General features: G+C 50.6%; 101 protein-coding genes, 1 other RNA gene, 17 pseudogenes, 1 riboswitch and 3 other annotated features. Of the genes and pseudogenes, 41 read left to right on the top strand and 78 right to left on the bottom strand.

The annotated features are described in order from the left end of the window. The 3 genes and pseudogenes from P378_RS03720 to P378_RS03710 form a co-directional block, all read left to right on the top strand. The coding region (locus P378_RS03720; RefSeq protein ID WP_180260969.1) for a recombinase family protein at positions 1–327 on the top strand (327 nt) is incomplete at its 5' end. Between the two features lie 112 nt (positions 328–439). Then, positions 440–892, top strand: a pseudogene (locus tag P378_RS03715) (IS200/IS605 family accessory protein TnpB-related protein); the annotation flags it as partial. A gap of 277 nt (positions 893–1,169) precedes the next feature. Further along, the gene (locus P378_RS03710) at positions 1,170–1,370 is read left to right on the top strand and encodes a peptidase (RefSeq protein WP_099082318.1); all 201 of its coding nucleotides are present in this window, start codon (positions 1,170–1,172) and stop codon (positions 1,368–1,370) included. Positions 1,371–1,373: 3 nt separating this feature from the next. Here P378_RS03710 and P378_RS03705 read toward each other — a convergent pair whose 3' ends face one another. The 5 genes from P378_RS03705 to P378_RS23375 all read right to left on the bottom strand — a co-directional run bounded on the left by P378_RS03705 (position 1,374) and on the right by P378_RS23375 (position 4,471). Next, a complete protein-coding gene (locus P378_RS03705; protein WP_238472834.1) occupies positions 1,374–1,970 on the bottom strand; it encodes a CoA-transferase in 597 nt (198 codons plus the stop codon). Next, positions 1,967–2,515, bottom strand: a complete 549-nt coding sequence (gene yfcE, locus P378_RS03700) for a phosphodiesterase (RefSeq protein WP_099082317.1) — start codon at positions 2,513–2,515, stop codon at positions 1,967–1,969. Before yfcE ends, P378_RS03705 begins: the two co-directional genes overlap by 4 nt. A 368-nt stretch (positions 2,516–2,883) precedes the next feature. Next, positions 2,884–3,030 (bottom strand): hypothetical protein, encoded by a 147-nt coding sequence (locus tag P378_RS19355; RefSeq protein ID WP_180260968.1) that lies wholly within the window; start codon positions 3,028–3,030, stop codon positions 2,884–2,886. Positions 3,031–3,215: 185 nt separating this feature from the next. Next, the gene (locus tag P378_RS23380) at positions 3,216–3,902 is read right to left on the bottom strand and encodes a glycosyl hydrolase family 18 protein (protein WP_338013821.1); all 687 of its coding nucleotides are present in this window, start codon (positions 3,900–3,902) and stop codon (positions 3,216–3,218) included. Then, positions 3,803–4,471 (bottom strand): copper amine oxidase N-terminal domain-containing protein, encoded by a 669-nt coding sequence (locus P378_RS23375; RefSeq protein WP_338013820.1) that lies wholly within the window; start codon positions 4,469–4,471, stop codon positions 3,803–3,805. The genes P378_RS23380 and P378_RS23375 overlap by 100 nt, the downstream gene beginning before the upstream one ends. 126 nt (positions 4,472–4,597) lie before the next feature. Here P378_RS23375 and P378_RS03690 point away from each other — a divergent pair, with 126 nt between their 5' ends. Further along, positions 4,598–5,335: a substrate-binding domain-containing protein gene (locus P378_RS03690; protein WP_238472833.1), complete on the top strand. Its 738-nt coding sequence runs from the start codon at positions 4,598–4,600 to the stop codon at positions 5,333–5,335. A 136-nt stretch (positions 5,336–5,471) separates the two neighbouring features. Next, a pseudogene (locus P378_RS03685) lies at positions 5,472–5,675 on the top strand (IS1380 family transposase); the annotation flags it as partial. On the opposite strand, the gene P378_RS03680 reads toward P378_RS03685, so the two are convergent. Then, a complete protein-coding gene (locus tag P378_RS03680) occupies positions 5,673–6,389 on the bottom strand; it encodes an HAD family hydrolase (protein ID WP_099082316.1) in 717 nt (238 codons plus the stop codon). The pseudogene P378_RS03685 and the gene P378_RS03680 sit on opposite strands and share 3 nt — an antisense overlap. Positions 6,390–6,414: 25 nt before the next feature. Further along, complete coding sequence (locus P378_RS03675) at positions 6,415–6,759, bottom strand: DUF896 domain-containing protein (protein ID WP_099082315.1); 345 nt, start codon at positions 6,757–6,759, stop codon at positions 6,415–6,417. A 111-nt stretch (positions 6,760–6,870) separates the two neighbouring features. After that, positions 6,871–7,099, top strand: a binding site (T-box leader). Positions 7,100–7,228: 129 nt separating this feature from the next. Here P378_RS03675 and hisS point away from each other — a divergent pair. Next, a complete protein-coding gene (gene hisS, locus P378_RS03670; protein ID WP_099082314.1) occupies positions 7,229–8,488 on the top strand; it encodes a histidine--tRNA ligase in 1,260 nt (419 codons plus the stop codon). A 101-nt stretch (positions 8,489–8,589) separates the two neighbouring features. Next, positions 8,590–10,394, top strand: a pseudogene (gene aspS / locus P378_RS03665) (aspartate--tRNA ligase). A 69-nt stretch (positions 10,395–10,463) separates the two neighbouring features. Here the strand turns inward: aspS and P378_RS03660 are convergent. The 5 genes and pseudogenes from P378_RS03660 to P378_RS23365 all read right to left on the bottom strand — a co-directional run bounded on the left by P378_RS03660 (position 10,464) and on the right by P378_RS23365 (position 14,584). Then, positions 10,464–12,745: pseudogene (locus P378_RS03660) on the bottom strand (xanthine dehydrogenase family protein molybdopterin-binding subunit). 1 nt (position 12,746) lies between these two features. Next, complete coding sequence (locus tag P378_RS03655; protein ID WP_099082313.1) at positions 12,747–13,196, bottom strand: (2Fe-2S)-binding protein; 450 nt, start codon at positions 13,194–13,196, stop codon at positions 12,747–12,749. Beyond that, positions 13,187–13,321, bottom strand: coding sequence for a hypothetical protein (locus tag P378_RS23370; protein WP_338013823.1), 135 nt, complete (start codon positions 13,319–13,321; stop codon positions 13,187–13,189). The genes P378_RS03655 and P378_RS23370 overlap by 10 nt, the downstream gene beginning before the upstream one ends. Next, positions 13,294–13,983, bottom strand: coding sequence for an FAD binding domain-containing protein (locus tag P378_RS03650; RefSeq protein WP_338013819.1), 690 nt, complete (start codon positions 13,981–13,983; stop codon positions 13,294–13,296). The genes P378_RS23370 and P378_RS03650 overlap by 28 nt, the downstream gene beginning before the upstream one ends. Before the next feature lie 271 nt (positions 13,984–14,254). Next, on the bottom strand, positions 14,255–14,584 hold the full coding sequence (locus P378_RS23365) for a hypothetical protein (RefSeq protein ID WP_338013818.1): 330 nt from the start codon (positions 14,582–14,584) through the stop codon (positions 14,255–14,257). 9 nt (positions 14,585–14,593) lie between these two features. Between P378_RS23365 and P378_RS03645 the strand changes: the two genes are divergently transcribed. The 17 genes and pseudogenes from P378_RS03645 (at position 14,594) to mnmA (ending at position 26,736) form a co-directional block, all read left to right on the top strand. Beyond that, positions 14,594–15,328, top strand: a complete 735-nt coding sequence (locus P378_RS03645) for a molybdopterin-binding protein (RefSeq protein ID WP_338013817.1) — start codon at positions 14,594–14,596, stop codon at positions 15,326–15,328. 10 nt (positions 15,329–15,338) lie between these two features. Beyond that, positions 15,339–16,280, top strand: coding sequence for an XdhC family protein (locus P378_RS03640; RefSeq protein WP_099082311.1), 942 nt, complete (start codon positions 15,339–15,341; stop codon positions 16,278–16,280). Next, positions 16,199–16,399: an XdhC family protein gene (locus P378_RS03635; protein ID WP_180260967.1), complete on the top strand. Its 201-nt coding sequence runs from the start codon at positions 16,199–16,201 to the stop codon at positions 16,397–16,399. Before P378_RS03640 ends, P378_RS03635 begins: the two co-directional genes overlap by 82 nt. Positions 16,400–16,467: 68 nt before the next feature. Further along, the gene (gene yqeB / locus P378_RS03630) at positions 16,468–17,232 is read left to right on the top strand and encodes a selenium-dependent molybdenum cofactor biosynthesis protein YqeB (RefSeq protein ID WP_338013816.1); all 765 of its coding nucleotides are present in this window, start codon (positions 16,468–16,470) and stop codon (positions 17,230–17,232) included. Beyond that, a complete protein-coding gene (locus P378_RS22725) occupies positions 17,229–17,450 on the top strand; it encodes a hypothetical protein (RefSeq protein ID WP_180260966.1) in 222 nt (73 codons plus the stop codon). Before yqeB ends, P378_RS22725 begins: the two co-directional genes overlap by 4 nt. Continuing rightward, positions 17,396–17,998 (top strand): selenium cofactor biosynthesis protein YqeC, encoded by a 603-nt coding sequence (gene yqeC / locus P378_RS03625; protein ID WP_180260965.1) that lies wholly within the window; start codon positions 17,396–17,398, stop codon positions 17,996–17,998. The genes P378_RS22725 and yqeC overlap by 55 nt, the downstream gene beginning before the upstream one ends. Beyond that, positions 17,983–18,564, top strand: coding sequence for a nucleotidyltransferase family protein (locus P378_RS03620; RefSeq protein ID WP_099082308.1), 582 nt, complete (start codon positions 17,983–17,985; stop codon positions 18,562–18,564). The genes yqeC and P378_RS03620 overlap by 16 nt, the downstream gene beginning before the upstream one ends. Before the next feature lie 238 nt (positions 18,565–18,802). Then, positions 18,803–18,991, top strand: a non-coding RNA gene (gene ssrS / locus P378_RS03615) — 6S RNA. 126 nt (positions 18,992–19,117) lie between these two features. Continuing rightward, on the top strand, positions 19,118–19,486 hold the full coding sequence (locus P378_RS20825; RefSeq protein ID WP_238472831.1) for a hypothetical protein: 369 nt from the start codon (positions 19,118–19,120) through the stop codon (positions 19,484–19,486). Then, a complete protein-coding gene (locus tag P378_RS03610; protein WP_238472830.1) occupies positions 19,444–20,235 on the top strand; it encodes a S1C family serine protease in 792 nt (263 codons plus the stop codon). Before P378_RS20825 ends, P378_RS03610 begins: the two co-directional genes overlap by 43 nt. Before the next feature lie 48 nt (positions 20,236–20,283). Then, the gene (locus P378_RS03605) at positions 20,284–20,955 is read left to right on the top strand and encodes a response regulator transcription factor (RefSeq protein ID WP_099082307.1); all 672 of its coding nucleotides are present in this window, start codon (positions 20,284–20,286) and stop codon (positions 20,953–20,955) included. Then, entirely contained in the window at positions 20,952–22,409 is a 1,458-nt protein-coding gene (locus P378_RS03600) for a sensor histidine kinase (RefSeq protein ID WP_238472829.1), read from the top strand. Before P378_RS03605 ends, P378_RS03600 begins: the two co-directional genes overlap by 4 nt. Before the next feature lie 54 nt (positions 22,410–22,463). Next, positions 22,464–23,180, top strand: coding sequence for a tRNA threonylcarbamoyladenosine dehydratase (locus P378_RS03595; protein ID WP_099082322.1), 717 nt, complete (start codon positions 22,464–22,466; stop codon positions 23,178–23,180). Positions 23,181–23,521: 341 nt separating this feature from the next. Then, positions 23,522–23,961 (top strand): annotated as a pseudogene (locus tag P378_RS03590) (RrF2 family transcriptional regulator). A gap of 28 nt (positions 23,962–23,989) precedes the next feature. After that, positions 23,990–25,231 carry a cysteine desulfurase NifS gene (gene nifS, locus P378_RS03585; protein WP_099082305.1) on the top strand — a complete coding sequence of 414 codons (1,242 nt, stop codon included), beginning with the start codon at positions 23,990–23,992 and terminating at the stop codon, positions 25,229–25,231. A gap of 27 nt (positions 25,232–25,258) precedes the next feature. Next, positions 25,259–25,563, top strand: a pseudogene (locus P378_RS03580) (iron-sulfur cluster assembly scaffold protein); the annotation flags it as partial. A gap of 106 nt (positions 25,564–25,669) precedes the next feature. Further along, positions 25,670–26,736: pseudogene (gene mnmA / locus P378_RS03575) on the top strand (tRNA 2-thiouridine(34) synthase MnmA). Positions 26,737–26,769: 33 nt separating this feature from the next. Here mnmA and P378_RS03570 read toward each other — a convergent pair. Together P378_RS03570 and P378_RS03565 are read right to left on the bottom strand one after the other, a co-directional pair. Beyond that, positions 26,770–27,417 (bottom strand): glycosyltransferase, encoded by a 648-nt coding sequence (locus P378_RS03570; protein WP_180260964.1) that lies wholly within the window; start codon positions 27,415–27,417, stop codon positions 26,770–26,772. Positions 27,418–27,442: 25 nt separating this feature from the next. Continuing rightward, positions 27,443–28,132 (bottom strand): zinc dependent phospholipase C family protein, encoded by a 690-nt coding sequence (locus P378_RS03565; RefSeq protein WP_099082303.1) that lies wholly within the window; start codon positions 28,130–28,132, stop codon positions 27,443–27,445. Between the two features lie 674 nt (positions 28,133–28,806). On the opposite strand from P378_RS03565, the gene P378_RS23360 reads away from it, so the two are divergent. Then, positions 28,807–29,223, top strand: coding sequence for an RNA-directed DNA polymerase (locus P378_RS23360; protein WP_338013815.1), 417 nt, complete (start codon positions 28,807–28,809; stop codon positions 29,221–29,223). Between the two features lie 5 nt (positions 29,224–29,228). Here P378_RS23360 and P378_RS23355 read toward each other — a convergent pair whose 3' ends face one another. Next, a complete protein-coding gene (locus tag P378_RS23355) occupies positions 29,229–29,456 on the bottom strand; it encodes a hypothetical protein (RefSeq protein ID WP_338013814.1) in 228 nt (75 codons plus the stop codon). Here P378_RS23355 and P378_RS23350 point away from each other — a divergent pair. Both P378_RS23350 and P378_RS23345 read left to right on the top strand, forming a co-directional pair. Next, positions 29,416–29,883 carry a reverse transcriptase domain-containing protein gene (locus P378_RS23350; RefSeq protein ID WP_338013822.1) on the top strand — a complete coding sequence of 156 codons (468 nt, stop codon included), beginning with the start codon at positions 29,416–29,418 and terminating at the stop codon, positions 29,881–29,883. The genes P378_RS23355 and P378_RS23350 overlap by 41 nt on opposite strands. Beyond that, a complete protein-coding gene (locus P378_RS23345; protein ID WP_338013813.1) occupies positions 29,847–30,137 on the top strand; it encodes a group II intron maturase-specific domain-containing protein in 291 nt (96 codons plus the stop codon). Before P378_RS23350 ends, P378_RS23345 begins: the two co-directional genes overlap by 37 nt. Before the next feature lie 177 nt (positions 30,138–30,314). On the opposite strand, the gene P378_RS03555 is transcribed toward P378_RS23345, so the two are convergent. The 10 genes and pseudogenes from P378_RS03555 to P378_RS03515 all read right to left on the bottom strand — a co-directional run bounded on the left by P378_RS03555 (position 30,315) and on the right by P378_RS03515 (position 36,780). Then, positions 30,315–31,901, bottom strand: a complete 1,587-nt coding sequence (locus P378_RS03555) for an MBL fold metallo-hydrolase (RefSeq protein ID WP_099082302.1) — start codon at positions 31,899–31,901, stop codon at positions 30,315–30,317. Further along, positions 31,858–32,784, bottom strand: coding sequence for a hypothetical protein (locus P378_RS19345; protein ID WP_180260963.1), 927 nt, complete (start codon positions 32,782–32,784; stop codon positions 31,858–31,860). Before P378_RS19345 ends, P378_RS03555 begins: the two co-directional genes overlap by 44 nt. A 26-nt stretch (positions 32,785–32,810) precedes the next feature. Then, positions 32,811–33,188 (bottom strand): hypothetical protein, encoded by a 378-nt coding sequence (locus P378_RS19340; protein ID WP_180260962.1) that lies wholly within the window; start codon positions 33,186–33,188, stop codon positions 32,811–32,813. 211 nt (positions 33,189–33,399) lie between these two features. After that, on the bottom strand, positions 33,400–33,669 hold the full coding sequence (locus tag P378_RS03545; RefSeq protein ID WP_099082301.1) for a hypothetical protein: 270 nt from the start codon (positions 33,667–33,669) through the stop codon (positions 33,400–33,402). Then, positions 33,641–33,871 carry a hypothetical protein gene (locus P378_RS03540; RefSeq protein ID WP_099082300.1) on the bottom strand — a complete coding sequence of 77 codons (231 nt, stop codon included), beginning with the start codon at positions 33,869–33,871 and terminating at the stop codon, positions 33,641–33,643. The genes P378_RS03545 and P378_RS03540 overlap by 29 nt, the downstream gene beginning before the upstream one ends. A gap of 400 nt (positions 33,872–34,271) precedes the next feature. Further along, entirely contained in the window at positions 34,272–34,583 is a 312-nt protein-coding gene (locus tag P378_RS03530) for a hypothetical protein (protein WP_238472828.1), read from the bottom strand. 18 nt (positions 34,584–34,601) lie between these two features. Further along, a pseudogene (locus tag P378_RS23975) lies at positions 34,602–34,664 on the bottom strand (hypothetical protein); the annotation flags it as partial. Between the two features lie 8 nt (positions 34,665–34,672). Next, positions 34,673–35,887, bottom strand: coding sequence for an ATP-dependent helicase (locus P378_RS03525; protein ID WP_180260960.1), 1,215 nt, complete (start codon positions 35,885–35,887; stop codon positions 34,673–34,675). 144 nt (positions 35,888–36,031) lie between these two features. Beyond that, entirely contained in the window at positions 36,032–36,412 is a 381-nt protein-coding gene (locus tag P378_RS03520) for a UvrD-helicase domain-containing protein (protein WP_274378633.1), read from the bottom strand. A 107-nt stretch (positions 36,413–36,519) separates the two neighbouring features. After that, positions 36,520–36,780 (bottom strand): hypothetical protein, encoded by a 261-nt coding sequence (locus tag P378_RS03515; RefSeq protein ID WP_099082295.1) that lies wholly within the window; start codon positions 36,778–36,780, stop codon positions 36,520–36,522. Positions 36,781–37,012: 232 nt separating this feature from the next. On the opposite strand from P378_RS03515, the gene P378_RS20020 reads away from it, so the two are divergent. From P378_RS20020 to P378_RS03495, 6 genes are all read left to right on the top strand, one after another. Continuing rightward, positions 37,013–37,195: a hypothetical protein gene (locus P378_RS20020; RefSeq protein ID WP_207653989.1), complete on the top strand. Its 183-nt coding sequence runs from the start codon at positions 37,013–37,015 to the stop codon at positions 37,193–37,195. A 38-nt stretch (positions 37,196–37,233) separates the two neighbouring features. Next, the gene (locus P378_RS20015; protein WP_207653988.1) at positions 37,234–38,028 is read left to right on the top strand and encodes an AAA family ATPase; all 795 of its coding nucleotides are present in this window, start codon (positions 37,234–37,236) and stop codon (positions 38,026–38,028) included. 134 nt (positions 38,029–38,162) lie between these two features. Continuing rightward, positions 38,163–38,477: a hypothetical protein gene (locus P378_RS20010; protein ID WP_207653987.1), complete on the top strand. Its 315-nt coding sequence runs from the start codon at positions 38,163–38,165 to the stop codon at positions 38,475–38,477. 13 nt (positions 38,478–38,490) lie between these two features. Beyond that, positions 38,491–39,666, top strand: a complete 1,176-nt coding sequence (locus P378_RS03505; protein WP_099082294.1) for a hypothetical protein — start codon at positions 38,491–38,493, stop codon at positions 39,664–39,666. Between the two features lie 20 nt (positions 39,667–39,686). Next, positions 39,687–39,953, top strand: coding sequence for a hypothetical protein (locus tag P378_RS03500; RefSeq protein ID WP_099082293.1), 267 nt, complete (start codon positions 39,687–39,689; stop codon positions 39,951–39,953). Positions 39,954–40,229: 276 nt separating this feature from the next. Further along, entirely contained in the window at positions 40,230–40,736 is a 507-nt protein-coding gene (locus tag P378_RS03495) for a DUF6642 family protein (protein WP_099082292.1), read from the top strand. Positions 40,737–41,016: 280 nt separating this feature from the next. On the opposite strand, the gene P378_RS23970 is transcribed toward P378_RS03495, so the two are convergent. The 24 genes and pseudogenes from P378_RS23970 to ltrA all read right to left on the bottom strand — a co-directional run bounded on the left by P378_RS23970 (position 41,017) and on the right by ltrA (position 68,598). After that, complete coding sequence (locus P378_RS23970) at positions 41,017–41,613, bottom strand: SIS domain-containing protein (RefSeq protein ID WP_420795969.1); 597 nt, start codon at positions 41,611–41,613, stop codon at positions 41,017–41,019. A 42-nt stretch (positions 41,614–41,655) separates the two neighbouring features. Next, a pseudogene (glmS, locus tag P378_RS03490) lies at positions 41,656–42,844 on the bottom strand (glutamine--fructose-6-phosphate transaminase (isomerizing)); the annotation flags it as partial. Between the two features lie 389 nt (positions 42,845–43,233). After that, positions 43,234–44,568 carry a phosphoglucosamine mutase gene (glmM, locus tag P378_RS03485; protein WP_099082291.1) on the bottom strand — a complete coding sequence of 445 codons (1,335 nt, stop codon included), beginning with the start codon at positions 44,566–44,568 and terminating at the stop codon, positions 43,234–43,236. Positions 44,569–44,754: 186 nt separating this feature from the next. Beyond that, positions 44,755–45,732: a CdaR family protein gene (locus tag P378_RS03480; protein WP_099082290.1), complete on the bottom strand. Its 978-nt coding sequence runs from the start codon at positions 45,730–45,732 to the stop codon at positions 44,755–44,757. Further along, positions 45,729–46,553 carry a diadenylate cyclase CdaA gene (gene cdaA, locus P378_RS03475; RefSeq protein ID WP_099082289.1) on the bottom strand — a complete coding sequence of 275 codons (825 nt, stop codon included), beginning with the start codon at positions 46,551–46,553 and terminating at the stop codon, positions 45,729–45,731. The genes P378_RS03480 and cdaA overlap by 4 nt, the downstream gene beginning before the upstream one ends. A gap of 178 nt (positions 46,554–46,731) precedes the next feature. Then, complete coding sequence (locus tag P378_RS03470; RefSeq protein WP_180260958.1) at positions 46,732–47,775, bottom strand: CapA family protein; 1,044 nt, start codon at positions 47,773–47,775, stop codon at positions 46,732–46,734. Between the two features lie 245 nt (positions 47,776–48,020). Continuing rightward, positions 48,021–49,607: a citramalate synthase gene (gene cimA / locus P378_RS03465; protein ID WP_099082287.1), complete on the bottom strand. Its 1,587-nt coding sequence runs from the start codon at positions 49,605–49,607 to the stop codon at positions 48,021–48,023. Positions 49,608–49,750: 143 nt separating this feature from the next. Beyond that, complete coding sequence (gene leuB / locus P378_RS03460) at positions 49,751–50,821, bottom strand: 3-isopropylmalate dehydrogenase (RefSeq protein WP_099082286.1); 1,071 nt, start codon at positions 50,819–50,821, stop codon at positions 49,751–49,753. Further along, complete coding sequence (leuD, locus tag P378_RS03455) at positions 50,814–51,314, bottom strand: 3-isopropylmalate dehydratase small subunit (protein ID WP_099082285.1); 501 nt, start codon at positions 51,312–51,314, stop codon at positions 50,814–50,816. Before leuD ends, leuB begins: the two co-directional genes overlap by 8 nt. Then, complete coding sequence (leuC, locus tag P378_RS03450; RefSeq protein WP_099082284.1) at positions 51,315–52,577, bottom strand: 3-isopropylmalate dehydratase large subunit; 1,263 nt, start codon at positions 52,575–52,577, stop codon at positions 51,315–51,317. 31 nt (positions 52,578–52,608) lie between these two features. Beyond that, the gene (locus P378_RS03445; RefSeq protein WP_099082283.1) at positions 52,609–54,126 is read right to left on the bottom strand and encodes a 2-isopropylmalate synthase; all 1,518 of its coding nucleotides are present in this window, start codon (positions 54,124–54,126) and stop codon (positions 52,609–52,611) included. A 20-nt stretch (positions 54,127–54,146) separates the two neighbouring features. Next, the gene (gene ilvB, locus P378_RS03440; protein WP_099082282.1) at positions 54,147–55,817 is read right to left on the bottom strand and encodes a biosynthetic-type acetolactate synthase large subunit; all 1,671 of its coding nucleotides are present in this window, start codon (positions 55,815–55,817) and stop codon (positions 54,147–54,149) included. 139 nt (positions 55,818–55,956) lie between these two features. Continuing rightward, positions 55,957–56,949 (bottom strand): ketol-acid reductoisomerase, encoded by a 993-nt coding sequence (ilvC, locus tag P378_RS03435; protein WP_099082281.1) that lies wholly within the window; start codon positions 56,947–56,949, stop codon positions 55,957–55,959. A gap of 1 nt (position 56,950) precedes the next feature. Beyond that, positions 56,951–57,463, bottom strand: coding sequence for an acetolactate synthase small subunit (gene ilvN / locus P378_RS03430; RefSeq protein ID WP_099082280.1), 513 nt, complete (start codon positions 57,461–57,463; stop codon positions 56,951–56,953). A gap of 14 nt (positions 57,464–57,477) precedes the next feature. Next, positions 57,478–59,135: pseudogene (ilvB, locus tag P378_RS03425) on the bottom strand (biosynthetic-type acetolactate synthase large subunit). Between the two features lie 159 nt (positions 59,136–59,294). After that, positions 59,295–60,951 (bottom strand): annotated as a pseudogene (gene ilvD, locus P378_RS03420) (dihydroxy-acid dehydratase). A 55-nt stretch (positions 60,952–61,006) separates the two neighbouring features. Then, positions 61,007–61,258 (bottom strand) — a binding site (T-box leader). Positions 61,259–61,385: 127 nt separating this feature from the next. Next, positions 61,386–61,642 (bottom strand) — a binding site (T-box leader). A 201-nt stretch (positions 61,643–61,843) separates the two neighbouring features. Continuing rightward, on the bottom strand, positions 61,844–62,257 hold the full coding sequence (locus tag P378_RS03415) for a type II toxin-antitoxin system VapC family toxin (protein WP_099082279.1): 414 nt from the start codon (positions 62,255–62,257) through the stop codon (positions 61,844–61,846). A gap of 2 nt (positions 62,258–62,259) precedes the next feature. Continuing rightward, the gene (locus P378_RS03410; protein WP_099082278.1) at positions 62,260–62,529 is read right to left on the bottom strand and encodes an AbrB/MazE/SpoVT family DNA-binding domain-containing protein; all 270 of its coding nucleotides are present in this window, start codon (positions 62,527–62,529) and stop codon (positions 62,260–62,262) included. A gap of 337 nt (positions 62,530–62,866) precedes the next feature. Beyond that, positions 62,867–64,333, bottom strand: a complete 1,467-nt coding sequence (locus P378_RS03405; RefSeq protein ID WP_099082277.1) for an RNA-guided endonuclease TnpB family protein — start codon at positions 64,331–64,333, stop codon at positions 62,867–62,869. Then, the gene (locus P378_RS03400) at positions 64,290–64,907 is read right to left on the bottom strand and encodes an IS607 family transposase (protein ID WP_099082276.1); all 618 of its coding nucleotides are present in this window, start codon (positions 64,905–64,907) and stop codon (positions 64,290–64,292) included. The genes P378_RS03405 and P378_RS03400 overlap by 44 nt, the downstream gene beginning before the upstream one ends. A 198-nt stretch (positions 64,908–65,105) precedes the next feature. Beyond that, a complete protein-coding gene (locus P378_RS24445; protein ID WP_476588311.1) occupies positions 65,106–65,261 on the bottom strand; it encodes a hypothetical protein in 156 nt (51 codons plus the stop codon). Between the two features lie 120 nt (positions 65,262–65,381). Beyond that, positions 65,382–65,941, bottom strand: a pseudogene (locus P378_RS23335) (ParB/RepB/Spo0J family partition protein); the annotation flags it as partial. A 34-nt stretch (positions 65,942–65,975) separates the two neighbouring features. Further along, a pseudogene (locus P378_RS03390) lies at positions 65,976–66,726 on the bottom strand (ParA family protein). 156 nt (positions 66,727–66,882) lie between these two features. After that, entirely contained in the window at positions 66,883–68,598 is a 1,716-nt protein-coding gene (gene ltrA / locus P378_RS03385; RefSeq protein ID WP_238472827.1) for a group II intron reverse transcriptase/maturase, read from the bottom strand. A 737-nt stretch (positions 68,599–69,335) separates the two neighbouring features. On the opposite strand from ltrA, the gene P378_RS03380 reads away from it, so the two are divergent. Together P378_RS03380 and P378_RS03375 are read left to right on the top strand one after the other, a co-directional pair. Then, positions 69,336–70,001, top strand: a complete 666-nt coding sequence (locus tag P378_RS03380; protein ID WP_099082275.1) for an Lrp/AsnC family transcriptional regulator — start codon at positions 69,336–69,338, stop codon at positions 69,999–70,001. After that, the gene (locus tag P378_RS03375) at positions 69,998–70,567 is read left to right on the top strand and encodes an RNA-guided endonuclease TnpB family protein (protein WP_099082274.1); all 570 of its coding nucleotides are present in this window, start codon (positions 69,998–70,000) and stop codon (positions 70,565–70,567) included. Before P378_RS03380 ends, P378_RS03375 begins: the two co-directional genes overlap by 4 nt. A 64-nt stretch (positions 70,568–70,631) precedes the next feature. Here the strand turns inward: P378_RS03375 and P378_RS03370 are convergent, their stop codons facing one another. Continuing rightward, positions 70,632–72,359 (bottom strand): [Fe-Fe] hydrogenase large subunit C-terminal domain-containing protein, encoded by a 1,728-nt coding sequence (locus P378_RS03370; protein ID WP_238472826.1) that lies wholly within the window; start codon positions 72,357–72,359, stop codon positions 70,632–70,634. Between the two features lie 363 nt (positions 72,360–72,722). Here P378_RS03370 and P378_RS03365 point away from each other — a divergent pair, with 363 nt between their 5' ends. Both P378_RS03365 and corA read left to right on the top strand, forming a co-directional pair. After that, on the top strand, positions 72,723–72,923 hold the full coding sequence (locus tag P378_RS03365; protein ID WP_099082273.1) for an SH3 domain-containing protein: 201 nt from the start codon (positions 72,723–72,725) through the stop codon (positions 72,921–72,923). Positions 72,924–73,112: 189 nt separating this feature from the next. Further along, positions 73,113–73,281, top strand: a riboswitch (M-box (ykoK) riboswitch). A gap of 182 nt (positions 73,282–73,463) precedes the next feature. Beyond that, positions 73,464–74,431: pseudogene (gene corA / locus P378_RS03360) on the top strand (magnesium/cobalt transporter CorA). A gap of 56 nt (positions 74,432–74,487) precedes the next feature. Here corA and P378_RS03355 read toward each other — a convergent pair. The 11 genes and pseudogenes from P378_RS03355 to P378_RS23965 form a co-directional block, all read right to left on the bottom strand. Beyond that, positions 74,488–75,042 carry a hypothetical protein gene (locus tag P378_RS03355; RefSeq protein WP_099082272.1) on the bottom strand — a complete coding sequence of 185 codons (555 nt, stop codon included), beginning with the start codon at positions 75,040–75,042 and terminating at the stop codon, positions 74,488–74,490. 11 nt (positions 75,043–75,053) lie between these two features. After that, positions 75,054–75,722 (bottom strand): anti-sigma factor domain-containing protein, encoded by a 669-nt coding sequence (locus P378_RS03350; protein WP_099082271.1) that lies wholly within the window; start codon positions 75,720–75,722, stop codon positions 75,054–75,056. Between the two features lie 39 nt (positions 75,723–75,761). Further along, entirely contained in the window at positions 75,762–76,460 is a 699-nt protein-coding gene (gene sigI, locus P378_RS03345) for an RNA polymerase sigma-I factor (RefSeq protein WP_238472825.1), read from the bottom strand. Between the two features lie 192 nt (positions 76,461–76,652). Beyond that, complete coding sequence (gene trpA / locus P378_RS03340) at positions 76,653–77,480, bottom strand: tryptophan synthase subunit alpha (RefSeq protein WP_099082270.1); 828 nt, start codon at positions 77,478–77,480, stop codon at positions 76,653–76,655. Then, positions 77,477–78,666: pseudogene (gene trpB / locus P378_RS03335) on the bottom strand (tryptophan synthase subunit beta). Before trpB ends, trpA begins: the two are co-directional and overlap by 4 nt. After that, positions 78,653–79,288 (bottom strand): phosphoribosylanthranilate isomerase, encoded by a 636-nt coding sequence (locus P378_RS03330; protein WP_099082269.1) that lies wholly within the window; start codon positions 79,286–79,288, stop codon positions 78,653–78,655. Before P378_RS03330 ends, trpB begins: the two are co-directional and overlap by 14 nt. Beyond that, positions 79,278–80,075 carry an indole-3-glycerol phosphate synthase TrpC gene (trpC, locus tag P378_RS03325; RefSeq protein WP_099082268.1) on the bottom strand — a complete coding sequence of 266 codons (798 nt, stop codon included), beginning with the start codon at positions 80,073–80,075 and terminating at the stop codon, positions 79,278–79,280. The genes P378_RS03330 and trpC overlap by 11 nt, the downstream gene beginning before the upstream one ends. Continuing rightward, a pseudogene (trpD, locus tag P378_RS03320) lies at positions 80,072–81,108 on the bottom strand (anthranilate phosphoribosyltransferase). Before trpD ends, trpC begins: the two are co-directional and overlap by 4 nt. Positions 81,109–81,138: 30 nt before the next feature. Then, on the bottom strand, positions 81,139–81,708 hold the full coding sequence (locus P378_RS03315) for an anthranilate synthase component II (RefSeq protein ID WP_099082267.1): 570 nt from the start codon (positions 81,706–81,708) through the stop codon (positions 81,139–81,141). Beyond that, the gene (locus P378_RS20005; protein WP_420795968.1) at positions 81,689–82,699 is read right to left on the bottom strand and encodes an anthranilate synthase component I family protein; all 1,011 of its coding nucleotides are present in this window, start codon (positions 82,697–82,699) and stop codon (positions 81,689–81,691) included. The genes P378_RS03315 and P378_RS20005 overlap by 20 nt, the downstream gene beginning before the upstream one ends. Then, positions 82,660–83,214 carry a hypothetical protein gene (locus P378_RS23965; RefSeq protein WP_180260957.1) on the bottom strand — a complete coding sequence of 185 codons (555 nt, stop codon included), beginning with the start codon at positions 83,212–83,214 and terminating at the stop codon, positions 82,660–82,662. Before P378_RS23965 ends, P378_RS20005 begins: the two co-directional genes overlap by 40 nt. A gap of 342 nt (positions 83,215–83,556) precedes the next feature. Here P378_RS23965 and P378_RS03300 point away from each other — a divergent pair, with 342 nt between their 5' ends. Beyond that, entirely contained in the window at positions 83,557–83,790 is a 234-nt protein-coding gene (locus P378_RS03300) for a hypothetical protein (RefSeq protein WP_099082265.1), read from the top strand. A 65-nt stretch (positions 83,791–83,855) separates the two neighbouring features. On the opposite strand, the gene P378_RS03295 is transcribed toward P378_RS03300, so the two are convergent. Then, the gene (locus P378_RS03295; protein ID WP_099082264.1) at positions 83,856–84,806 is read right to left on the bottom strand and encodes a GDSL-type esterase/lipase family protein; all 951 of its coding nucleotides are present in this window, start codon (positions 84,804–84,806) and stop codon (positions 83,856–83,858) included. A gap of 131 nt (positions 84,807–84,937) precedes the next feature. Here P378_RS03295 and P378_RS20820 point away from each other — a divergent pair. Both P378_RS20820 and P378_RS18870 read left to right on the top strand, forming a co-directional pair. Further along, positions 84,938–85,102 (top strand): annotated as a pseudogene (locus tag P378_RS20820) (IS256 family transposase); the annotation flags it as partial. Next, positions 85,083–85,448, top strand: a complete 366-nt coding sequence (locus P378_RS18870; RefSeq protein WP_143338399.1) for a hypothetical protein — start codon at positions 85,083–85,085, stop codon at positions 85,446–85,448. The pseudogene P378_RS20820 and the gene P378_RS18870, both read left to right, overlap by 20 nt. On the opposite strand, the gene P378_RS03285 is transcribed toward P378_RS18870, so the two are convergent. The 16 genes from P378_RS03285 to P378_RS03215 form a co-directional block, all read right to left on the bottom strand. Next, positions 85,441–86,394 carry a permease gene (locus P378_RS03285; RefSeq protein WP_099082263.1) on the bottom strand — a complete coding sequence of 318 codons (954 nt, stop codon included), beginning with the start codon at positions 86,392–86,394 and terminating at the stop codon, positions 85,441–85,443. The genes P378_RS18870 and P378_RS03285 overlap by 8 nt on opposite strands. 195 nt (positions 86,395–86,589) lie before the next feature. Further along, positions 86,590–86,829: a thioredoxin family protein gene (locus tag P378_RS03280; protein ID WP_099082262.1), complete on the bottom strand. Its 240-nt coding sequence runs from the start codon at positions 86,827–86,829 to the stop codon at positions 86,590–86,592. A 168-nt stretch (positions 86,830–86,997) separates the two neighbouring features. After that, a complete protein-coding gene (locus P378_RS03275; RefSeq protein ID WP_238456952.1) occupies positions 86,998–87,549 on the bottom strand; it encodes a permease in 552 nt (183 codons plus the stop codon). Next, positions 87,546–88,022 carry a permease gene (locus P378_RS03270; RefSeq protein ID WP_099082261.1) on the bottom strand — a complete coding sequence of 159 codons (477 nt, stop codon included), beginning with the start codon at positions 88,020–88,022 and terminating at the stop codon, positions 87,546–87,548. Before P378_RS03270 ends, P378_RS03275 begins: the two co-directional genes overlap by 4 nt. Positions 88,023–88,103: 81 nt before the next feature. Beyond that, positions 88,104–88,565 carry an ArsR/SmtB family transcription factor gene (locus P378_RS03265; RefSeq protein ID WP_238472824.1) on the bottom strand — a complete coding sequence of 154 codons (462 nt, stop codon included), beginning with the start codon at positions 88,563–88,565 and terminating at the stop codon, positions 88,104–88,106. Between the two features lie 103 nt (positions 88,566–88,668). Continuing rightward, positions 88,669–89,859 (bottom strand): ABC transporter permease, encoded by a 1,191-nt coding sequence (locus P378_RS03260; protein WP_099082260.1) that lies wholly within the window; start codon positions 89,857–89,859, stop codon positions 88,669–88,671. Continuing rightward, complete coding sequence (locus P378_RS03255) at positions 89,856–91,067, bottom strand: efflux RND transporter periplasmic adaptor subunit (protein ID WP_099082259.1); 1,212 nt, start codon at positions 91,065–91,067, stop codon at positions 89,856–89,858. Before P378_RS03255 ends, P378_RS03260 begins: the two co-directional genes overlap by 4 nt. 10 nt (positions 91,068–91,077) lie before the next feature. Beyond that, on the bottom strand, positions 91,078–91,755 hold the full coding sequence (locus tag P378_RS03250) for an ABC transporter ATP-binding protein (RefSeq protein WP_099082258.1): 678 nt from the start codon (positions 91,753–91,755) through the stop codon (positions 91,078–91,080). Between the two features lie 15 nt (positions 91,756–91,770). After that, positions 91,771–92,298, bottom strand: a complete 528-nt coding sequence (locus P378_RS03245) for a hypothetical protein (protein ID WP_099082257.1) — start codon at positions 92,296–92,298, stop codon at positions 91,771–91,773. A gap of 22 nt (positions 92,299–92,320) precedes the next feature. Further along, positions 92,321–92,566, bottom strand: coding sequence for a hypothetical protein (locus tag P378_RS03240; RefSeq protein WP_099082256.1), 246 nt, complete (start codon positions 92,564–92,566; stop codon positions 92,321–92,323). 451 nt (positions 92,567–93,017) lie between these two features. Next, positions 93,018–93,188 carry a hypothetical protein gene (locus P378_RS03235; RefSeq protein ID WP_238472823.1) on the bottom strand — a complete coding sequence of 57 codons (171 nt, stop codon included), beginning with the start codon at positions 93,186–93,188 and terminating at the stop codon, positions 93,018–93,020. Between the two features lie 81 nt (positions 93,189–93,269). Beyond that, the gene (locus tag P378_RS03230; protein WP_099082255.1) at positions 93,270–94,241 is read right to left on the bottom strand and encodes a sulfite exporter TauE/SafE family protein; all 972 of its coding nucleotides are present in this window, start codon (positions 94,239–94,241) and stop codon (positions 93,270–93,272) included. Between the two features lie 286 nt (positions 94,242–94,527). Then, positions 94,528–94,686, bottom strand: a complete 159-nt coding sequence (locus tag P378_RS20815; RefSeq protein WP_238472822.1) for a transposase — start codon at positions 94,684–94,686, stop codon at positions 94,528–94,530. Continuing rightward, the gene (locus P378_RS03225; RefSeq protein ID WP_238472821.1) at positions 94,686–95,603 is read right to left on the bottom strand and encodes an RNA-guided endonuclease InsQ/TnpB family protein; all 918 of its coding nucleotides are present in this window, start codon (positions 95,601–95,603) and stop codon (positions 94,686–94,688) included. Before P378_RS03225 ends, P378_RS20815 begins: the two co-directional genes overlap by 1 nt. A 9-nt stretch (positions 95,604–95,612) precedes the next feature. Next, a complete protein-coding gene (gene tnpA / locus P378_RS03220) occupies positions 95,613–96,014 on the bottom strand; it encodes an IS200/IS605 family transposase (RefSeq protein WP_099082254.1) in 402 nt (133 codons plus the stop codon). Positions 96,015–96,126: 112 nt separating this feature from the next. Then, the gene (locus tag P378_RS03215) at positions 96,127–96,669 is read right to left on the bottom strand and encodes a Chromate resistance protein ChrB (protein ID WP_099082253.1); all 543 of its coding nucleotides are present in this window, start codon (positions 96,667–96,669) and stop codon (positions 96,127–96,129) included. Positions 96,670–97,376: 707 nt separating this feature from the next. Between P378_RS03215 and P378_RS03210 the strand changes: the two genes are divergently transcribed. Further along, the gene (locus P378_RS03210) at positions 97,377–97,961 is read left to right on the top strand and encodes an IS110 family transposase (RefSeq protein ID WP_099082252.1); all 585 of its coding nucleotides are present in this window, start codon (positions 97,377–97,379) and stop codon (positions 97,959–97,961) included. Positions 97,962–98,139 lie beyond the last annotated feature (178 nt).

Raw genomic sequence — 98,139 nt, 5'->3', positions numbered from 1 at the left:
CGTAAAGAACTCAGCAAACTATTAAAAATTATCGCCGGTGGTCAAGTAGATATTGTTCTCATAGAATACCGTGACCGTATAGCCCGTTTTGGTTACAAGTATCTCAAAGAATTTTGCCGACAATTTAACGTGGTTATCGAAGAAGTAGATGACCGGCCCAATAAAGAACCGCAAGAAGAACTGGTAGAAGACATGATAGCCATAGTAACCAGTTTTTCAGCCAGACTTTACGGAAAACGCGGCGGTAGAGTGGCAAAAAAGCTGGTGCAGGTCATTGAAAGCGAGGTGGCTGCCGGTGAAAACGACGGCAATGGGAGTAATCCTTGAACTTACCGAAACCCAACAAACCTACCTCGATAACCTCATGGCCCGTTACTGTGCAGCAGTCAGGTGGAGCTTTAAAAGATTACTGGAAGGCAAAGGAATCCAGGACATCCGCAAAAGCGTACAGGTCAAGTTTAACCTCAACTCCCGCCAGGCCAACGATGCAGTATACGATGCCCAAAACACCATCAAAAGCCAACATGAATTGGTAAAGTTTTTGGCATATGCAGAACGGAGAGCTTTAAGGGAAGGGGTGCCGGTGTTCAAAGTAAAGCCGGCATTTACCTCGGTAATAGGTATTCTGAAGTACCAGCACCAGTATGGGTTATCGTCTCATCAGGCAGCAGCCTTGGTGATAGCCCGGAGGGGTCTGGGTCATGTTTCTGAAAGAGTTCCCAAATTACTGGTAGACAGGTTTATCAAAGCAAAAGAAGGCTTTAGTAAGATAAACAACTGGCAGCAGTGGTCAAGTATCAAGAAATCTGTTCTAAAGAATCTGAAAAAGAAGGGGGTGAACAGCCTGGTTTCCTGGCAGGTTCACCGGAAAGAACTGTTAGGTATAGGGTAAATCCTATTCTCAAAAGACTTTATGGTATGGCAGCAGTACACGCTGTGAAAGGCTGCTGTCATAAGTTAACTGCCGAGGCAAGGGTAACACCCTTTCCGGGCAGGACGGACAGCATAAGCTGACGGTGAACCGAAAGGTGAACCACCCGGAACATAGATGAGAGTCTATGGCCTGGCAGTTGAATCCTGTGACACTGCCGCCCATTTGTCGAATGGGTGAAAAACTTACGCTATATTTTGAGTAAGTATGCGTAAGTTTTAGAAACCAGGCTAAGTAGATGCTGAGCAGGGCCAAAACAAGTGGTGATGTAGAAATGATTATCGATTTATACGAAAGAGACAAGGCTGCTTTAACAGCCATGTTGGTTAACATAAGGGAGATCATTTTAATGAACCAACCCGACGACAGGGCCATCGTGGAGAAAATAAAGGAATACCTAAAGGGGCAGGGGGTAGAGATAGAACACCCGGCGAAGTAGAACTTAATCCTGTACCGAAGTATAAGGGGAAGCCCGGCAGTTCATCCTGTTTTGCGGGCTTCCCTTTCTCCCGATAAAATAGCCCTGGGGGTCGATTTCTTCCCGGATCAAACACAATTCCTCCGGCGTAGGGGGGTCATAGGGGTACGCGTGATCATCCACCAGCAGCTCAAAGCCGGTATTTTCCTGCACGCTTTTCACCGTTTCTCCCGGCATGGTAGCCAGCAGCTTCATGCGATGGGTGGCTTCGTCAAATCCCAGAATGGCCCGGGTGGTGATCACCCTGTAGGGACCCTGGCCCAACAGGCCGGCCCTTTGGCGGGCGTCCGGACTGCCATCCAGGTAGCCCGGACTGGTTAGATAGCTCAGCCTTTCCTTAAACCTTCTTTTTTCATGGGACATAATGATGATGGTACGCTCGCAGGAGGCTGCCCTATCACTGGCGCCGCCGCTGCCGGGCAGCCGGAGTTGGGGCTTCCGGTAATCTTCCGGGAAGGACCCGATCATGGTGGAGTTGAGATTGCCATACTCAAACAAGAAAAGAGAGGGCTGAACTGCCTCTCTTTTATCATTGATAAGTACGAGATTTCCAAGGTTCAATTGTCGAAAGGAAGCTCCTGAATCACCTGACCGTTATGCATATTGATAAGCCGGATGAATTGATCTTCGATCACCGCCACAGAGTGAATATCATCCTTGGGAAGAGCGGTGCTGCCGGGGTTTAAGACAATTAAATCTTCATCCTTATAGAGTTCCTTGACATGGGTATGACCATAAATAAAAATATCCACCTCAAAATCCTTGGCCATTTGTATGTACGCCTGCTTTTCCCGGGTATATCCGTGGGTAACGAGAATTTTCAATTTGCCAAACTGCAGGAGAACATAAGGACTTTGCAGGGGGTGCTTGATCACCATTTGATCCACGTCGGCATCGCAGTTACCCCTGGCAAAAACGAGGTTGTTCATGGAATTTATTTTTTCCGCCAACTCCTTGGGGGAATAACCCTCCGGAAGGGGATTCCGGGGTCCGTGATACAAGACATCACCCCCGTGCAGGATATAATCACAGCTGCCAATTACCTCAAGGGCCTTCTCAAAATGCATTAAACTTCCATGGGTATCGCTGATAACGCCAATTCTCAAGTCTGCAGCCACTCCTCTTTTAGTTGGATGATCCTTGATTAATAATTCAACTCTATTATATCTTCCATAGAAGATCATTTCATTAAAATCATTGTTTTTGCTTTGTTGTTGTAACAATCTGAAACTTTTTGCTTCTACGAGTATAAAAATTACTAAGTAAATCTACATATATCTTTACATTTCTAAACATTCTCTGAGTAGATATCATTGCGGGTCGAATGTATGTTTGTTATAATATTCCTACAATAAATTCAAACAAACCCCAGGAAAAGAACTCCTGGGGTTTTCCAAATCCTATGAAAGTGGCTTTTGCTTACTTGTGGTGACAGGGTGCGTAATGTGCTAAGGAAAACCATATTTTTTTAAATTTAATGGGTTTCGTCAAAAGACAGCGTGGTAACCCTGGTAAATTCACCCCTTTTGATTTCTTCGGGGGATGCATCCTGCTCAATAAAATCGTACATGCCAGGGGCAACGTCAGGCTTTGCTTTTGCTTTTTTTAATTTTCGAGGCATTTTTATTTCATTCCTTCCTCAAAAGATTTAAAGATCGTTCCTCATGAATGATTAAAGATAGGTTGTCCCGACCCTGCACAGTTTATGATTGGATAACCATAAACGCAGAAGGGAAGACGCCGAAATATCATACAGCCCACCGGTTATGTCCCGGTGGGCTGTAACATTCAAGAGCATATTGTTTTCTATTTGTGTGCAACGACGCAGGTCCTCAAAGAAGCCCACATGTCGTCAGAAACCAGTCCCAGTCGCCACAGGGCAATCCCTTTTAGGTTATAACGCTTGGCGATGCCCACTTTGGTTATCAGGCTTTCCGGAGTTTCGCTGGGGACCGAAATGCCCAGGGTCAGTTTTTCCGGCGGCACCAATGCGCTGGCTGACTTAACGGCCTGGAGTACCAGGTCTGCCGGTTCGGGCTTCTGCCCGTAATCATAGGCCATGATAATGATTTCATCGGCCACTTGACCCAATTTTTGATAATCGTAACCCTGGTAAGCGCTGTTGGGTGCGTGCAGGGTCAGGGTTAATGGAAGGTTTGCCGCCTTAAGCTGATGGGATAACAGGGTAACAAAGTTGGTGAAGCTGTCTCTAACCCGGGCTAACCCTTCACCCTTGTTCTGCAGGCCCAAACCCTCAAAGTCCAGGTTCACCCCCTGGTAGGTCCTGGCCTCTTCCACGATCGCTGTAACCGCTTTGGTCATGGCTGGCTTGTTAGTCAGCAGGTTGGTAAGAGAGCCCTCTCCGTCGGTTATGTGAACCACCATTTGGGTTTTCAAACCATACTCTGCCGCCCGCTCCAAAACCTTTTCATAATCATCCGGTCTTTGCCAGCCGGTGGTGCTCTTGGTAAGAAGATTTCCTTCCTGGTCCAAACTGTACCAGCCAGGGCCACTGCACTGACTACATCGGTATTGCCCACACCAGCCTCAGGAAACGGTTTGCCGAAAAGATTGGTCCAACTGCTGGTCTGCCGGTCCCCCAGGGCATAAAACCCCGTAACCGCCATGTCCCGGGCCGGGGAGGTGATCTTGATCCGGTTTTCCGCCGGGCTCCATGCCACTTGACAGGCAAAGGCTTCACTGAAGAACCGCAGGGGAATCAAGGTTCTGCCGTTCAGCACCTTGGGCGGCACATCCAGTGGAATGGGGGCACCGTTCCGAAAGGCCGTTTTACTGCCTATTTTTAGAGAAACAGTGTTTTTACCGTCTGCTCCCACGATGGTCTGGGTCTTCTGATTCCAGGCAACCCGCACATTTAAGGCTTCTGCCAGGGCACGAAAAGGAACCAGGGTACGGTTCTTGTCCATGACCGGTTTTACATCAAAGGCCACCGGCAGGCCGTCTATGGAAACCGTAATTTCACCGGCAGGCTGGGCCAAGGCCGGCAGCACGCCGGTAAACAGCAGCAGGAAAACAACGGACAACCACAACAAACGCTTCATTTCTCAACCTCCATTAACTTTGTGAAACCTCTTAAAAAGGATATAAATATCAATTTCGACAAAATAGATGACTTGTTATAATACCGGACATCACCAACCCCTTCTTTCCCGATGTTGGCCAGGGGTGTGGAAGATGCCGCGTCCCAGGCAGGCTACAATGTCTTTCTTTGCAATACCAACTGGGTGCCGGACAAGGAAGAGACGTACCTGGAAGTCCTGGAAGAGAAAAGGGTGGACGGGTTGATACTGGCTTCGGTCACCGACAACGGCGAGGCCGTGCGGAGGTTCATCCAAGGGGTGACCCCTCTGGTACTGGTCAACAGGGTCCTCAAAGATATTGATACCCATTATGTGGTGATGGATAATGTCAAGGGCGGCTACCAGGTGGTGGAGTACTTGCTGGGTCTGGGACACCGTACCATTGGTTTTATCGGCGGTCTGGCCCACGTGGAGGCTACCCACGAGCGTCTGCAGGGGTACAAAATGGCCCTTGTCTCCGAAGGCATCCCTGTTGATGAGAGCTTAATCCGTTTAGGCACATTCAAGAGGGAAAGCGGCTATCAAAATGCCATGGCCCTGATCAGGGAGACAGAAAAAAGGCCCACAGCCATTTTTGCAGCCAGCGACATTTTGGCCCTGGGGGTCATTAAAGCGGTACAGGAATGCGGCCTGAAAGTCCCGGAGGATATGGCCGTAGTAGGCTTTGACGACATTCCTTTTGCCGCGGATGCAGAAGTGAGCCTAACCACCGTTGCTCAGCCTAAATATACCATGGGTGAAATGGCGGCCAAAATACTGCTGGAAGAAATCAAGGAAGGGCCGCCAAAGAAAAGAAACACGTGGTGCTCCAACCCAAGCTGGTGATTCGCAAAAGTAGCGAAACCGGTAAATAATCTCCGGGGTGATCAATCTTTCTTTTTTGACAAAAATACAAACGTTTACAATAACTAAAATCTTTAAGAGTAGAACCATGAATAAGGGAGGAGAGGGAAGATGAGTTGAAGATCCCCGTGAAATATGGCTTGACTTTGACGATTCAGTAATTACAGTGTTTGGTACCCAGCAGGGCTCAGAGGTTGGCTATAACCCCCGTTATCATGGACGTCGCTCTTACAAAATTAAAGTCGCCTTCGTTTCCGGCAGTTGTGAACTGTTAAACGCCGGACTTTACAGCGGTAACACCGCAAGTAATGGGCAGCTTTTATTTCACTTTAGGCAGCTTCCTAACGAATTCCATAAAATCCTCCAGGCGGCCTTCAAAATCCGCATCGTGGGAGGAATTACCGTGGTTGATCAGGTTGTCGGTTACCAGGTAGGTTTTGATGCCCAGTTTCCCGGCTACTAAATCTTCTTTGGTATCGTTGCCCACCATGAGGGTTTCCTCCGGGTTGGCCCCGACCTTTTCCAGGATTTCTTTGTAGTAGTTGGGGTTGGGTTTGCAGTAGTGGCAGTGCTCGTAGGTGGTGACCAGGGCCCAGGGGATATCGTTAATGCCGGCCCAGCGCATCCGGTGGGCGGTGGCTGCGTCCGGAAAGATGGGGTTGGTGGCCAGCACCAGTTGATACCCTTTGCCAACCAGTTCCAGACAAATTTGCCTGGATAACGGGGTCGGAAAGGTGCAGCAGATCAGTTCGCCAAACTCACCGTTATAGAAGTTATCAAATAAAGGCATTAGTTCCTCAGCGGGCAGGTTGAAGCGGGGCACAAAATCCTCCAGAAAAACCTGTTGATTGGTTTTGTCAGGACGGTTATCCCGGATCATTGCTTCGGTTGAAGCCCATATATGTTTATGCAGAGCCTCGGGGTCGAGAACATGTGCACAGGACTTGGTCAGGCGGCCAAAGTAATTAGTTAGGAAATGATGCAAGTCCATGGGCAGCAACGTGCCGTCCAGGTCGAACAGGATGGTTTTCAGCATATTTTCCCTCCGCTTTGGTTTTCTTTTAGTGCAGGGGACCTTTTTTGCCGTGGTGGTGCCCACAGCAGCCGCAGCCGTCTGAATGATGCTTGTGCTCGTGTCCGCCGCACCCGCAGGAACCCTCGTCCTCCACAAACTTGATTTTGTCCAGGGTGTCGATCACTTGCCCGCGGATACCCTTAAGATACTGCTGGCGCAGTTGGTGCTGTTCCTCTTTTTCCTCCGGGGTCAGCCCATCGCACCTCTGCTTACGGGCCAAAGCGTTAATTCTATCAACCAATTCCTTTGTAATAATGGGAATCACCTCATTTGTAGTATAGCATGTGGCACACAGGGGAACAAGTTCGTTCCATAAGCATCCCGGCATCATTACTATTATAGCATTTCCCACCATTTTTTAACAATTAGGAAACTGTTCGCACAGCCCTGTAACATTGACAAATTCCGTTCTTTTGCATACAATAATTCTCAGGTTATATAGGATAAATCCATGATCGGGAGAGTAAGCTTGAGAAATCTTGCTCAGGGAGGAGAAGCCCCGGACTGAAAGCTTCTCTGCAAGGGCTTTGGCTGAAGAACACCCGGGAGTTACCCCCGAAAGGAGATCCATCCCGGTAGGCCGGTACGGAACGACGCCGTTATCGTCGACTTGAGAGGAACATTTTTTGTTCAATCAGGGTGGCACCACGGGAAGATCTCCCGTCCCTGGCTATGCTCTGGCATACCCGGGACGGGAGTTTATTTTTTATTTCCGCAGGAATCGCTAAGCTTCTGTGCGCCAGGATTTTTTGGTGAGCAGGGTTGCTTTTAAAACGATTTGTCGCAAGGAGGTTTATGTTGTGTTAACGACCAGACCCAGAGGTACCAACGATGTATTGCCGGGAGAAGTGGAGAAATGGCAATACCTGGAGGAACTTGCCCGAAAGATTTGCAGGGAATACGGCTACGAAGAAATACGAACACCGATTTTTGAGCATACGGAATTGTTCCACCGGGGCGTTGGAGAAACCACAGACATTGTGGAAAAAGAAATGTATACCTTTACCGACCGGGGGGACCGCAGTATTACCCTGAGACCCGAAGCAACCGCTGCCATCGTACGGGCCTATGTGGAAAACAAGCTTTATGCACTGCCACAACCGGTTAAGTTATTTTTAATCGGACCGATGTTTCGTTACGATCGGCCCCAGGCCGGGCGTTTTCGCCAGTTTCACCAGTTTGACGTGGAAGTCTTCGGTTCCGACAGCCCGGCCATAGATGCAGAAGTTATTGCCATGGCCATGGATATTTATGAAAGAATCGGTTTAAAAGACCTGGAGCTTCATATTAACAGTGTGGGCTGTCCCGAATGCCGCCCGGTCTTAAGAAAAAAACTGCAAGAGCATTTTCAGCCCCATTTGGAAAACCTGTGTCCCAACTGCAAGGGGCGGTTTGAGAGAAACCCGCTGCGTATCCTGGATTGTAAAAACGAGCAGTGCCAGGAAATGGGCCGGCATGCGCCGACCACACTGGACGCCCTTTGTCCCGAGTGTGATTCTCACTTTGAACGGGTGAAGGGTTACCTGGATGCGGTGGGTGTTCGGTACATCGTGGACAACCGGCTGGTCAGGGGGTTGGATTATTACACCCGTACCGCCTTTGAAATCATGGCCCGGGACATCGGCGCCCAGAGTTCCATCGGCGGCGGCGGGCGCTACAACGGGTTAATTGAGGAATGCGGCGGGCCCGCCACCCCGGGTATCGGTTTCGCCCTTGGGTTGGAGCGCATTTTGCTGACAGCCGAACGCCAGGGTCTCACATTCCCGGTCACCCGGGGACCGGCAGTCTTTATTGCCACCGTGGGTACCGGGGCAGAAAGGCAGGCCTTCCAACTGTTGCAGCAATTACGCCGGCAGGGGGTTGCCGCCGAAAAGGATTACCTGGGCCGCAGCCTGAAGGCTCAGATGAAGTACGCCGGAAAATTGGAGGCCCGGCTGGTCATTATCCTGGGTGAGGAGGAAGTGGCCCGGGGAGTGGCAGTGGTCCGGGACATGCAGGCCGGTGAGCAGCAGGAAGTCTCCCTGAGTGAACTGATAAATTATATTAACGCCAAAGGGTAATTTTTTAATCATCATTTTTAAAACAACAATGCCCAGTTTTATACAACGAAGGTTAATTTTTCTAAAAATATTTGACAGGTAAGTAATGGAGGGTATTACAGATGTCTGAGTCTATGCATGATTTGCGCCGGACCATTTATTGCGGTGATCTGGGGAAACAACAGGAAGGTCAGGAGGTTGTGCTGACGGGCTGGGTGCAGAGACGCCGGGACCACGGCGGTTTGATCTTTGTAGACCTGAGGGACCGTTCCGGGTTGGTGCAGGTGGTTTTCAGCCCCGAAGTGGATGAGGAAGCTTTCAAAAAAGCCGAAGGCGTCAGAAACGAGTATGTCCTGGCCGTGGTGGGCAGGGTCAATGCCCGTCCCGAAGGCACCGTTAACCCCAATATGGCCACCGGGGAAGTGGAGGTTTGTGCCCATGCCCTGCGGGTGCTGAACCGGGCCAAAACCCCACCTTTCTATATTGAAGACAATATTGATGTGGACGAGAATTTACGCCTGCGCTACCGCTACCTGGATTTGCGCCGTCCGGAAATGCAGCGAGCCATGATGATGCGTCACCGGGCTGCCAAAAGTGTGCGGGATTTCCTGGATCAGCACGGCTTTTTGGAAATTGAAACACCCATGCTGACCAAAAGCACCCCGGAAGGGGCCAGGGACTACCTGGTGCCCAGCAGGGTCAACCCCGGCAAATTCTATGCCCTGCCCCAGTCTCCCCAGCTGTTTAAGCAAATTTTGATGCTGGCCGGCATGGAACGTTATTTCCAAATTGTCCGCTGTTTCCGGGACGAGGACCTGCGGGCGGACCGCCAGCCGGAGTTTACCCAGATCGACCTGGAGATGTCCTTTGTGGACACCGGGGACGTCATGGCTTAATGGAGCAAATGATTGCCCGGGTATGCCGGGATACCATGGGCCTGGAAATACATACACCTTTTCCGCGCCTTTCCTACCAGGAAGCCATGGACCGTTTTGGCTCCGACAAACCGGACACCCGTTTTGGGCTGGAACTGACGGACATCACACCCATTGCAGCCAGGTGCGGCTTTAAGGTCTTTAACAGCACCGCTGCCGGCGGCGGGCAGGTAAAAGGCATCAACGCCAAAGGCTGTGCCACCTTCTCCCGCAAGGAAATTGATGACCTAACCGCCTTTGTGGCGGTCTACAAAGCCAAAGGCCTGGCCTACTTCATTATTAATGAAGACGGCTCAGTAAAATCACCCATTGCCAAGTTCTTTACGCCCGAAGAGCTGGCGGCCATTCAGGATAAGCTGGAAGCGCAGCCCGGCGACCTGCTGCTGTTTGTGGCAGACAAACCGGCTGTGGTGGCAGCCTCCCTGGGGGCCCTGCGGGTCCACCTGGCCGAACGTCTCAACATGATTCCCCAGGGCCTGTGGAATTTCCTCTGGGTGACCGATTTCCCGCTGCTGGAGTTCGACCCCGAAGAAGGCCGGTATTTTGCCATGCACCATCCCTTCACCTCGCCGGTGGAGGAGGACCTGCCGCTGCTGGAGAGAGACCCCGGCAAAGTCCGCGCCAGGGCCTATGATATGGTGTTAAACGGTGTGGAAGTCGGCGGCGGCAGCATCCGCATCCACCGCCGGGATGTGCAGGAATTAATGTTTAAGGCCCTGGGCCTCAGCCCCGAGGAGGCCAAAGAGAAGTTCGGCTTTATGCTGGAGGCCTTTGAATACGGGGCTCCTCCCCACGGCGGCATTGCCTTTGGGTTTGACCGTTTGGTCATGCTGCTGGCCGGCAAAGACAGCATCCGTGACGTCATCGCCTTCCCCAAAACCGCCAGCGCCACCTGCCTGATGACCCAGGCGCCGGACGTGGTGGACCCCGCCCAATTGGCGGAACTGCATATCCGCAGCACACCGGCCAAGAACAACGGAAAACAGGCATAAATAAGTAACAGCTCCAACCTTCGTTGGAGCTGTTTTTTGATGATACCCAAGATGCTCGATAGCGATAAGTTACTTTGCCATCTCCATACCCATAAACACTTTCTCAGGCGTGATGGGGAGATTGGTAATCCTGACGCCCACGGCGTTATACACGGCATGGGCAATGGCCGGCGCCGGGGTATTGATCACAACTTCTCCTACGGATTTTGCTCCGAAGGGACCGGTAGGTTCATAACTCTCCTCAAAGGTTACCCGGACCGTCCCAATGTCTTTTCTGCAGGGGATCTTGTACTGCATGAAGGAGTTGGTCAGCAGATTACCCTTTTGGTCATACCGTACATCCTCATACATGGCCAGGCCGATGCCTGAACGATGCCACCTTCCACCTGAATCCTGGCCAGATTTGCATTGATAACCGTGCCGCAGTCCACAACGGCCACATAATCGAGCAAGTCGATTTCCCCGGTTTCTTTATCCACTTCCACCTCTGCAAAACCTGCAATAAACGGCGGGGGCGACACTGGACTTCCATAGGTAGCGTTACCAAACAGCTGAAGTTTTCCTGTACCCAATACCAAAAGTTCCGCAAGTTTCTCCAGGCTGATCCCTTTAGCTCCGTCCAGGGTTCTAACGGTTTTCCCGTCAAATTCTGCTTCTTCGGGTGAAACTTTTAAAAACTTGGCGCCGTTTTCAATAATTTGTTTCTTCAAATCCCCGGCTGCTTTTACCACAGCCATCCCCGTGACATAGGTTGTGCTGGAAGCGTAAGACCCCGGATCATAGGGGGAAACGTCCGTATCGGCTGTATTTACGATGATGTTTTCCAGCGGTGTTTCTAAAACCTCGGCGGCCATTTGCGCCAGGATGGTATCACTGCCTGTGCCCATGTCCGTGGAACCGATCAGAAGTGTAAAGTTACCGTCATCATTTAACCTTATTTCAGCGGAGGCTGTATCGATACCGGCGATTCCCGAACCCTGCATGGTTACCGCCATACCAACCGCTCTTACTTTGTTGTCGCCGACTTCTCTGCTTGGGTATTTTTCCTGCCAGCCGATCAGTTCTTTGCCCTTTTCGATACACCTGTGCAGGGTCGAACTTCCCAAAAGTTTACCATTGTAAGGCAGGCATGTTTCCCCTTCTTTGATTAAATTCTTTAGCCGAATTTCTGCCGGATCCATACCCAGTGCTTCTGCCAGTTTGTTCACCGTTGATTCCAGGGCAAAGGTCCCCTGGGTGGCGCCGTATCCTCGTAAAGCGCCTGCGGGCATTTTATTTGTATAGACCACATGGCCCATGAATCTGACCGCTTTTGTTTTGTTATACAAAGGAAGGGTTTTTTGTCCTACCACCGCAAATACCGTGGGGGCGTGTTCTCCGTAGGCTCCGGTATCCGATAAACCTTGTATGTCTACAGCCCGGATGGTTCCCTCTTTATCCGCTCCCAGCCGAACCTTTAATCGCATGGCATGCCGGCTGTTTGTGCAGGTAAAGGTTTCTTTTCTTTCATACACAATTTTAGCCGGTTTTCCTGTTTTTAAAGTCACAATGGCGGGAAAGACTTCTAGAACAGCGGTCTGCTTACCACCAAAACCTCCACCGATTCTCGGCTTAATGACTCTGATCCTGCTGGCAGGGATTTGCAATGCCCGGGCCAACTTTCTTCTGACATGGAATGGAATCTGGGTGGAACTGACCACCACCAGCCTTCCTGTATGATCCAGATAACTGAAAGCACGGTACGTTTCCATCATGGCATGGGCCTGGGCCTGGGTATAATAAGTTTCTTCTACAACCACATCACATTTTTTCAATTCTTCCTCAACGTCTCCGTATTCCACCTTCTGGGAAGAAACAATATTCTTTTTTTTATCCATGCCGATGTCAAAATTACAGTGAAGGTCATCCGCGGGATGAACGATGGAAGGATGGCCCGCCGCTTTTTCAAAATCCAAAACAGGTTCAAATACCTCGTACTCAACCTGGATCAAACTCATAGCCTTTAAAGCTGTTTTTTCGTCGACAGCGGCGATGATGGCCACTTCATCGCCGACGTACCGGACGATTTCATCCAGTATTAATCGGTCGTAGGGAGAGGGTTCGGGATAGGACTGTCCGGCCAATGTAAATCTTGTATTGGGGACATCTTTATAGGTAAGAATGCACTCAACGCCCGGAAGTTTTTCTGCCTGTGACGTATCGATGGATTTAATTTTTGCAAAGGCATGGGGGCTGCGAAGTATTTTGATCACCAGTGCATTTGCCAGGGCCAGGTCGTCTGTATAGACAGGCTTGCCGGTGGTGATGCTTATGCCATCGATCTTTGGAATGCCTTTACCAATGAAATTCATGTTATTCTACCCCCAGATACTTTTTAACGGCTCTTAACTGTCCCATATAGCCGGTACACCTGCACAAATTCCCGGTTAAATAGTGGATGATTTCCTCTTCTGTAGGGTTTTTGAGTTCATTTTTCATAGCCAGCACCGTCATGATGAAACCGGGACTGCAGAAGCCACACTGGTCTGCACCCTCCGCCACCAGAAATTGTGCAAAGTCCTCCGCTTCCTTTTGAACGCCCTCGATGGTGGTAATATTTTTACCGTTCACCCGAAAAGAGAGAGTGGTGCAGGACAGGGTTGGCTTCCCGTCGATCCATACCGTACACAGCCCGCAGCAGGATGTGTCACAGCCCTGTCTGATGCTTAACATTTCGTTGGCCCTTAAAGTATCCGCCAAAAATTCGTCGTTTTCTATTTCCAAAGTAACCTTTTTATCATTGAGGGTGACTTCTATTTGCATTGTAGCACCTCCGTGATGGCTCTTTTGACCAGTACTTTACACATCGCCTTTCTATATTCTGCGGTGCCTCTGATGTTGCTGCCAAAGGATAACTCCTCTACGGCCATAGCGGCTGTATTGGCGATGCTATCAGAGTTGGCATTTCCTTTCGACAGTTTTGCCGAGGCTTTTTTGCAATTTGAGCCCGTAGCGGTCTGGCTCCAACCACAATGCGCCACTGGTCATCTAGCCGTGAAACAGCCGCATTCAGGACAGGAAAGTCGCTTTTTGAGTTTCTCAGACTTTGATACGCGGCTTTCCTTTCATTCTTTTTAATAAACACTCTTGTGAGAATATCTTTTTCAGGAGATCTGTCCAGAAAGTCTGCCAGCGGCATTCTGCCGCCTTTATACAATTCTACTTCAGAGTCTAAAGCCAAAAGAGCTGTGAGCAAGTCGGAAAATCCAAACTTCGAGTACACACTGGCACCCACCGTAACAATGTTCCTGAATTGAACGCCTATGATATGGCTAACTGATTGAGGTAAAATGCGATTAAAATGCGTGTTCAGTACAGAGTTGGTTTCAATCTCTCGGAATGTTGTCATGGCCCCGATTTCAATAAAATCATCTTTCTCTTTGACATGGTTCAAATTAAGTTTTGACAAATCAATGGCTGTACCTATTTTCTTGGAGCCCAACCGTAAAAAAGCACAACCGCCGAGGATCGTATTGCTTACATCATTGGTCAAGACGTGGTATGCTTCTTCCAGGGTATCCGGTTGTATTAAATGCTGTATTGTAAACATGCTCAGCCCCCAAATCAATTAAAGAAGTTTTTAGCAAAATAGATAAAACGCTTAATGTCTTATTTTACCAAAAATCAGACAGTCCTTCTATACTTTGATCATCCTGCCGCTGCCAATCATTGAATTTGACACCCCAATTGACTGTTTCGGCAAAATAAAAGTATAATTGTTTCATAATTTGATCGTGGTAAATACCTGGGTTCAATAAACAAAGTCAAGACAAAGGGGTCTCTATTCAAAGATTGAATACGACCCTGTTTCTTTTTATCCTTTATTTATTCATTATAGTACGAGGTGAGTAGCCATTCGCACGCAAATTATAAAAATAGAAGATGCCGTCGGCAAGATTCTTTACCACGATATCACAAAGATCGTTAAGGATGGATTTAAAGGAGCCGCCTTCAAAAAAGGGCACATCATTCAACCTCAGGATATTCAACAATTTCTTAATCTGGGCAAAGAACATGTCTATGTTCTTGAACTTGAACCGGGTGAAATCCATGAGGACGAGGCCGGCAGCAGGCTGGCCAAGGCAGCTGCCGGGGATGGCGTTACCTTTAGTCAGCCCAGGGAAAGCAAGGTAAATCTGTTTGCGGGGCAAGCAGGTTTGTTGAAAATTAATCTTGAGGCCCTGGAAGCAGTCAATGACCTTCCCGATGTCATATTATCCACACTGCCCAATAACACCGTCGTAAAAGAGGGAGAAATGCTGGCAGGAACCAAAGTGATTCCCCTGGTGGTTCAAGAAGAGGTGCTTTTAGAGGCGGAGAAAATTGCCGCTGAAGCAGGGAGCATCATAAAAGTTCTTCCCTTTTTGGAGAAAAAAATAAGTATTATCATTACAGGAAACGAGGTATACAAAGGGAGAATAAAGGATGCCTTTGGCCCGGTGCTGTCTGAAAAAATCCTTCCCTACGGGTCAAAGGTTTTAGAGGTGGACTATGCACCGGATGATGCTGATGTAATTGCAGAAAAAATTATCCTGTCCGTGGAAAAAGGTGCAGACATCATCCTGGTATCCGGCGGCATGTCGGTGGACCCTGATGATGTAACGCCACTGGGGATCCGGCTTTCAGGGGCGGAGATTGTTAAATACGGTTCCCCGGTATTGCCGGGAGCCATGTTTTTGATGGCCTACCGGGGCAATGTGGCTGTGCTGGGTATGCCGGCCTGCGGCATGTATTTCCGAACCACCGTGCTGGACCTGCTGCTGCCCCTCCTGCTGGTGGGGGAGAGAATCAGCCGCAGGGATATTGTTAAACTGGCCCACGGCGGGCTGTGTCGTTCCTGCCCCCGGTGCCGCTATCCCAACTGCACCTTTGGTATCGGTGTCTCCCAGAAATGAGGTGAGCCGTATGTATCGTGAATTACAGGAGTTCGTGAGTAAAAAGAAACCCATCGCCCTGGCCACAGTGGTTGAGGCAGGGGAAAAAAACAGGGAACTGCCGGGCCAAAAACTGCTGCTGACGGAATCAGAGGTCTTTGGGCCCCTGCAGGACCATCCCATCGGAGCGGAAGTACACCGGCTGGCCGCAGAAGCTCTCAAACAAAGGGGGGTTCATTTCCGACAAATAACCGCTGAAAAAGTCACCGCCGGTATTTTTGTAGAGTGCTATCACCCGGTGGCCCGCCTTCTCATCCTCGGGGGAGGCCATGTGGCCCGGCCCCTGGCGCAGATAGCATCCCTCCTGCAGTATCAAATTACCGTGGTGGACGACCGCCCGACCTTTGCCAACAACCAAAGGTTTCCGGGGGCTGCGGTGGTGTGCGATGAATTTATTCCCGCTTTGCAAAGACAAACCATTGATCCCGCCACAAGTGTTGTCATTGTAACAAGGGGCCACCGGCATGATCTGGCATGCCTGGAGTATGTTTTGCAATTCCAACCGGGTTACGTGGGAATGATCGGCAGCCGCAGGCGGGTAAAACTGGTGAAGGAACACCTGGCCCGCTGCGGCTACCCGGAAGAAAAGGTTAACCGTGTGCACATGCCCATTGGCCTGGCCATTGGGGCGGCAACACCGGAGGAAATTGCCGTCAGCATTGCCGCACAACTGGTAGAAGTGCGCAGGGGACCCGGCGGTGTGCCGACCTCGACAGCGGAAGAATGGGAACTGCTGACCAGGACAATGGAGTATGTAAACCTGGGCCAGCCCGTGGTGGCTGCGACCATCCTACGTACCAGGGGATCAACCCCCGCAAGGCCGGTGCAAAAATGCTGGTACTGCCTGACGGCACCTGCATTGGAACCATTGGGGGAGGCTGCGGGGAAGCGGCGGTGCGCAGGGATGCCTTGATGCTGTTTGATGAAGGCGGGGTTAAGATCAGCAGCGTGTTGCTGGATGCGGGGACGGCGGCGGAAGAGGGCATGGTCTGCGGCGGCGCGATGGACGTATTTCTGGAGAGGTTGGTATAAATGGACATGCTGGTTGTTGTAAAGGGAGCGGGTGACCTGGCTACCGGGGTTGCTCACAGGCTGTACCGGTGCGGCATGCGGGTGGTGATGACGGAGATCCCGCAGCTACCGTGGTGCGGCGCTCTGTGTCCTTTGCCGAAGCGGTCTACGAGACTGCTCACGTGGTTGAAGGGGTTACAGCCCGGTTAGCCCGCAATATCGATCAGGCCGCAGAGGTGCTGCAGAGAGGGGAAATTCCAGTGCTGGTGGATCCGCAAACCAGGGAGGCCCTCCGGTTACGGCCCTCCGTTCTGGTGGATGCGGTAATGGCGAAGAAAAACACCGGCACGCAAATAACCGATGCCCCGCTGGTCATCGGACTGGGACCGGGTTTTACAGCCGGCCTGGATGTCCACGCCGTGATTGAAACCAACCGGGGTCATCATCTGGGGCGGGTCATTGAAAACGGTTGTGCCCAGCCCAATACAGGCATTCCCGGTCCGGTGCAGGGGTACACCCTTGAGCGCCTGGTCCGGGCACCGGTAGACGGCGTATTTCAAGCCTGTGTGGAGATCAACCGTTTCGTGCAGGCCGGGGAACTCCTGGGGTATGTAGGGGATCAACCGGTGCGGGCAGGTATCGCCGGCTTGTTAAGGGGACTCATCCGGGAGGGAACACAGGTGCGCCGGGGACTCAAAATAGGGGATATTGACCCGAGGGGTGAGCCGGAACACGGGTATACCATTTCCGATAAAGCCAGGGCCGTTGCCGGCGGGGTACTGGAAGCCGTTTTTTATTACCGGAAGCAGTGCTGCTCAACCGTTGATGCATACAGTAAGGCGAATGAGTCATGAAATTGATCAATGCCCTTACATTAAAGAATAAAGAAATGATCTGTTTTGTGGGCGCCGGGGGGAAGTCCGGTTTACTGAGCCTGCTGGCCAGGGAATGCGCAGTGACAGGAGCCCGGGTGCTGGTTACCACCAGTACCAAAATGTATTACCGGCAGTTAAAAGATTGCAGCCTCAGGTTGTATTGGAGAAAGAGGAAAACCTGCTGGATAAATTGGTGAAACTTTGTTCTAAGACAAATCTTTTGGCTGCGGGTAAGGGAATCTCCGGCGAACAAAAAGTAGACGGATTAAGCAAAGAATGCCTGGACCAAATCTACCGTTCCGGCCTGTTTGATTATGTTCTGGTGGAAGCAGACGGCTCCCGGGGTAAATCAATGAAAGCTCCGGCAGAACACGAACCGGTACTGCCGTCTTTAGCGACCACGGTTTTGCCTGTGGTAGGGATGGATATACTGGGCTGCCCCTTGACGGAAGAATTTGTACACCGCCCCCACCTGGTTGCCCGGGTAGCAGGTCAAAATACAGGTGAACCCGTTACTGAGACTACCGTAGTAAAGGTCTTCCGGCATTATGAGTTGATAGCAAAACAAGCATCTCCGGGTATTTGCTGGGTGCCGGTCCTGAATAAAATGGATTGTCTGGAGGAGAGGAAGAAAGCCAGGGAACTGGCAATGCAATTATTAAATCCCACCACCCCCAGGGTGCTGCTGACCTCCGCCCTCTCGCACAATCCAGTTCTGGAGGTAATGGAATGGTTTCCGCAGTGATCCTGGCGGCCGGACTTGCCACCCGTATGGGCAGACCCAAGCAGCTTTTGCAGTTGGGTACAAAAACCCTGCTGGAGCATGTGGTGGAAAATGCACTACAATCCAAGGTTGTAGAAACCATTGTTGTGACAGGGGCTTACCGGGAAGAGATAAAACAAAGATTAGCGAGCTATGATGTGAAATTTGCCGATAATCCAAGGTATAAAGAAGGCCAGGGTACATCGGTGGCCACCGGAGCAGCCGCCGTATGTCCGGCAGCCAGGGGCATCTTGTTTTTGCTGGCAGATCAACCTTTCATTTGCCCGCAGATCATCAACCGCATCATTGATACATTTACCGGCACCGGCGCTCTCATTGTAAGAGCCGGCGAGACAGGTCACCCGGTACTCTTTGACAGCACCCTGAAGGAACAACTGGCACAGCTTTCCGGGGACGCCGGCGGGCAGCAGATCATTAAAAAGTACCGGGACCGGTTGGAAACCATTCCTGTCTGCCCCTATTATTTATCAATGGATATCGACACGGAGGAAGATTATAAGTTAGCTCAGGCTATATGGGACGAGTAAAAAGAAAAATGAAAGCCGAAATCTCCGGGCTGAACATTATGTTTAAAACACGCGTATAATTCATCTGCTACGGTCAGTACTGGACCGATGTTTATAATGCTTCATCGTTTCACTTTACATGTCCTTTTTTGTAGTCTTTTGGAAAAATAAGGGTGATAACAGTGGCGGCCGAAGACTTGCGAATTTAATAAGGCTGTGTTAACATAATGATTGAAAATAGTTATTTTTTGAACAATCTATCGCCCTGCTTTGCTCGTGGTATACCTGAAGTTTTGAGCCAACATTGTAGAAAAAGGGAGCCCGGTTTCTCGCAAGGGAATGTAGACCTTACATAGGATAAGGAAACAGGAAGCTGCGGAAGGGCACCCACCTGTTGGAGAACAGGTTCAAAAAACTTTGGGTAAAGACACGGCACGGTGGGGTTTCCTTATGGTTTACATAATATTTTCATGCAAACATCTCTTGACGAGGTGTTTTTTCTTTTCTTTTTAAGGTAATTTTAAGGATCAGCCGTTATGATGATCTTGAAATTACATGCAAGGGAGAGATGTTTATGAAAGTAAGGGCGCAAAAGTTGCAAAAACCTCTTTGTGTTTTATTGGCCAAGACCCTGCTGACGATTCTGCTGGTGGTTGCCGGACTCCACTGGTCAAGCAGCCAGCAGCATTTGATTTCCATCGGGGACAAGCCGGCTGCGGCGGAACAGGGTTTTGTCCGGCCGGCCAATCTGTCGGCAGTGGTCAAACAGACCGCCCCGGCTGTGGTGAAGATTGAGACGGTGGTTCAGTCTAGGGTTGAAACGGACCCCTTTCTCAATGACCCGTTTTTCAGGCAGTTTTTCGGTGCCCAGGGCCTGCCAAGGACCAAGTGCAGACAGGCATGGGTTCCGGTTTTATTGTTTCGGAGGATGGATACATTGTAACCAATCATCACGTCATTGACGGAGCGAGCCAGATCCAGGTGACGCTGGCAACCGACAAAAGTTACCCGGCCAGGGTGGTTGGGGCCGACCGGGAACTGGACTTGGCGGTGTTAAAAATTAATCCCGCAGGAAAACTTCCTACCTTACAATTCGGCAGTTCCGAAAAAATTGAAGTGGGAGATTGGGTGATTGCCATCGGCAATCCCTATGGCCTGGACCATACGGTAACGGTGGGGGTCATCAGCGCCAAGGGCAGGCCGGTAAATATTGAAGACAGGAGGTTCCGCAACCTCCTGCAGACCGACGCTTCCATCAACCCCGGTAACTCCGGCGGGCCGCTGATCAACTTGAACGGTGAAGTGGTGGGGGTCAACACGGCAGTGAACGCAAAGGCCCAGGGGATCGGGTTTGCCATTCCTTCCTCAACGGTGGTTTCGGTTTATAATCAACTAATAACCAAAGGAACCGTTGCCCACCCTTACATCGGAGTCAGCATCCAACCTTCCCGGGACCAAAGGGGTGTGGCGGTGTCCGGAGTGGTGCCGGACAGTCCGGCCATGGCTGTTGGTCTGAAGCCCGGGGACATCATTTTGAAATTTGACGGCAAAGATTTGACCACGCCCCAGGAACTGACGGATGCGGTGAACCGGACCCAACCGGGACAAAAAGTACCGCTGGTGGTTGTCAGGGCTGGACAAAGTAAAGAGGTACAGGTCATAATTGGAGATAAGAGTGCCAGAAGAATTTAACCGGGCCCCGGGCCCGGTTTTCTTAGGATGTAAAGCGAGGGGAATAGAATGGGCGCCAGAATCTTGGTGATCGACGATGACCCCAAAATCACCGCCATGCTGCAAAGGGCCTTGACCTATGAAGGGTACCGGGTGGAGACAGCCAACGACGGGTGTACCGGCCTGAACATGGCCAGAAACAACCCGCCGGAATTGCTGATCTTGGACATCATGCTGCCGGGACTGGATGGTTGGGAAATCTGCCAGCGGTTCCGCAAGGAAAACTTGATCCCTATACTGATCCTCAGCGCCCGGGACGAGGTGGAGAGCAAAGTAAAGGGACTGAATTTGGGAGCAGACGACTATTTGGGCAAGCCCTTTGCCCTGGAAGAACTGCTGGCCCGTATCCAGGCCCTGCTGCGCCGCAAGACCAATGCCGGCAAGGTGATCCAGTTTTCCGACCTCAAAATGGACCTGGAAACCAGAGAAGTACGCCGGGCCGGTAAATCAATCTCTCTCACCTCCAGGGAATTTGACTTGCTGAACCTTCTTTTAAACCATCCCAATCAGGTGTTAACCAGGGACCAGATCATCGACCGGGTCTGGGGCTTGGAATACACCGGGGGCTCCAATGTGGTGGAGGTTTACATAAATATGCTGCGCCAGAAGACCGAGGAACAGGGTCCAAGGCTGATCCACACCGTCCGGGGAGTGGGATATGTTCTGAAGGAGCAGGAATGATGACCATCAGGCTGAAACTTACATTATGGTATAGCGCTGTCGTAAGCTTAACCTTAATTGCCTTCTCCTTTATTCTCTATACGTTTCTTTCCTACAGCATGGTCCAAGAAATTGACAGGGAGTTGACGGGGCGGGCCGTTGGGGTGGCCCGGTCCATCAAAGTGGTGGGAGCCAACTGGTTTCGTCAGCAGCAAATTGTGCTGCCGGATGTAGATGTTTTTGGTTACCCCAATACCTACCTGCAGGTGGTGGATCCCTACGGGCGCTTGGTGGCAAAGTCCAGCAACCTGTCCCACCAGAGTTTGCCCCTCAGCGAAGACACCCTCAAGCGGGGCGCCACCGGGCAGAGTTTTTACGAATGGCTGCAGGTGGGCGACCAGAAAATACGGACTTACAATTACCCTTTAGTGGCGGAGCACCGTGTGGTGGGTCTGCTGCAGGTGGGCCAACCCTTTTCGGGAATCCAGGCGGCCTTGAACAGGCTGAAATGGTTGCTGTGGCTTTTAAGCGGCCTGATGATTTTGGTGGCTGCAACCATCGGCTGGTGGTTGGCCAGAGCCGCCTTGAGACCGGTTGAAGAAATCACAAAAACGGCGGCCCTCATTCGCCAGGACCTCAATCTTCACCAGAGGATTCCCCACCGGGGACCAAACGATGAACTGGGACGACTGTCGGGGACATTAAACGGCATGCTGGACAGTCTGGAAACGGCTTACCGGGAGCTTGAAGAGTCCCATGCCGCCCAAAGGAGATTTGTGGCTGACGTGTCCCACGAATTAAAAACGCCCTTAACAACCATCCGTGGCAATATTGATTTGATACGGAAAATGGGGGATGAACACCCTGCCATACGGCAGGAAGCTCTGGCGGATATTGCCTCCGAGGCCCAGCGCATGAGCCGGCTGGTTTCCGATATGCTGGTGCTGGCCAGGGCGGATGCCGGCCTGACCCTGATCCTGCAGCCCCTGCCCGTTGCCCAAATCATTGAGCAGGTGGGGCGGCAGGCCAAAATCCTGGCCGGGGATGTCCATTTTATAATGAATATTGACGAATGCTGTGACAGGGCCTTTATCATGGCCGACCCTGATTATGTTAAGCAGCTTGTACTTATACTATTGGATAATGCCTTTAAATTTACCCCGCCGGCCGGCACGGTGGAACTGGCGGTTACATGCAGCATGGACGGTGTCCAGGTCCTGGTCAAAGACACCGGCATGGGTATTGAGGGGAGTGAATCAGCTAAGATTTTTGAACGATTCTACCGGTCGGACAAATCCAGGCCGGTGGGAGGAACCGGCCTGGGCTTATCTATTGCCAAATGGATTGCCCAACAACACGGAGCGTCTATAACTGTTGAAAGCGAGCTGCAAAAGGGGAGTGTTTTTAAGGTGACATTTTCTGCTGTCTCAGAAAAGCATGGACAGGAGAACGAGCGTGCCTGCTCAACAATTTAGCCTATTAAAAATAAGGAGGATTCCGTGAATCAGCACAGGTTTTCCAGAACAGCCATGTTAATTGGCCAAGAAGGATTGGCCAAACTGGCAGTCGCCAGGGTTATTGTCTTTGGCGTGGGGGGCGTGGGTTCCTACGTGGTGGAGGCTCTGGCCAGGGCCGGTGTCGGTGAGCTTACGCTGGTGGATTTTGATACGGTGGACATCAGCAACATCAACCGGCAATTGCATGCCCTGGAGAATACCGTTGGCCGGAACAAGGTTGATTTAATGGCGGAAAGGGTCAAGCTCATTAACCACCGGGCCAGGGTCATCCCGTTAAAACAGTTTTATACGCCGGAAAATGGGGAAGAGTTGCTAAAACCGGCATATTCTTATGTGGTGGATGCCATTGATAATGTAACAGGAAAAATTGACATTATTAAAAGATGTTACTTCCGCAACATGCCTGTCATTTCCAGCATGGGAGCCGGCAACAAGCTAGATCCCGCCGCTTTCCGGGTGGCGGATATTTCCGAGACTTCGGTGGACCCGCTGGCCAGGGTGATCCGGCGGGAGTTGAGAAAATTTGCCATCCAAAAGGGGGTCAAGGTGGTTTTCTCCCTGGAACAACCCATCACACCAAAAGTCCAGGTCACCAAGGTGAAGGCGGATCCGTCGGACCCCGGCAGCAGGAGCAATTCCTTTGCTCCCGGCAGCATTTCCTTTGTGCCTGCCGCCGCCGGACTGGTACTGGCCGGAGCGGTGGTGCGGGATATTCTCAATCAAAGGTAACCCGTGGTTTTAATTGACAAAGTCAGCAATGGAAAATTATAATAAAATCGTTCTTTCCGCCCGGCTTTTTATGTGGCGTGACATTGGGGAGAAGCATTTCTAATCATGGAAATTTATCATTGTACATACCTTTTAGGACAATGACTTAAGGTTCAAGAAAATATTGTAGCAAACTTTGCATATTACCACCCCAGTGGTGGTATTTTTTTATAATAGGTTATCTCTGTTTTAAACTTGAGTATTTTAGTCGGATTTAACATTGACATTGGCTCAGGGGCCGTGTTATCATACTCCCAGAAAACCGAGCAGTTTACTTGGAATTGGCAAAGGGGGGATGTTTCTTGCGGCTGTCCACCAAGGGACACTATGGACTTAAGGCGATGTTTGATTTGGCGATGCATTACGGGTCCGAGCCAATCCCCCTGAAGATCGTGGCCGAGCGGCAAGGTATATCCGAGCACTATCTGGAACAGCTTATCGCGGTGTTACGTAAGATCGGTTTGGTGAAAAGTGTCCGGGGAGCCCAGGGGGGGTACATACTGGCCAAGCCTCCTTCGGAAATAAAAGTAGGGGATGTCATCCGAGCCATGGAGGGCCTATTGCCCCGCTGGATTGCGTCAGTGAATATGAACCGGCAGCCTGTGAAAAGGTTGATTACTGTATTTCAAGGGATGTCTGGGCCAGGGTCCGGGACAGCATTGCGGAGGTGCTGGACTCCATTACCCTAGAGGATATGTGCCGGGATGCGCAGAAAGGTCAAATGCACAAATCAGATCTGTAGACAGATAAACGTACAAGGAGGACAATCCATGAGAAAAGTATACTTCGACCACTCGGCAACAACTCCGGTGGACCCGGCTGTCGTGGAAGAAATGATGAAATATTTAACCGAACATTTCGGCAACCCCTCCAGTATTCATGCCTTCGGACGAGAAGCCCGCAAGGCTGTTGAGAAGGCCAGACAGCAGGTGGCCACCGCCATTGGTGCTTCCAGTGTGGGCGAAATTGCCTTTACCGGTACCGGCACCGAAGCCGACAACATGGCCATCCGTGGTGTAGCCTATGCCAACCGGCAAAAGGGAAACCATATTATTACCACTGCAGGTGAACACAGTGCAGTGCTCAATTGCTGTAAGCAATTGGAGCGGGAAGGGTTTTCCGTAACGGTTTTACCGCTGGACCAGTACGGCAGGGTGACCGCCCAGCAGGTGGCGGATGCCATTACCGACAAGACTATCTTAATTAGCATCCTGCATGCCAATAACGAAATTGGCACCATTATGCCCATTAAAGAAATCAGTGAAGTGGCTAGGTCCAAAAAGATTATTTTTCATACCGATGCTGTGCAGAGTGTTGGCAAAATACCGGTCAATGTGGACGATCTGGGAGTGGATTTGCTGACCCTGTCCGGCCATAAAATTTACGGGCCCAAAGGAATCGGGGCCATGTATATTCGTAGAGGAACCTTCTGGCAGCCCATCCTGTTTGGCGGCGGTCAGGAACGCCGCCGGCGGCCCGGCACGGAAAATGTGGCAGGGATCGTTGGATTGGGCAAGGCCGTTGAACTGGCAACCGAAAGAATGCAGGCCGATGCCGAGCGTTTGACCAGGTACCGTGACCGCATTATCTCGGAGGTGCTACAGAAGATTCCCAATACCATCCTGACCGGCCATCCCGAAGAGCGCCTGCCCAACCACGTCAGCTTCTGCTTCCGCTTTATCGAGGGTGAGTCCATGCTCTTAATGCTAGACATGAAGGGAATCGCCATTTCCAGTGGCTCGGCCTGTACTTCCGGCTCCCTGGAACCGTCCCACGTGCTCACCGCCATCGGCCTGTCCAAGGAAGTTGCCCACGGCTCCCTGCGCCTGACCATGGGCAAGGACAATACGGAAGAAGATGTAGAGTACTTCCTGGAGGCGCTGCCTCCCATCATTGAACGTCTGAGAGCCATGTCTCCCTTAAGTGAAGGGTGCAACCCCTGTGCCTGCAGCACTTGTACCGTTCACGACGAAGACCACCATGACCACGGTGAATCTGAAGAGGAATTTTAAAGAATAATAAGGGAATGAGGTATCTTTATGTACAGTGAAAAGGTAATGGATCATTTCACCAACCCCCGCAATGTGGGAGAGATTGAAAACCCGGACGGTGCAGGCCAGGTGGGCAATCCCAGCTGCGGCGACATCATGAAAATTACCCTTAAGGTTGAAGATAACATTATTAAGGACATCAAATTTAAAACCTTCGGCTGCGGCGCAGCGGTGGCCACCAGCAGTATGGTAACAGAAATGGCCCTGGGCAAAACCCTTGACGAAGCGTTGAAAATCACCAATAAGAGCGTGGCCGAAGCCTGGAGGGACTGCCCCCGGCCAAAATGCACTGTTCCAACCTGGCGGCCGATGCTTTAAAAGCGGCCATTGAGGACTATTTGAAAAAACAAAATGCGTAGGTGAAGCCTTTTGGCAACCAAAAAGAAAGTCATTGCAGCCATGAGCGGCGGGGTGGACAGTTCTGTCACCGCCGCCCTTTTACAGCAGCAGGGGTACGAGGTTGTCGGAGTAACCATGCAAATCTGGGACCCGGATGTCACCGTGGTGGACGATGACTATGTGGGATGCTGCTCCCTCACTGCGGTGGATGATGCCCGGCGGGTGGCAGACGTCCTGGGCATCCCCTATTATGTATTAAACTTTAGAGATTTGTTTACCGAAAAAGTCATTCAATATTTTGTAGATGAGTATTTCCGGGGGCGGACCCCCAACCCTGTATCGCTTGCAACCGGTATATCAAATTCGAGGCGCTGCTGCAAAAGGCCCGCCAGATGGGGTTCGACTACATCGCCACCGGGCACTATGCCAGACTGGGCTACAGTGAGGAATACGGCCGCTATACCGTACGCAAGGCGCGGGATGAGAGAAAGGACCAGACCTACGTACTGTACGGTTTTACCCAGGATCAAATTGCCCACACCCTGATGCCCCTGGCTGAGTATACCAAGGAGCAGGTGCGGGACATGGCTCAAAGGTGGGGATTGCCCACCTACTCCAAGCCCGAGAGCCAGGAAATCTGCTTTGTGCACGACAACAACTACCGCAATTTCCTGGATGAGCGTTCCCAGGGCGGCATTGAACCGGGTGCTTTCCTGGACCTGCAGGGAAATGTCATCGGCCAGCATAAGGGGATTCCCTTTTATACCATCGGCCAGCGCAGAGGTCTTGGCCTGGCCACCGGAGAAAGAATTTACGTGGTGGATATCGATGTGGACAGGAACGCCGTCATTGTCGGCCCGGAAGAGGCCATTTGGGGCACCCGGTTGGTGGCTTCGGACAACAACTTTATCTTATTCGATAAGCTAACCGGCCCCAGGGAAGTGGAAGCCCAGGTCCGGTACAACAGCAAACCCTCCCCGGCCATCATCGAGCCCGTGGAAGAAGGGCTGGTGAAAGTGACTTTCAAGTATCCCCAGCGGTCCATCACCCCCGGCCAGGCGGTTGTCTACTACCAGGGTGACTATCTGGTGGGTGGGGGCACCATTGAAAAGACAATGAATAAATAGCAACTGCCACATTGGCGAACAAACCCCTGCAGTTCAGTCCTGCAGGGGTTTCGCTTTGGGGGGCTTAACCGAGATCCAATTATGCACTGGCCGGAGGTTTCTGTAGGTCAGGACATACAGATAACCGTTGACGGTTGTCACGCCGTTGTGGTGGTGAATGCCCCGCCCCCAGATGGCCAGATTTTGGATTCCTTTTTTCTCCAGCAGTTGCAGGGTAGACCGGGAGGGACAGTAATTTTTATGACACTGGCTATGAAACCAGCGCAGGTATTTCCAGGCCCAGGTAGAGAAGAGGCCTAACTTGTAATAGGAGAGATACTGGGGGAAATTTATTGTGTAGGAACTAACCACGGGAATGCCGGCAGAGGAGGCGTACTTTAAACCGATGAGGCCCATGGAAAACTCGGTGGCCAGGTGAACAATGTCCGGTTTGAAAAATTCAAGCTGGTTGCAGATTTCGGAATAACTGGGCAGGGCTATTTTACATTCCCGGTAAAGGGGTAAATCAAGACCCGGCGCAAAATAAACGGGATAGCCGTGATCTCCCGCCAGGCCGGTATCCGGCGCCAGAACCATACAGGGAATTTCCTGCTTGGTCAAAGCATCCGCCAGACGCCCGATGGTCCGGGCCACTCCGTTCACCTGGGGAATAAAGGTATCTGTAAAAATGGCTACCTTCAATGGGGGTTCCCCTTTCTTACAGATTTTAGAGTTGGTTATAAAAATGCAATAAAAAACCGGCAGTGGTATGCTGAGCCCTGGGTAACAAGATGGTGGTTGCCCGGTGGTAGTCATCCGGCAACCCCTGGTTGACCAGGGAATAATACTGCTTAGCGATTTTTGCGTTCTCTGCTATCCATTCTTCCGGTTGATCAGAAATACCATAGATGCCGCCCTTTTCTGTCAGGTAATTAAATTTTCTTTTTTCGGCCCAACTTTCAAAGTCCACGTGACCGCTGAAGATCCTGCAGGAGGCATGATGGGGAGCACAGACATCCTGCACCAGGTGGAGGGCGGCCCCCAGATAAAACATTGCCCGGGCATGTTTTTTGTTTTGCCAGAGTCTTAAGGCCTTGTGATAAAATTCTTTGCATTTTTCTGCTGCGCTGGGCCAGTGCCACATACCGGACTTGGTATCCGGGTCGTAAAGGTGGCAGGTGCTTTGCAGACCGTTATCAACCCATACCACGCCGCTGTCCAACTGGTCAGCAAACATGTTAAAGAATTGCGCCGCTTGCCTGTGGCCGTCATTCATCAGTACCTGGCGGGCCTGCTGGTTGATAAACGGGTGCGTACTGCTGGTGCCTCTGACCCATTCAACGGGAATGGGAAAGGAAGAGATATATTTTGTAGCGGTGGAAACGGACCAACTGAACATGGCTGTAACGTCTAACATATCACACCCCACAAAACCGTTTTTTTCATTATAAATCGCCTTTGTAAAGCGGATACTAAGGATATATTAAGCCAGGAAAGGACTTTGCTAAGACTTTGTAAAAATTGCCGGACACCGGCGCAAATGCATCTTTGAAGGTACATGGCAAAAAGGCAAAAACAAAAAGGTACCTGGTAGTGCGGCTGAGCAATGTCGCTGAATGTAGTGGGTGGGAATCCCACCGGGTAGGGTTTAGCCAGCCGCCCGTAGCTAGTCTTGGAACCGATAGGGTAACCTAAAGGTTTAAGCGTAGACAAGCAAGTTAGCGGGCCGAAAGCACAAGCTGAAGGAACTGAGCCCCGAAATACCTATAAAATTGGGAAGGCTGATGCTGTTGCCAGAGCAGAAAGCAACATTTCGGCAATCATTATGGCGAGATTGACGGAACTTTCCCGGGGTCGGAGACCTCGGCACGTTAAACACTGACATGCAGCGGTAACTCAGGAGATCCTATCCGCTCTTCGTAAGGAGTATGACCGATCAAGCGATAAAAAAGTGAGGGAGTCAAAAGGCGGATAGGGAGTCGGATCACCGAATAGTACCAATGATGCAGGGTAATGCCTGTGGAGGAAAGGCGGTGACATATCAACGACCTTGTTGGAGACACATTGACTACACACAGAGGTAGGGAACTAATGGAAACGAAACTTGCAAGGATAGCAGAAATAGCCAAAGAACGGCCGGAAGAGCGCTTTACATCGCTTGCTCATCTTGTCAATGAAACTATGCTCACCAATTGTCACCTTGAGCTGGAAAAGCGCAAGGCGCCCGGTGTAGATGGGGTTACCAAGGAGGAATATGGCCGGAACCTGTTGCAAAACATCCGCGACCTGGTGGAGCGAATGAAAAGACAGGCCTATAAGCCGCAACCTGTGAAGCGTACCTTCATCCCTAAGCTTGGTACGGACAAAACCAGACCGCTCGGCATTCCCGCCTACGAGGACAAATTAGTGCAAAAGGCACTGTCCAAGATACTCAATACCATATACGAAGCCGAATTCTTGGACTGCTCCTTCGGATTCAGACCCAATCGAGGATGCCATGACGCCTGAAAGTCCTAAACCGTATCATCGAAACAAAGAACATTAACTACATTGTAGATGCTGACATCCGTGGCTTTTTCGACCATGTCGACCACCAATGGCTGATGAAATTTGTCGGGCACCGGATTGCCGACCCAAACATCCACCGGCTCATTGTCCGGTTTCTCAAGGCTGGAGTCATAGAAGCAGGGATGGTTTACGATACCCCCGAAGGAACGCCGCAGTGGAGTAGTATCCCCCATACTGGCGAATGTCTACCTGCACTACGCGCTTGATCTGTGGTTTGAGAAAGTAGTACGGAGAGCATGTCGGGGAGATGCGTATATGGTACGGTATTGTGATGATTTCGTCTGTTGCTTCCAGTATGAGGATGAAGCCAAGGCTTTCTACCGGACACTGGTTACCAGGCTGGGGCGCTTCAACCTGGAGATTGCCGAAGAAAAGACGAAAATCATTCGTTCGGACGAAACGCAGCTGCTAAGTGTAAAGGGCAGGATAGGAATAAACCGGAAACGTTCGACTTTCTCGGCTTCACCCACTATTGCGGCAAAAGCCGGGATGGGCGGTTCAGAGTCAAACGCAAGACTAGTCGGAAAAAGTACAAAGCAAGCCTTCTCCGGTGCAAAGAATGGTTGCGTAAGAACCGGAGCACGCCAGTCAAGGAACTGATGGACACGCTGCAGAGTAAACTGCGCGGATACTACCAGTACTACGGTGTCACCGACAATTATTCTATGATGGATAAATTCCGGGACAAAGTCAGGCGGTTGTTATTCAAATGGCTGAACCGGCGCAGTCAGCGAAGAAGTTTTGACTGGGGTAAATTCGTCTTATTCCTTAAAAGATATCCTATTCCTCGGCCCAAAACCTATGTTAACATCTACAAGCTTAAAACAGAAATTGGCTATATCTGTAAATGTTGATATGAGGAGCCGTGTGCGTTAATCGCGCCAGCACGGTTCTGTGAGGGGTGCGTGCTCAATTCAGCCATGGAGCAAATATTGTGACACTCCCAGAGGAAACGGGGAGAAACCGGGAAAACAAAGTGCTCCTAAAGCTGGAGAGACGCGCATCTACTCGACCCCACGCCCGCTCTTCGTCTACCGGTTTAACCACCTGGCCGGGTAGTAATCGCCGTGGCCCGGCGCAACAATCGCCCCGCGGTTTCGTTCGTACAACTCGGCATCAAGGCCAAGCACGATCTCCTTCAGTGCCTGCATTTCCCGGCGGAAAAGAAGGGAGTTGGTGTTAGTGCTTGTCATCATAAACTTCGGCAGGTTAAGAAATTCCCGTTCCTCTGGCCCCAGGCTCGCAAGGAGCATGAGGTAGTCACCCGTGAAAATGAGCCCCGATTCAACACCGATAAAGAAAACCTGGCCGGGAATATGGCCGCCCATGCTTTCCAGTACTTTAAAGGTCTGGCCGCCCACTGTGAAAGTGTCGATAACCCGGAGACCGTTCAAACGACCGAGGTCGCCGGTGCCGTACGCTTCCCACGCGGACGGCGCAGCAGACTTCGTAAAGGTATTAACCAGCACCGTGAAGTAGTGGTTCAACCCGGCGAGCGGCGAACCACTCCCCCACGCCCGGTTTTCGTTTTCCAGTATGCCGCAGGCATCGGGGTGGAGGAAGACACGGCTACCGAACTCGGAAGCGAAATAACCGCTCAAGCCCGCGTGATCCGCATCGGCGTGACTAAGGTAGATGCGACGTATACGCGCGGGGTCCAACCCGTTTTCCCGCAACATCCGCTTCACGTCTTCGTAGTAGACCCCGTACCCGCCGTCTACCATGACCACTTCTTCGTCACTTTGCAGCATGTAGATGTTCCCTCCGGTCGGAAGACGAAAGGCATGGAAGACGATACTTCCAAGGGGAAGCGCCGGGAGCCGCCGGTAGGAAAAACCGGGCCCGGTCCTGCACAGGGATGTTGAAGCGAAGGCCAGCACATTAGTGAAAACCTTACCGGCTTCGAGATTCTTGCCCGCCTCCCTGCTAAACCTGGCCAGCGCCTCGGACATGCGCTGGGACGACTCTACGACCTTCTTCAGGCGATCGATGTCCTCCGTCCCAAGGAGCCGCTTCAGCCTGAAAAAAAACCGCTCTACGAGATTGAGGCCGATGACGTTTTCTGTTTCTTCCTGCTCCGTGCCCTGGTACTCTAGGCTGTAATAATACCCGTGTTCATTGAGGTCTTTCAGGAGCTCATCTATCTCCCGAGCACTCCGGGTAGCGAGGGAAACTGTAGCTGTCACCTCGGAAACGGCCTCGTTATATGCCATATAAATGACATTGGCCCCGTGGTTCCGAAGCAGGGCGGCGAATGCTGCCAACGAACCCGGCCGGTGCTGGAGATGCCCCTTCAATTTGAGAATGTTCTGGGTATCGAGCACACCAAGTTCAAGGACCGACGCATGGGATTCCTCGTCGAGCATCCCTTGCTCGTTCAGTTTCCGGCAAACATTCTGTAAGGACTGGAGGTCGTTACTTTTTCCCTCTACAAGCACCCGGTTGGGATGCTCCGACCGGTTATAGTGAAAAGAGGTGATATTGACGTTGTGGCTGGCGAAAATGCTAGCCAGCGCCGCCAATGAACCAGGTCGGTCGGCCACAAAGACCATCACTTTGCATAAGTAATCTTCGTTACCGGACACGGAGCGGTAAATGTGGAACAGGTTGCTGCACATAATGACCCCCCGGAAAATAACGGATTTTTACAGAGTAAATTCTTCCGGTGACATGATATTTTTGGGGTGAGTGAATTCGTAAGATCCGCAACAACTTGCGGCTTAAGTCCGTACCTTTGGTCTTTATGAAAAGCTTCTTTCTTTCGATCTCGACTTCCGCGAAGTTCATCGCATTTAACGCCTCGCGGATCTTTGACCCCAGGTGCTGGCACCCAGCATCACAACCGGCGCAGCAAACATAGCAGAAGTCCATCAACTCGGCGTACTGCACATTGGCATAATATGGCGGATCGGTCAAGACCGCATCGAGGGAGCCGGGGGGCAAATCAGAAAAAGTTGAACTGCAGCAATGAAGCTCAATATTCCTTTTCTCCGGCATATCGGAAGTGTAAGGTCTATCGCCAATCCATTCGCCTTTGATTGGCACCTGTACTTTGCGCCCGCCTTGGTGCCGGATCTCAAATGGGCTTTCACAGTAGGCCTTGGCACGTTCGTACTTTGCAATAATGTTTAACCAGCCACCGCTGCCGACATTTGACCCCTTGTAACCGTTAGGTATGCCCAGCAGGTTGGACTCACACTGAACCAGGCCGACCGGAAAACCATGCACTGAAAAGATATCCAGGGACTTCAAGGCCATTGTATCGTAACGGCAAAGCATGTTCTGGTAGCGAAGCAGGTCGGATAAGTTTGTTGCCAGCGCACTGCGGATTTTATCATCTGGATGCCTGGCAATGGCCCGGCAGCTCAATTCCAGCCCCAGTAATTGACGGTCGTTAAACATCTCGCGGTAGCGCCGGTACCCCCACCGGTGAAGGTGGTCGGTTTCATCACCGGGCGGGATTTCATCGTCAGGTATATAGCTCGCAGTTAACTGAGCCAATGCCCCGGAAGCTTCCTCGTACTTCGCTATATCCCCGGCGTCTGGTTTTTAAAAAACCTGCCTTGATGATTGGGTTTACAGGCAGGACAGTAGTATTCTATCGCCACCATGCGGTGCCGGGGTACACCATTTGAAGCATCCGGATAAGTATTGATTTTACCGCAGTAAGGGCATTGACAGCGGTTGCGGTTCGCCGGCCCGTTGATTTTTAATTCCTCGCCGCAATCATGACAAATCCCTAGGTATTTCCGGTCTTCCACTTCATTCAACTGGCCGCAGGCGGAACAGATAACGACATTTTTAGGATGGCGCCGGTTTGCGGCAAGCAAATAGCCGGGGAATAAATCAAAAGTCTCCCCGCAACCGCCACAGCACTTTGTGATTTTATTAAAAGAAAGGCCCATTCCCGATCTGCTGAAGATTTCCAATACACTGCCGCTCTGACCCGGTCAAGAATCAAGTCTTCGATGCCAATAACATAAACGTGATAACTTTCTTCCACAGTGACTTGCATGATCCTGTCAAGTGAGCCGGCCAGGACATCGTCCGGTATTTCTATTGGGAGTCCTAAATCTTCATGATACCAATGCCTGTTGCCTTGCGACTTTTTAAAACCTAAAAGAGTAAGAATTTCCTGGCAAATTCACGGCCACTTACGACTAAATCTACATCAACTGTGGTATAGTGACCAAGGGTATAAATCTCTACTGCATGGCCACCTACAATAATTGGACGGATACCCATTTTTTCCAGAAGGTATGTAAGGTAGCTGACGACCTTAATGTTTCTCTGGAATGTTTCCATTGGCTGTTCTTGAATGCCAGCTATCTTTTCTTTAATAAGTTGTACATCAGCCTCAGAAATAAAATCTCCAACTTCTACCATTCTTTATCAAAATCCCTTCGCTTTGATAGCGTTTTACTTTGGCCATGATGGATCTGGCTAACAAGTTTATCTCCACGGGATCTCTTTCTTTTTTATTTATCCGTTCCTCTTTAGGCAGACGGGTATAGGTTGAAAGTTGTATTTTTAATGTTTTCCTTTTTTTGTCTTTATTTACTAGTTCGTCAATGCTTACACGTTTCATAACAATCACCTTACATTTATTATATACTCAACTCAACTTTCGCATACTGAAAACTGAAAAGTTGAGAGAAGAAATTCAAAGAAAAATAATAAATTCCTACAACTCCCCTTCGCCTTTTTAGCTCCCAGGATCAAAGCCGTACCAGCGTTGGTCAGGATAATATCACCAACGATCTCTTTAAACGGACGGGACAGACTGTAATATTTGTAGACAGCGGTTTTTAAGGTTATCGCAGGTAATACTGTGGGGCACACCGCCAAAGAAGTTGAAGACCTCCAGCAGTTCCATGGGTTTATGTAATGTACTTGCTCAAGGCCGCTTAACTATCTGGGGCGGGGCCAGTGGACAGAACTATTCTTCTTTTGGCTTCAATAGAATCTCATTTAGTTCTTCCACCGTCTTACAAAACCCGGATTAAATTATTCTCTATGCAAACACTGTATAATAAATCTTTGACCTGACCATTTTCAAAACCAACCCGAAAGGTGCCCTTACCCCTGTTGATGGAAATAACTTTACCTACCCCAAATTTCTTGTGATCGATAAATACCCCTGCGGCAAGTTGCTTATCCCCTTGAACACCCTCTGTCTTAAGGTCTGGCTGAAGAATTTGCCTGACTTCCTTAACAAAGCGTGATTCATCTACCTTCGCCTGCTGATACTCTTCTACAGTTAATAAAGACAACTCTTGGATCGCTCTGGTCATTCCCACATAGAATAATCTTCGTTCCTCTTCCAGACTGTCCTCGTTGCCCTTTTTGATACTTTCTGCCCCTGGGATTATCCCTTCCACCAAATCAATCAGGTATACCCTTTTAACTCCAACCCTTTAGCGGAATGCATAGTGGTGAGCGTTACGGCGTTACTGTCTTGATTATATTTTGAGTCACCCATTAGCTTCTCCAGTTCTTTTAAACGGAAGGCAAACTCTTGGTGAGTTTCTAAACCGACGGCAATATACTCCAGCGTGGCTAATATACCTTTAACATTGTCGAAGGAGTATCCTAAATTATTGCATATCCTTTCTGCACTTTCTTCATACTTTAATTTTTCCCTAATAAAGCGGATGGCCTGGTGGGGAGAAAGCTTGTTTAACTGGTTAAAATACCTCTGTAGTCTTAAGAACCCCTGTGCTTTTTTGCTGGCGTCCCCATGAATCTTTGCCAGGTTAACAAAACTAGAGACATCCGCATCCGCCCTTTTTAAAAGCTCTAGATCATTTTTAGAGATAAAGGGGTTCAGTTTGATGTGAATCTTCTCTAATACGGCAATATTTTTATCGTTATAGGAAAAGCGCAGATAGTTTAATACATCCTCAACCACCCAATGAGCAAAAAAACGATTCTTGAAATCCCTGAGGTAGAAGGGAATACCGTGTTTGTCCAGTTTATTAATGAGACCAATGGCCGAAGCGTTATTGCGATAGATGATGGCAACGGATGATAGATCATCTGTCCTGGCTAATTGCTGAACAAGATAATCCCATTGCTCTTGCTCAGTTTTGAACTTGCTGATTTGTATGGGCTTGTTTTTGGCATTATGGGTAAACATATCTTTTTCATAACGCTTTTTATTGGTCTTAATGAACTGGTTTGTTATCTTAACAATATCTTCTGATGACCGAAAATTTTCTGTCATGGCTATAATTTTCGCATTGGGATAGGTTTTCTTAAACTCCAGCAGATATTGCGGTGCCGCTCCACGGAACCCATAAATAGCCTGATCCTCGTCGCCCACAACAAATAAATTGCACTGAGGTTTGGCTATTTTTTCAATAATTTTGTGCTGAATCAAAGATGTATCCTGGCTCTCGTCCGTCAAAATGTACCGATATTGTTTTTGATAGAAATTTAAGATTCCCGGTTCCCTTTCTAAAATATCATGGGCCAGGGTCAGCATGTCATCAAAATCTAATAGGATGGTTGGCGCATAACTTTTTCTCTTGTATTCTTCATAGGAGAGATAAATTTCTTTAAAATGATTTATTTTAAAATCTATCGTTTCCAGATTCTCCACTGGTATCATGGTATTTTTACATAACCAATGGCATTGGCCAATTCTTCCAGCTTTTCTTCGGATACAACGGTTGCATTATGCTTTTGGTAGAGACTTTTTAAAACCGCACCTTTACTAGTGACCCCTTGTTCATTTTCAATGAGCTTATACGGCCGCCCCTGGCGCCGCAAATAATCCGGTAACCACCTGAAAGGCAAAACTATGGATGGTGGAAAAACGAACCGGCTGAGAAATCACCCGGCCAAACAGGTTTTGGAACCTGGTTTCCATATCCCTGGCTGATGCCCTACTGAAGGTAAGGGACAGAATCTGATGGGGGTTAATTTTGTGTTCTAAGATTAGATAAGCGATGTGTAAATTTAAGACAGTGGTTTTACCCGCCCCAGGTGTGGCTAAGAGAAGTAACGGGCCTTCTTTATGGAGCACGGCCTCCCGCTGGCTCCTATTTAAAACAATTCCGGTCTCTTTCCTTACCCATGCTAGAAAAGGATGCTCTGAAGCCGGGGATCGTTTTGCATAATCCACTGTCCGAAACACCTCTTACAAAATGATAAATATCTAACACCTTTCAATATTATAGTTAAAATGCCACGATTAAAACAGTGGCATAACGACTCGCCAGGCATACTTCTTTATATTTCCACACTTTGCAGTTTCTCGTAAACTTTAGGTAGCATAAGTTCTATCAGGGCATTGGCAAATTGTTCATCATCGAGTATTTTCATAAAGAATTTTTCATTCTGGCTCATCCTATCCACCACTTTACCCATAAATGACTTTTGAAAAGCATAGCGGAAATCCATGGGGGTTTTGGCCGCAAAATCGGTGGTAACTTTTCCCGTTTTCATAAGAAACCGGAAAAAGGCCCTCAGGGAGCAGATATTTTGTTCCACGGTTTTGTAGGTATATCCTGCCAGGGTTTTGATTTAGTTGTTGATATAGTCAATAGTCATCCCATTACAGGATGTAATGCTCTGCGCTGTTAGGTAATCCATGAACGCTGATGACTGTTTGCCATAGTGGTTTTTTGTTACTGAAAAACAAATTTCGACAAGAAATGAATCATTTCTATGTTAAGATTTTTGATAAAAATAGAATTAAGACTTTAGAGTGAGGAGTTAACTTTTGAATCAATTAATTAATCTTATTTACCAAACACAAAATGAAAACTGGGCTGGTCAGGCTAAGCATGCTTTTGAAGAGCTGTTTGGAGCCAATGGAGGACGTTATCCCGATAAGGCAAGAAAAGTTGTAACTCTTCGCGCCCCGGAATTTAAGGGGGATCAGGTGTTCCGTTTGCAGCACTGATTCATCCTTCAAACCCCGATTCCGGTGCGTATGGTGGTATGAGTTTTGTTATTTTTCCCGTACCGGATGCCCCTAGTCTGATTGCCATGGTTATAGGAACCCAGGGGCTAAGCCCTGATGAGGAGATCCTTGGACGACCCGGTCATGGAAGAAAGGTGGCCGCCATTTGCAACTGGCTTAATAAAAAATATGGTAATGGAAAAATGGTTGCCTGGGCCAAGCAGGACCCGGTAAGGATAGATTTGGATATCCCTGACAATATTAAGAGACTGTTTCCAGAGTACCAGTCCATTTTTGAACGTTATGGTAGGGTGTTATATGGTATCTTTGTACCAAACGGTGATACTAAAGCCACAACTAGCGCACTGAAAGCGTTTATGGATTTAATGTTTGAGGAACGTGGTATCTACCCATTGAAATCTTTTGCTAGTGAATGGGAAGAGATACGTTCGGAATATTTTTCTCATTTAATGCCTGACATTTCGCTTGAAAAAGTACAGGAGATACTTCAAGAACGGCGGTTTGTTGTATTACAAGGGCCGCCAGGAACAGGCAAAACAAGATTGGCCCTACAGATTTTAAATAATACTTATAAAGGAAAGGGGAAATCCATACAATTTCATCCCAATACGACATATGAGAACTTTATTGGAGGACTTGCCCCGGAGAAAACAACCGATGGGATGGGATTTAGATTTACTCCTCAAATGGGTCACTTAATGACTGCAGCGAAGGAAGCAATAGAAAATCCAAATGAGCCCTATTTACTCCATATAGATGAAATTAACAGGCTGATCTGGCTAAGGTTCTCGGAGAAGCAATTTTCCTCCTAGAATATCAGTCGAATGAAAAAAGACAATTAGAATTACCATATAATTTTGGAAAACCCTTTGGTAATACATTTTGGTTGCCGGATAACTTACATATCATAGGTACTATGAACAGTGCGGATCGAAGTATTGCTATTGTGGATGTGGCGGTGCGGAGGCGTTTTGCCTTCGTAAAGCTGTGGCCGCAGATGGAAGTGGTACAGCATATAGCTGGGCCATTGATGCAAAAGGCGTTTATGGAATTGGTAAGCATTTTTGTTGAACACGCAGGTGAAGACGCGTTGGCCCTTGTTCCAGGACATTCGTATTTTTTACAAAAGGACGATAATAAAGCACCGCAACAACTAAGGGTAAATCTTGCCCCCCTGTTAGAAGAATATTTGAGCCAAGGATATGTTGCTGGTTTTTCTGACCATATCCGAGCTTACCTTCAGTGGATAGAGAGTCTGTAGGAGAGTAAGTTAGATGAATCGTCGTAGAATCTTTGTCAAAGCACCTCTATTACCGATTAAACCCGGAGAATCTCCTTGCTTAGAGGTTGTTGATTCTTCTACTATCCGTCTCCCGGCTGATTTTTTATTAAAAGGCCAAAAACCTAGAGATCCTCAACCGCAGGTGGCACGTTTAGGTAATCAATTCATCCAGCAAAATCGTGGCATTTTAGGGAATTTTGGAATTACTGCAAACATTCATTATGACGGGAGTTCCGTTGATCTGATCTTAAATACGGGCACAAGGATAGGAGCATTTCCGCTTTTATCTCCCACTTCAGGGAAGCCAGATTACGGGATTATTATTAAACCACGTTTTGATTGGTCGGGTATTGGCCCTATGTTATGTAAAATGGGTTGGAAAGTAACACCTTTTCCCCTACAACTACCTTTACTCCCACGTTCAGATAGAAAAATACCTCCGTGGGTGTTATCAACAACAATCCTCCTGCGCATCAAAGAAATGCTGGATAGGCTTGAAAGGAGATTGAACTTTACCGAATCAGACCTACCTGCGCCTCGTGGAAGTATTAAGTGGCCACAATATTTTACCAATCTGGCTCATGCACACTTTTTACAAGTTCCCTGTAGGTACCCCGACCTAAGGGATGATAATAATTTAAAAGCGGCGATCCATTTTACTTTACGAAAACAGCTAGCTAGTCTGGAAACTCAGAGAGCCGCAGGATATTTTGTTCTTCAACTGATTGATCTATGCCATTCTTTACTTAAACGAGTATCTAGTGTGACACCTAAAAGACCTAATTCATTGAATTTTAGTGCGTGGCAACGGGGAAACCTTCAAACAAGGGTTTTTAGGGATGGATTACAGGCAATGGAGTGGACTATAGATGATAGAGGGCTTGCAGGGCTTGGAGATTTACAAGGACTGCCCTGGATTCTGTCGATGGAAGAATTTTTTGAGGCTTGGATAGAAACTGTTGCAGGGGAGCTTACCAAAAGAATAGGAGGTATTCTACGGGTTGGTCGCAAAAGGGAAACAGTCGCACCGCTTGTATGGAATCCTTCTTATGTTGGTTCCCAAAAATATTTATTGCCAGATTTAGTCCTCGAACGGGCAGCCTCAGATGGGAATGGAATAGAAACCATTATTTTTGACGCGAAGTATAAAGGTCACTGGAAGATTTAAATGTAAACCGGTGGGGTAATTTGGATGAAGAATTGAGAGAGCGTCACCGAGCAGATCTACTTCAGGTATTAGCTTATTCCACACTATCAGACGCCAACAGAATCATTAGTTGCTTAGTATACCCCTGCAGGAAACAAACATGGCAATCCTTGAGAAAAAGAGGAATGGTTTATCACCATGCTTCTCTTAATGCAGGAAAAAGAAACATAATATTGGTCCTAACAGCTATCCCGATGGAAGCCAAAATGGAAGAAGTTATTGAAACTTTAGCTGCAGCTGTCACATAGGTAGATTCAGGATATAGCCAATTCTTCATCAAAGCAGTAAAAATCCCGGGGTTTCATCGTGCTTGGCTGAGATAAACCGCTTGGAGCGCATTGGATCCAGTGAGCGAACTAGGTGGCGTACCAGAGTGGATTTTCCGCATAAACCTGTCTTCTCCATACTTCCCTCCGTAGTGACCTTTCATTGCTAGGCCTTAGAAGATAATTTACGCCCTTTTTAAAGGAGAAAATTTAGGATGAAATTTATTTTTTGTATAGAGTCCGATTGGGAAGGAACCCATGTTGCAATGTATTAAAGGTATTTATCCTACTAAGGTAAAGTACATATTCAGAACTGCAAACACAGTTGCTGAATTTAAATATTGTCTTAAAAAGTTGAAACAGATAAACAAAGCTAATGATGACTTTTGTGTACTATTTTTATGTGGTCATGGTGAACCAGGTAAGATACATTTTGGTGAAGACTCATTAAGTTTGGAACAACTCGCAGAGGCTTCAATGCAAATTAAAGAAAACCTATTTTCCGGGCATCTAATTCATTTTGATTCATGCTCGGTCGTTAAAGGTACTGAGAACCGCATCAAAAAATTTATGAAGCTTACCGGTGCATCATATGTGACCGGATTTAGAGATGATGTCGATTTCATTGAATCACTTGCCTTTGAGATGATTTTTATTGATTTCTTAAGTAATCATAAGAATATTGAGGAGGCCATAAAAGATTTTTCAGCAGTACACTCTTCACTCTGTGAAAAGCTGAAATTTAGGATAATTAGCAGTCTTTAATAAAAAACGACGTTGGTTATAAAAGCCATTAGCAAATTGGCTTAGAATTGCACCCCAAGTTCGAAAATTTAACCATATAGACCCACATGCCGCTGACGCGGCACCAGCAGAAGGATGAAAAATTATATTTTCAGGATAGTTCCCAAACCAAAAAGAAGCCACCCCGTCTAATTGGGGTGACTATTTGGGGTGGCATACTATCATTTGTAAAGGTGTAAAGGGACTAACTGTCATTTGTTGTTACATATAAAAGTATTTTTTATATGTAACGTTTTATTTCTTACTCCACCGTCACGCTCTTCGCCAAATTCCTCGGTTTATCAACATCACAACCACGATACACGGCCATATAATACGCCAGCAGTTGCAGCGGAATTACCGTCAGAATCGGTGCCAGGACCTGGTGGGTCTTGGGGATATACAGCACCTGGTCGGCTACTTTTTCCACTTCGGTGTGGCCTGCCATGGCCAGGGCAATGACGGAAGCGTCTCTGGCTTTGACTTCTTTGATGTTGCTGACCATTTTTTCAAACAGGCTCTGCTGGGTGGCCAGGGCGATGACCGGGATGTTTTCCACGATCAGGGCCAGGGTGCCGTGTTTGAGTTCGCCGGCGGCGTAGGCTTCGGCGTGGATGTAGGAGATCTCCTTCAGTTTCAGAGAACCTTCCAGAGCTACGGCATAGTCCAGGCCGCGGCCGATGAAAAAGGTGTCTTCAGCTTTGTGGTACTGCTTGGCAAATTCTTTAATGGGCTCCACGTTGTCCAGGACTTCCTGGGCTTTGGCGTAGATGGACTTCAGTTCACCCAGGATTTCCTTGATGTTGCCGGCGGCCAGGGTGTTGCGTTCCTGGGCCAGGTAGAGGGCCAGGAGGTACATGGCAACCAGCTGGGTGGTGTAGGCCTTGGTGGATGCCACGGAAATTTCCGGGCCGGCCCAGGTGTAGATGATGTCGTCTGCCTCCCGGGCCACTGAGCTGGCGATCACGTTGGTAATGGCCACCACTCTGGCGCCGCGGCGGCGGGCTTCCCGGAGCTGCCAGGGTGTCGGCGGTTTCACCGGACTGACTGACGACCACCACCAAGGTATCTTTATCCACCAGGGGGTCGCGGTAGCGGAATTCGGAGGCAATATCCACCTCGACGGGAATCCGCACCAGCTGCTCGATGACGTATTTGCCCACCAAACCTGCGTGGTAAGCGGTGCCGCAGGCGGTAACGATGATTCTTTTGATCCCCTTGATTTGTTCAGGGGTCATTTTGATTTCGTCCAGGACGACTTTATCACAGGCATGGGAAATGCGTCCCTTCAGGGTATCCCGGAGCGCCCGGGGCTGTTCGAAGATTTCTTTGAGCATAAAGTGGTCGTAGCCGCCCTTTTCTGCTTCTTCGGCGTCCCAGGTGACTTCGAAGATTTCCTTTTCCACCACTTTGCCGGTGACATCCCGGATGATGACCTGGTCGGCTTTCAGTTCCACCACATCGCCGTCATTCAGCAGGTAGCACCGGCGGGTGTGTTTGAGCAGGGCCGGGATGTCTGAGGCCAGCAGGTTCTCTCCCTGGCCCAGGCCGACTACCAGGGGCATATCCTGGCGTACGGCGATGATGCGGCCGGGTTGGTCCACCGAGATGGTCATGATGGCGTAGGAACCTTCCAGGTGGGAGACGGTCTTTTGGACCGCTTCAATTAAATCCCCTTTGTAGAAATGCTCGATCAGGTGGGGGATGACTTCGGTATCGGTCTCGGATTTAAAGACATGGCCCATGGAAGAGAGCCATTCCCGCAGCTGCAGGTAGTTTTCGATAATGCCGTTGTGCACCACGGCGATTTTGCCGTCGTTGGAGGTATGGGGATGCGCGTTGACGTCGTTGGGACGCCCGTGGGTGGCCCAGCGGGTATGGCCGATGCCGATGGTGGCGCCTACTTCTCTGCCGCTCAAGGCCTTTTCCAGTTCGGCCAGGCGTCCCATTTTTTTCTCAATTTTCAAGCCGTCCTTATCCAGGACTGCCACGCCGGATGAATCGTACCCTCTATATTCAAGTTTCTTTAAGCCTTCAAGAATAATAGGTGTTGCGGGCCTGCTGCCCACATAGCCGACGACTCCACACATAGATGTCGACCTCCTTAAAAATTTATGCCGCGGCCATACCGGCCACGGCTTCTTTTTTACTGTGTAATTTTCCCCGGTAAAGGCAATAGCATACCGGGGCGTGAAACATCTTCAAAATGCCGCCTGTTGGTCACCTGTAGTCTTTGGTCCGGGAGTTGCCTCCTGGTTTTGTTCTACGCTGCGGCCGTGACCGGGCCGGAGGGCATCCGCCGAATGATCGATACTCCCTCTCCTCGTCAACCCTGAAGGACCAGGGTTCTGGCGCTTGTTTTTTATTTAGTTGTCTTAAAGTGCCCGGTGGTATCACCCCCCTTTGTCAGTCGTCGGTCGTCAGACGTCGGACGTCGGGTGTGTATGAGGGTTACTAAGTTATATTATGCGGGCAGCAGTTAAATGCTGCCCACAATTTTAGCCATTTTGTCGACGATGGACTGCAGTTCGTCCATGTCCTTGCCTTCCACCATCACCCGCACCAGGGGTTCGGTGCCGGAGGGGCGCACCAGGATGCGTCCCTGACCGGCCAGGTCCCGCTCAAAACGGCGGATGGCTTCGGTCATGATGGGGCTGTTCATGACGGCGGTTTTATCCTGCACCCTGACGTTCTTAAGAATCTGGGGGTATTTCTCCATCTGTCCCGCCAGCTGGGCCAGGGATTTGCCGGTTTCTTTCATCACGGCTAACAGCTGCAATGCTGTTATTATACCATCTCCGGTGGTGTTGTGCTCAAGAAAAATAATGTGGCCGGACTGTTCGCCGCCAAAACGGGCACCGGTTTCCAGCAGTTTTTCCAGCACATAGCGGTCGCCCACTTTGGTTTCCACCACGTTGATATCGCTTTTTTCCAGGGCCTTGTGCAGACCCAGGTTGCTCATGACGGTGACCACGGCGGTGTTTTTGCGCAGCTTGCCCTTGGATTTCAAATGCTTGGCGCAGAGCACCATGATCTGGTCGCCGTCCACCAGGCTGCCTGTGTGGTCCACGGCAAGCACCCGGTCGGCGTCCCCGTCGTGGGCCAGGCCCAGGTCGGCGCCCTGTTTGACAACCTCTTCCATTAGCGCCTGCGGGTGGGTGGAGCCGCAGTTGGCGTTGATGTTGACCCCGTCGGGCAGGTGGAAGATGGGAATGACTTCCGCACCCAGTTCGGACAGCACCCTGGGGGCTACCCGGTAGGCCGCCCCGTTGGCGCAGTCCACCACGATTTTTAGGCCCTTCAGGTCGGTGGAGATGGTGCCTTTGGCATACTCCACGTACTGGTCCAGGGCGTCTTCCACCCTGTACAGGCGGCCCAGGTCGCCGCCGGTGGGTTTGGGCAGTTCCGCTGCCGGCTCCAGGGCCAGCTTTTCAATTTGGGCTTCCAGTTCGTCCGGCAGCTTGTAGCCGCTGGGGCCGAAGAACTTGATACCGTTATCCTCAACGGGGTTATGGGAGGCGGAAATAACCACCCCTGCCCCCGCTCCTAGTTTTCTGGTTAAATAGGCAATGGCCGGAGTGGGTAACACTCCTACCTTGTAAACATCCACGCCAACTGAACAAATGCCGGCTGCCAGTGCCGCTTCCAGCATATCTCCGGAAATTCTGGTATCCCGACCAATGATCACTTTCCCGGGGTGACCCTGCCTGGTCAATACATGGGCCCCAGCCCGCCCCAACCGGCAGGCCAGTTCGGCAGTCAGGTCTGTATTGGCCACTCCGCGCACTCCGTCGGTGCCAAATAGTTTCGCCATTATACGTTCATTTCCCCCTTATCCTTCGAGGAAGCTCTTGATAAAAACCAAAGCTATTATATCGCTCAACAGTTTTGTATGTCAATTTTTTAACATATTATGAAAGGGACTTGTCCTTTGTTTTTGTCCAGGGCTGTGAAAATTACAGTCACCCGGCCTCAATTTCCTGAGGCCGGGCTTCTTAGCTTATGGCTGCTTATTCTGATCCGGAGAACCGGCGTTCTCCCGGGGTGTTTCCGGCGGTTCCTGGGGCACTGGCTGCTGCTTGGGCTTCACTTGAACCGCCAGTTCCACTTTACCCGGTACAATATCCACCACCCCTTGGGGCAGCAGCAGCCGCGCTTCCTTCAACACGTTATCGGAGATGCCGTCGATGCGGATGGTTTCGGTGCTGATGCTTTCCAGGTTGTTCAGGACCTCAACCGGCGCGTAAACCTGTACGGTGGCCGGCTGGGGGATGACCCGCAGCACTTGGTAGGTATCCGCCGGGCTGCCTGTATAGCGAGGCACCACCGGCAGCGACCGGGAAGGCAGGGCGCGGGTGACGGGCACCAGCACTTTCACCCGGTCCGGGGAAGATGTAACCCCCGGCGGCAGGGGGATCATCAACTGCTGCTCCACATTCTGGTTGGTGCCTGTAATGTCAACGGTGAGTTCCACGCTTCTCAGGTCCTTGAGGACCCGGGCCGGACCCCGTACCAGGACAGCGGTGGGCTGCACCACGGGTTCCAGCGCGGTATGGCCGCTCAACGGTTCCCCTTTCACCACCACGGCAAGGGGCAGCTGTTTTTGGATCACCCTCTCCACCGTGAGGGTCACCCGGGTGGGGTTTACCTGCACCACCTGCAGTCCGCTGGGGGCGGTGACCTGGACGGGCCTGGTGGTTTCGCCTTCCGTGATGTTGGTTAAGTCCACAACGGCCTGAAAATCCGCCGGCCTGATGCCGGACAACTGGGCGTTTTTCCCCTGTACCCGCACCGCCACGCTCTTGGGCAGGCCGCTCAGGGTTAAGCCCTGGGACAGTTCTCCCCGGGTCTCTACGGTGACTCTGAACTCCTGCTCTTTTACCGGGTTCTGCACGTTATTGACATACACCCACAGTAAAATGGCCAGCAGCACCGAGAGCAGCATCATGGAGTTGTTGCTCCACTTCAGCCGGATCATTGCTCGTTCCTCCTAAATACCCCGCTCAAGGAACTGTGGTTTTTTTGCTCCAGGGCTTCGGTTAATTTTTGTTTCAGGGTAGATTCGTCCAGCATGCGGTCGATGGACCCGTCCATGGCCAGGGAAATGGCACCGGTTTCTTCGGATACGATGACCGCCACCGCATCGGAAACCTCGGAAATCCCGATACCGGCCCGGTGCCGGGTGCCTAACTCCTTGCTTAAGTAGGGGTTTTCCGACAGGGGCAGGAAACAGGCGGCGGCAGCCACCCGGTCTCCCCGGATGATGACGGCCCCGTCATGCAGGGGGGTGTTGGGTATAAAGACATTCACCAGAAATTCGGCGGTGACAATGCCGTCGATTTTAACGCCGGAGTCGATGTATTCTTCCAGGCCGGTGACTCTTTCGATGATGAGGAGGGCTCCCATTTTGTTTTTGGTCAGCACCTGGACCGCCCGCACCACCTCATTAATCATACGGCTCCTGTCTGCTTCTTTGAGGGTGTTAATGGTCCTGGCAAAAAATTTTCCCCGCCCCAGGGTTTCCAGTGCCCGCCGCAGTTCGGGCTGGAACACGATGGGCAGAGCCACCACCAGGGCGGTCATAACCTGCTGCAGCAGCCAGTTGATGGTGTGCAGGTGCAGCCAGCTGCTGGCGGTGGTGGCCACCAGGAGCACCACCAACCCTTTGATCAGCTGCACCGCTCTGGTCCCCTGAATAATCCGCATGAAGCGGTAAAAGACAAAGGTGACCAGCAGGATGTCAAAGATGCTGGTGATATTTAAAATGTCAAGGTTCAGCGCCTTGAGTTGTTCCAGCAACCGGCACTCCCCCCATTTTTAGATATTTGTAGTATTTCTCAAATAGACGCACCAATCCAACAATACGTTTCACATACTTTTTTCGATACGAATTGACATTTAACCTTCTAATTATTATAAGGAATATTTTCACTTTTGGTATAGAGAAAAAATAAGATTGGGTCCAAAGTCCCAATCCTTATTTTGCTGGCAGATAGGCTTTTCCTTCATTATTAAATTGCGTGCCAAAGGGTTTACAGAGGAACTGCAGCCGGATGATTTCTCCCACCCTGGCTTCCCCGGTGAGGACTTGCGGCCGGCCCCAGTCCAACCGGGTGGGTATTACCTGCAGGTCCCTGGCCCCGTCTCTGTCCATGTTCACCAGGGCTATGGCGCCGGAACTGGCTTTCATACTGCTGGAGGTAAAAATAAAGTTGCCCATACTGTAGAAGATGGGTTTTTTGTTGTACACCGCCACCCCCTGCAGGCAGTGGGAATGGTGGCCCAGGATGACATCCGCCCCGCTGTCCACCATGGCTTTGGCCAGCCGGGTCTGATCGCCGGCCGGGTAGTCGGCCAGTTCTTTGCCCCAGTGGACGGAGACAACCAGCACATCTACCTGAGAGTTCGCCTGTTTGATGGTCTCCAGCACCTTTTGGGTGTCCCAGCCGTTGGCCACGCCGGGATAGTTTGGGCCTGCCACCCACCCCGGGTACGGGATCACCCGGCTGAAGGAGAGCACGCCGATTTTAAGACCGTTGCATTCCTTGACGGCCGGCGCAAGGGCTTCGTCTGCATTGCAGCCGGCACCGGTGCGGGCGATGCCGTACTGGTCCAGGTTGTCCAGGGTTTCGCTTAAGGCGCTTGCACCGTAGTCCAGAATGTGGTTATTGGCCAGGGTGAGGATGTCGATGCCGGCATTGACTGCGCCCTGCAGGGTTTCCGGTCTGGCCCGGAAGGTAAAGCTCTTGCCTTGGACGGGTGTACCGGTCACACCGGCGGGGGATTCCAAATTGCCCACAGCCACATCCGCAGCGCTTAGTATGTCCTTAACACCGGTCCAGGGGTAATCCACGCCCTGTCTTTTGATTTCTGTGCCCACCCAGGAGTCCAGCAGGATGTCTCCCACCAGCGCCAGGGTTACCTGCCCGGGTGGTTCCGGCACAGCGGGCTGCTGCGGGGCCGGCGGTGTATCCGGGGCGCTGCTTTCCGGGGGCGGCGGCGGGATGGCGGAAGCCTCCACCGTTTCTGCCGTCTGAGATGAGAGGGTGATGGCCAGGCTGTGTAAAGTAAAACGCCGATCAGTATTTTAAGAAATCCTTTGCAGGTTTCGTTCTTCACTTTACGAGTCCTCCTTAAGTTTGAACGCAATCACTCCCTTCATATATATGAATGCCCGGAAAGGGTTAGACTAATAATTTTCAGACAAATTTGGGCAAAAAAGAAGAAGACCCGTAAAAAATCTTCCGGATCTTCTTTGCCTTGACATTATAGCTTATGTTCTTTCAGCAAGCCGTAGGCCATACTGTCCGCCAGGGCCTGCCAGCTGGCCTCGATGATGTTGGTGGAGACGCCCACTGTGCCCCAGGTCTTTTTGCCGTTGCCGGTTTCAATTAAGACACGGACCTGGGCTTCGGTGCCGGCCTTTTCCTGCAGCACCCGGACTTTGTAGTCCAGCAGCCGCAGGGCGGCCACTTCGGGATAAAAGGTTTCCAGGGCCTTGCGCAGGGCGTTGTCCAGGGCATTCACCGGCCCGTTTCCTTCGGCGGCGGTGTGCACCACCTCTTCCCCCACTCTCAGCTTGATGACCGCTTCGGAGTGAATGGGCTGCCCCTCCCACATTTGCAGGATAAGCCGCATGCTCTCCAGTTGGAAGGGTTCCCGGTAACCGTTCAGGGCCTTGCGCAGCATCAGTTCCAGGGAGCCCTCTGCCGCTTCAAACTGGTAGCCGCAGTGCTCCAGGTTTTTCAACTGGTCCAGCACCTGCCGGCCCTCGGGGCTGCTCTTGTCTAAATGAAGCTCCTTGTATTTATACAGGAGGTTGGAGATGCCCGCCAGCTCGGACATCAGCACCCGCCGGGTGTTGCCCACCAGCGCCGGGTCCAGGTGCTCGTAGGTGCCCGGTTCCTTCATGAGGGCGCTGACGTGGATGCCTCCCTTGTGGGCAAAGGCGCTCTCTCCCACATAGGGCTGGTTGGCGGCGGGGTTTAAGTTGGCCAGTTCGTAAACATAGCGGGAAAGCTCCGTCAGGTAGACCAGGTTTTCCCGGGGGATGGTGGGGCAGCCCAGTTTAAAGGTGAGGTTGGGGATGATAGAGCAGAGATTGGCGTTGCCGCACCGCTCTCCCAGCCCGTTGACGGTGCCCTGCACCTGGGTTGCCCCGGCCTGGACGGCCATCAGGGAATTGGCCACCGCCATTTCCCCGTCGTTATGGGCGTGGATGCCCAGTTCCACATCGGGCAGTTCTTCCCTCACCCGGGTTACGGCCTGGAATACTTCCAGGGGCAGGCTGCCACCGTTGGTATCGCAGAGGATCACCGCGTCGGCACCGCCCTGCACCGCTGCCTTTACAACCTCCAGCGCGTACCCGGCATTGGCCTTATAGCCGTCGAAGAAATGCTCCCCGTCGAAGAAAACTGTTAGGCCGTGGCTCTTGAGATAGGCCACGGATTCCCGCACCATGCGCAAATTCTCTTCCAGGGTGGTGTTTAACGCCCGGGTGACATGGAAGTCCCAGGCTTTGCCGAAGATGGTGGCCACTTTGACCCCTGCTTCCAGCAGGCGGTTCAGGTTGGCGTCCCGGGCGGGTTCCACGCCGGGGCGGCAGGTGCTGCCAAAGGCGGTGACCACCGCGTGCTTCAAGGTGTATTGTTGAATGCGGTTAAAGAATTCCATGTCTTTGGGGTTGGAGCCGGGCCAGCCCCCTTCGATATAATGGAAGCCCATTTCATCCAGCCGCAGGGCAATTTTAATTTTATCCTCCGCCGAGAGGCTGACTCCCTCCCCCTGGGTGCCGTCCCGCAGGGTGGTATCGTAAATTTTGATTAGGTTTGCATAATCCCCAATTGCGTTCACCCCATTTTTGTCTCATACTGCTGTTCTTTGGGGTCCAGTTGCTAGCCTTTCGGGTATTCCTTACGGGTCCTGTTGTTGGCCAAAAGCCAATAACAGGACCCCAGAGAAATACAGTATAAGTCTAGCAACTAGACCCCGATGTATTACCCTAAAGCGCTAATGATCGCTTCCGTCATTTCCACCGTGCCCACACGGGTTTTGCCTGGCTGTAGGATGTCGCCGGTGCGGTAGCCCCGGGCCAGGACGCTGTCTACGGCCTGCTCGATGGCGGCTGCTTCGGCTTCCAAGTTGAAGGAGACGCGCAGCATCATGGCGACGGACAGGATGGTGGCGATGGGATTGGCCAGGTTTTGACCGGCGATGTCCGGCGCGGAACCGTGAATGGGTTCGTAAAGGGCCACTTCGCCGCCCAGGCTGGCCGAGGGCAGCATGCCGATGGAGCCGGTGAGCTGGGAAGCCAGGTCGGTTAAGATGTCTCCGAACATGTTCTCGGTCACCATGACATCAAACTGCTTGGGATTGCGCACCAGCTGCATGGCGCAGTTATCCACGTACATGTGGCTCAGTTCCACATCCGGGTACTCTTTGGCCACACTTTCCACCACCTCCCGCCACAGGCGGGAGCTTTCCAGCACGTTGGCCTTATCCACGGACATTAATTTTTTGTTTCTTTTGCGGGCCATCTCAAAGCCCAGCCGGGTCACCCGTTCCACCTCGGCGGTGGTGTACTCCAGGGTTTCCACCGCTTTCTGGCCTCCGCCGGGCAGGTCTTCCCTGCGTTTTTCGCCAAAGTAGAGCCCCCCGGTCAGTTCCCGAATGATCAGGATATCCAGTCCTGACACAAGCTCTTCCTTCAGGGTGGAGGCCTCCGCCAGGGCGGGGTTCACCACCGCCGGGCGCAGGTTGGCATAGAGGCCCAGCTTTTTGCGCAGGGGCAGCAGGGCTCCCCGCTCGGGGCGCAGTTCGGGCTCCAGGTTATCCCACTTGGGTCCGCCCACCGCCCCCAGCAAAATGGCGTCGCTGCTGCGGCAGACCGCCAGGGTTTCCTCCGGCAGCGGGTGGCCGGTGGCGTCGTAAGCGGCTCCCCCGATGAGGGCTGTCTGAAATTGAAACTCCCGGTTGAATTTTTCCCCCACGGCCTGCAGAACCCTGACCGCCTGGGGGACAATTTCCGGCCCGATGCCGTCACCGGGCAATAACGCAATTTTATACACCTTGATTCACCCGTCCTTTTACATAGCTGATGAGTCCGCCGGCATCAATGATTTGCCGCATGAAATCCGGGATGGGCACCGCCTGGTACTCCTTGCCGGTGGTCAGATTGGTGATGGCGCCTGTGGCGGCGTCAACGGTGATAGTATCCCCTTCCTTCAGCTCATCGATAACCTCGGGGCACTCAAAAATGGGCAAACCGATATTAAAGGCGTTGCGGTAAAAAATACGGGCGAAGGATTTAGCCACTACGCAGGAGACCCCGGCAGCCTTAATGGCAATGGGGGCGTGCTCCCGGGAACTGCCGCAGCCGAAGTTCTTGGCGGCTACGATGATGTCGCCGGGCTGTACCTTGGAGGCAAACTGGGGATCGGCATCCTCCATGCAGTGCCGGGCCAGTTCCGCCGGGTCGGAGCTGTTCAGATAGCGGGCGGCGATGATTAAATCGGTATCCACGTCGTTGCCAAATTTCCAAACCTTACCCTGCAGTTTCATTTACAGCACCTCCTCGGGATGGGAAATACGGCCGGTCACGGCGCTGGCCGCTGTGACCGCCGGGTTGGCCAGGTACACTTCACTCTCGGCATGGCCCATACGGCCCACAAAGTTGCGGTTGGTGGTGGCGATGCAGCGCTCCCCTTTGGCCAGGATGCCCATGTGGCCGCCCAGGCAGGGACCACAGGTGGGGGTGCTGACAACCGCACCGGCATCCAGGAAGATTTCAAACAAACCTTCCCGCATGGCCTGGCGGTAAATTTCCTGGGTGCCGGGGATGATAATCAGCCTGACTCGCTTGTTGACTTTCTTGCCTTTGAGAATCTCGGCGGCCAGGCGCAAATCTTCCATACGCCCGTTGGTGCAGGAACCAATGACGGCCTGGTCGATGTCCACCCTGCCGGCTTCACTGACCGGACGGGCATTCTCGGGCAGGTGGGGGAAGGCCACCTGGGGTTCGATCTTGGCAGTGTCAAATTCGTAAACTTCTACATAACTGGCGTCCGGGTCGCTGGTATAGAAGGTGTAGGGTCGTTTGGTCCTACCTTCTACATACTGCCGGGTAATTTCATCGGGCTGGATGATGCCGTTTTTACCCCCGGCTTCGATGGCCATGTTGCACATGGTAAAGCGGCCGTCCATGGAAAGCTGGCTGATGGCTTCGCCGCAGAATTCCATGGCCCGATAGAGGGCGCCGTCCACGCCGATTTTGCCGATGGTGTAAAGGATGAGGTCTTTGCCGCCTACCCATTTGTTAAGCTGGCCGTTAAAGATAAACTTCATGGATTCCGGTACTTTAAACCAGGTTTCTCCCAGGGCCATGGCCGCCGCCAGGTCGGTGCTGCCCACGCCGGTGGCGAAGGCCCCCAGGGCGCCGTAGGTGCAGGTGTGGGAGTCTGCCCCGATGATGACGTCACCGGGTCCCACCAGTCCCTGCTCGGGCAGCAGGCAGTGCTCAATGCCCATGCGGCCCACTTCAAAATAGTTGGTCAGTTCCTGGGTATGGGAGAAGTCCCGCACCAGCTTCGCCTGTTCGGCAGATTTGATGTCCTTGTTGGGGGTGAAATGGTCGGGCACCAGGGCTACTCTGTCTTTGTCCCAAACCCTCTCCAGGCCGATCTTTTCAAATTCTTTGATGGCCACAGGGGCTGTGATATCGTTTGCCAAAACCAGGTCTACCTTGGCGTTGATCAGTTCCCCCGGTTTTACGCTGTCTTTCCCTGCTGCCGCAGCCAGTATCTTTTCTGTGATTGTCATTGGCACGGTTCTTCACCTCGACTTTGCTTATATTTTTTTACCCGATATCATACATCAGTTTATTGACTGCATTTACATAGGCCTTGGCGGAGGCTTCCAGGATGTCGGTGCTGACGCCCCGCCCGATGTAGACCTTTTCGCTTCCTTCGCACTTGAGCTTGACGGTTACGTCACCCAGGGCATCTTTGCCGCCGGTGATGGCGTTGATGGCGTAGTTGACCAGGGTGCAGGAGATGCCTGTGATTTTATCCACGGTGTTGTAGATGGCGTCCACCGGGCCGTCGCCGCAGGCAGCGTCTTCCTTGCGTTCCTCGCCCGCCCGCAGCCCCACGGTGGCCGTGGGCACCACGGTGGTGCCGCTGGAGATGTGGAAGTATTCCAGGGTATAGGTGTCCGGAATTTGCCGGATTTCGTCCTCCACCATGGCCTGCAGGTCTTGATCGGTAATTTCCTTCTTTTTGTCCGCCAGGGACTTGAATCTGGTAAAGGCCAGGTTCAGTTCTTCATCGGTCAAGTTGTAGCCCAGTTCGGCCAGGCGGTCCCGGAAGGCATGGCGGCCGGAGTGTTTGCCCAGCACCAGGTTGCTGGCGGCAATGCCCAGCATTTCCGGGTTCATAATCTCGTAGGTGGTGCGCTCCTTCAGCACACCGTCCTGGTGGATGCCGGACTCGTGGGCAAAGGCGTTCTTGCCAACCACCGCTTTATTGGGCTGCACCGGCATGCCGGTTAACGAGCTGACCAACCGGCTGGTGCGGTAAATCTCCCGGGTGTTGAACCCGGTGGTGAGGCCGTAACGGTCCTTACGGGTGTAGAGGCCCATGACCACCTCTTCCAGGGCGGCGTTGCCGGCCCTTTCGCCGATGCCGTTGACGGTGCCTTCCACCTGGCGGGCGCCGGCGCCCACTGCGGCCAGGGAGTTGGCCACCGCCAGGCCCAGGTCGTCGTGGCAGTGCACGCTGACAACAGCCTTTTCGATGCCGGGCGTCCTTTCCATGACCTGCTTGATAAACAGGGCATACTCCTCCGGCATGGCATAGCCCACGGTGTCCGGTATGTTGATGACCGTGGCCCCGGCTTTAATCACTTCGCCGAAGACCCGGGCCAAATAGTCTACATCCGAGCGGGAGGCATCCTCGGCGGAAAATTCCACATCCGAGGTGTACTTTTTGGCGTGTTTCACCGCCGCCACCGCTGCCTCAACCACCTGGTCCCGGTCCTTGCGCAGCTTGTATTTCAGGTGAATGTCGGAGGTGGCGATAAAGGTATGAATACGGGCCTGCTCCGCATCCCGGAGGGCTTCCCAGGCCACGTCGATATCCTTTAAATTGGCCCGGGCCAAACCTGCTATCGTAACGCCCCGCACTTCCCTGACCACTGCCTGAACAGCGGCAAAATCGCCGGGGGAGGTAATGGGAAAACCAGCTTCAATGATGTCCACGCCCAGGCGGGCCAACTGCCTGGCAATTTGAAGTTTCTCATTAATATTTAAACTGACACCCGGGGACTGCTCGCCGTCCCGCAGGGTGGTATCGAAGATGTAAACCCGGTTGCTCAAACCATTCCCTCCCGTCTCATCTATTCCTGATCCACGGCGTCGCAGATATCTTTACCTGCCAGCACCATGGGCAGTACATTCTCATCGGGGTCGATAGCGCAGTCCACCAGAACCGGACCCGGGTCGCTGAAGGCCTCTGCCAGGGCAGCCTGCAGCTCCTGGTCGGTACGGACGGTGAAGCCCTTAAAACCATAGACCCGGGCCAGGGCCGCAAAGTCCGGCACGAAGGTGAAGTCCACCGCCATGTAGCGTTTTTCGCAGTAAAACTCCTGCAGCTGCCGTACCATGCCCAGCCGCCTGTTGTTCAACACAAAGATCTTCAACGGCAGGCATTGCTCGGCGGCGGTGCCTAACTCATTAAGGGTCATTTGGATGCTGCCGTCACCGGTCACCAGCACCACCGTTTCATCAGGCTTCCCGAACTGGGCGCCGATGGCGCCGGGCAGCCCGAATCCCATGCAGCCCAGACCGCCGGAGGTGACAAATTTCCGGGGCTGTTTAAAGGGAAAGTGCTGGGCCACCCACATCTGGTGCTGGCCCACATCGGTGGCCACAACAACGTCGCCGCCGGTATGCCGGTAAATTTCTTCTATTATATACTGCGGCTTCAGATACTCGCCGCCTTCCCGGTAGCAGGGGGCAAATTCATTCTTCCAGTAGCCCACGGTGTTGGTCCAGGCGGTGTTTTGTTTTTTGTCCAACCGCACCAGCAGGGCCTCCAGAACCTTCTTGGTATCGCCCACAATGGGCAGGTGGGAAATCACATTTTTACTGATTTCCGCCGGATCAATGTCCACATGGATGACCCGCGCTCTGGGGGCAAACCCAGCAATCCTGCCGGTAACCCGGTCGTCAAAACGGGCGCCCAGGGTAATCAACAGGTCACACTCGGTGACCGCCAGGTTGGCGGCTTTGTTGCCGTGCAGCCCCAGCATGCCCAGGAACAGCGGGTGGTCGCCGGGAAAGGCGCCCAGCCCCATCAGGGTGGAGACCACCGGCGCATCGATGGTTTCCGCCAGCCAGACCAGCTCTTCCGAGGCATCGGCGTTCACCACGCCGCCGCCTATGTAAATGACGGGCCGCTGGGCCTGCATAATGAGTTTGGCTGCCTGGTTGATTTGGGCCGTATGGCCCTTGACGGTGGGTTTGTATCCCATCAGTTCCACATCGTCGGGATATTTGAACTGGATGGGGGTGTTTGCCACGTCCCTGGGCAGGTCGATCAACACCGGTCCCGGCCTGCCTGTGCGGGCGATATGAAAGGCCCGTTTGATAATCATGGGCATCATTTTGGGGTCTTTTACCAGGTAATTGTGTTTGGTAATGGGCATGGTGATGCCGGTGATATCCACTTCTTGAAAGGCGTCGGTTCCTACCTGGACGGTGGGAACCTGCCCGGTGATGGCCACCAGCGGAATGGAATCCATATAGGCGTTGGCCAGGCCGGTTACCAGGTTGGTGGCGCCGGGACCGGAGGTGGCCATACAGACCCCCACCCTGCCGGTGGTCCGGGCATAACCGCTGGCCGCATGGGCCGCCCCCTGCTCGTGCCGGGTCAGTATATGCTTAATCTTGCTGTTGTTCAGGGCATCGTACACAGGGAGGATGGCCCCACCGGGATAACCAAAGATTAACTCCACACCCTCCATTTCCAGGCAGCGAACCAACGCTTCGGCACAGGTCATTTCCAAAGCATATCCCTCCCGTTTTGGTCGTTAGTCGTCGGTCGTCGGTCGTCAGTAAAACCATTGGTCATACCGGAAGACCGACAGCCGCCAGCTAACACCTTTATATTTTTATTCCTGACGTCAGACATCCGACGACCGACGTCTACTTCTTGAGCCAGGGCATCATTTTGCGGAGTTCGGCGCCCACCTGTTCAATGGGATGCTCCTGCTCCATTTTGCGGATGGCATTGAACTGGGGGCCTTTTACCTGGTTTTCCAGCATCCAGTTGCGAGCGAAGGTGCCGTCCTGGATCTCTGCCAGCACCTGCCTCATTTCCTCACGGGTTTCTTCGGTAATGATGCGGGGACCTACCATATAGTCGCCGTATTCGGCGGTGTTGCTGACCGAGTACCGCATGCGGGAAAGGCCGCCTTCATAGATGAGATCCACGATTAATTTCAGTTCGTGCAGGCATTCGAAGTACGCCATTTCAGGGGCGTAACCGGCTTCCACCAGGGTATCGAAGCCGGCCTTGATCAGTTCGCTGACGCCGCCGCAGAGGACTGCCTGCTCGCCAAAGAGGTCGGTCTCGGTTTCTTCCCTAAAGGAGGTCTCAAAGACACCGGCTTTGGTGCAGCCGATCCCCTTGGCATAGGCCAGGGCAATGTCTTTGGCTTTGCCGGTGTAATCCTGGTAAACGGCCACCAGCCCGGGAACGCCTTTACCCTCGGCATACATACGTCTTACCAGGTGCCCGGGGCTTTTGGGAGCCACCAAAAAGACATCCACATGCTTGGGGGGCACGATTTGGCCAAAGTGAATGTTAAAACCATGGGAGAACATCAGGGCTTTGCCTTCGCTCAGGTAGGGTTCCACTTCTTCGGCATAAACCCGTCCCTGGATTTCATCGGGGAGCAGGATCTGGATCACATCGGCCTTGGCGCAGGCTTCAGGCACGATGGCCACTTCCAGGCCGTCGGCTTCGGCCTTGGCCCAGCGGGGGCTGTCTTTGCGCAGGCCCACCACCACATCCAAACCGCTATCTCTAAGGCTTTGCGCCTGGGCGTGGCCCTGGCTGCCGTAACCCAGCACGGCAATCTTTTTGCCTTTTAAAAATTCCAAGTTAGCATCTGCATCGTAATAAACCTTTACCATTTTAGTCCTCCTCTTTTGTTCTGTTGATGTTGGTATATTTAGCGCCCCGCAGCATGGCTACTTTACCGGTGCGCACCAATTCCTTGATCCCGAAGGGACGCAGCGCCTCTTCAAAGGCATTGATTTTTTCCTGGTTGCCGGTGCACTCAAGGGTGAGGTTTTTGTGGCCGTAGTCCACGATACTGGCCCGGAAGATCTGGGCAATCTGCATGATTTCTCCCCTGCTGCCGGCATCGGCGCTAACCTTGATTAGAACCAGTTCCCTGTCCACGTGGGCGGATGAAGTAATGTCATTGATTTTGATGACATCCACCAGCTTGTGCAGCTGCTTGCTCACCTGCTCCAGGACCCGCTCATCCCCCTCCACCACGATGGTTATGCGGGAGATGGCCGGGTTGTCGGTGCGGCCCACGGCCAGGCTGTCGATGTTGTATCCCCGCCGGCTGAATAGGCCGGCCACCCGGGTCAGCACGCCCGGGCTGTTTTCCACTAATACTGCCAGTGTATGGTACATCGCGGCACTCCTTTCTACCCTAACATTTCATTCAGCGCCTTACCCGGCGGAACAAAGGGCAAAACATTTTCTTCTCTTTCAATGACAAAGTCCATTAACACCGGTTTTCGGGACTGGATGGCCGCATCCAGCACCTCCGCCACCTGGTCCTTGCGGGTCACCTGGTATCCTTCGGCGCCATAGGCCTCGGCCAGCTTGACAAAGTCCGGGTTCTTCATCTCAGTGTATGAATAGCGGCGGTTGTAGAACATCTCCTGCCACTGGCGAACCATGCCAGGTAACCGTTGTTCATAATGGCAACGTTCACAGGCAGATCATAATCCACGGCGGTGGCCAGTTCCTGGATGTTCATCTGAATGCTGCCGTCGCCAGCGATGTTAAAGACCGTTTCCTCCGGGCAGGCCACCTGCACGCCGATGGCGGCGGGGAAACCATAACCCATGGTGCCCAACCCGCCGGAGGAGATAAAGGAACGGGGCCGGGTGTAGGTATAGTAGTGGGCCGCCCACATCTGGTGCTGCCCCACCTCGGTGGTGATGCGGGCCTGGCCGCCGGTTTGCCGGTAAATCTCCCGGATGACGTGCTGGGGCTTGAGATTGCCGCCGTTTTCATCATATGCAAGAGGGTATTCCTTTTTCCAGGCGGCAATTTTGTCCTGCCAGGCGGCCGGCAGTCTTGCTTCAAGGCGTTCCAACAGTTGGTTGAGCACCGCCTTGACATCCCCGGCGATGGGAATATCTACCCGAACATTTTTCCCCAGCTCCGCCGGGTCTATGTCGATATGAATGATCTTGGCATCGGGGGCAAAGGATTCCACCTTGCCGGTGACCCTGTCATCGAAGCGAACCCCGACGGCGATCAGCAGGTCGCACTCGCAAATGGCATAGTTGGCGTACTTGGTACCGTGCATGCCCAGCATGCCCAGGGCCAGCGGGTGGTCACCGGGGAATCCCCCCAGTCCCATCAGGGTGGAGGCCACCGGGGCCAACAGTGTCTCGGACAGTTTCTTCAGCTCCTCATGGGCCCCGGCGCTGATAACGCCGCCTCCGGCATAGATAACCGGGCGCTGGCTTGCGGCGATGGCTTCATGGCCTGGTTGACCAATTCCTCCCGGCCTTTGCGGGGCGGGTTGTAACCGGGCAGGGCCGGGTAGCTGTTGCGGTGGTAATCCGTTTCCCCGGAGGAAACATCCTTGGGAACATCAATCAGGACCGGGCCGGGGCGACCGGTGCCAGCAATATAGAAGGCCTCTTTGACAATCCGTCCCAGATCTCGAATATCTTTTACGATATAGTTGTGCTTGGTGACGGGAAGGGTGATGCCGGTGATATCCACCTCTTGAAAGGAATCCCGGCCCAGCATGGACGTCGGGACCTGACCGGTGATGGCTACCAGGGGCACTGAATCCATGTAGGCGTTGGCAATCCCCGTCACCAGGTTGGTGGCCCCGGGGCCGGAGGTGGCCAGACAAACCCCCACCCTGCCGGAGGCCCTGGCGTAGCGTCTGCCGCGTGGGCTGCTCCCTGCTCGTGGCGGGTCAGGATATGGTGAATATCTGCATCATACAGGGCATCGTACACAGGAGGATGGCGCCACCGGGATACCCAAAAATGGTCTCAACGCCCATTTCTTTTAGACTGTCTATTAAAATCTCCGCTCCGGACATTTTCATCTGTAAAAACCTCCAGTCATGCTAATACTGCATTTCTTTGGGGTCGGCTTTTGGCTTTTGGCTGCAAGTTTTTGGTTTTTACTAAAAGGCCAATGGTCGATGGCTAATGGCCATTGTCTGGACCCCGAAGCCCGACCCGTAAGCACTGACGTCCGACGACTACTTCAGCACCGCTCCTTTGCCGGCGGAAGATACCTGTTTGGCGTAGCGGGCCAGGTAGCCGGTGGTTACTTTGGGTTGGGAGGCTGCCAGGTGGCCAGGCGCCGGTCGATTTCTGCCTGATCCAGCTTGATTTCCAGCCGGTAGTTGGGGATGTCGATCTCCACAATGTCCCCGTCCTGAAGGACGGCGATAAGACCCCCTTCCGCTGCTTCCGGTGAAATGTGTCCGATGGAAGCTCCCCTGGATGCGCCGGAGAAACGCCCGTCGGTTAACAGCGCCACTTCTTTGTCCAGTCCCATCCCCGCCAGCACCGAGGTGGGTGCCAGCATTTCCCGCATACCCGGACCGCCTTTGGGACCCTCGTAGCGGATCACCACCACGTCGCCGGGTTTAATTTGGCCTGCCATGATGGCTGCAATGGCTGCCTCTTCCCCGTCGAACACCCTGGCCGGGCCGGTGTGTTTTAACATTTCAGGGGCCACCGCCGCTCTCTTTACCACCGCTCCGTCCGGCGCCAGGTTGCCCCGCAGGATGGCCAGGCCGCCGGTGGCGCTGTAGGGTTCTTTTACACTGCGGATGACATTTCTATCTTTAATTTTTGCCTGTTCCAATAATTGGCCGACCGTCAAACCGCTGACGGTTTTAATGTTCGGATTAATCAGACCATTGACGGACAGTTCTTTCATCACCGCCTGGATGCCGCCGGCTGCGTACAGGTCTTGAATATGCTGCTGCCCGGCCGGACTGAGCTTGCACAGGTGCGGTGTTTTCTCACTGATTTCGTTGATTAAATCGAGGTTTAACTCGATGCCCGCTTCATGGGCGATGGCGGGCAGGTGCAGTACCGTATTGGTGGAACAGCCCAGGGCCATATCCACCGCCAACCCGTTGCGGAAATTCTCCGCCGTTAAAATATCCCGGGGCTTTACATCTTCTTTGACCAGGGCCACCGCCCGCATGCCGGCCGCTTTGGCCAGCCTGCGCCTGGCGGCGGAGACCGCCGGCACGGTGCCGTTGCCCGGCAGGGCCATGCCCAGGGCCTCGGTCAGGCAGTTCATGCTGTTGGCGGTAAACATGCCGGCACAGGAACCGCAGCCGGGGCAGGCGTTATCTTCCAGTTCAGCCAGCTCTTCACCGGTCATACGGCCGGCCTGGACTGCTCCCACCGCCTCAAACATTTGACTTACCGAAACATTCTGGTCTTGAAATTTTCCTGCCATCATGGGGCCGCCGCTGACAACAATGGCGGGAATGTTCAGCCGGGCCGCAGCCATCAGCATACCGGGAACCACCTTATCACAGTTGGGAATCAGCACCAGCCCGTCAAAGGATGAGCCTGGGCCATAATCTCAATGGAATCGGCGATGATTTCCCGGCTGGCCAGGGAATACCGCATACCGGGGTGCCCCATGGCGATGCCGTCGCAAACTGCAATGGCGGGAAACTCCACCGGCGTCCCGCCGGCGATGCGAACGCCTGCCTTGACGGCCTCGGCGATATCTTTCAAATGGATATGTCCTGGAACAATCTCGTTAAAGGAGTTCACGACCCCGATCATAGGCCGGGACAATTCTTCATCCACCAATCCTAAAGCTTTAAACAAACTGCGGTGCGGAGCCCTCTCCAACCCTTTTTTCATTGCATCGCTGCGCATAGCTTTACCTCCCGATTATGAGTATACAAAAAACCTCTCGTTCCCCGGCATCAATGCCAGGGACGAGAGGTTTATCCTTCCGCGGTACCACCCTGATTGCTCTTAGCAAGAGCCACTCATGCACAAAATACATACATACCCTGTGCCTTTTGATAACGGGTTCTGAAAACCCGGCCCCAATTACTCGTGCCAATCACTTTCACGAGGGCAGCTCCCGGGTGAGACCAATCTGCCAGTGGCGCCGGCTTCCACCCAACCCGGCTCTCTGTGGCCCTGTTCAGACTGTTGTCCCGATCATAGCTGTTTTCTGTACCTTACTAAATAAATTACTAGTAAGTATAGTAGTTTCGACAAGTAGTGTCAAGAAGTTCTGTGTTATGATCGGGTTAAATTTTCAGAGCGTACAACAAAAAACCTCTCACTCCTGGCGATTTGCCAGGGGCGAGAGGTCATCCTTCCGCGGTACCACCCTGATTGCTCTCCGGTTAAGAGCCACTTTTGCACAGCATACAGTAATGTATTGTGCGGATTTGCTAACGGGTTCCCAAACCCGGCCCAACCTACTTGCGTGATGCTTTCGGAAGGGCAGCTCCGGGGTGATGTAGGCAATCTGTCATGTGGCGCCGGCTTCCACCTGCTCCGGCTCTCTGTGGCCCTGTATCAGATGCCCGATCCCCTTCAACGCTGTTTTGCTATTGATTACTACTAAGTATAATTTTTTAGTCAATCACTGTCAAGAATTAGATAGATGAATTTTGTTATTCTTTAGTATTTTGAACATTAGGTACTTCCGCCACCTGCCGTCCTCCCTCCGCAGGTATCCTAAGAAAATAAAAAAACCTACACAAGTTAATGTTGTTTTTCGCATGAACGTTGCAATGTGCATTATTTTTTATCTATGCTTTTTTAACCACTTTATCTTGATAATGTTATTTTCAAGTCGTTGAAACTCTTTATCCGCAGTTAAAAGTGTCCCTCGTACCCGCATTGTTAATGCCGCAGCATATGAATCTCCAAGAGACATTGGATACTTTGCCTTTATATCTCCAGCTAAAATCACTAGTTCATGGGATACTTGAAATAGTTCAATGGGCCATGCTTTTAAATTTTCAAGTAAGTCTATTGCTATTTTTCTGTCGTATCTTCGTTGGATAATATAATATACTTCACCCACATTGATCCATGACATATACAACTTGATTTCACTGTTTCTTGCTAATTCAAGTATTTCTGCAACGGTCTCTGCGGATGGCTCGTCCAAAAAATATCCAAGTACAGCGTAAGTGTCCAAAACATAACTCTCCATATTTAAAAACCATCCTCCCTATGCGATTCCAGAGACTTTTCTTCTTCTCGGTATTCCTTAATTAGTTCGTCTGCCGAAAAAGTTATCTTGGGATGGGTCTTTTTAAGAATTCCCCTTGTATCTTTAATTGGGTCATCAAACAGCGGTATTATGGCTATATGACCATCTATTTCTGTTATTCTAATGTTTTGTTCAGGCTTTAATCCATACTTGTCTCTTAGGTGTTTAGGTATAACTACCTGGCCTTTGTGTGACATTTTATTTATACTCATAAATTTTCACCTCTTAGTTTTACTTTTATTAATATTATATCTATTTTTAAGTATTAGTTAAACCGATCATGCAGAAATTTTACAATTTATTACACATTCTTCTCGTACTATTCATTTAAAACAATTGGTGATTACTGTTTCAATTCTTCTAGTTAAAAAAGCACCTGCTTTTAAAAGCAGATGCTTTTACGAGGGCCGCTGGTTCTATGAGTCATCAAGTTTAGCCAATCAGCTTTTGCAGCGCAGCTAAATGCTTCTGGTAGGATTCCTGTCCATAGCATAGCAAACCATGATGACCTTTTGCATAGTATGAAATTCCATAGAAAAACATAGAACTCTACGAAACTTCTTTGAACTTATCCCAATAATCCTTAAAATAAGGATTTCTTAGAATTAAGTCCTTAGCCGTACTACAGCGGCATGGTTCTCGCTCCAGCCTACCGGTGAATCGCTCCACCAGTATCCGGAGGACCAACTTTTTACTCTTGTAAACGGAACCAATCTCGTCAGAACTTCTGACACAGATATTTCTGGCTCCATTTACGTCCGCATGGSTTTTATAACCACAGTACCGRCAGRYRAATTCYGCCTGSGWACTGCGATTACTCTTATCGACATACCCGCAGGARTTACAGGTTTGCGACGTGTAGGCAGGRTTAACATAGGTTACTTTGATACCATATTCYTCTGCTGCCGCATCAAGTTTAGCGGTTATAACTGCCTTGCCAAACCGGGAGAGAAGTCGGTTTAACCTGCGGGATAGGTTGGGGTTTTGAAAGTTAAGTTTTTCTATAACAATCTCTTTGGGGCAATACAGCTTAACAATTCGGTTTACAATCCGGCATATATCATTTTTAAGGTAAGACCTGAGTTTAGAAACTAATCTGTCATAACGAGGGCTTCTCACTTTGAGTCCCTGCTTCTGCCGGTTACGGGCCAGTTCGGTGATAATGCCGTCATATTTCAGAAGGGTTTCGTAAAACTTACGACCAAATAAGTCGCCGCGGTCAGTAGTAAAAATACTCTTTAAGCCTAAGTCCAGGGCTRTCTTAGGTGTCAGGGGTTTATATTCTTTGGATTTAGGTTTGTCCTTAATAAAARATAYAGTMATCTTGCCTTCCTTAGTCAAATTAAACTGACAGAAATTCTTTAAYTGACCCGGTATATCCTCAAAATATTCGTTAGACTGCACAGGAATGTAAACCGGCTTGCCTTTATCCAGAGTAGATAACCGAACCCAATAGTCAAACTTCTTGGCACCGTTATTGTTCCTAGTTTTAATTACCGCAACCTTTTGGTCTAAAGCCATATTTATACGCCCCATCGTAGGCTTACGGTGTTTAGAAAGAATGTGCTTGAATATTTTGCGGGCTAGTCTAATAACTTCCGGGCTTATCTCCCTGTACTCACCCTTTACTTTCTTGCCTTTATCACCAAACACCGGGATTTTTATTGAGTCATTAAACCATTTCCCGTGTTTATTGATGTAAAGTAAGTCTGTCTTGGTCCTTACGTCTAAGGAACTGTGGCAAACCCGGTCAACGAAGTCATTCTTCCGGTTAGAGATGAAAGACTCCAGCGACCCGACTACTTGGTATTGGCAGGTTTGCTTATATCGCTCTGACAGCCTGGTGGAAATAGTTTTGATGTCCGCATTCTTATTAAAGCCACCCTTAGTAAAAAACAAATGCCATTGTCTTACAGCGATTTTACTCGCCAAGACACGGTATTCATCCAGGATAGCTTTAATTTCAGTTTGTTTACTCTTGTTGGCCTGGTGTTTTAGTTGGTAAGTTCTTATCATCTTCAAATTCCTTTGTAAGACATTGAATGATTTTCTCCGTCCGGCGTTTGCTTCGCCTTAACCCATACATCCGGACACTGAAGGAGTAAATGATGGAAATAAGGTCTTGTATTAAGTCTGCTTTATCATCTTCCGCCAGATTGACGACTTCAATTTTACGACCCTCTTTTTCAAGTAGAGTTTGGATGTAGTTAAATCCAAACCGGGTAAGGCGGTCTTTATGCTCAACTATTAACGTACCCCAATCATCTTTACAAAGTAGTTGGAGAAGTTTCTTGCGGTTATCATTTACGCCACTGCCCACTTCTTTTACAACATGGGTGATCTGATAACCTCTGGCAATGACATACTGTCTTAACCTTTCAGCTTGGCTTTCCAGGTTATCCTTGTTTTCGTTACTGGATACCCTGGCGTAAATGGCAGCATTTTTGAGCCTGGTTTCTTCATAAGTCGGGATTATCACTGCACCTGTATTAGGGTCTTTATAGGCTCCGGGTATTTTCCCTGCTTTAAAGTGGTTCCAGGCAGCTCGGTATGTTATTCCTCTTTGTTTTGCGTAATTACTTAGTTTCATATGAAAATTATACCATTTTTAAATTGAAAATTGCACTATTATTTTCTATGAAGTTCTATGTTTTTGATGACTTGTTATAATACTGTAATAGATAGGTTTAATAAATATTTTTAACTAGTTTTAGTTAGTTAGTTATTTTATTACTGTATTAAATTCCCCTGCCCAATAATTTAATGGCTTAATGTTTCACGTGAAACATTAAGCCATTAGCTTATCTTCAGAAAGCAGCAGTTCCAACAGCCTGTTTAAATCATTGTCGTCATAATAATCGATCTCGATCTTACCGCCTCGCCGGCTGGTCTTAATCTGTACTTTGGTCCCCAGGCAACTTCTCAACTGGTCTTCTAATTCCATGATCTCGGGGTTACGTGTTTTTACCTTTTTGGTCTTTTCTTTATCCTGGTCCCCGTCAAGAATATTCTTCACTAATTCTTCAACCTGCCGCACAGACAGCTGCTTCTTAATGATCAACTCGCACACTTCTATCTGCTTGTGCCGGGATTCCAACGTCAATAAGGTTCGGGCGTGTCCTGCTGATATTTCCCCGCTGCTGAGTTTCACCTTAATTTCATTGGGCAGGGTTAACAAGCGGATCATATTAGTGATCTGGGGTCTGCTTTTGCCCACCGTTGGGAGACCTGTTCCTGGGTAAGCTGAAATTCATCCATCAGCCTGCGGTAAGCGGTTGCTTCCTCCAGGGGGTTGAGATTTTCCCTCTGTAAATTTTCGATCAGGGCGATGGCAGCAGATTGCAGCTCACCATATTCTCTGATCACAGCCGGGATGTATTCCAGGCCCAGTTGCTGGCAGGCCCGCCACCTGCGTTCCCCGGCAATAAGCTCGTAGCCGCCGCCGGGTTGCGCCCTGACCACCACCGGCTGCACAACTCCATATTCCCTGACGGAATCCACCAATTCCAGCAGTTTCTCTTGATCTATTCTTAACCTTGGCTGTTTTGGATTAGGTTTAATATCGGAGACCCTAATCTCTTTTAAGATCCCTTGACTGGGGGCTTCATTTGTTACAACAGGCATCAGTGCCTGCAGACCCTTTCCCAGTCCTCGTTTTTTATTCAACACCCATCACTTCCTTGGCTAGTTCTTGGTATGCTTCGGACCCCCTGGATTTGGATCGTAAATAACCACCGGTATCCCATGACTGGGTGCTTCACTTAGACGAACATTTCTCGGGATGATACTTTTATACACCTTGCTGCCGAAAACCTTTTTCACTTCATCTACCACTTGTATGGAAAGATTCAGCCGGGCATCAAACATGGTTAATAATACGCCCTCGATTTTTAAGTCGGTATTAAGGTGTTTTTGTACTAACTGGATGGTGTTCATTAACTGGCCAACACCTTCCAGCGCATAAAACTCACATTGAATTGGTATTAATACCGAATCTGCTGCCGCCAGAGCATTAAGGGTCAACAATCCCAGTGATGGAGGACAATCGATAATAATATATTGATATTTTTCCTTTAATGGCGTTAGCGCCCGTTTGAGAATCTGCTCCCGGGCGATCAAGGACACCATCTCAACTTCCGCCCCGGCCAGTTGTATGGTAGAGGGAAGTATATCCAGGTTTCGGATATCTGTGGAAATAATCACTTCCCTGGGAGAAATATCATTAATTAAAACATCATAAATACAGCGTTCCAGGTCAGTTTTATCAATACCTAACCACTGCTGGCATTACCCTGGGGATCAATGTCAACCAGCAGTACAGGTTGTCCCATCAGGGCGAGGCTGGCCCCTACATTTACGGCAGTGGTGGTCTTGTAGGGTAGGAGTCCAGCGCCTTGCCATATCACTATGGTAGGTTTCTGTACTCCCCCTCCGAACCGTACGTGCAAGTTTCCAAGCATACGGCTCTCCAGTCATCCTATTCATCAAAAGTTAGAGATTTCCGTTGTGTATCTTATCGTGGCATTGCGCACATACCACTAAGGTTTTCCTGTTCAGTGCAGACATTAATTCCACCCTTTGGGGCATTTCTTTGCCCCTTTTCCGCCATTTTCTTTGACTTCTTTCAACTTTTTGATGTGGCGTACCTCGATATTTTCCTTGCTGCCACATAATTCACATTCGTTGGTTTGGATTCTATCTAGTAGTGTAGTTCGGTGATTTAGTGGCAAGGGTAATTGGTCAACAAGGTTAATTATTGGAAATTCTCTCTTAGATAGGCTCTCGTTAAAGTATGTTAATACCTTTTCGCCTTCTTTGGTTTTGTATTTGACGCCTAACAGTTTTTTAGTCCCTGTATTGTTGTTTTTTAGTGGGACTTCTACACCGAATTTCTCAATTATTTTCTTATATGAGCATTTATGTTTGAAGGCAAGGGTTTTAACCAGACTATCGTAATTGTAGAACCTAACCTTGTTTATTTTGGTACTCACATCTGTTGCTAAGGAGTAATAGTTGTACAAACCTCTGATTTCAGCATTATACTGCATAAGGGTATCTAATTCAGGTTGGTTTACTCTTTGTGGTAAATGTATAGCTTTGCCGTTTTTAGAGTATTTAGCTATGTGTTTGTTTACCACCTTAGAGGGTACTAACAGTTGAATGGTTTCGTTTACAAAGAAGCCCTTTCTCTTATCAGTTGTATATTTGTGTTTACCTGACTTGGATATTTCGTACCCTAGGAACTTTACGTTTTCGTCTTTGAGGTTTGTTGTTAGTGTCTTCTCTTGGTTGAGTTCTATCAGTAACTCATTTTCCAAGAATTCCTTAGCGAAGTCTCTGATTCTTTCGGCGGTGGCTTTGTCATTCCATATGCCAATGACAAAGTCGTCTGCATATCTACAATACTTCACTCTGCTGTAGCCTTTGTCCATTTGACCCTTATTTGAGTAGTAGTGATATTTGCAATTCAGCTTGTTGTATTCTGGGTTTCTTCTTCTTAGTTCACCGTAGGAATATTGTTCACAGATTCGTTCTATAAACTTATCAAATTCGTTCAAGTAGATATTCGCTAGGATTGGGCTAAGTATCCCACCTTGGGGTGTTCCCGAGTAGGTTTCGTACTTTTTCCAATCTTCCATATATCCAGCCTTGAGGAATTTGTCAATTAGTCTAAGAAACCTGTTATCATCAATTTTCCTACTGAGAATTTCAAGAAGTTTTTCGTGGGAGATATTATCAAAGAAACTGGTTATATCTCCTTCGATAACCCATTTTACACCTCGCCAGTTTTTCTTAATCTGGTAGAGGGCTGTATGGCAACTTTTATTGGGTCTAAAGCCATGCGAGTTTTCCGAGAAGTGTGGTTCATAGATGACTTCTAAAATTTCTCTGATGACCTCTTGGACAAGTTTATCCGAGAAACTAGGGATTGATAGGGGACGAAGTTTATCGTTGCTTTTGGGAATGTACTTCTTTCTGGCCGGTTTTGGGTAGTACCTTTCCGTCCTTATTTCTTCAATTAGTTTCTCTATTTTCTTTTCGTAAAAGCCATCAATGGTATCGTCATCTACAACCTTGATTAGATTACCTTCTTTACTGGCAATTTTACAGTAGGCATTCCAGTAGAAGTCCTTATTGTAGAGTAAACGGTATAATCTCTCGAATCTTTGATTTGGATTCTCTATCGACTTTTGATTTAATATACCTAGTATAGTCTCGGCTGTCTGCATTTCGCATACCTCATATCCTAGTATATCGGACGACCTGCTTCCCTTCGCCATGTGATAGGCTTTCCCCATCTCGGACTACTACGGAAGCTCCGTTACCTTATGGGATATTCAGCGTCCATATCCCTTGCGGGATTATCATGCATAGTTCTTAATGATAGAACGTTCCCACGTAGGTAATCTCCGTTTAACAACTTTAGTGCAATGGTATCCCTTAGGCTCTCCGTTCGTATCCTTGAGTGTCTTACTGACACTTGGGTGTGTAGGCGGTTCTCCATATTCGCCGTAGGTAAATGCGATATGGCTTTTCCCATGTTGTGACCAAAATTCACGGGTTTCAACACACCATAAGGGTTATCAAAAGGCGTTCCCTTATCTGGGCGGGTTACAGCGAGGATACTAGAGTTCAAGCAGTTTAGCCTTAGCCATAGGATACCTGTACCTTGCATAACCTGACTTTAGCCTATTTCAAGCCATTCATGCTTTTCTCACATGCTGTTTTTCCCTTCACCTTTCGGATCTTGGGTTAGTGAGATGGTACGAACCCCTAATGAACCGCTAGGGTTATCGTATATACACGACTTTCACTAAAGCGTCTTACGGACGCGCGGCCACTCCTCCTTTTTGGTTGGTAATGCATATGATTTTCCCCAATTGAGCACCCCCCAAGTTCTTCTATTTATCCCTATTCAACAAAGAAAGGATTTCTTCCTTCTTAAAAAGGTATTGATGTGGGTACCTATAAAAGGAAAATGTTTCACGTAAAACATGTTACAGAGTGTTGACAAAACTTGGAAGACCGGGGCATTATTAAAGGGTATACGGCGGTGGTGGAGCCGGCTGCGGTTCGCTGTGAGGTGCTGGCTTTCATTTATGTTGTTTTACAGCATCCGGATGACCGGTTACACTTTTTGCATCGTGTGCAGGAACTGCCGGAAGTGTTGGAATGCCATCACATAGCCGGTGAAGAGGACTATCTTCTTAAAGTACGCTGCACCCGTATCAGGGATTTGGAAGAACTGGTCAGCGAAGTCATTAAAGGTGCGCCCGGGGTGGTAAAAACAAAGACCACCATTGCCCTGTCCACGGCCAAGGAAACCTCTGTCCTTCCCCTGCCGTTTTGGGTTCGGTTATCTACTCTGGATAAAGGCAAGCCGGTTTACATTCCTGTGCAGTCTAACGAATATTTTGAGGATATACCGGGTCAGTTAAAGAATTTCTGTCAGTTTAATTTGACTAAGGAAGGCAAGATGACTGTATCTTTTATTAAGGACAAAACTAAATCCAAAGAATATAAACCCCTGACACCTAAGACAGCCCTGGACTTAGGCTTAAAGAGTATTTTTACTACTGACCGCGGCGACTTATTTGGTCGTAAGTTTTACGAAACCCTTCTGAAATATGACGGCATTATCACCGAACTGGCCCGTAACCGGCAGAAGCAGGGACTAAAGTGAGAAGCCCTCGTTATGACAGATTAGTTTCTAAACTCAGGTCTTACCTTAAAAATGATATATGCCGGATTGTAAACCGAATTGTTAAGCTGTATTGCCCCAAAGAGATTGTTATAGAAAAACTTAACTTTCAAAACCCCAACCTATCCCGCAGGTTAAACCGACTTCTCTCCCGGTTTGGCAAGGCAGTTATAACCGCTAAACTTGATGCGGCAGCAGAGGAATATGGTATCAAAGTAACCTATGTTAACCCTGCCTACACGTCGCAAACCTGTAATTCCTGCGGGTATGTCGATAAGAGTAATCGCAGTACCCAGGCAGAATTTGTCTGTCGGTACTGTGGTTATAAAACCCATGCGGACGTAAATGGAGCCAGAAATATCTGTGTCAGAAGTTCTGACGAGATTGGTTCCGTTTACAAGAACAAAAAGTTGATCCTCCAGGTGTTGGTGAAGCGATTCATTAGCAGGCTGGAGCGAACTTCACGCCCCAATAGTTGGGCTAAGGACTTAATCCTGAGAAATCCTTACTTCAAGGATTATTGGGATAAGTTCAAAGAAATTTCGTAGATTTCTATATTTTTCTATAAAATTTCATACTATTAGATTCCATGGTGATTCCGGGCCTTTGAAGTTATACATAATTTCTTCCGATGCTGGCCATGGCGGCGCCGATATTGAGCAGTTGATCATAGGTGGCTACGATTTGCTCCAGCGAACTGGTTACCACTTTGATGGCCTTTTCCTGTTCCAGGATCATTACACTGTCTTCTCTCAGGCGTGTTAAGACACTGGCAATATCCTCAAAGGCTTTGGTGGCCTTTTCGGACTGCAGCTTGCTTTGGGCGGCAATGTTTCGGATTTCTTCGATATCGGAAGGGGCCAGGGGCAGTTGGGGTACCTGTTTGTCCGTTATGGGAAATTGATATTGAGATACCATCAACAGGACCTTGTTGGCCAATTCCAGGGTATCCTTGGCGATGGTATTGGTTTCCTTCATCAGGGCTTCCAGGTGCTGGTTCCTGCTGTTGATTTTAGAGGTGGTTCCCTTGAGGGTAAGGGTAGAGAAATTAATGGATTCCATGGAAAGCATTAATTTGCTGCTCATATCCATCAGGCTGCTGGTCAAAGCAGGAACCTGTCGTAAAAGGAAGGGCAGGCACATTTCCTTTTCGGCCATTCCCTGCAGGCAGGCCACAGCCTTCTCCCAGCAGGTATCATAACCACAGGCGCTGCAGTTAATGAGATCCCTGATGTTGTGTTTGCCGGTTTCTCTCAAGGTTTGCCAGACCTGTTCGTCCGTATAGGTTTTCTTCAAGACCGGCTTGGCCTGGAATGTTCTTGTAAAATCCAGCTCCTGCAAAACCTGTCGCATTTCTTGATGACAAACAGAATGATTGCTTTGCTGAACGGTTTTCGCCACCTGGTGGGCCCTTACCATATAGGGCTTGTCACTGACCATCCCTGGTCCCATGACACAGCCTTCGCAAACCAGCATATCCACAAACTTGGGAGTAAAATCCCCGCTGTCAATAGCTTTTAGCACTTCGATACAGCGCCGGGCCCCTTCCACCACCACAATTTCCATGCTGGTAACATCCTCCAGGATGCCGGAAGTTTTTAAAAGTCCGCCGCTGATGGGGAAGGTGCGGGCCAGGTCCGGCTGCGGGTTATCCCAAGACTGTTCCGCCAATTCCTGCCAGGCAATCTCGGTACTGTCAAACCAGTGGCCAAGCTGCCTGAAATTAATTACCGCGTCAACATAACCGCCTGTGTTAAGGTCTTTGGACTCGTAGTTTTTAGAAAAACACGGGCCGATAAAAACGACCTTTGCGTCCGGTTGAACCGCTTTAATAATCTTTGCCTGAATGATCATGGGTGAATCGATGGGGGCCAGGTATTGAATGAGGTTCGAAAAATGTTTTTCAACCAGTTGCACAACTGCCGGGCAAGCGGTTGAAAGTATTGTTTTTGCATGCTGCCCGCTGAAATACTTTGAATACTCCCCGGCACAAATCCCGGCGCCATAAGCCACTTCATGCACGCCGGAAAACCCCAGGTGGCGGAGTGCGGCAACGAATTGACCGCTGTTTAAATGAAAGGAAGCCGGGTAAGACGGCGCAACCAGGGCAACCACCTTCATTCCCTCGGACAACCATTTTTGAATAACGGGAGAATCATCATGAACAATCTTTGCACCGATCGAACATGCCAGCACACACTGCCCGCATCCCAAGCATCCTGCCTCTATAATTTCCGGCAGACCCCTTTTTATAGCGATGGTCTTGACGGGACAGGCTCTTACACAGGCATAGCACTTGCGGCAATTGTTATGATCCGTAGATATTAAGGCAATGATCATCACCCCCCAAGTATCAAACCAGGAGTCATATTATCAGAATTCGACAATGTGTTAATAACTCCTCTTATAGGACATTGGAATATTCGTTTAATAAGGAATTTTTCTAAACTGTTGATCAATCCAAATGAAGAAAATATAACTTTATAATATATCTTTATTACTTGCAAGATTGATGCCGATTCTCAATTTTCTTTTTATCCGTTTAGAAATGAAACCACAAACTTAGCAAGGAAAAATATTGTGCCCGAATGGAACAGGTTGTTTTATTTACCGGAGCATACTTATGCCATTCTTTAAATCAAACATGGTAATATTCTGCACGTGGAATTAATTTGCTTATCGCCCAATGGACGGGAAAAAACTGTGTATTATCATTTATTGCAGGCAGCGTCTCTCCTGGTATTCCGGCAAACAGCGGAGATGATCACCCTAGCCACATCCCCCGAATTTATCCCCAGGCAGGCGGACGAGCTGATCCTATCCGTGGGACGCCTTCTCGATATTCATGAAAACGTGCTGCAAAATGTAGTTAAACAGCACGCGGCAATGAAAACGGTTCGTTAGTTTAAAGGATGACTTCCCTTCAATGCTTAAATCAAGCTAACAGACATCAAGCAGGAGTTATGGCCAGCAAACGATAGATAAATAACAAAATTTATATTCTATCATTGCTAATAAGCTAAATCGCTTAAAATTTACCCAATGAGGGTTGACACTTTGGCTTGTATATCCTATATTTTATAGTAAGTGAATAGTTTTCTTCGTTAGGTGAGGCTTCTACATAGACAGATGCCACTACCCGGAAATGTCGAGAGACTCTAACGGGTTAACAGGTTCTACCGGATTAAGGTTTTACCTAATGTGGCTGGGATCGATGTCCCTAGCTATGTATGTGCTAAAGCTTGTACGAGTGGGGAAGGCCTGATCTGCCCTTTTGTGGGGTTTTTTGACCTTCTGTTTGCTGAAGGTTTTTTATTTTTTCCAATGGGAGGTGGTAAGAATGGATGATCCGTACCCCAGGCTTTTAAAAAAATACAGTTCTTTCATTCTTACCCTTGTGACTGCCGTTACCAAATGACAGTTGCTCATTGGAGGTGATTGCCGGTGATTAAAACCTATCTTTATGACCATGCCGACGACAAAATGCGTCACGACATCAGTCTGAACAACTTGCAGCCGGTGCTGGCCAATAAAGAAAACCTGTTATGGGTTGATCTGTACAATTTCTCCGAGCAGGAATTGAAATATGTGGCCAATGCCTTTGACTTTCACGAACTGGCTGTGGAGGACTGCATGCATTACAGCCCCCGGGCCAAACTGGACAAATACGATGATTATCATTTCCTGGTGATCCACGCCATTCGCTACAACGAAGAGCGGGACGAAGAGATTATGCTGGTACAGCTCAATATCTTTCTGGGTGAAAATTATGTGGTTACGGTGCACAAAAACACCCTGCCCAGCCTCGGCCGGATGGCGAAAATCTGTTTGACGGATTGCAAGGTCTCCAATAAAGGCAAAGACTTTTTCCTCTACTCCATCATTGACGGGTTGGTTGATGAGTACTTTCCGGTACTGGACCGGATCGGTGATCGTATTGAAGATCTGGAAGACGAAATTTATGAAAAGCCCAGCCGGGAGACCACCGATGAGTTCCTGGCCCTGAAGAGAACCATTTTAACCATGCGCCGGGCCATGAGTCCCCAGCGCAGGATCTTTTATAACATCAGCAGCAGTTCCTTTGCCATCAGTGAAGAAAATCAACCCTACTACCTGGATTTAAAGGACCACCTGGAACGGATTTCCGACACCATTGACGGCTACAAGGATTTGGTGGACGGCGCCATGGCCACCTATTCTTCCATTATCAGCGCCCGGACCAACGAAACCATACGAGTGCTAACGGTGATTTCAACCATCTTCATGCCCTTAACCTTTGTGACCGGTTTTTTGGTATGAATGTTCCTTTACCGGACCAAGACTCCGTCTGGTCTACCGTCAGCATTACACTGGGTTTGATTACGGTATCCCTGTGGATGATCATCCTTTTCCGCCAAAAGAAATGGATGTAAAGAAAATGCCTCTGCCATGTTGCCTGGCAGAGGCATTTCATTATTCAAGGGGATCTCTAATCCTCTTTTTCTTTCGGTCCGTTGCCGGGTTTTCCCGGGCTATGGCCACCGGCAGGGTCAGACCCATGTCCTCCTTTATTATCTTTATTATTCTTAGGTTTTTCCTGTACCTTATCCAAGATACTGTCCTTGATTTGCTTTGCGTGCTCCGGCTGGCCTAAAGGGTTTTGGCGACGGTCATCCCGCCGCTGTTCATTCTCATCTTCCTCTTTTTCCTCTTCGTCTTCTTTATCTTCCTTACCTTCCCGATCATCCGGTTTATTTTGCTCAGGAACACCTCTGTTCTGCGGAGGATTGTTGTTTTGCGGCCGTTGTTGTATTTGTTCTTTGATGATCAGGCCCGACGGCATATGCTTAGACTGGCCACTGGACTGGCCTGTTCCAGGATCCCGCTCCTTTGGCAGGATTTGTACCGGCTTGCCGGGCGTCCTGGGATTCTCTTTATCTCCTCCTGCCTCTACCCTGTTTTTTAAAACTTCTTTAACCTTCAGTTTAGGATGCGGCAAAAGGTGTTGTATTTCAATACCTTTTTCCTTTTCTAACTGGCCCAATCCCTTCTTTTTTACTTCATCAATGGAAATCTGGTTGCCCTGCTTGGCGCTGCCTGGTGAATTAAATAACGGCCCACGGAAACGCCTTTTTTACTTGCCTGTTTGTGCTCTTGCACGGTGGCCCTTTCGGTCACCACTTTTACCGGGGTGGCCATTGCCGCTACGGTATGATTGACGGCGGCTTCCAGTTTTTCTTCATCCACTACCTTGGCGTTTTCCCTGGCCGGTGTAACGGTGGCCAGCACCACGTTATTGGTGTCGTTTAAATAATGGTACCGGGCCGCCCCTGCCACCAGCAGCTCCACCGCCTGGTAAACGTCCAGTTTTTCAGGGGTCACCTTTTTTAATAGCTCCTCGCCTTCTTCATCCAGCCCCCTGGCTTCCATGACCTTACCGTCATTGTCCACGGCCAGTTCCAGGCTGGGGTTAATATCCAAAGCTACGTAGGCCGCCGCAGCAGCCGGCATCATTTTGGTCCACAGGCCCAGGATACAAACCAGGATAAGGACGGCAGCCACCGCGACCCCTTGCAGGAAGGAAGGAAATTTTAGCTCAGTGCCGGTGACCTCCTGTCCAAGGGTGCGGTGATTCCTGGTTAACAGCACCCGGACAAACCGCCCGTCCGGGGTCATAACCACACCGGTGGGCCCTTTGGTTTGAACCAAAATTCCTTTAAGCACAGCCGCTTCCCTCCTCTCCTTCTGACCAACCGGTTAGCTTTAAATAAGAATACAAGTAAATGAAACGTTCCCTTTGATGCAGCAACAGTGCCATGCAATGATATATCGCCGTCCATTTTCAATGGTTTTCCGGTGCAGCCCGGAACTGAAAGTCAATTCTTTGACGGGCAGCCGCCGGGTGCGGAGTAAATGATCCATTAAAGCCGGTTGTTCTGCCACCTGTTTGGCCACCGCAAGCAAGTTTTCTCTGGAATCCCGGTGCTTTGGTGAAGCTTCCACCAGTTCACTGACGCTAATGCCATACAGGGACAGTTCTTTTTGAAATTCGATGACTTCCTCCTGCCGTTCCCTGGCCTCTGCTTCAAGCAGATACTTTTCCCAGGCCTGGGCTGTATCCATTTGCACCGGCCCATAATCCGCCACTTGGTATTCCAGGGGCTGGTGCCTGTGCCGGGCTTCCCGGCGAAAAAAGTCTGACAGCCGGCTTTTGATGACCAGCCTGGCAAAACCAAGGAAGGGAATTTTTCTTTCGTCTTCAAAACGGTCAATGGCTTCATTAAAGGCCATTAAACCAATGCTTAATTCATCGTCTCTGCCCCATTCCAGAGAACGCCCGCAGACCTTGACACAGGCACTTTGAATAAACGGTTTGGCCTGGATTAACAATTGTTCTCTGGCCTGGGCATCGCCCTCTCTGGCCTGGTTCAGGTACTGTGCCGTACATTGCTCTAAAGTCAAAACGTGGTCACTCCCCCTGACCCCGAACTAAACCCCCCTGATCATCAGTAATGTTTTCTGTTTCTTATTACGGAACAGATCGTATTTATGGGGGGATGTCGGAATAAAAAATCCCCTGCTTTATACAATTGGCAGGGACAAGTCCTTCTATTATTTTACATTGAGTGGCAATAATGAGCAACCCATAAGTTGTTATCCATTTTTTCCAAATTGTGCCTGGGGAGATTGCAGGGCTGCTTTGAGCTGACCTGTTAAACCGGCCACGGATTGTATACTGTCCTCTGCCTGCTCTTCCACCAGTCGGACCAAAGCACTGCCAACCACCACACCGTCACAGTACCGGGCCACCGCCGCTGCCTGATCCGGCGTGGCAATCCCGAAACCCGCCACAACGGGCAGTTCGGTAAATTCCATGACCTGAGCGGAGAGCCTGTCGATCTCCGCGGTGACATCCTGCCGGGTGCCGGTGATGCCGGTTACGGTGACACAGTAAATAAATCCCCGGGCCGCAGCGGTGACCTTGGCCAAACGGTCCCTGTTGCTGGTGGGGGCCACCAGGGGGATGACGGCCAGCCCTACCTTGTCTGCTTCGTTAATCAGCGGACCGGCCTCCTCTACGGGTAAGTCCGGGATAATGAGGCCCGCCACCCCGGCCCGGGCGGCATCCAGACAAAAGGCATTAAGGCCGTACTGCAGGATGGGATTATAATAGGACATTAAAACCAGAGGAGCGGTAACGCTGCCCCTTACCTCCGCCACCAGCTTGAGAATGCCCGCCGGGGTTGTGCCGCTCCCGAGTGCTCTGGTGGAAGCCCGTTGGATCACCGGCCCGTCAGCTGAAGGATCTGAAAAGGGAATACCCAGTTCGATGATATCCGCGCCGGCCCGGTCCATGGCTGAAATAAGCCGGCCGGTGGTTTGAAGGTTGGGGTCACCGGCGGTAATATAGGTCACCAGGGCCTTCTGACCCCCTTCTTTTAACAGGGCAAATTTCTCTGCCAGTTGCTGGACTCCGGTCATCGTAAATCCACCCCCATTTCCTTGGCCACGGTATGCACGTCTTTGTCGCCCCGGCCGGATAAACAAACCAGAATGTTCTGGTGACTTTCCATTTGGGCGGCCAGTTTCACTGCCTCTGACAGGGCATGGGAACTCTCCAGGGCCGGCAGAATACCCTCGGTCCGGCAAAGCAGGTGAAAGGCTGCCAGCGCCTCCTCATCAGTGGCAACGGCATACTGTACCCTGCCGCTGTCCTTTAAATAACTGTGTTCCGGGCCCACCCCCGGGTAATCCAGTCCTGCGGATATGGAGTGAACCGGGGTGACCTGCCCGTGCAGGTCCTGCACCAGGTAGCTGTAGGACCCGTGCAGCACCCCCGGTCTGCCGGCGGTTAAAGGAGCGGCATGTTTGCCGGATGACAGTCCCAGTCCCCCGGCCTCCACCCCCACCAGTTTGACTCCTGCATCTTCTAAAAAGGGGTAAAAAATGCCCATGGAGTTGCTTCCCCCGCCGACACAGGCCACCACACAGTGGGGCAGGGCGCCGGTTTGGTCCAGCATCTGCCGCCGGGCTTCCCGTCCAATGACGGCCTGGAAATCCCTCACCATCATAGGGTAAGGGTGGGGCCCGCCACCGAGCCGATGACATAAAAGGTATCCCGTACATTGGTTACCCAATCCCGCATGGCTTCGTTCATGGCGTCCTTCAGGGTGCCGGTGCCGGAACAAACCTTCACCACCTCGGCCCCCAGCAGGCGCATGCGGAAGACATTCAGGGATTGGCGTTCAATGTCTTCTTCCCCCATGTACACCACACACTGCATGCCCAGCATGGCGGATACCGTAGCGGTGGCCACCCCGTGCTGGCCGGCCCCGGTTTCCGCCACAATGCGCTGCTTGCCCATGCGGCGGGCCAGCAGCAGTTGACCGATGGTGTTGTTAATCTTATGGGCGCCGGTATGGTTCAGGTCCTCCCGTTTGAGAAAGATGCGGGCACCCCCCGTTTGCTTGCTGAGGGCCGCGGCAAAGTAGACCGGGGAGGGACGCCCCACGTAGTGATTTAAATAATACTCCACTTCCCTTTGAAAACTGTCGTCCTGCCTGGCTTCCTGGTAGGCCTGAATCAGCTCTTCCAGGGCCGGCATCAGGGTCTCGGGAACAAAGGTCCCCCCGTAGGCCCCAAAGTATCCTCTGTTATCCGGCTGCATATGCGCACACCTCCCTGGCACGTTTAATAAATGCTTTGATCAGTTGTAAATCCTTTTCCCCGTTAACCTCCACCCCGCTGGAAACGTCTACCCCGTAGGGGCGTACCAGGGCCACTGCCCGCCCGATGTTGGCGGGATTCAGCCCCCCGGCGAGGATCAAAGGCGCTTGCAGGGGCAGGTTCTCCAGCAGGTGCCAGTTAAAGGCGATCCCGCTGCCCCCTGCCACCCCTTTCACGTAGGTATCCACCAGCAGGGCAGCCACCGGGTATAAATTGGCCTGTTCCAGGGTCTGCCGGTCCCGGGCGGGGATCGCTTTGATACAGCGCAGGCCCAGTTCCCGGCAGTAAGCCGGGCTTTCCTGGCCGTGCAGCTGCACCAGGTCCAGCCCGCAGAATTGGGCAATCTGACGGACTTCTGCCGCCGGAGTATCCACAAAGACCCCTACCCTGGCAACCAGCGGGGGGATGGCCTGGCAGATTTCCCGGGCCTGCTCGGGAGTCACCCGGCGCCTGCCGGGGGCAAAGACCATGCCGATGGCGTCCGCTCCGGCCAGGGCCGCAGCTTCACCGGTGCGGGCGTCCCGGATGCCGCAGATTTTTATGCGGACGGTATTACTCTGCAAGGGGACCACCTCCCCCTGCCAGTTCCCGTACCTTGCAGCCGGTGTCCGGAGCGGTCACCAGGGCCTCTCCCACCAAAGCCGCATGGACTCCCAGGTTGCTCAGGAACTGCATATGCGCCTGGCTATAAATACCGCTTTCACTGACAACGGTAATGCCCGGCCGGTTGATCAATCCTGCCAGATATCTTGTCGTGACCAGGTCGGTATCGAAGGTGTGCAGGTTGCGGTTGTTAATACCGATGATCTCCGCTCCCGCCTGCAGTACTCTCATTAATTCTTCCTGTGTGTGCACCTCTGTCAGGACCTGGAGACCCAAATCTCCGGCCAACGCCAGCAGGTGGCTCAGTTCCTCATCGGAAAGGACCGCGGCAATCAATAAAACCGCATCGGCGCCGGCCAGCCTGCTCTGGTATAGCTGTACCGGATCAATGATAAAGTCCTTGCGCAGCAGGGGAAGCTCGGTTTCCTGCCGCACTTCCTCCAGGTAGGCCAGTTGGCCGCCAAAGAACCGGGAATCAGTAAGGACAGAGATGGCGGCGGCCCCGTTTTCGGTGTAAATGCGGGCCAACCGGCAGTGATCAAAATCAGGGCAGAGAATCCCTTTGGAAGGAGAGCGTTTCTTGATTTCCGCAATCAGGTTCACTCTGCCGGGAGAACTGATGGATTTCTTGAAATCTCTGGCCGGCGGTAACTTGCTGACCTGCCGTGCCATGTCTCTTATATTGGCGGTGGCTATTAATGCCTGGATCTCCTGCCGTTTATGTTCGATGATTGTTTGCAAAATCAAAGTGCCGCCGTCCTTCCCCTGACCAGAGTCTGCGAGAACTCCACCAGTTGTTTTAATTTCTTCATGGCGCTGCCCGAGTCAATAACATCTTCGGCCAGCCTGACGCCGGTGGCAATGTCCTGGGCCAACCCGCCGGCCACCAGGCCCAGGGCGGCGTTTATGACCACCACATCTCTTTGAGGGCCGGGTGCGCCCTGTAATATGTTCTGGATCATTCTGGCGTTCTTCTTGACGTCCCCGCCGGCCAGGGCCGCGATGGGGGCACGTGCAAAGCCAAATTCCCGGGGGTCCAGGATGATCTGCTTCACCTCGTGGCCTCGTATCTCGTAGACCAAAGCCTCCCCGGCCAGGGACACCTCGTCGAGGCCGCCGCAGCCGTGGATCACAAAGGACCTTCTGGTGCCCAGATTGGCCAGGACCCGGGCCATCACCGGGGCAAGGTCGGCACAATAGACGCCCAGTACCTGGCTCTGGGCAAAGGCGGGATTGGTCAAGGGGCCCAGGATATTAAAAACGGTACGAATGCCGATTTCCTTCCTGGGACCTGCGGCGTATTTCATGGCCCCGTGCAGCAACGGGGCAAAGAGAAAGGCAATGCCCACCTTATCCAGGCACAGCCCCGCCTCTTCCGGGGTCAGGTTTACCGCCACGCCCAGGTACTCCAGCACATCGGCGCTGCCGCATTTGCTGGAAACCGACCGGTTGCCGTGTTTGGCTACCGGCAGACCGGCGCCGGCCAGTACCAGGCGCAGGCCGTGGAGATATTAAAGGTGTGGGCACCGTCTCCCCCTGTGCCGCAGGTATCCACCAGGCCGGTTCTGGATGTTTTCACCGGGGTCACCTTTTCCCGCATGGTGCGGGCAAAACCGGTGATTTCTTCCGCCGTTTCACCCTTCAGGTGCAATGCTGTCAGCAAACAGGCAATTTGCGCCGGGGTGGCCTGGCCTTCCATGATTTCCTTCATGGTTTCCCGGGCTTCGGTCTCGGACAGGTCTTCTCCCGTCACCACTTTCTTAATGGCTTCACTGATCACTCTTCTCTCCTCCTTCTCAACTCAACTCTTTTAGGAGCATTGTTTAATAAAATTATTCAACAGGGCTTTGCCCTGGGTGGTGGCTATGGACTCGGGGTGAAACTGGACTCCCTCCACCGGGTAGTTTAGATGACGGATTCCCATCACCTCCCCTTCCGGCGTCCTGGCAGATACCCTGAGGCAGGAGGGCAATGTCTCTTCCTCCACGGCCAGCGAATGATAGCGGGTGGCTGTAAAGGACTGGGGCAGATCAAGATAAAGCCCGCTGCCGTCATGCAGGATGGTGGAGGTTTTGCCGTGCATTAAGCGACCGGCCGCAATGACCTTGCCTCCCAGGGCCTGGGCGATGGTTTGATGCCCCAGGCAAACGCCCAGAATGGGCATTTTATCCTGCAGCTGCCGCACGGTTTCCAGGCAGATGCCTGCCTGTTCCGGCCTGCCCGGCCCGGGTGAGAGAATTAACCCGCTCACCCCGGTGGCCAACAGTTCCTCCGGTGTAATGGCGTCGTTGCGATAAACCCTGACTTCCTGCCCCAGTTCCCTCACCAACTGAACAAGGTTATACGTAAAGGAATCATAATTATCGATCACTGCCAGCACGCAGCACCCCTCCTTCCTCCTCTGAAGCCCCCAGCACAGCCGCAGCCATGGCCCTGGCCTTGTGCAGGGACTCTTCGTATTCCCTGGTGGGGTCGGAATCCGCCACAATGCCCGCCCCTGCCTGTAAGTAAGCTTTGCCGCCTTGCAGCACGGCCGTTCTAATGGTAATGGCGGTATCCATATTGCCGGCAAAATCAAGATAACCCACTGCCCCGGCATAATGCCCCCGGCGCATGGGCTCCAATTCTTCAATGATTTCCATGGCTCTTATTTTGGGCGCCCCGGATACCGTGCCCGCAGGGAAACAGGCGGCCAGCACATCCAGGCTGGTTTTGCCCGCCTCCAATTTTCCCGTTACCTCGGAAACCAGGTGCATGACATGGGAGTAACGTTCCACCTGCATAAAATACGGCACCTCAACGGTTCCCGGCACACAGACCCTGCCCAGGTCATTGCGTCCCAGGTCCACCAGCATCAAGTGTTCCGCCCGTTCCTTTTCGTCGTCCAGCAATTCCGCCGCCAGTTGGATATCCTCGGCGGCATCCTTGCCCCGGGGCCTGGTGCCGGCAATGGGGCGGGTAAAAACCCTTTCCCCCTCTACCCGTACCAGCATTTCCGGGGAGGCCCCCACCACAGCCAGTTCACCAAAATCCAAGTAAAAGAGATAGGGTGAAGGACTAATGGACCGCAGCCTGCGGTAGAGGTCAAAGGGCGCGCCGGCAAAGGGGAGACTGAAACGCTGGGATAACACCACCTGGAAAATATCGCCTGCCCGGATATAATCCAGGGCCCGGCTCACTGCCGACTCAAATTGACTGCGGCTCATGGAGGAATGGTCCGCCAGATACCGGTTTAACCGCTCCCTGGCGTAGGATGCGGCACCACTCAAAGGATGAACGCCCGGGTTACCCTGGGAGGCAAAAATTTGTTCCGCCACCTGGTCAATCTTTTCTACCGCCTGCCGGTAGGTCTCTTCCGGATTGCCGGACAAAGGAAGATTGCTACCACCTTCAGTGTGCGCCGCACATGGTCAAAGGCCAGCACCACACCCGGGAACATCAGCTCGCAAAGGGGCAGACCCAGACCCTCTTTACTTCGTTCCGGGAGACGTTCCAGGGAGCGCACCAGGTCGTAACCGAAATACCCCACTCCGCCGGAGGTAAAACGGGGTAAATCCGGCAGTACAGGGGTTTGGAACCTGCTTAAAAGACCAGACAACGCCGTTAAGGGGCTGCCGTGCAGCTTGGCCCTTCCCAGCTTTCCCCGGTACTCTCCCCGGTTGTCATGATAACGAAAGTTTAAAAAACAATCCGTGCCGATAAATGAATACCGGGCCAGTGTCGTACCACCTTCTACGCTTTCCAACAGGAAACTGGGTCCCCGGGGAGACAGTTTATGATAGACAGAGACGGGGGTTTCGGTATCTGCCAGGTATTCACGGCAGACCGGAATCAAGTTATACTCCTCGGATAATGAGCAGTAATCCTCAAGGGAAGGATAGTACAAGAAAATCACCTCCATATCATTTTGCTAAAGTCCGCTTGGCACCGGGCAGGTGCTTCACCCGCTGCTAAAGAAAATAAGAAAACCGCAGCTCGAAAGATGAGCTACGGTTTATACGCATATATATCCCGCTCACTGCTCTCAGCTAATCTCAACTCTGCTATTTAGCTAATCTCGTCTAGGCTAATCTACACCAATTATTAATTACACTAACATAAAGAACTGCACCAGTCAATGACCTGTCTGGCAGAAATGAAAACTTTTTTCCAAGAAGGAAATCGGAATCTGCTTGCATAAACTATATAGGTAGAAACAGATGGAACATCAGAAAGGTGGATATTTACGTTGACTGGCAAGAACTTACCGGTAAAGCTTTTTGAACCTTACCCCGTAGGCGACCTGGTGGTTTATGTAACCGGCCCGGACCGTGGTTCGGTTGTGGAAGCCGACTGTCGTTGGGAATTAACCACTACGCTGAACAGCTGCGACTGCTGTACCTTTCGCTGGCGCTCCCGCCGGGACCCCTCTTTCAAATGTCGTCATATTTTAGCACTGCGGCAGGTTTTAGATCTGGAATAGGAACGAACTCTCCTGGAAGCCAGGGGAGTTTTTGTTTTGGGGGATGGCCTGCCTGATGTTTCTTTTTATGCCAACTCCGCTTTACCGAAATGCAACCTGCCCGTCAATTGTCGGATGGCAGCTTCCCCTAATAACCGGTAGCCTTCGTGGGTTGGATGCCCACCGTCCAACAGGTACCGGACGTCCCCTTCTCCTGAATCCCCGGCCAGCAGGGGCGTATGGAAATCCAGGGTCAAAAGACCCCTTTCGCCGGCATACCGGTCGATCCATTGCCGGATTTGCTCCAGCTTGGCGAAATACCGCCGGGCCTCTTCCCCGGTACCCTCATAGTGCTGCAGCATCTGCCGGATATTGAGCGGCGAGGGTAAAGCCAGGATGGGACAAATGCCGTTGTCAAAGGCCAGTCTGACAACATTTCTGATATTTTCTTGCACTTCCGCCAGGGACACGCCCAGCCACCCGTCGTTATGGCCGCCGGCAAAGATGACATAGGCCGGTTCCTCCGCTGCAACGTCCCGGTCAAAACGGGCCAGCATTTGACCGGTGGTTTCACCGCTGATCCCCCGGTTCATGAAAGGATGGCCGGTGGCCTCTGCCACAGCGGCCACCCAGGAAAAGCGAGGACCGTCGGGATAGCCATAGGTGATGCTGTCCCCCAGGCAGACAATTTTCTTCCTGCCCGCCACCTCCTGAAAAGCCTGTACCCCTTTTTCATCAGGCAAAGCAAAGGTCACTTCCTCGATGCCGGAACCCAGGGACAAATATCTCCTTACTTCTGAAACCATCACCCTAGCGGCAGCCGGGGATATCTCCTCCGCCCTTGAGTTGAGCACCGGCAGCAGCAGGGATTTTAAACCCCTGGACTCCGCAGCCTTGCAGGCCTCCCCGGTGACCGCCCTGATTCTTTGCTCATGGGACCCTTCCGGAAGTCCAAAATCCTGGGCATGCATGACCTGGCTTTTTTCTCGATCCTGCAGACCGAGCAGGGATATATCCGCCTGGATGACATTAATCATAGGGAACCCTCCTTAAAAGATATAATAATACTGATCTTACATCTTGCATTGATATTAATATACTGATGAAACTTAAATAATCTAGTGATATTTTTTGTCGATGCTAGAAATATTTATCGAATGAAAATTTTAAAAAGACGAAAACCAAAACTGCTTATCCTACGGATGATGCTTTGAGAAAGATAATTTGCCTGGCGATCGAGTCAATCTCTAAGAAGTGGACTATGCCAATCCAAGAATGGAGAAATTGTATTTCCCAACTTGCAATCTACTTTTGTGATAGAATTCAGTCAGATACACTCCTTCCGCAGGGCAGAAATTTTTATCACTGCTTCCACTTCCTGGTATATTTCTATGCAGAGGTGGTTTGCTTCTGCACAAAAAATACCCCTCAGTCTTTTCCCGGGGGAGCAGGGAACCGAGGCGCTGCTCCTGTCCACTGAGGAAGGGTATAAAATTATCCCTCTGCGGCTGGATGCCGTCTTTATTTCCCTGGACGGTCCCGATGATGAAGAATACAATGAAATCCGCCGGACCGAGTTTGCCCCGGTGGTGGACAACATCAAAGCCTTAAACACCCAAGTTTGTCATGCTCTGTCAGTTCCTGGAGCATTTTTTCATACGTCACAGCCCATTAAATAATGGCGTTAAACAGATAACCTACCATCATGATGGCCACCGCCATAATGCCCGCAAAGATGGCAATGAGCTTCACCTTCAGCACCTGTTTAAGAATAATCATCTCCGGCAGGGACAGGGCGGTGACCGCCATCATAAAGGCCAGGGCGGTGCCGATACCCATGCCCTTGCTCATCAGGGCCTGCACAATGGGGATGGTGCCGGCGACGTTAGAATAAAGGGGCACCCCGATCAGTACCGCCAGGGGAACCGCAAAGGGATTATCCTTACCGGCGTACTGCAGCAGGAAGTTTTCTGGTGCATAGCCGTGGATACCGGCCCCTACCGCAATACCAATAACCACATAAATCCACACTTTTTTCAGGATTTGTTTGGTGTAGTTCAAAGCATAAGTGGCCCGCTCCTGCCAGGACATTTTGCCGTCCGCCGCCCCGGTGCCGCCGATTTTAATTTCATAGACATAGGGCTGCACCAGGTGTTCCAGTTTCAGCTTGCCGATGACAATCCCCGCAATGATGGCCACCGTGAGACCGGTGGCGATATAAATCATGGCAATCTTCCAGCCAAAGAGGCCCCAGAGCATGATCAGGGCCACCTCATTGACCATTGGCGAGGAAATAAGGAAGGAAAAGGTTACCCCCAGGGGCACGCCGGCCTCAATAAAGCCGATAAAGAGCGGCACCGCCGAGCAGGAGCAAAAGGGGGTTACAATGCCCAAAAGGGCCGCCATGATGTTGCCCAGAAAGGTTCGCTTGTGGCTTAAAATTTTCTTGGTCTTTTCCGGCGGGAAGAAACTGCGGATGATGGACACCACAAAGATAATGGTGGCCAGCAGCAGCATGACCTTAATGGTGTCGTAAATAAAGAAGTTCAGGGAATCCGCCAGGTGGGTCTTGGGCTTTAACCCCAGCCAGTTGTACACTACCAAATCCGCAAAGGACTGCAACATGGTAATCACTCTCCCGTAATTGTTGTTCCGCCAATCTATATTATTATATTTGAATATAGTTTAATACTGACTCGTCCGGGTGTCAATACAGGAACCAGGTAATTTCAAAATAAAAGCCATCCCCGGTTGGGAGGATGACTTGTCCTCGAACGGGCACGCCGTTCGTCTTATGCTTTTCAGCCCCTTAAACAAACCTTACTGTTCTTCGCTGATCATCTTTTTAATGTCCGCCTTGCTGGGCACCCGGCCGGAAACCTTTACCTTGCCGTTAATCACCAGACCGGGGGTGAGCATAACACCGTATTGCACAATTTTGCCAATTTCCTCCACTTTTTCCACGTTAGCCTGTAAATTCATTTCCGCCACAACTTCTTTAACCGCCTTCTCCAGTGCCTTGCAATTCTGGCACCCCGTTCCCAGCACTTTGATCTCCATACTTTGTCCCTCCTGTTTTAAGGTTAATTGTTCTTAATATTAATTGATAATATAAATATTTGCTAATATAATAACATTTAATGGTTGTCTCCGGCAATCCTTATTCTTCCCATTTTTAAACAAAACAACGCAAATTTAATGGCTACGGTGGCTATTAACCTGGGCGTGTCAGACTGTTTCCCAAGCCTTTGCCGAAATTTGTTGTCCCGTGCGGTTCGGTGGGTTAGAATTTTCCACAAATTTTTCCACCACAAAGCCGGTGGTGATAATGGCAGGAAGCGTCAGGGCAAGTCGCACCAGGGCAAACTTCCAGCCCACAAACCGCACTTCCATCATAATCATGGGGATTTTAATGGTGGCCCAGGTGCCGAGGAAGATGACCGCATTGGCCAAACGGCAGCCCTTTTTCAGCATAGCATCGGCCACCGGGAAACCGGCATAAAGAGGCCCCGCTGCCGCCGACCCAACCAGTATAGAAATGAGAATTCCCTTTAGCCCCGACCCCTGGCCCACATTTTTCTCCACCATGTGGCGGGGCACCCAGACATCCAGCAGACCCACCAAAACCATGATGGGTGGGATAAAGAGGAGCATTTCTATCAGATAGTCAAAGCCCGTTTGGGCCGCCACCGCCCCTTTGCCGCTACCGGACAGATGAAGTCCCAGATCCAGCAGGACTACCAGTAAAAACAGGGCATATTTTCTAACCCGCATTATCATACCAGCACTCCCATCAAAAGCCCGATGACCAGAGCAAAACCAAAGCCCAGAACGTTCCGGCTAAGGGTAAAGGGCTTGCCGAAATATTTGATTTCTGCCGGAGCGGTGATGAGCCCCACCATCATCAGGGTGGTAATAAAGCAGGCCACAGCGGTGACACCGGCCCCGGCCTGCAAAAGCGACCCCGCCAGGGGGAAGGCCACAAAGGCAGGCATGAGGGTAATGGAACCCACCAGGGAAACCAGGATGAGACCCGGGATGCTCCGGTCGCTGAAGATGGTTTTGATAACCTCCGGCGGCAGAACCGCCAGCACCAATCCCATCATGCCGACAATACCCAGCATGGTAGGCAGCAGGTTGCTGAAGGACTTCCAGGCAATTTTCAGGGCCTTTTTGGTTTTCTGCTTATCTCTGCTCCAAGAAAGGGCCAGCAAAAGGAAGGTGACAATAAACAAAACCGTGGTAAAACTCACAATTAATCACCTCTTTATCGGTGCTATGTATTATGAAAGTACGAAAGGGCAGGAAGAAGCGCCTGCCCTCTGACTTTTGCCTTATTCTTTATCCTTGTTCTCGCAGGAATGATTTTCCTGGTCGCCGTGACATTCTTTAATTTGTTGCTGGCTGCATTGTCCGGGTTTTCCCTGAAGTTTTTCCGGGTGTTCACATTTGCATTTACACATCTTCTTTATCTCCTCTCCTCGATTAATTCCTGATAACGACTCCCGCTGGCAGACATATTCCGAGGCCGCCGGTCTGGCTGCCAGATCCCGCAGGGCCTCAGCCGTCTGGACTAAAACGCCCCTTTCCACGGAGTAATGGGTCCAGTAACCCCTCTTTTCCCCCTTGAGCAGGCCTCCTTTCCTTAAAACCTGAATATGCTGGGAAACAGCCGCTTCGGATATTCCCAGACGGTAGGCCAGGGCCCCCACGCAAAAATCGTTGGTTAAGAGCAGTTGCAGTATTTTAAAGCGTGTTTCATCTCCGAGAATTTTTAGTATGGATAAAAGCTCCACTGTTTTTACCCCGCCTAACTAATTAAGTATTAACTTAATTATATCAGAAAAAACTTAATTTGCAAGATTTTTTAATTGTTTACCAAATCGCCAATTCAATTCTCTAATCATAACTTAACGCTTCCAGCGGGCTTAGATCAGCTGCCTTCTTGGCCGGGTAATAGCCAAAAAAGGTACCGGTAGCAACCGAAAAAACCATACCCAGAACTACCCCCAGAGTGCTTGGAATAGCCTTTAATCCGGCATATTTCATCAAAGGAAGCATCAGTAGACCCAGGCTCACCCCCACTATACCACCGGCCAGGCTGATGATAACCGCCTCCAGTAAGAATTGCAGCAGGATATCCTTTTTCCTGGCGCCGATGGCCTTTAAAATGCCGATTTCTCTGGTCCGCTCCTTCACTGAAACCAACATTACGTTCATAATGCCGATACCCCCCACCACCAGGACGATGGTGGCGACGATAACCAGCATCAGGGACATGGTGCGGGCAGAATCCTGGGCGGCAGCTAATTTACTGCCGGCATCCCTTAAGAAAAAATCGTCATCCCCACGTAGGCGGTGGGTTTCCCTTAAGACACCGGCAATTTGGCTCATGGCTGCGGGCACACTGGCCAGGTCTCTGGCCTGGGCCACCATCCGGGGATAGACGGTAGTCCCCAGGATGTACTTTTCAGCCACTTCGTAGGGCACAATGGCACTTTCATCAAAGTTCACCCCGCCGGTGGCATCTCCCAACCTCTCCAGCACTCCGACAACTTTCAAATTACGTTGATGTACCTTTACAGTGCTGCTCAATGCCGTCACGGTATCGTCACCAAATAACTCTTTCGCTACCTCTGATCCCAGCACCACAACTTTATTCCTTTGCTTGTTGTCATCCTGACTGATAAACCGACCCGCTTGGACTTTCAGATTGTTCAAAGGCTGGGCCTCCGGGAAGACCCCAACGACATCTCCCCGGTAGTCGCGGTTATTAAAGCTACTCTCGGCCTTACCGTTAATCAGCACGGTAACCTGCCCCACCGCCGGGGCCTTTTCCCGGATGGCCGCCACGTCTTTGGTGGTCAGGGGCTTTTTATAGGTGCCGCTTTGGGAGGACATGACAAAAATGGTGCCGGCGTTGAGTTTGGCAAATTGCTGGGCCACCGAGGCCTGCCCTCCCTTGCCCACTGCCACCACCAGGATTATGGTGGCCGCACCGACAATGACACCCAGGGCGGTTAGAAAAGCCCGGACTTTATTGCCAAGGATATTAACCAGGGCCATTTTCACGAGTTCACTTATTTTCATGCCTTCTCACCCTGATTTGCCTTTTTGGTGCGGATAATTACCTTATCTCCCTGCTTGAGACCGCTGATAACCTCCACATTGGTGCCATCAGTGAAGCCGGTTTTTACCCTTTGGGTCACATATTGGCCCTGTTCATTGAGCTTTTCCACTACTTGGGCACCGTCAACCCGTCTGACCGCTGCATTGGGGATCATTAGTACATCCTTCTTTTGTACAAGGATAAAGGATGCCGTTCCGGTCATGCCGTTTTTTATTCTCGGTTCCGGGCGGTCCAGTTGTACGTCCACTTCATAGCTCACCACACCACTGCTGTCTGTTTGGGGCAACGGGATAATCCCAGTGACCTTACCCGGAAAAAGTTCATCGCGCAGGGCCTCAAATTTGACCTCTACCACCTGACCGGGGGAAACTTGGCCAATGTCCAGTTCCAGCACCTTAGCGTTTACATATACCGCATTATCTTCAGCCACCACTGCAAATTTTTTGTCACCGTTATCCCCACCTGTGGTATAGTGTTCGCCTACCTTGCTGCCCAGGTAAAGGACAGTACCGTCTACCGGGGAGCGCAACACGGTGTCTGCCAGGTTCTTCTCTGCTTTTTTTAACGCCACCAGAGCCTGGGCCACGTTGGCTTCCTCCATCTTAATGGACGAGGTGGCCTCTTTAGCCAACTCATAACTTTCCGCGGCACTGTCGGCGGCAGTTTTCTTTAAGGACAGTTCCTGTTTGGAAAAGGCGTCCGGTATCTGGCTCATAGGCTCATAAACAAGTCGGGCGTTGTCCAATTTTTCCTTGGCGGCGACCAATTTGTCCTGGTAATCTTCCCGGGCCTTGGCCAATTTAGCCTGGGCCGCCTCGTAGTTTGCCCGGGCCGACTGCAGCTCTAACTCATATTTTTCCGGGTCCAGGCGGGCAATGACATCACCGGCCTTTATTTTGCTGCCCACCGCAACGGGGATTTCTTTTATGATTCCTTCCATTGGAAAATTAAGCACCACAGAGGTTTGCTCCGCTTTGACATCCGCCTCCATATCTATTTTCAAGTCGCCCCTCTGTACCGTTACTTCTTTGATTTCTTCCGCCGTCACCTTCTGCATAGACCTCTGCCATAAGAAAAAAGAACCGGCCAACCCCAGGCAAATCAGCACTGTTCCTATGGCTAATGCCTTTTTGCTTTTAAAACCGGACAATTTATCTGACCATTGCAAAAGACTCCCCCTAAAAATGCTCCCCGGCTATCACTTTGCCATCCTTGATTTGGATGATCCTGCCGGCCTGCCGGGCAATGCCGGGGTCATGGGTAATTAAAACCAGCGTGCGGCCACTGTTATGTAACGCTTTGAACAGTTCCATGATTTCCTTGCCCGAGCGGGTATCCAGGTTACCGGTAGGCTCGTCTGCCAGAATCAAAGGTGGGTCTGCCACCAAGGCTCTCGCTATGGCCACCCGCTGCTGCTGGCCCCCGGAAAGTTCTCCGGGCCGGTGTTTCATTCTATCCCCAAGGCCCACCATTTCCAGCAGGCGGGCGGCCTGCCCCCGGGAAACACGGCGGTCCACCCCTTGATAGATGAGGGGGATTTCCACATTAGTCAATGTGTCAAAGCGGGGCAAGAGATTAAACTTTTGAAAGACAAAGCCGATTTTTCTGTTTCTGACCACCGCCAGTTGCTCCTCGGAACAGCCCAGAACATCTTCCCCATCCAGCCAATACTCCCCGGCAGTAGGTCGGTCCAGGCAGCCCATCAGTTGCATGAGGGTGGTTTTACCAGAGCCCGAGGCTCCTATAATGGCCACAAATTCCCCCCTGGCCACCGATACTTGCACACCATCCAATGCCTTGAGTTCTATCGCCCCGGTTTTATACACCTTTACAATGCCCTTCATAGCAATCATCATTTCTTCCCCCACGCCCTACCGGCTGCCGCTACGGATAATCTGCACAAATTCAACGGTAGATTCCCCGCCACCAGATGACTTTTCCAGCCACAATTTCAAGAGATCATCTTTTTTAATGTTTGAGATATCTACCTGCTCTGCCCCGTTGGCAGAAGTATTGGTTAGAATGACAGGGGTTCCCACAGGAATGAGGATTTCAAGGATTTCGTTGGTAACTTTAATTCTCTCATCTCTGGCTTTGGCTCTTTCCTCGGGACTGAGTGCCTGCATTTTGGCCCGTTGGGCGGCCCTTTCTTCTTCTGTCAAAGCTTCATTTTTGTTTTCTGCCTTAAATACTGTTACTTTGTTACCCCGGATAGTTTTAACCTTACCCCATAAATCTGCCTGCCGGTTAGGGGCCCCGTACTGGGTGACAGATGTTGTTGGGTTAATTTCACCGGTGGTTGCAGTGGTTGTCTTCGTGTTTGTAGAGCCACAGCCTGTAATGGCCAGTACCAGTATAAGAAGACTTAAAAGCACGGTACTGATTTTTTTAATAAGCATTGAAATCACCACCAATTTCTAATTAATCTTTTTCAACCTTATTCTTAAGTACGGATAGTTCATTTCTTAGCTGGTTAATTTCCTCCCGTAATAGCTTGACTTCCCCGGACATGTTGGGGAATACCCGGGCGGCCAGCTCTTCTTCGTTGGGTCCTTCATCCCGGGGCTGTTCCTTGCCCCTGGTAAAAAGATACGTTAAGACAGCAATAAAAATAAATACCACTATCCAAAACAAAATACCCTGCCCGGCAAAAGGTTGATGGTACATGGTTTCATCTCCTTATTTCCTGGGTTCTATGTGTTAATTGTAAGCTAAGGCTAAATCCTGTCCGCTGAAGATCAAATGTCTCATTTTTTGAGCGGCGATGGCAATCCACTCTTACAAAGCATTACTAGCTCTCCCCAGAAGTCACCGTAAATCCTGAACGAACCCAACCAATTTTACCTGACTTTAGGTTAGAGATTTGTTTTACTTAAGATTTTCCTCATGCGCATTTTCCTCCTTGTTTGTAAGGTCTTTTTGGTTTCATTCCGAATACATTATATCTATGAAATGTCACAAAATTGTTAACAAGCCGTCACAAATTTGTGAATTATGTTTGAACTGTTTACAATTGTTGCCCAATTGATAGTTCTGTATTTTATATAAAAAGGATACTCCCGCTATTCCAAGATAACGGAAGTATCCTTAAGATGGTGTAATAACCAGCCCTGCACTACTAATAAGGGATGAGCCCACAGTCCTCCAGTAGCTGCCGGCTGGTTTTGCTTAATATTAAGTCCAGAAATACCCAGGCCATCTCCGGGTTTGGCGCATTTTTGCGGATGGCGATGGCAAAGATATAATATTTGTCCACCAACTCCGGCACCAGTAACTCATCAAAGAGCATGGGGTCTGCCAGGGCCGGCTCTGGAAAAGGAAATCCCTTCTGCGGCGCAGGAACTGTACCACAGTCGGGATTTGCGTGTGCCTATTTAAGGAAATACTGCCCAATATAGCTGAAGGCCAGGAAGAGAATTAAACCGGTGAGAATTACCTTGATGATTTTATCCGGCAGGAACTTCTGGATGCGGGCACCCACATAGGTTCCCAAAAGACCACCGATGCCAAAGAGGGCTCCCAGCAGCCAGTCGGGGGCCACGGCGGTCTGGCTGGCAATGGAGGTGGTGGCCAGGATGTGGTAGTAAACAACCCCGGCAATGGAAGTTATGAAGGTCCCGGCCAGGGCCGCCCCGGCCACGGTATAGACCGGCAGGCCCAGCACCGCCACGCAGAAGGGGGAGATAATGGCCCCGCCGCCGATGCCGTAAATGCCGCCGATTAAGCCCACCACCAGGGCCAGGGAGAGGATGGCCAGGGTGCTAAAGGAGTAGGTATCGCCCCAGAATTCGTATTCAATCTTCTTCCAGGATACAGACTTGGTCTTAACCACTGCTTCTGCAGGCAGACCGGCGGCCATGCGGCCGGAGTTTTCTTCTTTCAGTTTTGCCACCTGCTCGGCAAACTTTTTCTGCATGATTTTGTTCTGCTCTTTTACCTGCTTGTTCCAGCCCATCACTTCCGACAGCAGGCGGTAACCCAGGTACAGCAGCACCAGACCCACAAAGAGCTTGAAGGCTTTGGGATTGGGCAGGTACAAAATGCGAATCCAAGCCCCGAAGAATACGCCGGGCAACGTGCCGATGACCACTGCCCAGGTCAAAGGCCAGGCCATGCGGCCCTCTTTAATGTAACGGTATAGCCCGCCGGGGATGGCGATAATGTTATAAATGAGATTGGTGGGGCTAACCGAGGGGCTGGTGTAGTGCAGCACGCTCACCTGGAAGGGCAGCAGCAAGAAAGCACCGGATACCCCGGCTGAAGCCGTTAAAGAGGAAACCAGGAACGCCACCAGCGGTGGAATAAAGGGCAGAACATCCACCCCGGACACAGGGAAATGCATAAAGTCCGCTCCTTTCAAATGATATTTTGGTTAAAGCCTGATTAACCGGTTAGTAAAATCATCGCCCCCTCTTATATTTGCATAGTGCATATAGTATTATAACAATCATAGATATTGTTCAAAAAGATGTCAACGGGGGTTTGTAAATAATTTCACAATAGCGCCGTGTTCTTATGTATGCAAAGTGACGACTCCCCACGTTGAAACGTGAGGCTTCTCGGTTCATCCAGGCTGCTACCGCCGCCTGTCCCCGAAGGCCCCGTCCAGGCCCTAATTTTTACGGTAGTTATACTGCTCGTTTCAAAATGTTAATGGCAGCATTTACATCCCGGTCTATAGACAGTCCACAAACCGGGCAGTGGTGCCACCTTTGGGATAGCTTTTTCTTCACTTCGGCACCACACCGGGAGCATAGTTGTGATGTTTGCTTGGGATCAACTTCCACTACCTTACGGCCGCACTCTCAGCCTTGCTCGTTAGGATTAGTCTGAAGTTCCCCCAGCCGGCATCAGCAATACTCTTGGCCAGGTGGTGGTTCTGGGTCATATTCTTAACCTGCAAATCTTCAATGGCTATCAAATCGTACCGATTTACCAGGGAACGGGCAACTTTATGGTGCAGATCCCGGCGCTGGTTAGCCACCTTTTCGTGGCACCGGGCCAGATCCCGGACAGCCTTCTTCCGGCGGTTGGAACCTTTTTTCCTGCGGGATACCCGGCGTTGGTGCTGTTTTAGTTTCTTTTCTGCCTGGCGCAGCTGCCGGGGATTATCAAAGATTTCTCCGTCTGAGGTAGTGGCAAACTTTTCTAACCCAACGTCTATTCCGCAGGATTCACCGGTAGGCGGTAGTGGTACTGCATCTATCTCCACTGAAAAGCAAGCGTACCATTTGCCGTTCTGCCGCCGGATGGTTAGTGTCTTAACCTTACCATCCATGGGACGGTGCAGTTTTATTTTCACCGGGCCTATCTTTGAGAGTACCAGACGGTTATCTTCCAAAGAAAACCCAGACTGCGGGTAAGTAAAACTGTCATATCTTCGGGCTGGCTTAAACAAGGGATAGCCCGGGGTCTCCCCAGCTTTCACCCTGCGGAAGAAAGCCTGGTGGGTCTTATCAACTCGCCGGGCCACATCCTGAAGTACCTGTGAAAAGACTTCTTTTAACCTGGGGTTATCTTCTTTTTTAAACGGCAGTGATTTAATCTGGTCGTAGCATTTTATACTAATGCCGCCAATCTCCCAAGCTTCCCGTCGTTCTTCAAGAAATTGATTATATACCAGGCTGCACAAGAAGCAGGTTTCATGCATCTTGCGAGATTGTTCTTTTGTTGGATAGAGCCGGTACTTGTAGGTTTTAAGCATAGTGACACCTCAATGATCCTGGCATTCTTCGATGTATCGTTTGATTATTTCAGCCGATACAGCACCGGCTGTTCCTATATAGTAGGATGGTGCCCACAGAGTTCCCTGACCGGTCCTTTTTGCTAACTCCGGAAACTCTAACAGCAGCTGCCGGGCTGAAACACCTTTAAATCGTTTTACAATATCAGCTGGGCTAAACTTTGGGGGTGCAGATACAAACAAGTGGACGTGGTCTGGCATTACCTCAAGGGCAACAATTTCCCACGCCATTGCCTTTGCTATCTGCCGAAGAATTTCTTCTGCCCTGGATGCCACATGCCCGACTAATACCTTGCGCCGGTACTTGGGTATCCATACTATGTGATAGTTAATATGGTATCGTGAATGTCTTGTTGATTTAACCTTATCCATATCTAAAATTTACCATACTCAAAAGAAAATACTCAATACTTTAAAAACCAAGCCGCCTTTCATCCCCGGTCCAGAGTTTTCCCGGCGGCTAAAGTATAAACGAGGAATATAGCTAATTTTTTTTTCGACCATGTTGATCCTCATACTGAAATACCCTGTCACTAAATTCCTCTAGTTTCTCCTGGCATTGCTGAATGAGTTCTCCTGCCTTTTGGCTAAGGCTGGCTTTAAAATAATCCCTGGCCAGCACTTTTTCGTACCACTTTTTCAACTTTTCCAGGTCTTCTTCGTTTTCTTCCAGCTCCGCATAGGTAAAATGCTTATCGTTTATCTCACACTCTATCTCTTTAAAAAAGTCGTCACATTTATCAATGATTTCCGTATACTCCTCGTTCCTGGCCTCATTAATCTGCTCAACCAGCCTTTCCTCCGCCCCCACTAAGGTGCTCTTAAAAAGGTAGCCTTCTCCACCCATTTCTTCGATTTCTTTTCGCAACTGGCGGAAGTGCCTTTCAGACTCTTTATTACTGGGTAAAATACACACCGAGTTTTGTATATAAAAAGCACCTACATTTTTGACTTTACGCCAAACCGCAGCCCTTAGTTTAGTGGGCTCCGAGGGTATTTTGTAAACAAGAATCAGCCACTCGTTCATACTTAGAACTCCTCGTATAATAAGTTTAGAAACAAGGACAAGCCAATTTACCATCTTTGGTATTATATGGATTGCCCTATTGGAACCGGTTCCTACATTAGGTACCTGAACCACCAAAAGCAATAAACGAACCCATAATAGATACAATAAGGTATACCTGTCGCGCGACTATTGTACTGTGGGTAAGTTTTGAAACTTTTGTTGGTTAAGGTACCAAGAATATGGGTGGTGATAATAAAGAACTTTCAGTTTTAACAAAATCCAAACCCCGATCGGGTAATAATGTTAAATCAAAAAATAAAATAGAAGTTATTCTTTTACCGGCCTCCAAGGTGCTTTTAGTAGGTATCTTGCCCGGGCCGGTTTTCTATTGCCTTTTTTAAACGATGTTTTCTGGAATATCAAGCAGTATCTAGACTTGGTTGCTTATTTGCGGGACAATGGGACCGACAGGCAAAGTATAGGGATATTTCTATCACTCCTTGTGGGATCTTCTTAGATCACTACTTTTTAAAGACTGTTACCCTTGGTCCGCTGCCAATTTCTAACCGCTGGTTGTGCCGCCGGTTTTATGGTGATGGGCTGCAGCACCCATTTGTACCCACCTGGCCGGATGAGTACTCATTACGAGGCTGGGGTAGGCGGTTTCCCGAGGGCACCCAGGTCTTATACTTAGCTTGATTTTCTTGTCTTGGGAGGTGATATATATGACCAAACTTTTTGTTGGTATTGACGTTAGCATGAACGATAATAAAGTGCGCCTTCTAAAAGAAGATGGATCTGACGCAGGCAAATTAACGGTTACTAACAATCTACCCGGTGCAATTAAGCTTGTGGACAAAATTCTCCAAACTGCTGGTCACTATTCAGTGGACAAACTTGTCGTGGGTCTTGAATCCACATCCCACTACAGTTATCACCTTGCAACCTTTTTAAAAAATGACCAACGCCTAGCAATCCTTTCTCCCAGCGTTCATGTTTTAAATGCCAAATCTGTCCATCGTTTTAAGAGTTCTTATAATGATCTACCTAAAAACGATGATGTGGATGCCTGGGTTATTGCAGATAAATTACGTTTTGGTCGCCTCCCGGAGGAGGTTTCTGTGGATGATCGTTATCTTGCTCTACAACGTTTAACTCGCACACGCTTTCATTTAATGCAGAGTATATCCAGGGAGAAAGCCTTCTTCCTGAATAACTTGTTCTTGAAATTCAGTTCTCTATGCCAGGATAAGCTTTTTAGCAACCTATGGTGGCTAAAGATGTCAAGACATTTTTTTGAACTTGTTTAAGGTGGTTTTTCTCCCTCCTTTGTGTATTTTATAAGAAAAATATTACCATTAAAACCATTTATTAACTGGTAATTAAGTAAATTTTTCCCATGCAATACTACTGCAAAAGAAAGTTGACCATAAATGTTGATAACTTTTCCTTCCACCACTAATGTACCGATATTTCACGCACCCGTTC

This window comes from Desulforamulus profundi (genome assembly GCF_002607855.1).
Note: the sequence above shows the minus strand (reverse complement) of the source record. Positions and strands in the feature narration are given on the sequence as shown.

Excerpts from the sequence above, each read along its gene's own strand:
- nifS (WP_099082305.1), top strand. The coding sequence starts at position 23,990 with ATGAGAAAAGTATACTTCGACCACTCGGCAACAACTCCGGTGGACCCG.
- P378_RS03280 (WP_099082262.1), bottom strand. The coding sequence starts at position 86,829 with ATGGAGATCAAAGTGCTGGGAACGGGGTGCCAGAATTGCAAGGCACTG.
- P378_RS03620 (WP_099082308.1), top strand. The coding sequence starts at position 17,983 with ATGGTTTCCGCAGTGATCCTGGCGGCCGGACTTGCCACCCGTATGGGC.
- leuD (WP_099082285.1), bottom strand. The coding sequence starts at position 51,314 with ATGAAACTGCAGGGTAAGGTTTGGAAATTTGGCAACGACGTGGATACC.
- P378_RS03245 (WP_099082257.1), bottom strand. The coding sequence starts at position 92,298 with ATGCTTATTAAAAAAATCAGTACCGTGCTTTTAAGTCTTCTTATACTG.
- P378_RS03225 (WP_238472821.1), bottom strand. The coding sequence starts at position 95,603 with ATGCTTAAAACCTACAAGTACCGGCTCTATCCAACAAAAGAACAATCT.
- P378_RS03210 (WP_099082252.1), top strand. The coding sequence starts at position 97,377 with ATGACCAAACTTTTTGTTGGTATTGACGTTAGCATGAACGATAATAAA.
- P378_RS03555 (WP_099082302.1), bottom strand. The coding sequence starts at position 31,901 with ATGTGCAGCAACCTGTTCCACATTTACCGCTCCGTGTCCGGTAACGAA.
- P378_RS03565 (WP_099082303.1), bottom strand. The coding sequence starts at position 28,132 with ATGTTAGACGTTACAGCCATGTTCAGTTGGTCCGTTTCCACCGCTACA.
- P378_RS03505 (WP_099082294.1), top strand. The coding sequence starts at position 38,491 with ATGAATCGTCGTAGAATCTTTGTCAAAGCACCTCTATTACCGATTAAA.
- P378_RS03250 (WP_099082258.1), bottom strand. The coding sequence starts at position 91,755 with ATGATGATTGCTATGAAGGGCATTGTAAAGGTGTATAAAACCGGGGCG.
- P378_RS03240 (WP_099082256.1), bottom strand. The coding sequence starts at position 92,566 with ATGTACCATCAACCTTTTGCCGGGCAGGGTATTTTGTTTTGGATAGTG.
- P378_RS03600 (WP_238472829.1), top strand. The coding sequence starts at position 20,952 with ATGATGACCATCAGGCTGAAACTTACATTATGGTATAGCGCTGTCGTA.
- P378_RS03370 (WP_238472826.1), bottom strand. The coding sequence starts at position 72,359 with ATGATCATTGCCTTAATATCTACGGATCATAACAATTGCCGCAAGTGC.
- P378_RS03605 (WP_099082307.1), top strand. The coding sequence starts at position 20,284 with ATGGGCGCCAGAATCTTGGTGATCGACGATGACCCCAAAATCACCGCC.
- P378_RS03415 (WP_099082279.1), bottom strand. The coding sequence starts at position 62,257 with ATGGAGAGTTATGTTTTGGACACTTACGCTGTACTTGGATATTTTTTG.
- P378_RS03675 (WP_099082315.1), bottom strand. The coding sequence starts at position 6,759 with ATGATGCCGGGATGCTTATGGAACGAACTTGTTCCCCTGTGTGCCACA.
- P378_RS03655 (WP_099082313.1), bottom strand. The coding sequence starts at position 13,196 with ATGCAAATAGAAGTCACCCTCAATGATAAAAAGGTTACTTTGGAAATA.
- glmM (WP_099082291.1), bottom strand. The coding sequence starts at position 44,568 with ATGGCGAAACTATTTGGCACCGACGGAGTGCGCGGAGTGGCCAATACA.
- P378_RS03285 (WP_099082263.1), bottom strand. The coding sequence starts at position 86,394 with ATGTTGCAGTCCTTTGCGGATTTGGTAGTGTACAACTGGCTGGGGTTA.
- P378_RS03640 (WP_099082311.1), top strand. The coding sequence starts at position 15,339 with ATGTATCGTGAATTACAGGAGTTCGTGAGTAAAAAGAAACCCATCGCC.
- P378_RS03275 (WP_238456952.1), bottom strand. The coding sequence starts at position 87,549 with ATGATAATGCGGGTTAGAAAATATGCCCTGTTTTTACTGGTAGTCCTG.
- P378_RS03215 (WP_099082253.1), bottom strand. The coding sequence starts at position 96,669 with ATGAACGAGTGGCTGATTCTTGTTTACAAAATACCCTCGGAGCCCACT.
- P378_RS03710 (WP_099082318.1), top strand. The coding sequence starts at position 1,170 with ATGCTGAGCAGGGCCAAAACAAGTGGTGATGTAGAAATGATTATCGAT.
- P378_RS03650 (WP_338013819.1), bottom strand. The coding sequence starts at position 13,983 with ATGTTTACAATACAGCATTTAATACAACCGGATACCCTGGAAGAAGCA.
- P378_RS03610 (WP_238472830.1), top strand. The coding sequence starts at position 19,444 with ATGGGTTCCGGTTTTATTGTTTCGGAGGATGGATACATTGTAACCAAT.
- ilvC (WP_099082281.1), bottom strand. The coding sequence starts at position 56,949 with ATGGTAAAGGTTTATTACGATGCAGATGCTAACTTGGAATTTTTAAAA.
- P378_RS03295 (WP_099082264.1), bottom strand. The coding sequence starts at position 84,806 with ATGATTAATGTCATCCAGGCGGATATATCCCTGCTCGGTCTGCAGGAT.
- P378_RS20015 (WP_207653988.1), top strand. The coding sequence starts at position 37,234 with ATGAGTTTTGTTATTTTTCCCGTACCGGATGCCCCTAGTCTGATTGCC.
- P378_RS24445 (WP_476588311.1), bottom strand. The coding sequence starts at position 65,261 with ATGGAATTAGAAGACCAGTTGAGAAGTTGCCTGGGGACCAAAGTACAG.
- P378_RS03635 (WP_180260967.1), top strand. The coding sequence starts at position 16,199 with ATGCTGGTACTGCCTGACGGCACCTGCATTGGAACCATTGGGGGAGGC.
- P378_RS22725 (WP_180260966.1), top strand. The coding sequence starts at position 17,229 with ATGAAATTGATCAATGCCCTTACATTAAAGAATAAAGAAATGATCTGT.
- P378_RS03540 (WP_099082300.1), bottom strand. The coding sequence starts at position 33,871 with ATGAAACGTGTAAGCATTGACGAACTAGTAAATAAAGACAAAAAAAGG.
- P378_RS23970 (WP_420795969.1), bottom strand. The coding sequence starts at position 41,613 with ATGTACCTCCTGGCCCTCTACCTGGCCCAGGAACGCAACACCCTGGCC.
- P378_RS19355 (WP_180260968.1), bottom strand. The coding sequence starts at position 3,030 with ATGCCTCGAAAATTAAAAAAAGCAAAAGCAAAGCCTGACGTTGCCCCT.
- P378_RS03595 (WP_099082322.1), top strand. The coding sequence starts at position 22,464 with ATGTTAATTGGCCAAGAAGGATTGGCCAAACTGGCAGTCGCCAGGGTT.
- ilvN (WP_099082280.1), bottom strand. The coding sequence starts at position 57,463 with ATGTACCATACACTGGCAGTATTAGTGGAAAACAGCCCGGGCGTGCTG.
- P378_RS03680 (WP_099082316.1), bottom strand. The coding sequence starts at position 6,389 with ATGCTGAAAACCATCCTGTTCGACCTGGACGGCACGTTGCTGCCCATG.
- ltrA (WP_238472827.1), bottom strand. The coding sequence starts at position 68,598 with ATGGCGAAGGGAAGCAGGTCGTCCGATATACTAGGATATGAGGTATGC.
- P378_RS03230 (WP_099082255.1), bottom strand. The coding sequence starts at position 94,241 with ATGCATTTCCCTGTGTCCGGGGTGGATGTTCTGCCCTTTATTCCACCG.
- P378_RS19340 (WP_180260962.1), bottom strand. The coding sequence starts at position 33,188 with ATGGGCCTTTCTTTTAATAAAATCACAAAGTGCTGTGGCGGTTGCGGG.
- P378_RS03410 (WP_099082278.1), bottom strand. The coding sequence starts at position 62,529 with ATGAGTATAAATAAAATGTCACACAAAGGCCAGGTAGTTATACCTAAA.
- tnpA (WP_099082254.1), bottom strand. The coding sequence starts at position 96,014 with ATGGATAAGGTTAAATCAACAAGACATTCACGATACCATATTAACTAT.
- P378_RS03260 (WP_099082260.1), bottom strand. The coding sequence starts at position 89,859 with ATGAAAATAAGTGAACTCGTGAAAATGGCCCTGGTTAATATCCTTGGC.
- P378_RS03495 (WP_099082292.1), top strand. The coding sequence starts at position 40,230 with ATGTTGCAATGTATTAAAGGTATTTATCCTACTAAGGTAAAGTACATA.
- P378_RS23355 (WP_338013814.1), bottom strand. The coding sequence starts at position 29,456 with ATGGGGGATACTACTCCACTGCGGCGTTCCTTCGGGGGTATCGTAAAC.
- P378_RS23360 (WP_338013815.1), top strand. The coding sequence starts at position 28,807 with ATGGAAACGAAACTTGCAAGGATAGCAGAAATAGCCAAAGAACGGCCG.
- P378_RS03545 (WP_099082301.1), bottom strand. The coding sequence starts at position 33,669 with ATGGTAGAAGTTGGAGATTTTATTTCTGAGGCTGATGTACAACTTATT.
- trpA (WP_099082270.1), bottom strand. The coding sequence starts at position 77,480 with ATGACCGGAGTCCAGCAACTGGCAGAGAAATTTGCCCTGTTAAAAGAA.
- P378_RS03480 (WP_099082290.1), bottom strand. The coding sequence starts at position 45,732 with ATGATCCGGCTGAAGTGGAGCAACAACTCCATGATGCTGCTCTCGGTG.
- P378_RS03400 (WP_099082276.1), bottom strand. The coding sequence starts at position 64,907 with ATGAAACTAAGTAATTACGCAAAACAAAGAGGAATAACATACCGAGCT.
- P378_RS03235 (WP_238472823.1), bottom strand. The coding sequence starts at position 93,188 with ATGCTCTTTGATGAGTTACTGGTGCCGGAGTTGGTGGACAAATATTAT.
- P378_RS20825 (WP_238472831.1), top strand. The coding sequence starts at position 19,118 with ATGAAAGTAAGGGCGCAAAAGTTGCAAAAACCTCTTTGTGTTTTATTG.
- P378_RS23375 (WP_338013820.1), bottom strand. The coding sequence starts at position 4,471 with ATGAAGCGTTTGTTGTGGTTGTCCGTTGTTTTCCTGCTGCTGTTTACC.